Origin of the sequence: Brachybacterium sp. AOP29-B2-41, assembly GCF_052378395.1 — a bacterium.
GTDB lineage: Bacteria > Actinomycetota > Actinomycetes > Actinomycetales > Dermabacteraceae > Brachybacterium.
This window is the reverse complement of sequence record NZ_JBQSXR010000001.1, coordinates 167,866-280,317: the sequence shown is the minus strand read 5'-3', so window position 1 is coordinate 280,317 and position 112,452 is coordinate 167,866. Positions and strand designations below refer to the sequence as shown.

Here is a 112,452-nt window from a genome sequence, read left to right as displayed (position 1 = left end):
CTCTGCCACCGCATTCTCCCTTCGTCACGCTGTGTCGGCCGTTGCGCCGAGACAGTGTCCCGCCGCCCGCATCTCGAGCTCGGACCTCGTGCCCGTGCCTCGTGCCGATCCCCGAGAATGGCACATCGGGCGTGCTCGAGGCACGGGGCAGGTGTGCAACGGAGATTTTTCACTGGCCATGCGCACGGTCCGTCGGCATCTCGCGGGAGGCGAGGCAGGAGGAGATCGCCTGCAGTCGTGCGCAGGGGAGTTCTCCCCATATCGCCGATCCGGGGACCCCGATACCCTCGACCACTGTGCCGCGGCGGATGCCGGGGCAGTTCAAGGGCGCCGGCGCCGCAGGTGCCGGATCGAGAGGGGACCACATGATCATCTGGCGCGGATGGGGCGGCCTGGCCATCGTGTACATCGGAGCGTGTGCGGCACTTCTGGGAGGGCTGCTCGGCGCTTCGATCCTGCAGTCCTCGACAGCGGCAGGACCGTTGGCGGGACTGGGGATCCTGATCGGCGGGGCGATCACGGCAGTGCACGGGTGGTACCTCAACGTGCTCCTGCCCCGGAAGCGGGCGGAGCAGTGGGAGGCGGCCGAACGGCCCCGGCTCGAGGACGCAGCGGACCGCGGAGTGCTGGTCGTGGGCAACACGCTGCCCAGCAGCCCCGAGGAGGCGGCGCAGATGATCGAGTCCGTCATCGCCGATGGCCGTCGCGCGATCGGCCGCCACGGTCCCCATTCGGTGTTCTGGATCCCGATGGAGGTCATCGGGATCCTCGCGATGGTCGGCGGCATCGTCCTCGCCGGCGCGACCCTCGCCGCAGCCTTCACAGGCTGACGAGGCTCCGCCCGCTCCGGCTAACGGACCCCGCCCGCTCGGACTGACGGGCCCCGCCCGCCCTGGAAGCAGGCGTCAGCTCGCCGGCGGTTGGGCATCCTCCACGGTGATCACCGGCAGCGCGGTGGTGACCGTCATCGGCTCCCCGTCGGGGTGCAGCGGGCGCACCTTCAGCCAGTAGTAGCCGTGCCCGCCCAGGGTGATGGTCATCGAGCCGTCCTCGCCCACCGGCGGGAACTCGTGCCCGCCGAACAGGTCGCGCACCGTGCGCCGAGCCAGCCCTCCGAGCTCCAGGGAGACGGTCACGGGACGTGCGGAGAGGTTGAACACGCACAGCAGGGTCTCGGCGTGGAACTCCGCGTCCTCGCCGTGCTCGGCCCCGTCGTAGGTGCGGGTGAAGGCGAGCACGCGGTCCGAATCGGCGGGGACGTTGCGGTAGGCCCCCATGCCGAAGGCCTCGTGCTCCTTGCGCACCGCGAGCATCCAGCGCACGAAGTGCAGCAATGAGCTCGAATGCGCCATCTGCGCCTCCACATTGGTGGTGGCGTAGTGGTAGACGAGCGACTGGATCACCGGCAGGTACAGCTTGCCGGGATCGGTGATCTCGCTGAACCCGGCATTGCGATCGGGGGTCCACTGCATCGGCGTGCGCACGGCATCACGATCGGTGAGCCAGATGTTGTCACCCATCGCGATCTCGTCCCCGTAGTAGAGGAACGGGGAGCCGGGCAGGGACAGCAGCAGGGCGTGGATCAGCTCGAGCTCGCTGCGGGAATTGTCCAGCAGCGGCGCCAGACGCCGACGGATGCCCACGTTCGCCCGCATCCGGGAGTCCGGGGCGTACCAGCCCAGCATCGCGGTGCGCTCCTCCCCGGTGACCATCTCGAGGGTCAGCTCGTCGTGGTTGCGCAGGAAGGTCCCCCACTGGGCGCCCCGGGGGATCTCCGGGGTGTCCTCGAGGATGTCGATGATCTGGCGGGCGCTGCCTTCACGCAGCGCGTAGAACAGGCGGGGCATCACCGGGAAGTGGAAGCACATATGGCATTCGGGCTTCTCCTCGGTTCCGAAGTAGTCCACGACGTCGCGGGGCCACTGGTTCGCCTCGGCGATGATCACGCGTCCGGGCCAGTGGTCGTCGACGTAGCTGCGCAGCTCGGCGAGGAAGTCGTGGGTGGCGGGGAGGTTCTCCCCGTCGGTGCCCTCCTCCTCGTAGAGATAGGGGATCGCGTCGGCGCGGAAGCCGTCGATGCCCTTGTCCATCCAGAACTTCACGACGTCGAACATCGCCTCGCGGACCTTCGGGTTCTCGAAGTTCAGATCGGGCTGGTGCGAGAAGAAGCGGTGCCAGAAGAACTGCCGACGCACGGGGTCGAAGGCCCAGTTGGACTCTTCGGTGTCCACGAAGATGATGCGGGCCTCGGAGTACTTCTCGTCGGTGTCCGACCACACGTAGAAGTCGCCGTAGGGCCCCTCCGGGTCCGAACGCGATTCCAGGAACCACGGGTGCTTGTCCGAGGTGTGGTTCATCGGCAGGTCGATGACCACCCGGATCCCGCGCTGATGGGCTTCGCTGACCAGGCGCTCGAAATCGGTGATCGAACCGAACTCCGGCAGCACCGCCTCGTAGTCGGAGATGTCGTAGCCGCCGTCGCGCAGCGGCGAGGCCATGAACGGCGGCAGCCAGAGGCAGTCGATGCCCAGCCACTGCAGGTAGTCCAGGCGTTCGATGAGGCCGGAGAAGTCGCCCGTGCCGTCGCCGTTGCCGTCGGCGAAGGCGCGCACCACCACCTCGTAGAAGACGGCCCTGCGGTACCAGTGGGGGTCGTAGTCGACCCCTGGTCCCTGCGGCGTGAACTGAGTGGTGTGCAGGGGCATCGGGTCCTCCACGGCGGGGTAAGGAGCAGGGCGTGCGACGTGCCACCACAGTAGCGTCCGCCGTACTATGGCGGGGCAGCTGCGGACAGTGCCGTTCGCGGATCATGTCAGCACGTCGGGGGAGACCAATGGGGCATCCATATCCGGGGCAGCAGCCCTCGCCGCAGCAGCGCTCGCGCACCGGTTTCTGGTGCGCGCTGGCCTGCGTCCTCACCCTCCTCGCGATCGTCTTCCTGGCGGTGACCGGCGGGGTGGTCTACCTCGTGAGCCGGGACCGGGGGCCGCAGCCGGGGCCGACGGAGACCGCGAGCGGACCCGAGCTGGTGACCTTCGAGCACGAGTTCTTCAGCTTCTCCTACCCGGCGACCTGGTTCGACCTGAACAAGAGCGCAGACCCGGCGGATGCCGTGGGCTTGGCGGAGATCGCCGACGAGGACATCGCCCCCGATGACCTCTACAGCTTCGCGACCAACAGCATCACGGTGTACATGTTCGACTCCGACCTGCACGCGGTGATGACCTGCCGCACGCAGGCCACCTGGACGGGCTTCGGCTGGGACGAGCCCGGGGACCCCGAGGAGCTGGACCCGATCACCCTCGACGGCAAGGAGCTCGCGGCGCATCGCACCACGGGCACCCATGACGGACAGGACGCGGTGGGGGAGATGTACTGCGCCGACGTGGCCGATGACGTGGTGCAGATCGTGGTCGAGACCCACGGCGCGACGGAGCTGTCTCCCGAGATCCGGCAGATCCTCGACAGCTGGGTCTGGACCGAGGGCTGAGCCCGGGCTGCGCCGGCGGCGTCAATCCCCGGCGTCAGTCCCCGCGTCAGTCCCCGACGCGCCAGTCGATCGGCGCCGCACCCTGCTTCGCGAGCAACGCGTTCGCACCCGAGAACGGCCGGGAGCCGAAGAACCCTCGCGAGGCCGACAGCGGACTGGGGTGCGGGCTGGCGATGTACGGCACCTCGCCCAGCAGGGGGATCAGGGACTGGGCATCGCGTCCCCACAGGATCGCCACCAGCGGACCGCCGCGCGCCACCAGCTGGCGCAGCGCCTGCCCGGTGATCTCCTCCCAGCCGCGGCGACGGTGTGAGGCGGCGGCCCCGGGGGCGACGGTGAGCACCCGGTTCAGCAGCAGCACACCCTGGTCCTGCCAGGCGGAGAGATCGCCATGGGGTGCGCGCGGGATCCCCAGATCGCTCTCGAGCTCCGTGTAGATGTTCGTCAGCGACCTCGGCAGCGGGCGCACCTCCCGCTCCACCGCGAAGGAGAGCCCGATCGGATGGCCAGGGGTCGGATACGGATCCTGGCCGACGATCAGCACCCGCACCTCGGCCAGCGGGCGCGTGAAGGCGCGCAGCACCCGATCAGGAGCGGGCAGATAGCCGCGACCGGCGTCCTCCTCGGAACGCAGGAACCCCTCCAGCTCCCGAAGGCGGGGTTCGACGGGCGCGAGCGCCTCAGCCCAGTCGGCGGCGATGTTCTCGGCGAGCGATGTCGACACGGCTCCAGTCTTCCACCGGACCAGTCACCGGCGCCCCGCTGAGCGGCGCGCGTGAGCCGTTCCCCACCCGGGCCGGGTCAGCGGCGCGCCGGACAGGACCGGCGCGTCCCGGCCCTTACCCTGGGGCTATGTCCTCCGATATCGCTCATCGAGCTTCCCGCGCAGCGCTCGCCGCCGCGGGAACCGTCGAGGCTGCGGAGGCTCTGGAGGCTCTGGAGGCTGTGGAGGCTGTGGAGGCCACAGAATCGGAGCAGCAGCTCTCCGCGGGTGAAGAACCGGAGCAGGGCGACGACACTCCCGCCACGATGTCCGATGCGTCACTGCCCGGCCCGCAGGGCGGGCTCAGCGAGCGGGACCGCCGGATCCTCGCCCTCGAAGGTCGCACCTTCCGCTACGTCGGCGCGAAGGAACGGGCGATCCGTGAGCAGATCGGCCTGTCGAAGGTCGCGTACTACGTGCGTCTGAATGCACTTCTGGACGAGCCCGCCGCACTGCGGGCCGCGCCCTCCGTCGTCCACCGACTGCGGGGCCGGCGCACGTCCGAGGATGGCGCCACGGGCGCCGCCGACACCCACCGAGTGGCCTGAGCGGAGTCACCCGCAGGGCGTGTGCTCCGCACCCGGCGCGGGTGGAGCAGGTTTAATGGGGCCGTGGCTGATTCCCAGTATCCGTACCCGCCGGACCGTTTCGACGATGAGGCGGACGCCGTGTCCTTCCACGGCGCCCACCGCGCCGAGCTCCCGTTCTGGCGGGAGAACCTGCTGTACATCATCATCATCGGCGCCGCCGCGGTGCTGCTCGTCGTGCTGCTCTTCTTCATCGGAGGCATGGGCAACAACGGCGATGACCGCGCAGAGGACCCCACCTCCGCCGCGGCCGAGAGCGAAGCCGCCGAGCAGAGTGCCGAGGAGACCGCTGCCGAGGAGGAAGCCGAGCCCGCCCCCGAGCCCGACCTCACCACTCCGGTGCTGGTGGTCAACGCCGGCGGCATCAACGGCCTGGCCGGCACCTGGCGCGACACCCTCGAAGGTGAAGGCTGGGAGGACGTCAGCGTCACCACCTCGGACAACGCCCAGCAGGAGCCGGTGGTCTTCTACCGCGACGAGGGCGACGCGGACACCGCTCAGGCTCTCGCCGAGCGCGCCGGCGCCGGCGAAGCCCGTCAGAGCGACGAGTACGACGCCCGCATCACCCTGGTCGCCGTGGCTGAGCCCGGCGATGCCGGCGGTGACGCCGAGGGCGAAGGCTGACAGAGCTCGCTCTCGACAGCAGGAGGCTCGAGCGGCAGGCGGCGACCCAGGAGGTCGGCGCCTGTCGCTCTCCTGATTCCCGGGCCGTTCCGGAGGGCTCCGCAGCGCGGGGCTCTGACACAGGGCGAAGCGACTGCGACCCGACAGCGACTCGACCGATGTGTCCGCCATGAGCAGAGAGTTAGCACTCTCCGCCTTCGAGTGCTTATGATGATCTGGCACTCGGTGATCGAGAGTGACAGCGCCTCGTGCGCTCGAGCTCGCGCGCACCGGGGGCACGATCGGCAGGCGGTCCACCGCTTCGCCGACCACGAACATTCCGGCCCCGTGAGGGGGTCGCCGCTGTGGGACATGAACACGGCGTCGGCTCTCGTCCGTCGCGGGCACAGGGTCGGGTGGACACCACACCACACGGGAGAGATTCCACAATGGCCAAGCTCATCGCATACGACGAGGAGGCCCGGCGCGGCCTCGAGCGGGGAATGAACCAGCTCGCGAACGCCGTCAAGGTCACCCTCGGCCCCAAGGGCCGCAACGTCGTGCTCGAGAAGTCCTGGGGCGCGCCCACCATCACCAACGACGGCGTGTCGATCGCCAAGGAGATCGAGCTCGACGATCCCTACGAGAAGATCGGCGCGGAGCTGGTGAAGGAGGTCGCCAAGAAGACGGACGACATCGCCGGCGACGGCACCACCACCGCCACCGTCCTCGCACAGGCCCTCGTCAAGGAGGGGCTGCGCAACGTGGCCGCCGGCGCCAACCCGATCGCGCTCAAGCGCGGCATCGACAAGGCCGTGGCAGCCGTCACGGAGACCCTGCTCTCGCAGGCTCACGAGATCGAGACCAAGGAGCAGATCGCCTCCACCGCAGCCATCTCCGCCGCTGACCCGGCCATCGGCGAGCTCATCGCCGAGGCGCTGGACAAGGTCGGCAAGGAAGGCGTGATCACGGTCGAGGAGTCCAACACCATGGGCCTCGAGCTGGAGCTCACCGAGGGCATGCGGTTCGACAAGGGCTACATCTCGCCCTACTTCGTCACCGACGCCGATCGCCAGGAGACGGTCCTCGAGGACCCCTACATCCTGCTGATCTCCTCGAAGATCTCCTCCGTCAAGGATCTGCTGCCGCTGCTGGAGAAGGTCATCCAGTCCGGCAAGCCGCTCGCGATCCTCGCCGAGGATGTCGACGGCGAGGCGCTCGCGGTGCTCGTGGTCAACAAGCTGCGTGGCTCCTTCAAGTCCGTCGCCGTCAAGGCACCGGGCTTCGGCGATCGTCGTAAGGCGATGCTCGAGGACATGGCCATCCTCACCGGTGGCCAGGTCATCTCCGAGGAGGTCGGCCTGAAGCTGGAGACCGCTGGTCTCGAGCTGCTCGGCCAGGCTCGCAAGGTCGTCGTGACCAAGGACGAGACCACCATCGTCGAGGGCTCCGGCGACGCCGAGCGCATCGCCGGTCGCGTGTCCCAGATCCGCACCGAGATCGAGAACTCGGACTCGGACTACGACCGTGAGAAGCTCCAGGAGCGCCTCGCGAAGCTGGCCGGCGGAGTGGCCGTCATCAAGGCCGGCGCCGCCACCGAGGTGGAGCTCAAGGAGCGCAAGCACCGCATCGAAGATGCCGTGCGCAACGCCAAGGCCGCCGTGGATGAGGGCGTTGTCGCCGGTGGTGGCGTCGCGCTGCTGCAGGCCGGTGCGGACACCTTCGGCAGGCTCACCCTCGAGGGTGACGAGGCCACCGGTGCGAACATCGTCATGGTCGCCATCGAGGCACCGCTCAAGCAGATCGCGGTCAACGCCGGTCTCGAGGGCGGCGTCGTCGCGGAGAAGGTCAAGAACCTCCCCGTCGGCCAGGGCCTGAACGCTGCTACCGGCGTCTACGAGGACCTCCTCGCCGCCGGCATCATCGACCCGGTCAAGGTCACCCGCTCCGCGCTGCAGAACGCGGCGTCGATCGCGGGCCTGTTCCTCACCACCGAGGCCGTCGTGGCCGACAAGCCGGAGCCCAAGGCCCCGGCCGGCGGTGGCGGCGACGACATGGGCGGCATGGGCGGAATGGGCGGCATGATGTGATCCTCTGATCACGCCGCTCGCCTGAGCGTCAGCAGGCCCCGATCCTCTCTGGAGGGTCGGGGCCTGCTGCCTTCCCGGTCGGGCCGGGGACTTCTCCCCATCGTCGAGCCTGCGCCCTTCCACTACTCTCAGGAACCGACCGGCGCTGCCGGGAGGCGCTGACCACAGGGGATAGTGAGGGCCATGTTCTGCGGAGCGGACACTGAGGGGCTGAGGAACCACGCTGACGCCATGGAGGCGGCAGAGGGCCGGTGCTCGGCACTGCTCATGGAAATCATGTCGGCTGTGCAGACGGCGGCATGGGTGGGGGCCGATGCGGACGAGTTCCGAGACTCATTCACCATGTCGGTGACGCAGCTGTGGAACCCCACGATCGACCGGCTGAGTGCCTCAGCCCAGGAGCTCCTCGACCATGCCGAGGAGCAGGATGCGGCCTCCGAGGGCGGGGAGCGACAGGCATGGGGCCCTGGCGGCGATCGAGTCCGGAGGGGCGGGAGCGGACCCTTGGTGCCGGGATCGGCAGCGACGAATCTTTTCGGTCGCGACGGCGACGACGAATCGCCACCTCTCAATCCTGACGGCACCGTCAATGGGCCAGCACCCTTCGAAGGTCACGGACTGGGGCGAGGCGTGCCCGGCACGACGGCAGATGCTCCTGAGCCGCCGGCGTGGTCTCCGAAGGACGAGGGCTCCGGAGAATGGGACACGCAGGAGCCGACGGATGAGGACCGCGAGACGATGGACCTCATCGAGAAGCTCATCTTCGGAGGGCGCGTGGTCGGAAACGGTGCGGCATCGGACAACCTCCAGCACTACATCGACAACACCGGCGAGGACAAGGACATCGACGTCGACGACATGATGTCCAGCGTTCCCAGCTTCGGGACGGCCGTGTCCGAGTCTCAGCAGGCGATCGGGCAGGAGGCCATCGACCAGGCTCAAGCATCTGGAGCCACCGGCCCGGTCACGTTCCCCGTCAACACCGATTGGACCGGGGGCAAGGCGGACAAGAGCGTGAGCGAGAAGTACTTCTACGCCACGGGGTCCTTCGACTACAACCTCAACGGCACTGTGACCGCATATCCGCCGGAGGCCCCCGGGGGAGAATGGACGTATGAGATGAGCACGAACGTCAATGTGCGAGATCGGTACAACTGGGATGTAGGGAAGGGCGTCACAGTCGACGTGCCGGATTGGGTTCCCGGGATGCCGGACGTGGTCAGCATCCCGGACGAGCAGATGGGGAGCCTCCATAAGGCGGGGATGGCGCGGGAATATAACATCGTCGGCGAGTCCGATTCCGTCACCTCGACCGGACCGTGACATCGGGTCCGGACACCGACGGCAGAGCAGGAGGGGTGATGGTCGACCGTGATGATGGGGAAGATGTGCGCGACGTGTTCAGCGGGGAGAGCTGGCAGGAGCTGATCGACAGCGTGGGTCTTGCTCGTCCCGTCCTGCAACAGCCGCCAGTGGTGCGTCGGCGTACCCGAGCCAGCGGGCTGGCCGTCGCGATCTTCGATTTCGTGCTCCCTCGTGCGGAGGTCTGGACGTGGGTCCAGGCGTCTTTCGGGGACGGTGCGAAGATCCCCCGCGCCTGGGTGACCTTCGACGCGGCGAAGGATGTCCTCGGAATCGGTGACCTGCCTACCGACTGGCGGCTCGGAATCACCAAGGAGGCGGGCAGCCCGAGAGAGAGGTACATCATGGTCGACGATGGGGATCCGGCACGGGTGACCGTCGGCGTCAGCGCGACCTACGCACCTCTCGGAGGTCAGCGGTCATGAGGAAGCGTCCGAGTCGATGGGAGCGACGGTCCGTTCTTGCCGTCCTGCCGCTCGGCCTCACCGCCCTGCTCACCTCGTGCACGATCGAACGGTGGACTCAGCCGCCGGCAGAAGAGGATGACGGACCTGTCGGCCCGGCGACAGCTGCGGAGGCCCTCGAGCTGGCCGAGTTCGCCCCGGCTCCGGACGGTGTGGACGCTCAGCTCATCGAGCGACAGCCCGCGGGCGACTTCGAACAATGGGCATGCGAGGTCGCTCTCACCGCTCCGGCGGAGGTGATCGACCCCTGGCTGGGGCAGAGCTACGGAGACGAGGGTCTGCCGGCCCGAGCCCACGTCACGACGACCGAGGCCAAGGCGACTTTCGACATCGGCGATGTCCCCGACACCTGGCTCCTCGAGGACGTCTCGCTGAGCGGGGTGCCCTACGAGCGCATGGTGCTGATCGACGATCAGGACCCGCGAACGGTCCGGGTGCATCTGGTCGAGGTCCAGGACTGAGCACCCGCTCCCTGTCGTCGCCGGATGACGGCTGCCTCGGGCCGGCCCGCACGGCCCTTGACCGGCTCAGACCAGGAAGATCGGGATCACCCCGGGGTTGTGCGCGTGGACGATCGCGAGGAAGACGAGCACGTCGAAGAGCAGGTGCACGATCAGCACGTACAGCAGTGAGCCGGTGCGGGAGAACAGCCAGCCCTGCAGCAGGGCGAAGGGGATGGTGAGCAGCGGTCCCCAGGCCTGATAGCCGAGCTCCCACAGGAAGGACACGAAGATGACCGCCTGCAGGAGGTTCGCCGTCCAGAGCCCGAAGTGGCGGCGCAGCAGCGCGAAGCAGGTGCAGATGAAGAACAGCTCGTCCCAGGTGCCCACGAAGTTCACGCCCACGAAGAAGCGCGCCAGTGCGCCGCCGTCGGTGATGGCAGGCCAGTTCTCATAGGCGCCCGAGGTGATGAAGTAGTACGGCAGGATCAGCCAGCCCAGCACGGGCACGGCGATGATGTACCCCCACTGCCACCGATTCCACCGCTCACCGGAGAGCCAGGGGAAGCGGATCGCGCGGCGTCGCAGCACCAGTCGATCCATCAGCAGCGGCATGGTCACGGCGAGGATCAGCACGGTCCCGATCGTGACGAACCGATCCCAGTCCACGTTCGCCTTCACCGAGGTGGTCGAGACGATCGCGATCCCGAGGCCGATCAGGGAGAGATCCTTCCCGAGCTCTCGAGAGATCAGGAACGCGCTGAGCAGGCTGAGCACGAGCAGGCCGTGCCCCCAGCCGGCGAGCTGGAGACCGAAGAGGAGGAAGGCGGAGGCTGAGACCCCGACGGCTGGCAGCAGCCAGGTGGTCGGGGTGTGCTGTGCGGTGTCGGAAGCGGTGGGGGTGGGCGGCGTCGCCATGGGCACCAGCATGCCAGTCGAATGCTCGGTGAGACGCAACTCACGACGGACCACGATCATGTTCGTCCCGCAGATCTCGATGTTCATCCCCGACCTGCTCGGGATGTCCAGTGAGTGATCCTGCTCGCGACGGGGCCACGGCGTGCGCGCCGTGGCCCCGTCGTCATGCCTGCGGTGTCTCCGGTGCCTGCAATGGCACCGCCTCACGTCGTCTCACAAGCCCCAGGCCTCCGCGAGCAGCTCGAGGGCGTGCAGCCGGTCCGCCGGATCGTAGTAGTAGGCCGTGAGGATGAGTTCGTCAGCCCCGGTGGCGGCGACGATCTCCTCGAGCTGCCGGACCACGGTGGTGGGGGAGCCGACGGCCTTGATCGACAGGGTCTGGTCGACCTGGGAGAGGAGCTGCGCAGGGGCGACCTCCTCGATAGGTCGCGGCGGCTGGATCTTCTGGCGCTGACCGGTGACGACTCCCAGGAACATCTGCTGGAGGGTGGTGAACTGACGCTCCGCCTCCTCGTCGGTGTCGGCGATCACCAGGTTGACGCCGACCATGGTGCGGGGCGTCTCGATCTGTGCCGAGGCGGCGTCAGGGTCGAAGTTGTCGCGATAGACGTCCAGCGCGTGCAGGTACTGGAAGGGCGCGAAGTGCGAGGCGACGGAGAAGGGCATCCCCAGCTGGGCGGCCAGCCGGGCCCCGTTGGCGGTCGAGCCCAGGATCCACATCGGCACCTCGGTCCCTCGGGCGACATCCGCGGTGATCGGCAGCGAGCCGGTGGGCTCCTCGCGGGACCAGTCCCGCATCTGCTCGACGGCGGCGATGAAGGCGGAGGGCTCCGCCGAGGTGCGTGCGAGCAGCTGAGCGGTGAGCTGGTCCGTGCCCGGCGCTCGACCCAGGCCCAGGTCGATGCGGTCGCCGTGGAACTGCACCAGGGTGCCGAACTGCTCGATCACGGTCAGCGGGGAATGGTTGGGGAGCATGATCCCGCCGGAGCCGACGCGGATGCGCTCGGTCATCGACGCCGCCCGGTCGATCAGCAGCGCGGTGGCGGAGGAGGCCAGACTGTTGGTGTTGTGGTGCTCGGCGAACCAGAGCCGTTCGTAGCCCAGCCGGTCGGCAGCCTTCGCCCCGTCCATCGACGCGGTGATCGCCTCGCGCGTGGTCATCCCGTCGGAGATGGAGACGAGATCGAGGATGGACAGCGGCACATGAGGAGCATTCATACTGTTCAGGCTATCGAGCGAGCCGCTGCAATGGCGGGGCCGGGGGTGAGAGCTTCTCGACCCCTGAACCGGGAAGCATCCGCCGCCCTCGGGCGTTGGCCCCGGCATGAGGCTCTCCCTGCTCGACCGCTCCCGCACCCGCTATGGGCAGCCCGAGGCCGCCGCTCTCGAGCATTCGGTCCAGCGCGCGATCGACGTCGAACAGCTGGGCTATGAACGGTTCTGGGTCGCCGAGCATCACGCGGTGCCCGGGATCGCGAGCGGCGCCCCGGCGGTGCTGCTGGCGGCAGTCGGAGCCCGCACCGAGCGGATCCGGCTGGGCTCCGGTGGGGTGATGCTCCCCAACCATCGCCCGCTCGTGGTGGCCGAGCAGTTCCGCATGCTGGCCGCGCTGTACCCGGGCCGGATCGACCTCGGGCTCGGCCGGTCGCTGGGATTCACCGAGCCGGTCCGGCACGCCCTCGGCCGCCTCGAGACGAGCCCGGAGGACTTCGCCCGGGAGATCGCCGAGGTGCGGGGCCATCTCGAGGGCTCCGCGCCGCTCACCGCCCGGCCCGCCGACGCCGGCGAGGTGCCGGTGTTCGTGCTCGCGACCGGCAGCGGGGTGGACACCGCCGCCGCGCTCGGACTGCCGGTGGTGCTCGGCGGCCCCTTCCTGGACTCCCCGGAGCTGCCGGAACGCCTCGCCGCCTACCGCCGCAGCTTCCGACCGCATCGCGGCAGCGCGCCGCAGGTCATCGTCTCCGTCGATGCGCTGATCGCGGACACCGATGCAGAGGCTCGCGAGCTGGCGCTGCCGGAGGTGTGGGCGATGGCCCGCTCCCGCACCACCGGCCTGTTCGAGGCGCTCGAGCCCGTCGCACGGATCCGCGCGACGCACAGGAGCGAGAAGGAGGCGAGCCGGGTCGAGAGGGGCCTGGCGGCGACGGTGGCCGGGACGTCGGCGACGGTGCGAGCCCGGATCGAGGAGCTGATCGAGCGCACCGGCGCGCAGGAGGTGCTCGCGACCGGCGCGACCTATGACCGGAAGGCGCTCAGCGCCTCGGACCGTGAGCTCGCACAGCTGCTGGTGGGCTGAGCGCCCGCTCAGTCGACGTGCAGTCCGGCGCTCAGCAGGATGTTCCCGGCCACCAGGGCGTCTGGTGAGCGTCAGCCGACCGGGGCGGTCAGCCCCTTCCGGAAGCACACGCTGATGCCGTCGGCCGGATCGTAGGGGACGAACACCTCGGTGCGCTCCCACCCCTCATGCTCGTAGAGCGCGATCGCCTCGGGCTGGCGGTTGCCCGTCTGCAGGAACAGCTCGCCCGCACCGTGCTCGCGCGCCCCGTCCTCGAGCTGGGCGAGCACGGCGCCGGCCAGGCCCAGCCGGCGGTGGCCTGCGTCGATGAACAGGCGCTTGACCTCCCAGCGATCCGGCAGGCGGCGCAGGGTGCCCGTCGCCGCCACTGCGCCGTCCACCAGGACCAGCAGCACGAGGACGACGTCCTCGCTGCTCGGCGGTGCCGGTCGGGGCTCGTCCCCGCGCAGATCCGCATACCGGGGGCCGATCTCCGCGTCCATCGCGTCGCGGAGCGCGGCGCCGCGCGGGTCATCCCAGGTGGTGCGCTCCCAGGTGAGTGTGCGTCCGTCACGCAGCGTCGAGGCGTGATCGGTGGTGGCCGTCATGCCAGCGCCTCTGTCCGGTGCAGTCCTGCGGGGACGACGTCCGCCCGGGCGGGGATCGAGGCGATCAGGGTGCGCGTGTACTGCTCGCGCGGCGCTGCGAACACCTCCGCGACCGTGCCGGACTCGACCACCTCTCCACGGCGCAGCACTGTGAGCGTGTCCGCGAACTGCCGCACCACGCCGAGGTCGTGCGAGATGAACAGGTAGGTCAGCCCCAGGTCCCGCTGCAGGGTCGCGAGCACCTCGAGGATGCCCGCCTGCACGGTCACGTCGAGGGCGCTGGTGGGCTCGTCGAGCACCAGCACCTCCGGATGCAGGGCGAGGGCGCGAGCGATCGCGACCCGCTGGCGCTGCCCGCCGGAGAGCGCACCCGGTCGTCGGCCGCGCAGCGACGGCGGCAGCCGCACCGCATCCAGCGCCCACTGCGTGCGCTCGGCGCGCTCGGCCCTGTCGCCCACCCGGTACAGGTCCAGCGGCTCGCGCACGATCCTGCCGACGGTGAAGCGGGGATCCAGGGAGGTGAAGGGATTCTGATGGACGATCTGCAGGTGGCGGCGCACCTCGCGCAGCGCACTCGAATCCGAGGGGTCGACCTGGACCCCGCCCACGGCCAGGGCGCCCTCATCGACCGACTCGAGGCCCAGCAGGACCCGTGCGGCCGTGGACTTCCCCGAGCCGGATTCGCCGACGAGTGCGTGGGTGCGCCCGCGCGGGATCGTGAAGGAGACGTCCGCGAGGGCGCGGACCTCGCGGTGCCGGGAGCGGAAGGTGCGGGAGACGCCCCGCATCTCGACCTGCCCGTCGGTGTCGCTGAGGGGGTGGCGCTCATCGCGCTCTGCCTGCAGGGCCGCGAAACGATCGGGGTTCAGCCCCGGGACGTCCGCCTGCAGCGCGCGGGTGTACCCGGAGCGCGGGGCGGCGAACACGGCCCCCGTCGGCCCCGCCTCCTGGATGGTTCCGTCCTGCAGGACCACGACCTCGTCCGCCCGGGCGGCGGCGATCGCGAGGTCGTGGGTGATCAGCAGGACTCCGATCCCCAGCTCGCGCCGCAGGTCGTCGAGCAGGTCCAGGATCTGCTTCTGCACGGTCACATCCAGGGCGGAGGTCGGTTCGTCCGCGACCAGCAGCCGCGGCCCGGGCAGGATCGCGAGCGCGATGAGCACCCGCTGCAGCTGCCCGCCGGAGAGCTGATGCGGGAAGGAGTCCACGATCCGCTGCGGATCGGGCAGCCCCACCCTGTCCAGCGCCTCGAGCACGAGGGCCTCGCGCTCTGCACGGCTGCGGGCCCCGGGGACGAGGGCCGCGGCCTCGAGCGCCTGCGCGCCGATCGAGCGCACGGGGTTCAGGGAGGATCCCGGGTCCTGCGGCACGAAGCCCAGCACCCGGCCGCGCAACGCCAGGAACTCGCGATCTCGCAGGCCCGTGACCTCTCGGCCCTGGATGATGATCGAGCCGTCCACCCGGGCCCTGCGCGATCCGAGCAGGCGCAGCACCGCGCGGGCGATGGTCGATTTCCCGGAGCCGGATTCGCCGATCAGCGCCAGGGCCTGTCCCTCACCCACGGCGAAGGAGGCGCCATGGACCACCTCGGTGTCCCCGTAGGCGACGCTCAGCGCGCTCACCTGCAGCAGCGGAGGGGTCGGCGCCGCCTGCGAGGACGCGGCGGCGTGCTCGGAGCGGGCTGTGTCCGTGGTGTTCGTGGTGTTCTCGAGGGTGCTCATCGTGTTCTCTCCTGATCCAGCCAGCGGCTGATGCGGCTCACCGACAGCACGACGACGGCGATGACGAGGCCCGGCGCGATCACGAGCCAGGGGGCGTGCAGGAGGTGCTCGCGGCCGTCGGAGACGAGCAGACCCCAGTCGGAGGCGGGCGGCGGATCGCCGTAGCCCAGGAAGGCGAGCCCGGCGATCACGAGGATCGCGATGCCGAACTGCAGGATGGCGAGCGAGAGCACGGGGCGCAGGGCATTGGGCAGCACATGACGCACCAGCACGTACCCGGTGGAGCCTCCGTTCACGCGCGCCGCCTCGATGAACACGCTGGTGCGCACTCTCAGCACCTCGGAGCGCATCAGTCGGGCGAAGACGGCGACCGCGGAGACGCCGGTGGCGATCGCCGCGTTGCGGGTGTCGTATCCGAGGGCCGTCACCACCACGACGGCCAGCAGGAAGCCCGGGATCGCCAGGAGCACGTCGACCACGCGGCCGATCACCGCATCGACCCAGCCGCCCAGGTAGCCGCCCAGCAGGCCCAGCACGCCGCCCACCACCACACCGATGGTCACCGCGATCAGCGCACTGGTCATCGAGGAGGCGGAGCCGTGGACGATCCGGGTGAGCAGATCCCGGCCCAGGTGGTCCGTGCCCAGCCAGTACTGCCAGGACGGAGCGATGAACTTGTCGTCCGCGACGCCGACAGCTGGATCATGCCCGGTCAGCAGCCCGGGCACGATCGACCAGACGAGCACCACCGCGATCGTGGCGGCCGAGAGCAGCACCGTCACGGGCGGGCGGCGCCGCTCCGCGGGGCGGGACCGGGGCCGGGGCCGGGGCCCGAGGGTCGTTCCAGGGGTGAGGACCGAGGCACTCATCAGGACTCCTTCCGGACCCGCAGGCGCGGATCCAGCAGCGGGTAGAGCAGATCGATCACCAGGTTCACCACCACGAACACGGCCGCGGAGAGCACCACCGCGGCCAGCAGCACCGGGACGTCCTGGCTGCTGACGGCCTTCTGCACGACGGTGCCCACACCCGTGCGGCCGAAGATCGTCTCCGTGATCAGCGACCCGCCGAGCACCTCGCCGAGCACCAGGCCGACCACGGTCACCGTGGGCAGCAGCGACGGGCGCAGCAGATGCCGCACCACGACCTGGGAGGGCGGCAGTCCGCGCGAGAGCGCCACCTCCGCATAGTCCTGCCCGGCGGACTCGTCGAGCGCGGTGATGAACACCTGCGCGATCTGGGCGGAGACGGGGATCGCGAGGGTCAGTGCCGCGAAGACCGTGGAGCCGACGCTGTCCGCGTCCACCAGGCTGAACAGTCCCAGCCCGACCGCGAGCAGCTGGATAAGCACCAGGCCGATGAGGAAGTTCGGGGTGGACAGGAACACCGCGGGCAGGGAGCGCACGAACGAGTTCAGCGGACCTGCCGGCAGCAGCCGGGAGGCCAGCCCCAGCACCGCGGCGATGAGCACCGCGAGCGTGAGCGCCGTGACGGCCAGGGCGAGGGTCGAGGGGATCGCGGCAGAGAGGACCTCGGTGACCGGCTGAGAGGTGGACAGCGAGGTGCCCAGCTGGCCCCTCACGGCGTTGCCGAGCGAGACCAGCAGCTGCAGGAGCACCGGCCGGTCGAGCCCGTGGAAGGCCCGGACCTGCGCCTTCTCCGCCTCCGAATAACCGTTCTGCGGATTGTCGAGCTGCGCGGAGATCGGGTCCCCGGGGATCGCGGCGAGCACCAGGAACACGAGCACATAGGCCAGGGCGATGACCACGAGGGCCTGTCCGGTGCGGCGCAGCGCGAAGGAGGCGTAGCGGCGGGCGGAGCTCGCGGTGAGGGATGCGCGAGGGCGGGCCTGAGCGGGGCGGAGGACCGATGCGCTCATGCCGCAGCCTCCTTCGTGGCCGCGTGGTACGAGGGGATCGCGACCGCGTTGAAGGTGATGCCCCTCAGCTCCGGGGACTGCACGTAGATGCGCTGCACGTTCTGCTCGAGCGGGATGAAGTAGGCCTGCTCGAGCACATGGCGCGAGAGCTCTTCGACCACGCCCGCCCGATCCTCGCGCGAGGCGGCCCCGGCGACCGCGTCGCGGAGCCGTACGAGCTCCGCGTCCGAGGAACCCACCTGGAACCAGTCCTCGCCCTCGTCCGTGATCACCCCTGCGACGGTGCCCACATCCACGAAGCTGCGGGTCACCTCCGCGACGCCCTGGGTGGGATCGTTGGTGACACGTTCGGTCCAGGTGGGGATGTCCAGCTTCTGGGTGTGCACCCGGATGCCGAGCCGGCCCAGGTGCTGGCCGATCAGCTCCGCCTCGGGCACGGAGCCGGTGAGATACGGGGTGGGGTAGATGGTGAAGCCGAGCTCCTCGCCGTCCCTGGTGCGGTAGCCCTCCGCGCTGCGCCCGGTCCACCCGGCCTCGTCCAGCAGCTGCGCGGCCAGCTCCGGGTCGTACTCGAACAGCTCGGTGAGGTCCGTCGTCTCCGGCACCCCGGACTGCAGCCAGCTGGTGGCCGGCTCCCAGGCATCGGTGAACACGGTGCGCAGGATCTCCGCGCGATCGATGCCGCGGGTGAAGGCCTGCCGCACTCGCACGTCGTCGAAGGGCGCCACCGTGGTGCGCAGGCTGTAGCCGTGCACGAAGCCCAGATAGCGGGGCACCTCGATGTGGAACCCGGCCTCGGTGAAGGCGTCCAGCACCTGCGGGTTCACGTTGTAGGAGATGTCGGTCTGGTGGGCGCGGGCGGCTGAGGCCCGCAGGGTGTCGTCCGGCAGCACGGAGAAGGTGAGAGCGGAGAGCTGCGCGGGCCCGCTCGTCCCCAGCGCCTCGGGCGCCCAGTCGTAGTCCTCCCGGCGCACCAGGCGCACATGGTCGCTCGCCGCCCACGATTCCAGCACGAACGGCCCTGAACCGATCTGAGCGGCGAGATCGGACTGCTCCTCGAGGGAGGCGGCGATGCTCGAGGGTGCCATCAGCTGGCAGCCGTGGTACCCGAGGGTGGGCAGGAACGAGAGGGTCGGGGCGGTGAAGGTGACTCGCACGGTGTGGTCGTCGAGCGCTTCGGCGCCCTCATAGGTGCCGCCCGGAAACAGGCCCACCCGGGCGATGCCCTCGTCGGGCCGGCCCACGGCCCATGCCTCGAGGTTCGCGAGCACCGCGGCGGCGTCCAGCGGCGTGCCGTCGGAGAAGGTGACTCCATCGCGCAGGTGCAGGACGTACTCGGTCGCGTCCGCGTTCTGCTCCCAGCGGGTGGCGATCCACGGGGAGACCTTGCCCTCGGCGTCGGTGTGCACGAGCTTGTCCGTGAGCTGCTGCCATACGTTCGCCTCGTAGCTGGAGATCGCGCTCTTGGAGGGCACCCAGCCGCCGTCGAGGTTGCTGATGAGGAATGTCAGCTCATCCACGCGCACGGCGGACTCCGCCCCGGCGCGGTCCGCGACGCAGCCGGCCAGGGGGAGCGCCGCGAGGCCCAGGGCTCCGACTCCCAGTGTCTGCAGGACCGCACGGCGCGATGCCCTCATCGCCGGGCCTCGGGATCGGCGAGCGCCTCGACCAGGCGCTCAGCCCCCGCACGCAGCTGCTCGGGCGGCAGATGGCTGATGCCGATCCGCAGCCGCCCCCGGTCATCCTCGGTGTCGTGCCCGAAGAAGTACCGGCCCAGCGCCGCGTCGGTGCCGTAGCGGGTGCGGGCGAGCTGCAGGGCGGCGGCCAGGTCGATACCCGTGTCGAGCACATGCGTCCACAGGAAGATGCCGCCGGTGCGGTGGTCGGTCTCGACCCCGCCCGGCACGCCCGCGTCGAGCAGCGCGGCGACCAGATCGAAGCGTCGGGCGTAGGCAGAGCGGGCCCGGTCGGCGATCCGATCGAAGGCGCCCTCCTCCGCGACATTCCCGGCGGCGCCGACCACCCGCTCGACGAGCGCCTGCACCACGGCCGAGGAGTGCTGGTCCTGGTTCGCGCGCAGGCGGGTCACCGGGGCCAGCAGCCAGTCGGGCAGGACCAGCCAGCCCAGCCGCAGGCCCGGCCCGAGCACCTTGGAGAAGGTGCGCACGTGGACCACGCGGTCCGAGTCCAGCGGGTAGTCCGCAGGGACCGCACCGTCGAAGGCGAGGCCGTGGTAGGCGTTGTCGGAGACGATCACGAACCCGAAGTGCTCGGCGAGCTCGACCAGTCGCTCCCGCTGGGCGAGCGGGGTGACGAAACCGGTGGGGTTGTGGAAGTCCGGCACCGTGTACAGCAGCTTCGGGTGCGCCCCGGCCGCCAGCTGCGCCTCGAGCGTGGCGAGGTCGAAGCCGTCCGGCCCCAGGTGCAGCGGGAGCAGGCGCGGCTCGTGGTGCTGGAGGTCGCGGAAGATCAGCGGATAGGTGGGGTCCTCGACGATGATCTCGTCGCCGCGGTCCAGCAGGGCGTCGAACACGAGGGAGAGGCCATGGAAGGCACCGTTGGTGACCAGCACGCGGGAGGGATCGACCCCTTCGCGGCGAGCGATCCAGGCGCGCAGCCCCTCGCGCCCGGTGGGCTGGGAGTACTGCAGGGCGCCGACGAGGGCCGCGGGATCGGCGGCGAGCTCCTGGGAGGCGGCGCCGATCTGGGCGAGCGGGAGCAGGTCCGCGCTCGGCGCCCCGCCGAGGAGGGGCACCGCGCCCGGGCCGGGAGCACGCCGGGGGCCGAAGCCGCGGGAGTGGTCCTCGCGGGCGGCGAGGTCCGAGAGCAGGATGCTCGGATCGAGGCGGGTCGTCGTGGTCATAGTGCCTTCCCAGGGTTGAGCAGGTTCCGGTGGTCGAAGACGGATTTCAGGCCGCGCTGGAGGGTGCGAGAGGCGGGGGAGAGCTCGAGATCGAGCCAGTCGTGCTTGGCGGTGCCGATGCCGTGCTCGCCGCTGATGGTGCCGCCGAGGGCGACGGCGGTGCGCACGAGCTCGTCGGCCGCAGCGAGGAGCGGCGCGGGCAGCGCCGCCGAGGCGTCCTGCCCGGGCAGGGGGAGGGAGAGCGAGGGATGGAGGTTGCCGTCCCCGGCGTGGGCGACGGCCGAGGTGCGGATCCCGTGGACCCTGCCCAGACGCTCGAGCTCGGCGAACATCTCCGCGAGGTGCGACTTGGGGACGGCGACGTCCTCCCCGAGGCGGGCGTGGCCCGCGCCGGAGCCGCGGCCGGAGCGACGCAGCTCCCACAGGGTCGCGGCCTCGGTCTCGTCGCCGATCACCTGCACCTCGCCACCGGCACCGCGCAGGGCCGTGACGAGGTCACGGGTCTGCTCCTCGATGCCGTAGCCGTCGAGCTCGATCAGCAGCAGGGCTGAGTCTCCGGCGGAGAGGCCGGCGCCGGTGTTCTCGTCGATGTCCTCGAGGGAGCCGTGATCCAGCAGCTCGGTCGCGGCGGGGCGCACCGGGCTGAGGGAGATCGCCCCCACGCCCTCGGTCGCCGCGGAGGTGCTCGGGAAGCGGGCGGTCAGCGTGCGCCGTGCCACCGGGAGGGGGCGGATCTGCACGGTGGCTGCGACGATCACCGCCAGGGTCCCCTCCGAGCCGATCAGCAGCTGGGTGAGGTCCAGACCGGTCACGCCCTTGAGCGAACGATGTCCGGTGCGCAGCAGCGTCCCGTCGGCCAGCACCACCTCGAGCGCCAGCACGGACTCCCGGGTCACGCCGTACTTCGCGCAGCGCAGGCCGCCCGCGTTGGTGGCGATGTTCCCGCCGAGGGTGGACAGCGTGGCGCTGGCCGGATCCGGGGCGTAGAAGAAGCCGTGGGGCGCGAGGGCGCGGGAGAGGTCCGCGGTGATGACCCCGGCCTCGACCACGGCGACCTCGTCGCGCGGATCGATCTCGCGGATCCGGGTGAGGCGCTCGAGGCCCAGCACGATCGCGCCGTCCATGGGGGTGGCGCCGCCGGACAGCCCGGAGCCCGCGCCGCGGGGCACGACCGGCGTGCCGGTCTCCTGGGCCAGGCGCAGGGTGGCCTGCACCTCCTCGACATCGCGGGGGAGTGCGACCAGGAACTGGGTCCCGGGGGCGCTCTTCACGGCGTAGTCGCCGCCGTACCGGGCCGCAGGGGCGGTGAGCACGCTGTCCTCGCCGAGAACACGGCGCAGCCGATCGGCCAGAGCGGTGAGATCACTGGGTGCGGTGAGATCACCGGCTGCGGTGAGATCACCGGAGGGGGTGAGGACACCGGGTGCGGCGGAGGGTGCGGGAGGCGCAGGGGTCACGGATGCTCCTGGGTTGCGGACGAGGCGCGGCGCGAGGCCGTGCCCCATCCTGGAACCCCCAGAGCCATAAGTTCAAGCGATGCCCGCCATAAGTCTGAAGATGACGGCGCGTGTGTGGCGAAGTATGGCGCAGGTCCCGCCCGTAATGGGCCGGTGGTCGTTGTGCCCGGCTCCGGCGGCCGGGTCGGGTCATGGTCGTCACCATGGATCGGGACGTGCTGCTCGGGGATGTCCTCATAGGACGCCGGATCGGAGATCGGCTCGAGATGGGTGAGCACGGTGAGGTCCGGCAGGCAGTCGCGCAGCTCGTCCTCGAGCCCCTCGATGTAGTCGTGGCCGCGCTTGACGGTCCACTCGTCCGGCACCAGCACGTGCACGTTCATGTACTTCTGCTGGCCGGCCTCACGGGTCTGCAGCCCGTGGAACGTGATGGTGCCGTCGGTGCGGCGGCGCAGCACTTCGGTGATGACCTCGTGGTCCTCCTCCGGCAGCGCCTTGTCCAGCAGGCCTGAGACCGCCTCGTTCAGCAGCCCGATGCCGGTGACGATGATGTTCACGCCCACCGCGAAGGCGACCAGCGCATCCAGTCTCTCCCAGCCGGTCAGAGCGACCAGGCCCACCCCGATGAGGATCCCGGCGCTGGTGACCACATCGGTCATCAGGTGCTTCCCGTCGGCCCGCAGGGTGATCGAGTTGTGCTCCTTCCCGGCGCGCATCAGCACCAGCGAGACCCCGCCGTTGATCAGCGAGGCGATCACGACGATCACCAGGCCGATGCCGAGGTTCTCGAGCGGCCGCGGGTTGATGAAGCGTTCGACGGCGGTGACCATGATGACCGCGGCCGCCACGAAGATCATCAGCCCCTCGACGGCGGCCGAGAAGTACTCGGCCTTGGCCCGGCCGTAGAGGAAGCGCTCGGTGGCGGGGCGGGCGGCGACCGTCAGCGCGATGAGGGCGACCACGGCGGCGACCAGGTTCACCGTGGACTCCGCGGCGTCGGAGAGCAGGCCGACGGAGTCGGTCATCGCCCAGGCGCCCGTCTTCAGGGCGATGGTGATGACTGCGGCGACGATCGAGAGCCACGCGAATCTGCGCAGATCCACGCGCTTGCCCGCGGCAGGGGTGGTCGGAGCGGGGGCGGTCATGCGCGGGAATCCTTCGTGGTCGGATCGGGGGCGAGGGTGCCGTCGGGTGCGATGTGCTCGAAGATCTGCTCGACCAGGGAGAGGACGTGCGGATCTTCCACCGTGTAGTAGCTGTGGCGGCCCTCGCGGCGAACGGAGACGATCCCGGCCAGGCGCAGCTTGCTCAGATGCTGACTGGTGGTGGGCAGGCTGAGCCCGACCTTCTCGGCAAGGGTGCCCACATCGAAGTGGCCGCCGCTCATGAGGCGCACCAGATGCAGCCGTGAGGGGCTCGCCAGCAGGGCGAAGGTGTTCGCCGCGGCGGCGAGCTGCGGCGCGGTGGGGGAGGAGCCCGCAGGGGGTCCCGGAATCGTCATGGGTCCAGGATCCCAGCGGTTCCATAGTTGCGCAATAAGCGAAGTGAGGTTGTGGGGCATGCCGCAGTCGGGCGCTGGCGGGTGCAGGGAGCAAGACGACAGAGAGCAGGACGGCGGGGAGCGGACGATGCCCGAAGGTCGTCCTCTCCCCGCCGTCCTCTCCCCGCCGTGCAGGTGCGGGTCAGTCCACGCTGCGAGCGGGCTCCGCCTGGATCGGCAGGCCAGCATCGCGGTAGGCCCGGAAGCCGCCGATCAGATCCGTGGCACGGTGGAAGCCGAGGTCACGCAGGTCGCGGGCCGCGAGCGAGGAGTAGTACCCCTCGTTGCAGACCACGACGACCAGATCATCATGCTCCGGCCCGTCCGCCATCCGGTGCGCACTGCTCGGATCAAGCCGCCATTCGAGCACCAGGCGCTCGATGACGGTGGCTCCGGGCAGATGCCCCTCGGACTCCCGGGTCGCGGCCGAGCGGATGTCGATCACGTGCGCCCCCTGCGCCTGAGCGGTGAGGAGGTCCTCCGGCGTGAGCCGATGGACGCCCTGCCGGGCAGCCTCGAGCACCTCGTCGATGCTGTGCGGCGCAGGCGCTCCGGCGCGGCGTCGACCGCCGGCCGGGGCGGTGCTGCTCACCGCTTGCGACCGGAGGAGAAGGAGGCGAGACCGCCGCCGACGGAGTTGCCGGTGCCGCCGCCGTCGGAGCTCGTGGAGTAGCGGGACGGAGCGCCCTGGCCCTGACGGCGCGCGCCGGAGGCGCTGCCGCCCTGCCCGCCCTGGCCGCCACGGCGACCGCCGCCCTGACCGCCGCCGCCCTGACCGCCACGGCCCTGACCGCCGGCGCCCTGGCCGCGTCGGCCCTGACCCCCGCGACCCTGACCCTCGGTGCGGGTCTCCTCGCCCTGACCGCCACGGCGGGCGCCGCCGCCCTGTCCGCCGCCCTGACCGCCACGGCCCTGGCCGCCACCCTGGCCCCCGCGACCCTGACCGCCGGAGCGTCCGCGACGCTCCCCGTTCATGCGGGCCTGGTCGAGCTCGGGCTCGGGCTGGCGGGGCTCATGGGTGGCCACTCGCTCGCCCGGGGCGAGCGAGGACAGCACCGGGCTGGTGGGCTGCACCTGGGAGTGGTACGTGGGGGTGATCCCGGCCTTGCGCATCAGGTCGCTGACATCGCGCTTCTGATCCGGGGTCTGCACGGTGATCACGGTGCCCGATTCGCCGGCGCGGGCGGTGCGACCCGAGCGGTGCAGGTACGCCTTGTGCTCGACGGGCGGATCGGCGTGGACCACGAGGGCCACATCGTCGACGTGGATGCCGCGGGCGGCGATGTCGGTGCAGACCATCGTCGTCGCGGTGCCGTCGCCGAATGCCTCGAGGTTCCGGGTGCGGGCGTTCTGCGAGAGGTTGCCGTGCAGGTCCACCGCATCGACGCCGCGCGCGCTGAGCTTGCGGGCGAGGTTCTTCGCGCCGTACTTGGTGCGGGTGAACATGATGGTGCGCCCGGGTGCGGCGGCAAGATCACGCAGCACATCGAAGCGGGTGGTGGCGGCGACCTCGAGCACGTGGTGCTCCATGGTGCCCACCGGGCTGGTCGCCGGATCCGCGGAGTGGGTGACCGGCTCGTGGAGGAACTCCTTGACCAGCTTGTTCACCCCGGAATCGAGGGTTGCGGAGAACAGCATCCGCTGGCCCTTCGACGGCGTCTTGGCGAGGATCTTGCGGACCATGGGCAGGAAGCCCATGTCAGCCATGTGGTCAGCCTCGTCGATGACGGTGATCTCGACGGCACCGAGGTCCACGTGACCCTGGTTCATGAGGTCGAGCAGACGGCCGGGGCAGGCGACGAGCACGTCGACGCCGCTTGCGAGGGCCTTCACCTGGGGGTTCTGGCCCACGCCGCCGAAGACGACGGTGCTGCGCAGATCGGCGGCCAGCTCGAGCGGCTTCAGCGACTCGGCGAGCTGCGAGGCGAGCTCACGCGTCGGCGCGAGGATCAGGGAGCGGGGGCGGCGCGCGACGCGACGGCGGGGCTCCGCGATCAGGCGGGCCACCAGCGGCAGCAGGAAGGCGTAGGTCTTGCCCGAGCCGGTACGGCCCCGGCCCAGCACGTCCCGGCCGGCCAGCGAGTCGGGCAGCGTCGAGGCCTGGATCGGGGTGGGCTGGGTGATGCCTCGCGGCGCGAGCGCCTTGATGAGGGCGGCGGGCACGCCGAGGCGTGCGAAATCAGGGGTGGTCACGAAAGGTGATCCGTTCTGCTCAGTGCATCCCACCCGGGGCATCGTCGCACGGCACTGCCCAGGGGCAGTGATCCTCGGCCGACGCTGTCTCCGCAGCGGAGCCAGCCGATCGCGTGGATCGGGGCTGCCTGTGCGGGACCTGTGCCGCGGCGGGAGGACGGCACTGCCAACCACACTACGTCCAGGCCAGCTCGGTGGCGATGAAGCGGGCCCGTGGTGTGAGATACCACCGGGTCGCCGACGATGCGGTGGGATGTGCCGGGTGCCCGCGTTCTCACGTGGGACACAAGGGCACCCTCCGGTAGCCTCCTGCGCAAGCATTCATCCCGTTTCCAGGAGGGCCGATGACACGTCGCGTCAGCATCAAGGACGTCGCCCTGCACGCCGGAGTCTCCTGGAAGACCGTCTCCAATGTGGTCAATGATCGCCCCGTGGTGCGGGACGAGACCCGCGCCCGCGTGCGGCTGGCGATCGAGGAGCTCGGCTACGTGCCCAATCATGCGGGCAGGGAACTGCGCGGCGGGCCCACCCGGACCATCGCGCTGGTGGTGCCGGAGCTGCAGAACCCCTATTTCGCACGCCTCGCCGAGCGCATGCAGGTCGCGGCTCGCGACCGGGGGTACACCGTCAGCGTCGAGGTGTCCCTGGGCAGCGCCCCGACGGAACGGGCCCTGGTGCGCGGCCACACGCCCCGGCCCGTGGATGCGGTGATCATCTCCCCCTCCGCGCTGGTGCCGGCCGATCTGCTCCCCTCCGGCGGGCCCCGGGTGGTGCTGCTGGGCGAGATGCTGCCCGCAGCACCGGAGGTCTCCCATGTGGCGATCGACAATGCCGCCTCAGCCGCCGACGTGGTGCGCCACCTGGTCGATCAGGGGAGGCGGCGACTGCTGTTCCTGGGCGGCGACGGCGCCGTCCGCTCCACGGCCACCGACCGCCTCACCGGATTCCGGGCCGCACTGCGATTCGCCGGGGTGCCGATCGTGCCCGAGCTGATCCGCACCGTGACGAAGTGGAGCCGCGAGGCCGGGTGGCGAGAGCTGGAGGCCGTGCTCGCGGCCGGGCTCGAGGTGGACGCGGTGGTGGCCGGCAACGATCTGCTGGCCCTGGGCGCTCTGCGCGCGCTCGCCCAGCGCGGCGTCGCCGTGCCCGAGCAGGTCGCGGTGGTGGGGTGGGATGACATTCCGGAGGCCACCTGGGCATCCCCCTCGCTGACCACGGTGGCCCCGGACCTCGAGGCCCTGATCTCCGCCGCCCTGGATGCCGCACTGGCCGAGGCTGGAGGAGCGGCGTCAGGCGGCGCGGAACTGGTGGTCGGGCACCGACTCATCGAGCGCGGATCCACCGGCGTCCGAGAGCAGGATTGATTGCGAGGGCATCCCACGGGAAGGCTGAATTCCCACGTTGCAATCCCAGGCGAGATGCGCTTGACTGGACGCGCCCGATCAGTGCCGATCTCGTGCCGAGGAGCCGCCCTATGACCGCTCAGACCCCCACCCTGCCCGCGCAGCTCGCCGCCCTGTTCGCCCGGGCCGATGAGCTCGCTGCCATCCTGGACGCCCCGCCGTCGGCCGCTGGAGTCCCCCGGCCCGAGCATCCGCGGCCCCAGTTGCAGCGCCCCGCCTGGCTGAGCCTCAACGGGACCTGGCAGTTCGAGATCGACCAGGGCGACTCCGGTCGGGAGCGTGGGCTGCTGGAGCGCGAGCTCGCGCAGACGATCACCGTGCCCTTCGCGCCGGAGACCGAGGCCTCCGGGATCGGGAACCGCGATTTTCTGAACGCCGTCTGGTATCGGCGCACCGTCACCATTCCCGCAGACTGGGACGGCTTGCGCCCGATCCTGCGCTTCGAGGCCGTCGACCACGACACCACGGTCTGGGCCGACGGTGTCGAGGTGGCCCGCCACCGAGGCGGCTTCACCCCCTTCGCGGCGGACCTCTCGAGCGTGCCCGGCGTCGGCCCCGGCTCCGAGGTGGAGATCGTGGTCCGTGCCCGCGACCCGCATGACGTCCCCCAGGCCCGCGGCAAGCAGTCCACCTGGTTCCACGCCACCCACGCCAGCTACCACCGCACCACCGGCATCTGGCAGAGCGTCTGGCTCGAGGGCGTCCCCCTCGACGAGATCCGCTCCCTGCGGATCGTCCCCTCGCTCGGCGGCCGTGCCTTCTCCCTCGCCGCGCCGCTTGCGCGCACCACCGGCGGCACGCGCCTTGAGGTCGTCGCCTCCGTGCCCGGCGGCGAGGAGGTCGCACGCGCCGAGGTGCGGGCTGATCTCGATCTCGCCCCGCACCTCCAGCTGGTGATCCCCGAGGATAAGGTGCGGATCTGGGGACCCGGTGCCCCGGAGCTGTACTCCCTCACCGCGCGCCTCCTGGACGCGGACGGCGCGGTGCTCGATGAGGTCCGTTCCTATGCGGGCCTGCGCGCGACCACCCTGCGCGACCACGAGTTCCGGATCAACGGTGAGAAGGTCTTCCAGCGCCTCGTGCTCGACCAGGGCTACTGGGAGGAGACGTTCATGACCTCCCCGGCCGACGAGGCGATGACCACCGACATCCGCCTCGCCCTCGAGGCCGGGTTCAACGGCGCCCGCCTGCACCAGAAGGTCTTCGAGCAGCGGATGCTGTTCTGGGCGGATCTGCACGGCTACCTGGTCTGGGGCGAGTTCGGGGACTGGGGCATCTCCGGCCACGGCCCGATGGGCGACAACCAGCAGCCCACTGCGACGTTCATCGGCCAGTGGATCGAGGCCGTCGAGCGGGATCTCAGCCATCCCAGCATCATCGGCTGGTGCCCGCTGAACGAGACCCATCAGGTGAGGCATGACCAGCTCACCCAGCTCGATGACGTCACCCAGGCGATGTACGACGCGACCAAGCTCGCCGACCCGTCCCGCCCGGTCCTGGACGCCTCCGGCTACTCCCACCGGGTGCGCGGCGCCGACATCTATGACTCCCACTCCTACGAACAGGATGTGGAGCGCTTCCGCGTCGAGCAGTCCGGGCTGGCGGACGGCACCCCCTGGGCGAACCGTCGCGAGCTCGCCCCGGATGAGATGCCCTTCGCCGACGGGACCTTCTCCCTGCCCTTCGCCGGCCAGCCCTATTTCGTCTCCGAGTACGGCGGCATCTGGTGGAACGAGCAGGAGGCCCGGGAGGCACAGGAAGCCGAACGCGCTGGCAACAACGCCGCCGAGTCCTGGGGCTACGGCGAGCGGGTGCGCAGCGAGGAAGAGCTCTATACGCGGTTCGAGGGACTCACCCGGGTGCTGCTCGAGGACCCGCTCATGTTCGGCTACTGCTACACGCAGATGACGGACGTCTTCCAGGAGAAGAACGGCGTGGTCGACTTCGACCGCGGCCGCAAGCTCGACCTCGCCCGACTGCGTGCGGTGCAGGAGAAGCCGGCTGCGTACGAGCAGGACTGAGCATCGCGGTGCCGGGGCGTCGTGCCGACGTCCCGGCGAGGGCTCAGCCCTGGCCCACCAGGGTGACGACCATGACCGGCGAGGCCTGCGCGAGCCAGACCCGGGCCCGCCACCCGTCGACGGCGATCTCGCCCGCCGCCGCAGGGCACTCCACGTAGTCCTCCTCGCCGAGCTCCTGAGCCAGCTCGTCGACGACGTCCGGCACGCTCACGGACCCGTCCGGGCATAGCGCACGGAAATTGTTCATGACCTGGTCAGTCGTGCTCAGGCGGGCATCGACCCAGTACGTCGAGGGGCCGGGGGCCCCGGAGCCCAGGGTCCCCGAGTACCAGAGGAACTCGGCGTCCTCGGGCAGATCTCTGGTTCTTTTCTGCACTGGTGCAGGATCGGTCTGCGCGGACTTGTCGATGTTCTTCGCCGGCACGGGGACCTCCTCGGGATCGAGCAGTGAACAGGATGTGAGGGCGAGCGATGCGATCACGCCCGCGATGACGCGGCGGGGGAATCGGGGATCATTCATGGCGCACTGATCGTGGCACTGTCCGGAGCTTCGCCTTCCAGCTGGCGAGACTCATGTGGTCGCCGATACCCATGTGATCGCGTCCTCCCCCTTCATTGCTCCCCAGTCATTGCTCCCCAGAGCTCACCATGATTGCTGATCCCAATGATCGATGCCGCATGGAGAAATACTCACCAGGTCTCCGAGCTCGGGTACTTACTTGTAGACATTTACGCTTGTGGACACTTACGACACCCTCCGCAAGGAAATCGTCTCCGCTCCTCCCTCGACGACGCCGCCGAGATCGTGCAGCCGGTACTCACAGAGCACGGATCCGGGGAGCTGCGGGATGTCGCGCAGGAGGGCGTCGAACGGCATCTCATCGCCTGCCTGCGGTGCCCGCGGCACCCGACTACGCTGTTCCGGTGACCTCCACCGACACCGTGATGACCCGCAGCCCGCTCACCCTTGACGACGTCCCCGCGCTCACCGCGCTGATGAATCGCATCGACGTGGCGGATGAGCTCGGTGAACCTGCCGAGGAGCCCAGCATCCGGGAATGGCTCACGATGCCCGGGCTCGATCTGAGCGAGGACACCCTCGCGCTCCGCGATGGGGATGAGCTGATCGGCTTCGCCGCCGTCGACGTCCACACCTCGCTGGACCGCGACGGCCGCGTGCGCTGCCAGCTGATGGGTGGGGTCGATCCCGCCCACCGTCGCCAGGGCCTGGGTGCGGAGCTGTTCGAATGGGCCGAGAGCCGCGCCGCGCAGCTCGCCGCCGAGCGTCACTCCGCGGAGGCCGACGCGATCTTCCGTGTCTCCGGAGGCCGTGACCCGGACCTGTACGCGCGGGAGGACGCCCCGCTCACCGGCGGCGCCGACGTGCGCCCGCTGATCGAACGGCGCGGCTACCGCCGAGCCCGCAGCTGGCTCGTCATGGTCCGCGACCTCCCCGGGGCGGCGCTTCCCTCCTTCGAGCGGGAGCAGGTGCAGGTGATCGCGCCCGAGCACGATCACGCCGAGGCCACCCGGCTCGCCCATATCGATGCCTTCGACGACCATTGGGGCTCGGCTCCGGTCCCGCCGGAGCGCTGGAACATCTGGTGGTCCTCCCACACCGCTCGTCGCGAGCTCTCCAGCATCGCGCTCGACGCGGAGGGCACCGTGCTCGCCTACGTCATCACCTCGGAGGACAAGCCCGGCGTGCTGCACATCGCGCTGGTGGGCACCCGCCCCGGGGCACGTGGCAGGGGCCTTGCGCGGGCGGTCATCGCCCGCACCCTCACCGCGGCGGCCGACGCCGGATATGCCAAGGCAGAGCTCGAGGTCGACGCCGAGTCCCTCACCGGTGCGACCCGCCTCTACGACGCCCTCGGCTTCGCCCGCGACGCTGTCTACGGCACGTTCGAGAAGCCTGTCGGCCGACTGGTCTGAGGAGCACCCGATGAGAGCAGTCCGCTTCGAGACCTACCGAGGAACGCCCGAGCTGGTCGAGGTACCGAGCCCCGTCTGCCCGCCCCGCGGCGCAGTCGTCACCGTGCACGCCACCGGCGTGTGCCGCAGCGACTGGCACGCCTGGCAGGGACACGACGATTCCGTGCAGCTGCCGCACATCCCCGGCCATGAGTTCGCCGGCGTCGTCGCCGAAGTCGGGGAGGAGGTGACCCGCTTCGCGCCCGGTGACCGCGTCACCGCCCCCTTCATCCTCGCCTGCGGGCAGTGCGAGCAGTGCCTCGCGGGCGCCCCGCAGGTGTGTCCCCAGCAGCGCCAGCCCGGTTTCGACTTGCCGGGATCCTGGGCCGAGCAGGTGGTCGTGATCGAGGCCGACCACAACCTCGTCGCCCTTCCCGACGGGATCGACATGACCCTCGCCGCCGGGCTCGGCTGCCGGGTGGGCACCGCCCACCACGCTGTGCGTGCACAGGCCGACGTGCAGCCGGGGGAGCAGGTCGTCGTGTTCGGCTGCGGCGGGCTGGGCCTGGCCTGCGTGATGGTCGCGCTCGCCGCGGGCGCCGAGGTGGTCGCGGTCGACGTCTCGCCCCGCGCCCTTGCCGCTGCCGAGGCTCTCGGCGCCGCTGCGCTGACCTCGTCGCCGGACATCGCCGCCCGGGTGCGGGAGGTGACCGGTGGCGGCGCTCACGTCAGCCTCGATGCGCTCGGCTCCGCCGCGACCGCCCGCGCGGGGATCGAGTCACTGCGACCCCGCGGCCGGCACGTGCAGGTGGGGCTGCTGCTGGGGGAGGACGCCGACCCCGCCCTGCCGATCGGCCGCGTGATCGCCCAGGAGCTGCAGATCCTCGGCAGTCACGGCCTCGCCGTCGCCGAATACGGCGAGCTGCTCGCTGATGTTGCGAGCGGTCGACTGGATCTGGCAGGGACCGTCGGCCGTGTGATCGACGCCGCCGAGCTGCCGGCGGCGATGGTCGCGATGGACCAGCCGCCCACCACCCCGGGGATGACCGTCGCTCGCTGGCGCTGAGATGCCTGGGTGGGATGGATGCCCGGGCGGGAAGTGCGTCGCCCAGGCACTGCAGACCACGGCCGGGGTGAGGAACGCCGCGACCGGCCCCGCCGTGCCCGGCCGAACTCGCCTGCTGTGGAAGCATTGAGCGCATGACCATCACTGCAGCAGCCGACGGCTCCGCCCTCGGCAATCCCGGCCCGGCCGGCTGGGCCTGGTACATCGACGAGGACACCTGGCGTGCGGGCGGGTGGCCCCACGGCACCAACAACATGGGCGAGCTGAAGGCTGTGCTCGATCTGCTCGAGGCCACCGCCGTCGACGCCGACCAGCACCTGCACATCCTGTGCGACAGCCAGTACGTCATCAACTCGGTCACGAAGTGGATGCCGGGCTGGAAGCGCAAGGGCTGGCGCAAGAAGGACGGCAAGCCGGTGCTGAACGTCGAGCTGTTGAAGGACATCGACCGTGCCCTCGCCGGGCGCAGCGTCGAATTCGAATGGGTCAAGGGCCATTCCGGCCATGCCATGAACGAGGCTGCGGACAAGCGCGCCAACGCCGCCGCGACGGCTTTCCAGAGGAAGCAGGACCCGCAGGTGGGCCCCGGCTATCCCGGCGCGGATGCTGCGCCGTCAGCTCCAGCCGCCGCAAAGGTCTCTCCGGAGGCCGCCGCGGGCGCGCCCAGTGCCGCCGCCCCGGCTGATGACCTCTTCAGCCTCTTCGACGAACCCGCCGCCCAGCCGACCCCGGCGAGCTGCTCGACCGCATCCGAGGAGACGGTGCTGGTGGCCGACGCGCCCGGCGCGACCGACTTCGAGCAGATCACCGCACGCGAGCTCGCACTGCTCAGCGCGACGTTGCGCGCGGATCCGCCGAGCGCCGCCGAGCTGCTGCACCCGGACTTCAGCGAGGTCGGTGCGAGCGGGCGCCGCTACGACCGCGACGAGATTCTCGCCCACCTCGCACCCTTGGAGGCCATCGAGGCGGAAGAGTTCATCGCCGACGAGATCGCCCCCGGCGTGGTGCTCCTGCAGTACTCGACCCATGGGCAGGGCGACACCGTGCACCGCAGTTCGCTGTGGGTGCGCGAGAACGGTCGCTGGCTGCTGCGCCACCATCAGGGCACCCGCGCCAGCGCAGGTCGCTGAGTCGCACCTGCTCGTCACTGGAGCGCGAGGCTGGGACTCAGCGGCCTACGAGGTGGTCGGCGTCTCCGGCGGTTCCGACTCGTCGTCGGCATCGCCGCAATCGGGGTTGTCCGCTGAATTGTGGTCCTCGGAGTCGTCGTGCTTGGGCTCGTCGCCGCTGTGTTTCTCGGGCGGGGGACCGGGCCACGGCGTGAATTCAGATGGCGTGAGCTGTGACGGTGTGAACGAGGTGCCCATGGCCCCGTGCGGGCTGCTCCAGATCCAGGCTCGCGGCGGTGATGACGGGTCGGCGAGAGCTGTCCCGGAGTCGTCTGCCTCGGATCCTGTCTCGGTCTCGATCCCAGTCTCTGCCTCGGCCCCTGTCCCGGTCGCTGCACCCGTCTCGGTCGCAGGCCCATTCGCGTTGCCAGCCGCGGTCATGTCGGCGGCAGCGTGGGAACTGCTCAGCGGGCTGAGCACCCACAGGCCGAGCTCCTTGAGCAGATTGCAGCGCACGCACAGCCCCTGGCCGTTCGCATAGCTGGTGGGGCCGCCCTTGTGATGCGGGACGACGTGGTCGATGTGGCGGATCTTCGCATTGCACCAGGGGGTGCGGCAGGTCGTGTCGCGCCAGCGGATCATCCGGGCGAGACCGGCGGGGAATACCCGCGCCCGGGACTCCATCGCGATCAGATCGCCGGTGCGCGGACTTCGGTACAGCCGACGGTAGAAGGCCGAGACCACGTCATCGGGATGCTCGTCCTCATCGGCTCGAAGGTGACCTGGTGGCTGACCAAGCAGGGTGTCTCGGATGATGTGGGCGGGGATGGTGCCGTAGCCCTCGAGTTCAGCGGTCTCGGAGCCATCGTCCTGACCCAGCAGTGCGGTGTCGGAGATGACGATGCCGACGTCCAGGCCGGGACGGGTGCGGGGCATCCTCGGAGCCGCCTGCTCGGCGGCGTCAACCTCGGGGGCTGCGCCTGCCGCATGGGCTTCCTGGGCTTCTTGGGATTCCCGAGCCTCTTCAGGCTTTTCGGAAGCGCCGGGCTCGTGGACCGGATCGACAGGCTCTGCGCCCGGGTCGCTTGGGGTGATGTGCTGGTCGTCGGGTGTGACGTGCTGATCTCTGGGCTCGACGTGTTGATCGCCGGGCTCCTCGGCCTGCCCACCACGCAGCACGTCGTCGACCAGCAGATCCGCTTCCAGCGCGGGGACGGAGGCCTTGGCCCCTGCGACGCGCAGTGACTCGGCGCGGGTATTCAGGGAGTTCATCAGTCCGGCGGCGTCGACCCCTCGCAGTACGGCGGTCACCCTGGCCATCCCGTCAGCCAGGGGAGTCATCCGCACGTGCCGGGCGCGAGCGGCACGCTCCGCACGCTGGCGGGATGTCTCGGGCTCGAGTTGCTGAACCAGCTTCTGAGTGTCGCTTCGCAAGCGCTTGTATCCCTTGCCCTGCAGGAACTCGGGGTGCTCGCGGAGGTGGTCATCCACCCTGTGGCAGGTGTCCGCGTTGGCACCGTCAAGCGCACCAGAGACTGCGGAGGCCTGTTGATCAGTCATGGCACCGGCCCACAGACGCTCGATCGCACTGGGCATGTTCTGCGTCAGTCGGCGGGCCTTCGCCAGGGAGAACGAGGAGGTGGACGGCGAGATCCGGCGGGCGAGCGCGATCTCCTGCCCGGCGCCGCGGCCCTGCTTTGAGGACGGCACGCCCCGCGCGAGGTCATCGCGCCGGATCCGGTCCTCGGCGGCGACCTGCCAGGACGCATCGATCGCGGCGAGGGAGGCGCGCAGCTGATCGACGCCAGCGAGGACGGCGAGCGCTTCTTCGGCGCTCTCGGGGGCGGTATCCGGGAGCGAGTCGCGCACTGAGCGGGTGCGGGTGAACGCCATCAGGGTCGCGGCCAGGACCTGGGCGACGAGCGCGCGGGCCTCAGGACTGGTCTCGATTGCGCTGAACCGGCCCAGCACCTCCTCGAGGACATCTCCCGACGGCGGCGCCACGTCCCGGCGAGGGGTGTCCTCGCCGGGGTGGTCCCCGCGGCCCATCGGTGTCGATTCCATGCTTCCATCGTATGTAGATTCGAAAATGTCCGCTACCCCTGCAGGGAATCTGTGGATAGCCTCCAAGGTTGTGGACGGAATTGTGGATGAAATTGTGGATGGATGACCACTGTGGAGGAAAGGTTGGGGTGGGGGACGCGGTGAGGGGACGCTCGACCCTCAATTGTCATGGGAGCAGATGCGGCGTCTGTGCAGGTTGGAGCGTTACGCAGGGAGAGGTTCGGAATCTTGGGCGGCAGTGGCGTGCTGCTGACGAGAAAGCTGGACGGGCAGGAGGGTGTGCAGCTGAGGCATTCACGGGAATGTCTTCACGTAAAGCATCGATCGTGGCGTTCTGATTGGATCGAGAATGTCAAGACCTCCCGGAAAATGTGGATAAAGGCAGTTTGGTGCCGCCGGTGGCACCTCCGTGAGGGCGCAGTGCTGTCCGCGCGGGCGCGGTGCCGGGAGTCCTGGTCGGAGTTGCGGTGGCATGCCGCCCGCTTGGCATGCCGCTTGCTCGGAAGGGTTGACGTCCCCGTCCTCCAGCTGTCTATGCTGTGTATAGACAGTAGGTTCACTTTCAGTGGGGAGGGAGCGCGATGCACATCCCGATCGACCCCTCCGCCTCCGTGCCGATCTACGAGCAGATCCGGGAGGGCATCGCCACCGCGATCCTCACCGGCGCTCTCACCTCGGGGGACGCCCTCCCGTCGATCCGCGCGCTCGCCCGCGACCTGCGGGTCAGCGTCATCACCACCACGCGCGCCTACAACGAGCTGGTGGCGGACGGCCTGGTCGACGCGGTGCGCGGAAAGGGCGTGTTCGTGCGCGCCCAGGACAGCGATCAGCTGCGCCGCCGCGCACTGGAGCAGATCGACGAGGGCTTCGACCTGGCGCTCCGCGCTGCCCGCACCGCAGGGATCGAGGACCGGGAGCTGGCCGCCCGCCTCGCTCACCGTCTGGAGGAGTTTCAATGACTCAGCGTCCGAGCAATGCCGTCACGATCCGTGACCTGGAGGTGCGAATCCACTCAGGCGACCGCCCGTACACCGAAGACCTTCCGATCCTGCGCGGCCTGAACCTCGCAGTCCCGACGGGTCAGGTCACAGCTCTGGTCGGCGCCAACGGGGCGGGCAAGACCACCACCCTGCGCACGGTGACCGGCGCACTGGCGTTCACCACGGGAACCATCGAGGTGCTCGGAACAGCCCTCGGCCCCGCCCGGGTGCATCCCCCGCAGGGGGCGGCGAGCATGCCCGACATCTCGGCCCATCCGCGGCGCTGGACCCCGCAGCACGTGGCCAGACTGCGCCGCCGGGTGGTCCCCGGCTTCGACAGCTCCCACTTCGAGGAGCTCCTGACCACCTTCGGGGTCCCGCACCAGCGGGAGCTTCGCCGCCTCTCCCGTGGCCAGGCAACCCAGCTGGGGCTCGCCGCGGCCCTGGCTCAGGATCCGCAGCTGCTGATCCTGGACGAGCCCTTCGCCCATCTCGATCCGCTCGCACGGATGGAGCTGATCGAGGTGCTGCGCGACTTCATGGCCGAGAAGGAGCGCACGCTCCTGCTGGCCACCCACGACCTCGACGGCATGGAGCGCTTCGTCGACCAGCTCGTCGTCATCGCGCAGGGGCGCGATGTCCTCAGCGGGGAGGTGGAATCCCTGCGGGAGGAGTTCCTGCTGTGCGAGCTGGACCGCACCGACGCGGAGGCGGGGCCCGGTCAGCCGTTCATCGGGCCGACGACGACCGGTACCCGCACCCGGGCCCTGGTCGCCGTCGATGACGCCGTGGGGTTACCGACCAGCGCGTCCCTGCGCCGGCCCGACGTGAGCGAGATCGTCACGCATGTGCTCCGCGCTGCGCGGACCGATGCCCCCACCCTGAGGAGGACTCACCGATGAGCACCACCACCGCTGCACGCACTCCCCGCGGACTGCCCACCGATAAACGGCCGACGGGCCTCATCCTTCACACCGAGCTGCGGCTGAATGCCGGCCGCGTGGCCCTCACACTCCTCCTCTGCGCGCTCGCGCTGCTCTGCGCGGTGCTCGCCACCGACCAGTACGCCGGCCTGCTGACCCTCTGGGCGGCTCTGGGCTGGTACCGCTACGGCCGGGCCGACACCATCGAGCGCGACGAGCTGAGAGCCAGCCTCGGGCTCAGCCGTGCGGACCGGGTGCGCGGTCGACTGGCGCTGATCGGCGTGGAGCATGCCGCGGTGGTCGTGACTGTGGCCGTTGGTGCGGTGATCTCGGTGCTCCTGGGCCGTGAGACGGCAGGGGGAGCCGCGCCTTTCTCCTTCACCGGTGACCCTGGCGCACCGCAGCTCCCGATCATCCTGGTCGGGGCGCTGCTCTCCCTGGCCGCCCTGGTGGCGACCGGGATCGTCGTCGGCGGCGAGTGCACGATGCGACGGCCCGGGCGGAGCATGGCCGTGCTCAGCATCCTGATCTACTTCCTCGCCGGAGTGGTGCTGGCGATCCCGATTGCGCTGGTGGAGATCGTGCTGCGGTTCGATCTCTGGTCCGGCCCTGGCGGGATGGTGATCGTCGGAGTGGTGCTGGCGGTGCTGCTCGCCGTGCTCCTGCTCCGCTTGCGGAGCTCAGCGCGCCGCTGGATCCGTGGCCTCGACTCCGGTCGACCGGGAACGGTGAGATGACCGTGCCCCTCGGCATGCCTCTCGACCTGCCCGCTGCGGGCCCCGCAGTCGCCGCGATCACGGTCCGTGCTCTCGATGTCCACCTGCCCGATGCGCAGCGATGGACCCGGCCGCTGCGTCACGTGCTGCGCGGTGTCACCTTCGGGGTGCCGAGCGGCCAGGTCACCGCGCTGGTCGGCACCAACGGCGCCGGCAAGACCACCCTGCTGCGCACAGTGTCCGGAGCGCTGGCGCCCAGCTCCGGCACGATCGAAGTGCTGGGAGCACCCCTCGGGGGCGCAGAGGACGCCCTGCCCGCCGGGGTCGGCGTCGTCCCCGACGCCCCTTTCCAGCCGGATCATTGGACGGCCGACGATCTGGTGCTCGCCCAGCGCCGCGTCGAGCCCTCCTACGACGCCCGCCTCACCGGCGACCTGCTGCGTCGCGCGGGAATCGATCCTGGTGCCCAGCTGCGCCGGCTCTCGGCCGGACAGCGGACCCGGCTGCTGCTCGCCGTCGCACTCGGCATCCGCCCCGATCTGCTCCTGCTCGACGAGCCCTTCGCGCGGCTCGACCCGCTGGCCCGCACCGACGTGCTCGACGAACTGCGGGAGCACCAGGCCGGGGGAGAGGACCGCACGATCCTGCTGTCCACCCATGACCTCGGCGAGATCGAACGGTTCGTGGACCACCTGGTGCTGCTGCATGAGGGTCGTGTCGTGCTCGAGGGCTCCGTGATCGATCTGATCGAGGAGCATCTGGTCGCCACGACCACCAGCGCCACAGCCAGCGCCACCGCCGCGACCTCGCCTCACCATCTGGGTGAGCACGCCGCGGTGCTGCGAGGTCCGCGCCGCAGCGGGGACCAGCTCGAAGCGCTGGTGCGCGCAGAGGACGCAGTGGGGCTGGAAGGGCTCACGGATCTGCGCCGCCCCACGCTCCAGGACGTCCTCACCTTCACCCTCCGGGAGGTCTCACGATGACCGGCACCGCTGACTCGCGCACTGCCGCGCGATCCGCGCCGCGCCCCTTGACCTCGCTGGGACGGGCGCTCGGGCTGGAGTGGCAGCACCACCGCGGGCGGATCCTGCTCTACGCGCTGCTCGCGGCGGTGATCGTGCTGGTCGCCATCCTCGCCGAACTCCGCCTCGGCGTGGTCGCGATCCTGCTCGCCGCGCGCCTGCCCGCGGATCTCGCCGACGCCTCCGAGGACGGCAGATACCAGCGCAGTGCGCTGGGGATCTCCCGCGCCGACGCCGTGCGCGCTCGCACCCTCATGATCTGCGGCGGGCAGCTGGTGCTCGCCCTCGGCGCCGTCGGCGCCATCTGCCTGACCCAGTGGCTCCCCGATGCGAGGCACTGGAGCAGCTTCGACATCCGGAGCACCGAACTCGGACCGCTGCCGATGACCTGGTGGGACCACCTCGTGGACATCGGGCTGTGGTCCGGGGCGATCCTGTGGACGCATGCACTCGTCGGCGGCCGCGCCATCCAACTCGGGGAGCGGCCCTCCAGGATCGGCGCACTTGCCCAGTTCATCGGAATCAGTCTGCTCGCCTGGCTCATGGTCGCCGGGAGCACGCTGCTGGCCAGCGTCGTCCTGATGAACCTGGAATCGGACGCGGCAGCCGCCCTCGGCGCGGCCGGCACCACCCGGTTCGTGGTCGCTGCCAGGGTCGGGCAGAGCCTCACTCTCGTGCTCACCTTCGGCGGCGGGGTCCTCGCTCTCCTGCTCGCGCAGCGTCGCTGGGTGCGCCGAGCCTGACTGGCGCTGCCGGGATCGGCCAGCACCCTGTGGGACCATGGCGCGCATGAGCACCAGCCCCGTCGGCAGCGCCGCACGCTCCCGGTCGCGGCGAGCGCGGTGATGACCTCCGTCCCCCTTGCACGCCGCGCCGGCGGGCCCGATCTCGCCCGCGGCCTCGCGCTGCTCGGCATCGCGCTGGCCAACACGGTGGGGTGGCTGCACGGCTCGCAGTGGACGGTGCTGCTGAAACAGCTCGACGCCACCGCGCTGGATCGTGCTGCGGACGTGCTCGTCGCACTGTTCGCCGACAACCGCGGATTCCCGCTGTTCGCGATGCTCTTCGGCTACGGCATCGGGATCCTCCACCGCCGCTCCCAGGAGCGCGGCGAGAGTGCGGGGCGCTTCGTGCTGCGCATGCTCCGTCGCCATCTGGTGCTGCTCCTGATCGGCCTCGCCCATGCGGTCCTGCTGTTCAGCGGTGACATCCTGGTCGGCTACGCGATCATCGGCATGTTCTGCACATTGCTGATCACCCGTCACCGCATGGTGATGCCGCTGGTCGCCGTGATCGCCCTGCCGGCGCTCGGCGTGTGGGGCTGGACCGATGGGACCATCGGGCTGAGCGGCGGCAGCGGATACGCCGCGGCCTCCGCCCCCGATTACCTCACCGGCCTCGCGCTGCGGGCCGAGGCGGCGCTGCGCAGCACCGCGCTCACCCCGCTCCTGGACCTCGGGCTGCTCACCCCGATGGCGCTCGGTGCGATTGCAGCCCGGCTGCGGCTGCTCGAGGAAGTACTCGCGAATCGTGACCTGCTGATCCCTCTGATGCGGTGGGGGCTGCTGGTCGGGGTGCTCGGCGCGATCCCGCTGACCCTCGCGCTGGTGCTGGATCCCGGTCACGCGCACCTGGACAGCGAGCTGCTGCTGGGCATCCTGGGCGTCGTGCACCAGTACTCGGGGATCGTGGGAGCCCTCGGTCTGGCCGCCGCCGCGGCGCTGCTGGTCGAGCACGTGCGACACCGCGGCGAGCAGGGGGTGGGGCGGGCCGAGCGGCTGCTGGGCTCGTCGATCCGTGGCATCGAGGCACTCGGTGCCGCCTCCCTGAGCGCCTATATCGGGCAGTCGATCGTGTTCCTGGCCCTGTTCCCGCCCTATGCCCTGGATCTCGGAGCGCGGCTCGGTACCGCCGGTGCGGCGGTGATCGTGCTGCTGACCTGGCTGGCGATGATCCTGCTGGCCGCTCTGCTGCGCAGCCACGGCCACCGCGGCCCGCTCGAAAGGCTGCTGCGCCTCCTGGCCGGTTCCGCCGCCCCGGCCCGACAGATCGCGACTCGACAGGGTGCGACCCGACAGGTCGCGACCCGACAGGGCGAACCCCGACGTGTCGAGCACCGACGAGTCGAGACTGCACCGGATCCTTGGAAGGGAGCACGCTCATGACCGTCTTCGCCGACACCCCGCGCTGGCCGCGCCACGGACTGCTGTGGGGCCATCTGATCTCGGACGCCTCGCTCGAGGAGCTGCACGAGATCGCCGCCCGGGCGGGCCTGCCTCCCCGCTCCTTCGACCTGGACCACTACGACTGGCCCACCTCCGCAGAGGGGGCGCTGCGGGAGGTCGGGGTGCAGTTCGTGGGCGATAGGGAGCTGACCCGGATCCTCATCTCGTCCGGGTTGCGGGTGAAGCTCCTGGACCGTCCTGCAGCCCGCGCCCGGCGCAGCGCCGCGCACGCCGCCGCTCTGGGCCTGGAGCGAGTCCCGCGGGACCTCATCGTGGGCCAGCTCGGGCACGTGGACCCGCTGCCGCCAGCGCGTGAAGCCGCCCGTGGCGCGTTCCGGATGACCAGGGAGGACCCGTCGGCCGCACCGCGCATCGAAGCCCATGACGACCACGCTCGCCGTGAGGCGATGGAGCTTCTGGAGCTGCTGGACCGGCTCGCGCGGGCTCGTGGGGAGGCCGCTTTCATCGGCCAGGTGCTCGAGGACGGGCGCTGACCCAGCCGCTCACCGCTCTGGCACCGCACCGCTCTGGCACCTCATCGTCCCGGGCTCCTCGGTGAGGAACCCGCGTCCCCGTGCCCCTCGGCGTTCAGGGCCTCTCGATGCTCAGGGCTCGTCCTGCTCCGGGGCCTCGCCGGGGCTCTCCGCGTTCAGCGCCCGCAGCTGATCCGGGCGCACCCGGGCCTCCGGCGAGATCTCGGTGCCCTGCACCTCGAGCCAGAAGGTGGCGCCGCCACCCTCGGTCTCGGACACCCCGATGGTGCCGCCGTGCTGCTGGACGATCGAGGCCGCGATCGCGAGCCCGAGCCCCGCCCCGCCGCCCTGCGTCGCCGAGCGCATCCGCGAGGCATCCGTGCGGTAGAAGCGCTCGAACACCTTCTCGCGCTGATCATCGTCGATGCCCTCGCCGTGGTCCCGGATCTCGATCCGCACCCGCTGCGGGGAGAGGTAGCCGACGGCGATCTCGACCGGGGAACCCTTGGGGGTGTGCCGGTTCGCATTGCCCACCAGGTTCAGGATCACCTGTCGCAGGGAGGCCTCGTCGCCGAGCACGCCGATGGACAGATGCGGCTGCACGGACAGCGGCGTTCCCGACAGCGAGGTCACCATCACCTGCCGACCGGGATCCAGCGCGCGCAGGTCCTGGGCCGCATCGAACAGGGCATCGGTGAAGTCCACCGGATCCAGGGCGAGCTCCGGCTTCTCGTCGAGCCGGGCCAGACGCAGCAGATTCTCCACCAGCGAGCCCATCCGCTTCGCCTCATCCTCAATGCGGCGCATCGCCGAGGCGACGTCCTCGTCCTTGGGGAGGGCACCCATCCGGTACAGCTCGCCGAAGCCGCGGATGGCTGCGAGCGGGGTGCGCAGCTCATGGGAAGCATCGCCTACGAAGCGACGCATCTTCGCCTCGGAGGCGGTGGCCCGCTCCTCGGAGGTCGACTGCGCGGCGAACGCCTGCTCGATCCGCACCAGCATCTCGTTCAGGGAGAAGGCCAGATCATGGACCTCGAGGCTGGTGCGGGTGACCGGAACCCGGCGGGAGAGGTCACCGCCGGCGATCTGGGAGGCGGTCGCCTCGACGTCGCGCAGCGGTTCGAGCGCCCGATGGGTCACATACCCGCCGAGGCCCATGCCCACCAGCACCACCATCGTCCCCACCAGCACGATGACCAGTGCCATCTCATGCATGGTGCGGTCCACACCGGTCAGCGGCAGCGCCACGTACACGCTGCCTCCGTCGGGTCCGGAGTTCAGCATCGCCACCACCCGCCACCGGTTCTCCGCGGAGTCCAGCACCGTGAAGGGGCGGCCGCCCTGCTGCAGGATCTGCTCCTCGCTCAGCGTCGGGAACGGGATGACGATGTCACCGGGGCCGTAGTAGACCACGGCTCCGTCGATGCGCCTCCCGTCCCGGTCCCGGATCTCGATCGCATATTCGACCGGGGTGTAGGTGCTGTTGCGGATCGCGTCGTCGTCCCCCTCCAGCTCCTGCTGGGCCAAGGCGAGCATCTCGCCCATGCCTGCCTGCAGGTTGCTGTCGACGGACTGGATCAAAGTGCGGTTCAGCAGGAACAGGGAGAGGCTCCCGGTGACGACCGTGCCGAGCACCAGCAGCGCCGAGATGAGGGCGACGATCCGGGTCCACAGGGACACGGGCCGTTCGGCGCGCAGGGTCGGCAGCGCCACGCCTCAGGAGCCTTCGGGGGCTCGCAGGACGTAGCCGATGCCGCGCTTGGTGTGGATCATCGGGTCGCCGATGACGTCGACTTTGCGGCGCAGGTAGGAGATGTAGGACTCCACGATCCCCACCTCGCCGGACCAGTCGTAGTCCCAGACGTGGTCGAGGATCTGGGTCTTGGAGACCACCCGGCCGGCGTTGAGCATCAGGTAGCGCAGCAGCTTGAACTCGGTGGGGGACAGCTCGATGTTCACGTCCCCGCGGTGGACCTCGTGGGAGTCCTCGTCCAGGCGCAGATCCGCGACCACCAGCGAGCTGTCCACGGTGGGCTCGGAGCCGCCGTGGGTGCGGCGCAGCACCGCACGGATGCGGGCCACGACCTCTTCGAGGCTGAAGGGCTTGGTGACGTAGTCGTCGCCGCCGACGGTGAGGCCGGTGACCTTGTCCTGGGTCTCGTCCTTCGCAGTGAGGAAGAGGATCGGGTACTGCTCACCACGGTCGCGCAAGCGCCGGGTGACGGTGAAACCGTCCATGTCCGGCAGCATCACGTCGAGCACCACCAGGTCGGGCTGATGCTCGGTGGCCTCGCGGATCGCCTCATTGCCGGTCGAGGCGGTGAACACCTCGAAGCCGGCGAAACGGAGTGAGGTCGCGAGCAGGTCGCGGATGTTGGGTTCGTCGTCGACCACGAGCAGGCGTGCTTCGTAGTCCTGTTCTTCGCTCGTCGTCATGGGACCACCGTCCTCCTCGACCTTGGGAATCGGCTGGATGTCAGCTGAACGGGCTCAGCGGGTGGCGCGGTGGATCTTGTCCTGCTGCTTGCGCAGCCTCCGGATCGTCCAGCTCATCTGGACCATCCGCACCGAGCCGACCAGCGCCATCACCAGCGCGCCGGCGATCGCCGCGAGCAGCATCGCCACTCCGAGGGGCAGATCGAACTCTGCGCCGAAGTACCGGAAGCCGGCGGTGACGTTGTTCTGGATCACGAAGATCAGCAGCAGCACCAGGATGATCGCGCCGAGGATCAGCCCGATCCACATGCCGGCGGTCTTCCCGCCGCTGCCGACGGGTTCGAGCTCGGGGGCGGGTTCCTGGGAGACGGGCCGCTCAGCGGCGCGACGCCCGGTGGTCGAGCGTTCGGTGCCCGCGACGGTCTCACCCGCGGTGCTGTCGGTCGGGCCGGAGGTCGGGGAGACGGGACGGGGTGCGCCGTCGTGACCGGTGGGACGGAGGGAATCGTCGGATGAGGTCATTGTCGATCTCCTGGGGGGAGGGCCGACGGAGCGCCGGCGGTTGGGATGCGTCCCCACTCTATCCAGCTAGCGGCCTGCCCGCCGGTCAGCGCCGGTGGGTCCCGGACGGCTCAGTCCGCCTCCGCAGCAGCCTCGAGGTCGTCGGCGTCCATGATCGTGTACGCATAGCCCTGCTCGGCGAGGAACCGTTGACGGTGGGCGGCATAGTCCTGATCCTGGGTGTCGCGCATGACCACGGTGTAGAAGTGCGCGGTGCGGCCGTCCGCCTTCGGGCGGAGGAGGCGGCCCAGTCGCTGCGCCTCCTCCTGGCGGGAGCCGAAGGCGCCGGAGACCTGCACCGCGACGGAGGCCTCCGGCAGGTCGATCGAGAAGTTCGCGACCTTCGAGACGACCAAACGGTCGATCTGACCGGTGCGGAAGGCGTCGAACAGTTCCTGGCGGCGCTTGACCGGGGTCTGGCCGGTGATGAGGTCGGCGTCCAGGCGTTCGGCGATCTCCTCGAGCTGGTCGATGAACTGCCCGATCACGAGCATCGGCTCGCCCGGGTGACGGGAGGCGATCTTCTGCACCACGTCGATCTTCGCGCCATGGGCGGCGCTCAGTCGGGGGCGGTCCGCGGCTTCGGCCATGGCGTAGGCCATCCTGTCCGAGGCCGGCATCGTCACCCGCACCTCGGTGCAGTCCGCCGGGGCGATATAGCCCTGGGACTCGATGTCCTTCCAGGGGGCGTCATAGCGCTTGGGGCCGATCAGGGAGAACACCTCACCCTCCCGGCCGTCCTCGCGCACCAGCGTCGCGGTGAGCCCCAGCCGGCGCCTGGCCTGCAGGTCCGCCGTCATCCGGAAGACAGGCGCCGGCAGCAGGTGCACCTCGTCGTAGATGATCAGACCCCAGTCACGGGCGCTCATCAGCTCCAGATGCGGGTGGATCCCCTTCCGCTTCAGGGTCAGCACCTGGTAGGTCGCGATCGTCACCGGGCGCACCTCCTTGGCGGCCCCCGAGTACTCACCGATCTCGTCCTCGGTCAGCGTGGTGCGGCGCAGCAGCTCGTCCTTCCACTGACGGGCCGAGACCGTCGAAGTCACCAGGATCAGCGTGGTGCGCTGCATCGAGGCCATCGCCCCGGCGCCGACGAGGGTCTTTCCGGCGCCGCAGGGCAGCACCACCACACCGCTGCCGCCATGGCGAAAGCCGTCCACCGCCTCCTCCTGGTAGGGGCGCAGCTGCCAGTCCTCCTCCCGCAGGGAGATCGGGTGGGCCTCGCCGTCGACATAGCCGGCATGATCCTCGGCCGGCCAGCCGAGCTTCAGCAGCGCCTGCTTGAGGGCGCCCCGCTCCGAAGGGTGGACCACCATCGTGGTCTCATCGAGACGGGCGCCGAGCATCCCCTGGATCCGCGTGGTCCGTGAGACCTCTTCGAGCACCGCCCGATCCAGTGCGTGCAGCACCAGTCCGTGGACGGGATCCGAGCGGAGCTGGAGCCTGCCGTAGCGGTCCATCGTGTCCGCCACGTCGATCAGCAGCGAGTGCGGGACCGGGTAGCGGGAGTGGTCCACGAGCGCGGCGACCACCGATTCGGCGTCATAGCCTGCGGCGCGCGCGTTCCACAGTCCCAGATCCGTGATCCGGTAGGTGTGCACATGCTCCGGGGCGCGCTCGAGCTCCGCGAAGGCGGCGATCGCGATGCGGGCGGTCTGCGCCTGCGGATGGTCGACCTCGAGCAGGAGGGACTTGTCGCTCTGGACGATGAGGGGGCCGTCGGTCATCACAAGAGGCTACGCCGGAACTCGAGCTGCGCCGGGGTCTCAGACAGAAGCGGGCTCGACGAGCGCGTTGCCCGTGACCCGCTGGTGCACGCCGAGCACCAGCAGCTGCATGACCGGGATCACGGCCACCGCGAGGATCGGGATGATCATGGTCAGGCAGATCGCGAACGCGAGCAGCATGGTGACGACGACTGTTCCGACGTTCTTCGTCACGAGGCGCACGCTGGCGGAGATCGCCTCGCCGAACCCTGCTCCCCGGGCCGCCTCGACGGTGGCGAAGTAGAGCAGAACGGAGACGACGATCGCCGGGACGTAGAACACGAAGCTCACGCCCTGCGCGAGCTGTCCCAGCACCGCGCTGAGGAGCGCGACCACGAAGGCCACGGCGATGGTGGTCCCCGTGCCGACGAAGCCCTCCTTGATCGTCGGGCGGCGGCCGGCGAGGACTGCGGTGCCGGCGTGGAGGATGCCCGAGACCCACAGCGCGCTCACGAGCGCCACGACGAGCGAGATGAGCACGCTGCCGACGCTGAACGCCGGTGCCTCAGTGGCGTATCCCGGCGTTCCACCGCTGCGTTGCAGCGCGATCGAGAGCATGACGCTGAGGATCACGAAGGCGATGATCACGACGATGAGGATCACGGCATAGACCAGGGCCGGCACCAGGAAGGCGCCGAGATTGCGGGTGAAGGCGTTCCAGGCCCAGCGGATGCCGACGGCCACCGGCCCACCAGCGATCACCGGCGCGTTCGGCTGTGGGGAGGGCTGTGAGGAGAAGGAGGGGTCGGAAGACCCATGTTCGTGAGAGGACTGATCCGCGGGCTGGGAGGGGGAGGGCACGGAGTGCTGCCTTTCGAGGGGAGCGAGGTGAGGCCGGCAGGCCGCTCTCCCACCGTACGGGCCGATCAGGGCTCGGGGCTCGAAGCTCGGAATGTCTGAGTCCGAGCTCAGGGGCAGGCCTGGGCTCCGGCGCGGGCCGGCTCCGGCAGCTCATGGCCTCGCAGCCGCTCGTACATCCCGAGCTCGAAGAGCACGATGAACGGGGTCATCACCAGGATGCCCACCACAATCGTGGCTCCGATCGAGAGGATCACCGAGAGCACCAGGTACGCGACGATCGCGGTGCCGAGGTTCGCGCGCACCAGGGCATAGCTCTCCTTGAGCGCGGCCACCGGGGCGGCACCGCGGGCCGACGCCGGGATCGCGAACATGAACAGCACCGCGGCGATCAGCCCGGGAATGTAGAACAGGAGCATCCCCACCGCCACGATCAGGCCGTACAGCAGGGAGGTCAGGACGATGCGCCAGGGCCCCACGAGCGCCTGTCCGATGGTGGGCCGACCGCCCTGGAGGACGATCTCCGCGGCGCGACCGGACGCCGACTGCCACATCAGGCTGAACGGGATCAGGAGCACCATCGCGCCCAGCATGATCGCGTAGAACAGGACCAGCTCGACGACGGGGACGTAGTCCGAGGTCCACTGGTCGGTACGCGAGAACATCGCGGCGGTGGCACCGATCATCCCGCCGACGATGATCACGGTGTAGATCGCGCAGTAGATGAACCCCACGACCAGGTAGGACACCGGATTGCGCAGCAGCGCCGTGCCGGCGAAGCGCAGGGCCGCCCCGAGGTCCGCGGCGAGATCCGTCCCGGGCGCTGGACCCGCACCCGGACGCCTCCCGGCGCCTCCAGCTGCTGCCGGCGGCACCGTGGCGGAGCTGTCGATCCCGGGGGCGCCGTAGCTGTGGGGGCTGCGGGAGGGTGGTGCGGAGTACGGCGACGGGACGGTCATGGGGAGTGCTCTCTCTCGGGGCCGGTGAGGGCGGTGCAGGGCGGGGACCACGGTACGGGTGCGCAGGCTGTGCTCAAGGCCCGACAATGCCGGAGCGTGATCCCCGAGAGCGCTGCTGTCGGGGCCTGAGGGCCCCGAAAGGCGCTTCCCTCCGAGCTCTCCGGTCACGGCAAGCCCTGGCACTGCTGAGCACCTCCGGCGCAACTTCCCTAAGATGGGAGCTGATGGACCGGGACGCCCGACCTGTCGACGTCTCGTCGGCCGCGAGGTTCCGCCCGGCTCGACAGCACCCGACATGAGGAGAACCCATGGCTAGCTTCGCTCCGTCCCCCGCCGATGTGGCAGACATCGGCGTCACCGGAATGGCGGTGATGGGCTCCAACCTGGCGCGCAACTTCGCCCGCAACGGCTTCAAGGTGGCGCTCCACAACCGCAGCGTCGCCAAGACCGAGAAGGTCATGACCGATCACAGCGGCGACGGCGAGTTCTACCCCTCGGAGTCCATGGCGGACTTCGTCGCCTCCCTGCAGAAGCCGCGCGTCGCGCTCATCATGGTCAAGGCCGGCAAGCCCACCGACGCCGTGATCGACGAGCTCGCCTCGCTCATGGAGCCGGGCGACATCATCGTCGACGCCGGCAACGCCCTGTTCGGCGATACCCGCCGCCGCGAAGCCGCGCTGCGCGAGAAGGGCCTGCACTTCGTGGGCACCGGCGTCTCCGGTGGCGAGGAGGGCGCGCTGAACGGCCCCTCGATCATGCCCGGTGGCACCAAGGAGTCCTACGACCGCCTCGGCCCCATGTTCGAGAAGATCTCCGCGCATGTCGATGGCGCGCCGTGCTGCACCCACGTCGGCGCCGACGGTGCGGGCCACTTCGTGAAGATGGTCCACAACGGCATCGAGTATGCCGACATGCAGGTCATCTCCGAGGCCTACGACCTCATGTCCAAGGCCCTCGGCAAGAGCGCCTCCGAGATCGGTGACGTCTTCGCCGAGTGGAACAAGGGCGACCTGGAGTCGTTCCTCATCGAGATCACCGCCGAGGTGCTCCACCACACCGACGCCTCCTCCGGCAAGCCGTTCGTGGATGTCATCCTCGACCGCGCGGCCCAGAAGGGCACCGGCGCCTGGACCGTGCAGACGGCCCTGGACCTCGGCGTCCCGGTCACCGGCATCGCCGAAGCGACGTTCGCCCGCTCCGTCTCCGGCTCCACGCCGCAGCGTGAGGCCGGCCGCAAGGTGCTGCCCGCCGAGGCGCAGACCCTCGAGATCGCCGACCCCGCCCAGTTCATCGATGACCTGCAGAAGGCGCTCTACGCCGCGAAGCTGGTCTCCTACTCGCAGGGCTTCGACGAGATCGCCGCCGGTGCCGAGGAGTTCGGCTGGGACATCGACCTGGGTGCGATGGCCCGGATCTGGCGCGGTGGCTGCATCATCCGCGCCCGCTTCCTCAATCGCATCACCGAGGCGTACGAGCGCGACGCGAAGCTCCCGCTGCTGCTGGCGGACGAGTACTTCACCACCGAGATCGCCAAGTGCATCCCGGCTTGGCGCCGCATCGTGGCCTTCGCGGCCTCGACCGGCTACCCGGTGCCGGTGTTCTCCTCGACCCTGTCGTACTACGACGCGGTGCGCGCCGAGCGCCTCCCCGCCGCCCTGGTCCAGGCCCAGCGCGACTACTTCGGTGCGCACACCTACCAGCGCGTCGACGCCGAGGGCACCTTCCACGTGGAGTGGTCCGAGGATCGCCGCGAGACGAAGCAGGACTGATCGCGCAGGACTGATCGACGTACTGCGAGCTTGCGAGCGGTAGGAGCTCAGTCGATCTGACGCAGGACTGATCGACGTACTGCGAGCTTGCGAGCGGTAGGAGCTCAGTCGATCTGACGCAGGACTGATCGACGTACTGCGAGCTTGTGAGCGGTAGGAGCTCAGTCGGTCAGATGCAGGACTGGTCGACGGGGCGGGGTGCCGGTGACGGTGCCCCGCCCCCGAGTACGACGAAGGCCCCGGACCAGCAGGTCCGGGGCCTTCGTCAAACGCTGTGCGAGATCACATCGAGCCGCTCGAGATCGCCGCGCCGACGAGGACGGCGTAGAGGATGCCGACGACCACGTAGAGAACGATGACGATGATCGTGAGGATCATGGCCCACTTCGTGAACTTCTGTGCGGTCTCCGGCTCGGTATCGGCCTTGAGGTAGCCGAGCAGGCCGAGCACGCCGGAGATGACGCCGCCGCAGATGAAGCCGACGATGGTCCAGATCAGGGCCTTCTTCTTGATGGCCTCGATGTCGTAACCCGAGTTGGGTGTGGTCATGGGAATCCCCTTCTTCCTGATGATCATTCCCCGGCGGTGACGAGCCGGGCCCCAGGTCGGGTGTTCTCATACGTCCGGTCCTGGCGACGGGAATACTATCGCGAACCGGGGGAGGGTCCGCCATGGGGAGGACTCCCCATAATCCTTCGGATCCCTCGTACCAGGGCCCTGGCTCCTGGCATCTGGCGCCCGGTTCCACTCAGCTCAGGGTCACGCGGTGCACGAGCACCGTGAACTCCTCATCTCGGCCGACCTCCCGGGCACGCAGGCGACCCCCTTCGAGGGAGAGCGGCTGGGCGTGCTTCACGACCACCCCGCCGCGCCCGTCGACGATGCCGAGCGGGATCTCGTCATTGCGCGAGATCGCATCCAGCAGGCGATCGGTGACCGAGAGATCGCTTGCACCCTCCTCCGCGGCGCGGAGCCGGGCCACTGCCTCGAGGGTGGGCACCCGCAGCTCGGGGCCGTCGATGGTCACCAGGTCCGGCTCGACCGGACCTCCGCGCAGGGAATGGGTCAGCTCCTCGGGGACCGGGCGGCCGTCCGCTCCGACGGCCTGAGGGGAGAGCCCGGCCTGGCGGGCCATCTGCAGGGCGAACCCGGGCTCGGAGAGGGTGACGGCGACGGTGGGGGCCAGCCGGTGCAGGTCCAGAACGGCGGCCTCGGGTGCGACCTGCAGCAGGTCGAGCACCTCGACGTCCGCGGTGAGCACGGTGGTGGCTCGGGAGACCTGCACCCGGCCGTGGCGACGCTGCTCATCGCGCAGCAGGTAGGTCAGCGCCTGGGGAACGGGTGTGCGGCAGACCTCCTCCAGCAGGATCAGCAGCGCCTCCGCATCGCGGCCGTCCCCGAGCGCCCGACGCACGGCGGCGGTGGTGAAGCGCAGCGTCAACGCACCCCCGCGGGAGACCACTTCGGTCCAGTCCAGCAGCGGCAGCAGCCGCTCGGCGGGCCGGCCGGGGATGACGGCGGTCAGGTCAGCATCCAGCAGCACCTCGGCGACCGGGGTCGGGGCTTCCGCTGCGAGGACGGTGGCGAGTCGGGCGTCCGCGCTGGTGATCTCCTCGTCCAGAGCGAGGACCAGTTCGTGGCCGAGCACGGTGAGCGCCCCGCCGTCGAGCAGGCCCAGCGCCTGTCCCTCGACCAGCAGCGCGCCGGTCTCCTCCTGGATCACCTCGGCGGGGACCAGCGGGAACGCCCACGCCAGGGCTGCGGCCAGGGACTCCTCGCTCGCGTCCACGCCGGGGGAGGTGCGCAGCAGCCGCAGCAGGCTGCCGCGGCGGGTGCGCACTCCGTCGCGCCGGGTGAGGTCGGACAGCAGGGAGCGGCCGGTGCCGGAAGAGTCCGGGGTCCCCACCACCGCCGCGAGATGGTGTCCGCGCGCCCAGGCCAGCGTCAGCTCCGCCCAGCGCTGCTCCGCGGCGAGCAGGCGGTGCGTATCCCAGTCCTGAGTGGGGTGCCATTCCTGACCGTCGTGGCCGATCAGCCCGGCCTGCCAGGCGGACTGCAGGACCGTCGCGTAGGTCAGCAGCGGTGCTCCGGCACGCTCTGCCAGGCGGCGCAGGTCCCGTTGGGGGAGGCCTCCGCGGCGCAGGACCCCCGGCGGGTCCTCGTCGAAGCCGCGCACCGTGCCCAGCAGGCGGAGAGCCTCGAAGGCGCGCTCGACGGCCTGGGCGGTGCGCGAGCCGGGGATCCGTTCGGTGAGCTCGGGGCCGTCCGGGGCTGGACGCTGCGCGAGATGGGTGCGGCGCAGCCGGCCATCCCGCAGGGCGAGCTGGACAGAGCGAGGGATGTGCAGTGACTTTCCGTCGGCCACCACGATGCCTGCGGCGAGCAGCTCTGCGGCGAGCCGGCCGCCACCGGTGACCGCGCTGGGCCCCCAGGCGAGCGTCTCCAGCACCTCGGGATGCGTGCTGCGGGCCCGTTCCACCCGCTGCTGCGCCTCCTGCGCGCTGGGGTCCTGGGGAGTCGCGGCGGCGAGACCCGCAGGGGTGCGCATCCCCTCCCGGAGGGGGCGGATCAGGTGCAGCTCATCTTCGCCCCAGACCACGGCGAGGGTGATCAGACGTTCCAGGGCGGGAGCGATCGTGGGCGGGTCCGCGGAGACCGCCGCAGCCAGCCGGGCGGGGGACGCACCGTCGTCGAGCACGGCGAGGGCCTCGACCAGATGCAGCTCCGGCAGGGTCAGCGCCTCCAGGGCGCGCCGCGCGGAGGTGGCGCCTGCGGCCCGAGCGGCGAGCGGGCCGATCCCGCGGGGAAGGGGCGAGGTGAGATCCGGTCGGGCGACGAGCAGGGCCTCGAGGCGTTCGTCGCCGAACCGGCGCAGGGAGTCCGCGAGGGACCGGATCGCAGCGGTCATGATGCATTCCAGCATAGGCTTGCCCGCTGTGAGGAGCCTCGGCACTGGGGGCTCCGCTGCTCGCCCCCATAGCCCAATCGGCAGAGGCGGCCGACTTAAAATCGGCACAGTGCGGGTTCGAGTCCCGCTGGGGGCACCACGGCGATAAGCAGCTGAGGAGCGTGCTGTTCGCTGCTTCCCGGGGTACTGTGACGCAGGTGCCGGGGCGCTCGCCGCAGAGCTGCGTCGATGTCGGCCACAATGGGAGCATGACCGTTCCTGCCGATGACTCCTCCCTGGCCCTCGACCACCGTGAGCGGATGGCACCCCGTCTCGACGAGGTGCTCTCCCGCCTGGAGGCAGCGGCACAGCGGGTGGGCCGCGACAGCCGTGAGATCACCGTACTGCTGGCCACCAAGACGCGCACCCCGGTGGAGATCGCCGTCGCGGTGGAGCTGCTGCGCGAGCGGGGCCGACGGGCCGCGGTGGGGGAGAACCGGGCGCAGGAGATCGCCAAGCACGCCGATCCGCTGCTCGTGGACAACGCGGTGCCGCGTCACTTCATCGGCCGTCTGCAGACCAACAAGGCCCGCGACGTCGTGGGCTTCGCCGAGCTGATCCACAGCGTGGACCGCGAGGGCATCGCCGACGCGCTCGAGCGCCGCGCCGAGACGGCCGGCCTGACCCGCGAGGTGCTGGTGCAGGTCAACACCTCCGGCGAGGAGTCCAAGGGCGGCTTCGCGCCCACCGTGGATGCCATCGCACCGATCGTGGAGCGACTGCGGGCGAGCAGCTCCCTGAGGCCCGTCGGCCTCATGACCATCGGCGCGAACACCAGCGATGACGCCGCAGTGCGCGCCTCCCTGCGGATGCTGCGCGAGCTGCGCGACTGGGCCCGCGAGGAGCTGGGCGCCCCCGAGCTCGAGCAGCTGTCGATGGGCATGAGCGGCGATCTGGAGATCGCCGTCGAGGAGGGTGCCACGATCGTCCGCGTCGGCTCGGCCATCTTCGGGGCCCGTCCCGCCTGAGCGGCCTGCCCCATTCGGGCGTGACTGTGCATCGCGTGACTGTGCATCGCATGACTGTGCATCCCGGGCGCGCCCGGGCCCACGTGTGACCTGATTCTCGAGGCCCGACCGCGGGACTCCCTGGCGTCCGCACTCCGCCCCCGCATAGCCTGGTCCCCGAAGGTGCCGAGCGCGGACGCAGAGCCGCAGCGGCACCTTTTCTGCGCCCGGACTCCGTCGCGCACTGCCGGAGCCCGCTCCGGCGCCGCCCCCGCTCGCTCCCCGTTCTGTCCTCCGTGTTCCTCTGCTCGTCGCCCCGTCTCTCCGCTGCCCGGGAGGTGCCCATGACCGCCATGATCCAAGGCCAGATCCCTGCCCGCCCGCCCGTGTCCCGGGCCCGCCGGGTGTTCGCCCTGTTCGCCCTCGCCCTGGGCGGATTCGGGATCGGCTCCTCCGAGTTCGTGAGCATGGGCCTGCTGCCCCAGATCGCCCAGTCTCTGCTGCCCGACCTGATGGCCACCCAGCCGGACCAGGGCATCGCCCGGGCCGGCTGGTTGATCAGCGCCTACGCGATCGGGGTCGTGATCGGCGCCCCGGCGCTGTCCCTGCTCGCCGTGCGCATGAGCCGCACCCGCATCATCCTGATCCTCGCGGTCGCGCTGGTCGTGAGCACCGCGCTGTCCGCCCTGATGCCGAGCTTCGGGCTGACCCTCGCCGCCCGCTTCCTGGCCGGCCTGCCCCATGGCGCCTACCTGGGGGTCGCGGCGCTGCTGGCCAGCTCCCTGATGGGGCCGGGCAGCCAGGGCAAGGGCGCGGCCCTGGCCCTGTCCGGGCTGACGGTCGCGAACCTCGCCGGGGTGCCGCTGCTGACCGCCCTCGGCCAGGCGCAGGGCTGGCGCGTGTCGTTCCTGGTGATCGCCGCGGTGTTCGTGGTGACCGCGGTGCTGCTGCGCCTGACCGTCCCGGCTCAGGGCGTCCCCCGGGGCCGCCGGATCGTCGATGAGCTGAGGGCTTTCCGCCGCCTCCAGCTCTGGGTCGTGATGCTGATCGCCGCCGTCGGCTTCGCCGGCTCCTTCGCCGTGTACAGCTACATCGCGGATATCGGCCAGCAGGTCGCCGGGCTCGGCGCGGGATACATCCCGTGGCTGCTCGCCGCGGCGGGCCTCGGTGCGACGGTCGGCAACGTCCTGGGCGGGATCGCCGCGGATCGCTCCTTGAACGGCACCCTGCTGCTCGGCTTCCCGCTCTACATCGCGGGCATGGCAGTGATGATCGTGACGGTCACCGATCCGGTGGGACTGACTCTCACCTTCACCCTGGTGAACTTCGCGCACTCCGCCCTCAGCCCGGCCATGCAGACCTGGCTGATGCGGATCGCGGGCCGCTCGGAGATGCTGGGCGCCGCCCTGCACCACGGGGCGTTCAACGTGTCCAACGCGGTCGGGGCGCTGCTGGGCGGTGCGGTGATCGCGGCCGGCTTCGGTCTCGCCGCCCCGACGCTCGTGGGCACGCTCCTCGCCTCGACGGGCTTCCTGATGCTGCTGGCGACCCTCGCGCTGCTGCGCCTGCGCTCCCGGCGCCGGCTCGCCCAGCTCGAGCAGGCCGGGATCGAGCTCTCCCGGCGGGAGCACGCCACGATCGACGGCTGAGGGCTCAGGACAGGTCGGGCCCGACCAGCGGCGCGGGCAGCCCGTACTCGTGCTCTAGCACCTCACAGGCGGCGCCGGCCGCGATGAGGTCCACCCCGCGGGTGGAGAGCAGCACCTCGACATGCACGCGCGCCCCGGCGCGCAGCCCGTCCTCCAGGGCACGCCGGATCGCGTCCATCGTCACCTGATGGTGCGCATAGACAGAGCGACCGCCGAGCACCACCCGGTCCACGTCCACCAGGCGCACCAGGTTCAGCACCACCGTCGCGAGCACATCCGCGGCGCGCTGCTGCTCCCCACGGGACAGTGCGGCGAGGTACTCAGCCTCGGCGCAGCCGCGCCGCCCGCAGGGGCACTGCTCCCCGCCCATCCGCACCACCATGTGGCCGGCCTCCCCGGCGCGGGAGTGGGCTCCACGCACCATCACCCCGTCCAGGCGCAGGCTCGCCCCGAGCCCCTCCTCGGCGAGCACCAGCACCGCATTGTCGAGCAGGCCGGGCTGCGACCAGCTCTCGCCCACCAGCGCGGCGCGGGAATCGTGGTCCAGGAGCACCGGGACCGAGAGCTCGGCGAGCAGGAGATCGCGGATCCCCGCCCCCCGCCAGGCATCGGTGGGGGAGGAGGAGCCGCGGTAGACGCCTTCGACCGGGTCCACCGGCCCCGGCATCCCGACGCCGACGCCCAGCAGCTCGCCGGGCCCGTGCCGCGCGAGCTCCCGCGCCTGCCCGGCGAGGCTGGCGATCAACTCCGAGACGGGCCGCTCCGCGTCGATCACGGCCTCCCGCCGCTCCAGGATCTGTCCGGTGAGGTCCGCCACCACCCCGTGCATCCGTGAGCGCGTCAGATGCAGTCCGATCGCACGCCGCGATTCGGGGACGATCCGGTACAGCGTGGTGGGCTTGCCAGGGCCGGAGGAGACGGATCCGCTCTCCGCCATCAGCCCGCGGTCCATCAGGCGGGCCAGGATCTTGGAGATCGCCTGCGGCGTGACCTGCAGGGCGTCGGCGAGACCGGTGCGGGCCACGGGTTCGCCGCGACGGGCGACGGCGAGCACGGCGGCGTCATGTGCGCCTGCCACGCGGTCCAGCGGTCCGGTCGTCCTCACGATGCCCATCCTCGCATGGCGGCCGTGTGACGAGGATCCGCCGAGCCACCCCCTTGACCTAACGCAACAGCGTTGGCTTATTGTGTCCGTTCGGTCGATGACGCCCTTCTGCATCTGCTCGTCCGATAGTCGAGGAACTCCCATGACCCTCTCCACCGATCTTCGGCCCACCCCGGCGCCCGATCCCGCGACCACTCCCGCCCCGCACGAGATCACCCCACGGCGCCGTGCCCTGGCCCTGTTCGCTCTTGCCCTCGGCGGCGTGGGCATCGGCGCCTCCGAGTTCGCGACGATGGGCCTGCTGCCCGGCATCGCCGACGGCCTGCTGCCCGCACAGATGGCGGACGATCCCGATGCGGGCATCGCCCGGGCCGGGCTCCTGATCACCTCCTACGCGCTCGGCGTGGTCGTCGGCGCGCCGGTGCTGGCACTGCTCTCCGTGCGCTGGAGCCGCACCACCATGATCACCGCCCTGGCCGTCGCCCTCGTCGCGGGCACCGTGCTCTCCGCGCTGATGCCGACCTTCGAGCTCACCGTGGTCGCCCGCTTCCTCGCCGGCCTCCCGCACGGCGCCTACTTCGGGGTGGCCTCGCTGCTGGCCGCCTCGCTGATGGGGCCGGGCAGCCAGGGCAAGGGTGTGGCCGTCGCGCTCTCGGGCCTGACCGTCGCCAACCTCGTCGGCGTGCCCCTGATGACCGCGCTCGGCCAGGTCGCCGGGTGGCGCGTCGTCTACCTGGTGATCGCCGTGATCTTCGTGCTCACCGTGCTCGCCCTGCGCTGGGCGGTCCCGCACCAGGCGCCGGTCGCGGGGCGGCGGATGGTCGACGAGATCGTCGCGCTGCGCCGTCTGCAGCTGTGGATCGTCATGGCCATCGCAGCGGTCGGTTTCGCGGGCGGCTTCGCCGTCTTCAGCTACGTCGCCGACATCGCCACCCAGGTCTCCGGCGCCTCTGTCGCGCTGGTGCCATGGGTGCTCGCCGCAGCGGGCCTGGGGATGACCCTCGGCAACATCGCCGGCGGCGCCGCGACGGATCGTTCGCTGAACGGCACCCTGCTGATCGGTTTCCCGCTGTACATCGCCGCCCTGGTGGGGCTCTTCCTCGGCTCGCAGGACTCCCTGGTCGGGCTGCTGCTGGGCTTCTTCGCCGTCAACGTCGCGAGCTCCGCCCTGAGCCCGGCGCTGCAGACCTGGCTGATCCGCGTGGCGCACCGCTCCGAGGTGCTCGGCGCTTCCCTGAATCAGGCCGCGTTCAACGTCGCCAACGCGCTCGGCGCGGTCCTCGGCGGAGCGGTGATCGCCGCGGGCTTCGGCTATCGCGCCCCGATGCTCGTCGCGATCGTCCTCGCGAGCCTGGGCTTCGCACTGGTCGCCGGGACCCTGCTGGGGCTCCGCCTGCGAGCACGGCACACCCTTGCGGTGCTGCGCGAGCACGAGAGCACCTACACCGGGTCGATCCCGGCCATCTCCCCGGAGCGTGTCGAGCCTGTGCCCGCGGTCACGGACGCGATCCCGGTGAGCGTCGGCTCCTGAGCGGAAGCCGAAGTCCCGGACCGGACGGGTCTCGACGGCCGGGCCCCACCGCGCTGCTGCATTAGCGCCCCTTTGGGTTATGGGCCAGCCGGCTTATGCGTCACATCCGTTCACGCAACTCTCCTGACTGGCGTGATGCTGACCTACTGTGACTGGGAGCCGCCGAATCGAGGAGCGAGGAGCCGCAGTGCACATCCAGACCACCGCCGTGCATACCCTGAGGGATTTCGAGCACGGGGCCGTGGTCCCGCCGGTGCACCTCTCCTCGACGTTCGAGCTCGACCGGGCGACCGAGGAGGGCGAGTTCGCCTATCAGCGCGGTGCGAACCCGACCCGGGCGCAGCTCGAGACCGTGCTGGCCGCGCTCGAAGGAGCGGAGCACGGCTTCGCCTTCGCCTCCGGGATGGCCGCCACCGCGGCCGCGCTGTCGACCCTGGTCGTCGGCGATGAGGTCCTGCTGCCGGCGAGCGTCTACGGCGGCACCTATCGCTTCGTGGATCTGGTGCTCCCCGGCCGTGGGGTCACCGGACGCTTCGTCGATGACCTCGCAGCGCTCACCGACGAGGACTTCACCCCCACCACCCGAGCCGTCTTCATCGAGACCCCGGCCAATCCGACCCTCCGGATCACCGATCTGCGCCGGATCTCCGAGCTCGCGCACCGCCACGGCGCCCTGGTGATCGTGGACAACACCTTCATGACCCCGGTGCTGCAGAAGCCGCTCGAGCTCGGCGCCGATGTGGTCGTGCAGTCCGCCACCAAGTACCTCGCCGGCCACTCCGACCTGCTCGCGGGCACGATCACCACGAACGACGACCAGCTCGCCCAGGCCGTCGCCCTCGCCCAGAAGGCACAGGGCGGGGTGCTCGCCCCGCAGGACTCCTTCCGGCTGATCCAGTCGATCAAGACCCTGCCCCTGCGGCTCGAGCGTCAGCAGGCCAACGCCGAGGCGATCGTGGCCCACCTGAGCTCCCGCGAAGACGTGGCCCGGGTCTGGTTCCCCGGCTCGCACAGCGAGGAGGAGGCTCGGATCCATGCCTCCCAGGCGAGCGGCGTCGGCGCGGTGCTCTCGTTCGAGCTCGCGGAGGGCCTGGACCGCATCGCCTTCCTCGAAGCGCTGCGCTATCCCGCCTTCGCGGTGAGCCTCGGCGGGGTCGAGTCCCTGATATGCCGCCCCGCCACCATGACCCACGAGGCGATGACCGACCAGGCCCGGACGAATGCCGGGATCACGCCCGAGATGCTGCGCCTGAGCGTCGGCATCGAGGACATCCATGACCTGCTCGACGACCTTGACCAGGCACTGGCCGTCGCCGCACGCTGAGCCTGCGGCACACCGCGTCCCCACCCTTCCGGACACCACAGAGGACCCCACCATGAGCATCGCCCCTCGCCCCACTCGCCGCCTCGCTCTCGCGCTCGGCGGGGGCTCCATCGCCGCTGTCCTGGCCGCCTGCAGCTCCGAGGGCGGCTCCGGCGGAGGGGACGAGGACATCCTGGCCCGCGTCCAGGAGAACGGGACCATCCGGATCGGTCTCGAGGGCACCTACCGCCCCTACGCCTTCCATGACGAGACCGGTGAGCTGGTCGGCTTCGAGAAGGAGATCGCCGACGCGATCGCCGAAGGGCTGGGGGTCACGCCGGAGTACATCGAGACCGAGTGGGACTCGCTCATCGCCGGCCTCGACGTGGACCGCTACGACCTGGTTGTCAACAACGTCGGCATCACCCCGGAGCGGGAGGAGAAGTACGCCTTCACCGAACCCTACGCCCGCTCGATCGGCCGTATCGCCGTGCCGGAGGGTTCCGAGGTCCAGACCGTCGAGGAGCTCGAGGGCAAGCGTTCCGCGCAGACTGCGACCAGCAACTGGGCGCAGCAGATGGAGGCCCTCGGTGCCGAGATCGTCCCGGTGCAGGGCTTCGCCGAAGCCATAGAGCTGGTGATCCAGGGGCGGGCCGACGCGACCGCCAACGACATCATCTCCTTCCAGACGTACCAGGAGGAGCATCCCGATGCCGCCTTCCGCCTGCTGGACGCCGAGCTGCCCACCGACGTCACGGTCGGCGCGATCATGCAGAAGGGCCAGGATGCCCTGCTCGGCGCGGTGGACGAGATCCTGGACGGGATGAAATCCGATGGCTCCCTGAGCGCCATCTACGAGGAATGGGTGGGCCAGGACATCACCCCTGAGGGCTGAGACACCCGATGCCCCGCTTCCTCGAGCTCTGGATCGAGTCGCTCCCACGGCTGCTGACCGCGATGATCGAGATGACGGTCCCGCTGTCGCTGCTGTCCTTCGCGATCGCGCTGGTGATCGCGGTGGTGGTGGCCCTGACGCGGCTGTATGCGCCGGCGCCTCTGAAGGCGGCGGCCTGGATCTATGTGCAGGTGTTCCGTGGGACACCGCTGGTGGTGCAGCTGTTCATCGTCTACTTCGGCCTGCCCAGCGTGGGCATCGAGCTGGCTGCGTTCCCAGCGGCGGTGATCACGCTGGCCCTGAACACCGGGGCCTACGCCTCCGAGGCGGTCCGCGCCTCGATCCTCTCGATCCCGCGCGGACAGTTCGAGGCCGCTCAGTCGCTGAATCTCTCGCGCGCGGCCACCTTCCGCAAGGTGGTCGCCCCGCAGGCCATGCGGATCGTGCTGCCGCCGCTGGCCAATGACTTCATCGATCTGGTCAAGGGGACCAGCCTGGTCTTCGCGATCACCCTCATCGATGTCTTCCAGGTGGGTCGGCAGATCGCGGCCGCCACCTATGAGCCCCTCATCATGTACACCGAGGTCGCGCTGATCTATCTGGCGCTGGTCTCCCTGCTCAGCCTCGGCCAGAACCAGTTGGAGAAGAAGGTGTCCGCCCATGTCCGCTGATGATCCGCTGCGGGTGCGTGGCCTGCGCAAGACCTTCGGTGAGCTGGTCGCCCTCGACGATGTCTCCCTGGACGTCGAGCGCGGCACCACCTCGGTGCTGCTGGGCCCCTCCGGGTCCGGCAAATCCACCCTGCTGCGCTGCCTGAATCTGCTCGAGAAGCCCGACGGCGGCACGATCGACCTGGGGGAGGGGCCGATCGAGGTCGGCGGGAGGCTGACCGCCACCCGGGTGCGGGAGATCCGCTCCCGCTCGACAATGGTGTTCCAGCAGTTCAATCTCTTCCCTCATCTCACCGCGCTCGGCAACGTCACTCTCGCCCCGCGCGAGAACCGCGGCCAGACCCGGCAGGCGGCGGACCAGCGGGGAAGGGAGCTGCTGGAGAAGGTGGGGCTCGCCGACAAGGCCCACTCCTATCCCGACCGCCTCTCCGGCGGGCAGCAGCAGCGGGTCGCGATCGCCCGGGCCCTTGCCATGGACCCCGATTTCCTGCTGTTCGACGAACCGACCTCCGCGCTGGATCCGGAGCTCGCCGCCGAGGTGGTCGCGGTGCTCGCTGAACTCGCCGCCGAGCAGCGCACGCTCGTGGTCGTCACCCATTCCCTCGCCTTCGCGAAGCAGGTCGCGAACAGGGTGCTGTTCCTCGAGGACGGGAAGGTCCTGCAGGACGGCACACCCGAGGAGTTCTTCTCGAGCGAGGACACACGGCTGCGCCGCTTCCGCGAGGTCATCAGCTCGGTCTGAGGGCCTGGCCCGGCATGCGGCCCTTCGCTCTGAGCAGAGCATGCACACAGCGAGATCTCGGGTTTCCGCCGTACCATGGCGGAATCGGTCCGACGAAGCGCACTCCTGGCGTCGGTCGTCGACCCACCTGATCCCACGTGAGGAGCCCCATGGCACGCCACAACATCGTGTTCGGCCGCGACCAGGCCGTTCAGAACGGTGCGAACTACAACGCCCCGCGCTTCGGCAACTCGGCACAGGCCGCACCCGCCCAGAACACCCAGTGGTCCTCGGGCTTCGCCCAGCAGGGCTACGGCCAGAGCGCGACGGCCCAGCCGGGGGCGGAGCAGCTCGAGGCGATGTACGCCCGTCCCTCCGCGACCGGTCACGACACCGGCCGGATGACGATGCGGGATGCGCTGAACGCCATCACCGCGACCCTCGGCATCGTCATCGTGGTCGGCTTCGCGGTCGCGATGCTGCCCTACGCGCTGGCCTTCATGGCTGGCGAGGCCGGAGCCCAGGCGGGCCTGGCGATCGCTGGCGCCGCGACCCTGATCGGCGTGGTCGGCGGGCTGATCACGGCGCTGATCAACATCTTCAAGAAGCAGCCCTCGCCGATCCTGGTGGTGCTCTACGCCGGATTCGAGGGCCTGTTCCTCGGCGGCCTCAGCGGCACCATGGAGTACTTCTACCCCGGCATCGCGCTGCAGGCCGTGGTGGGCACCCTCGCCGTCGCCGGCACCGTGCTGGTCCTGTTCCGGATGGGCGTGCTGCGCACCTCCCCGCGCCTGAACAAGATCTTCATGGTCGCGATGATCGCCTACATGCTGTTCGGCCTGGTCAACATCGGCGCGATGCTGCTGATGGGCCAGAGCCTGCGCGACGGCATGCTGGGCCTGGCCATCGGCGGCATCGCCGTGGTGCTGGCCTCGTACTCGCTGGTGATGGACTTCGAGGGCGTCCAGCACGCGGCCGAGGCAGGCGTGCCGCGCAAGTACGCCTGGCGCCTCGCCTTCGGCGTCACGGTCACCATGGTGTGGCTGTACGTCGAGATCCTGCGGATCCTGATGATCCTGCGCGGCAACGACTGATCAGCATCACCTCGGGCGGCGACTGCGTCCCCGTATCCTGAACGGCGGGTCCCTCTGGGGCCCGCCGTTCCCGTTTCCGACCAGAGGAGCTGAGGGTGACCGACGTGTGGCAATGGCTGCTCGACCACGGGGTCCTGGTGTTCACGTACGTCTACTGGGCGCTCGACATCGTGCTGCGTCTGGTGAGCCTGATCGTGGTGCCCCGCAACCGTCGGCCGGGTTCGGCGATCGCCTGGCTGCTCGCGATCATGGTGATCCCGCTGATCGGCTTCCCCCTGTACCTGATGCTGGGGAACGCACAGCTGCCGCGCCGCAGGCGCGAGAAGCAGCGGGCCGTCAACCGCCTGATGCGGGTGCGGGCGCAGAATATCCCCGACAGCGAGCTCGATGAGGACGTGCCCAGCTGGCTGCAGGCTGCGGTGCGGCTGAACCGTGAGCTCGGCGCCTTCCCGCTCACGGGCCGGAACTCCGCGGATCTCGAGATCGACTACGACACCTCGATCGCGCGGATGGCAGCTGACGTGCGCTCCGCACGCGAGAGCGTGCACGTGCTCTTCTACATCATGGGGCTGGACGAGATCACCGAGGACTTCTTCGCGGCCCTCGGAGAGCGCGCCGACGCGGGCGTCCCGGTCCGGGTGCTCTACGACCACTGGGGTGCGCTCAGCCACGGGTCGCAGTATCGGGCGATGCGCCGCATGCTCGACGCCCACGGCATCGAGCACTTCCCGATGAACCCGATCCAGCCGTTCCGGGACGGTGCCTTCCAGCGGCCTGACCTCCGCAACCACCGCAAGATGGTGATCGTCGACGGCGAGGTCGGCTGGATGGGCAGCCAGAACCTGATCGCCGCCCACTACGACAAGCGCTCCAACATCCGCCGCGGGCTCCACTGGCAGGAGACGATGGTCCGGTTCCGCGGCCCGATCGTCTCGGAGCTGAACCTGCTGTTCGCCACCGACTGGTTCTACGAGTCCGAGCAGATGCTGCCGGAGGAGACGGTGGTGCGTCCCTCCCCGGACACCTCGGGCAGCTACGAGTGCCAGCTGGTGCCCAGCGGGCCCGGCTTCGTCGCGGAGAACAATCTGGCGCTGTTCAACCAGCTGTTCTACTCCGCCTCCCGCCGGATCGTCGCGGTCTCGCCCTACTTCGTGCCCGACGAGTCGATGCTCGCGGCGCTCGTCACCGCCGCCCGGCGCGGGGTGGAGGTCGAGCTGTTCGTCTCCGAGATCGGGGACCAGTTCCTGGTCTTCCATGCCCAGCGCTCGTACTACTCGATGCTGCTCGAGGCCGGGGTCACGATCTGGCTCTACCGCGCCCCGACCATCCTGCACGCCAAGCACGTCACCATCGACGACTCGGTGACGGTGATCGGCTCCTCGAACATGGACATGCGCTCGTTCCTGCTGCAGATGGAGTGCTCGCTGATGGTCGGGGGCACCGACTTCATGGTGAAGATGCGTGAGGTGGAGGCGACCTATCGCTCGCGCAGCCGACAGCTCACCCTCGAGGAATGGCGACAGCGTCCTCGAGCGATGCAGGTGGTCGACAACCTCTGCCGGCTCGCGTCCTCGGTGGTCTGAGTCCTCGGTGGTCTGAGCTGGACTCAGGAGATTCCGGTGAGCGACTCGTAGGCCTGGTCCGCGGCTTCCATGTGCTCGGCAGTCCCGGTGTTGGTCTCGGTCATGAACAGGCTCGGGCCCTGGTCGGTCTCGAGCACCACCACCACCAGTTCGGTGGCGGTCACCTCGTCGATGTCCGAGACGGCGAAGTTCACGGTCGCGGTCGTGCGGTAGCCGGGCAGTCCGGCGATCGTGACCGGTTCGGTGATCTCGTCATCCAGTGAGCGGCCACTGGTGCCGCCCCAGATGTCCGAGGAGAAGTAGCAGCTCACGATGGTCTGTGAGGCGACCTCGGCCCCGGGGTACTCGATGCCGGGCTGCCACTCGATCGCGCCGACCACCATGGTGGAGGTCCAGTCTTCCGTGACCTGGGCCTGAGCGCCCTGCAGGTCATTGGCGTAGGCGATGCCCCGCGGGCCGCCGCGCTCGGCGTAGAGCGTCGGCGGGATGAACTGCAGCCCGCCTCCGCGCAGCTTGCCGGAGGGGTTGGTGGAGGTCCGCTCGGACCGCTCCGGGGTCCAGCAGCGTTCCGCCTCGACGTCGGTCGGGGTGGGCGAGGGCGTCTCCGAGGTGGACGGGGTCTCCGGAGCGACCGACGTGCTCGCGGACGAGGAGGTCACCGTCGACCCTCCGCCGCCCCCTGCGGGGCGCAGCACCAGGTAGCCCACGGTCGCGCCCACGATGAGCAGGAAGACCACGGCGAAGGCGATCCCGCCGATCAGCAGGGCGGCGCCGCGCCCACCGTTCCCACCGGCCTGCTGCTGGGTGGAGGTGTACTGGGGTCCGGTGTGCACTGCGGCTCCTTCGACGGGCGATGATCTCTCGACGTGCGGTGTTCGGGACGGGTCATCATTCGACGACGGCGAGGCTCGCGATGATGTCCTCGAGGTTCTGGGCGTGTTCAGGCTGATCGGCGGCGACATCGCCGGTCAGGGCGCTGGGGCCGTTCGGGGTCTCCACGACGATCGAGGTGACGACCGAGGCGCTCGAGGACTCGAGCACGCTGGGATCCTCGAAGTGGTAGGTCGCCTGGACGATCCACGCGGCGGTGCCGTCCACGCTCATGACTTCGGAGCGGTAGTCGGTGACCTCGGGATGCTCACCGAAGTGGGAGAGCACCCCCGAGGTGGTGGCGTAGCACTGGAAGATCGCGACCGCAGCGGGCTCGAGGCCGGGATATCCGCCCTCGTCCTCGGGGAAGGAGACCCGGCCGAGGTTCAGCACGCTGAACCAGCCGCCCTCCACCTGGCGGGAATCGGCACCGACCTCGGTGAGATAGGGCAGCGAGCTGACCACCCAGCCGTCTCCCCAGCCCGGAGGATTCGTGTACTCCAGCCCGCCGCCGCGCACCTTCCCGGGTTCGGCGGGCGGGGAATCGGCGTTCAGCGGCACCGTGCACTCGGTGGTCGGCGCCTGGGTGAAGATCGGCGGGGGCGGGGCGATGTCCGGGTCCTGGGGATCCGGCACGTACTCCGACTGCCCCTTGGCCGAGCGTTCGCCGGTCTGATAGGCGGTGGGGTCGGGGTCCGCCAGCACCGAGCGGAAGACGGTCTGCGAGAGGACCAGCGCGACCACTGCGAGCACCACCACCGCGGAGCCGATGACGGCCAGCATCGTGGTGCGGCTGCGGCGCAGGGCACGATCGCACGGCGCGCCGAGGGTCACCGGTCCCTGCGAGGAATCGAAATCGGGCAGCCCGTCCGAGGACTGCGCGGAGAAATCGGGCAGCGAGGACTCCTCCGGCTGCTGCTCGCCGCCTGACTCCGTGCCCATCCCCACCTCCGCTGTCTCCCCATCGCCGCTGTGCGGAGTTCCGTTCGCGTTCCCCGCGGGCGCCTTCGGCGTGCCCGCCCCGGGTGATTCTCGCACGCGGGGCCCCGCGGGATCGCTCCCAGGATAGAGATGCCAGCCGTGATTGGTACTCTCCGCTCACGGACAGGCCCGCAGCCCGGGGCTCGCCCGTCCCGTGCCCCTCCGGAGCCGGGTTCCCCGAGAGATGGAGTCCGCATGCGCCCGCCCCTCGTCCTGACCATCGCCGACTCGGAGACCCACGGTGCCGCCGGCATCCAGGCGGATCTCAAGACTTTCACGGCGCTGGGCACCTACGGGGCGAGCGCGGTCAGCATGATCACCGTCGTCACGACCAACGGCGTGCAGAGCACCCATCCGCTGCCCGGCGACGTGGTGCGCCGCCAGATCGACGCGGTCGCGGGCGACCTCCGGCTCGACGCCACCAAGATCGGTGCTCTGGGCAGCGCCGCAGCGGTCCAGGCGGTGGCCGCCGCGCTCCGCGCCCATCGCGGAAGGCTGGGACGGATCGTGCTGGACCCGGTGATGGTCAGCGCCGACGGCACCGCGCTGATCTCCGCGGAGGGGGCGAGCGCGCTCGCGACGGAGCTGCTGCCGCTGGCGGATGTGCTCACCCCGAACATGGCCGAGGCCGCCCAGCTGCTGGGCCGTCCGCTGGCGACCTCGATCGACGAGATCCGCGAGCAGGCGCTCGCGCTGCAGGCGCTGGGGCCGGGCGCGGTGCTGATCACCGGGGGCCGGCTGGAGGGCGAGGATGTGGTGGACGTGCTGGTTCATCAGGGCGGCACCGATCTGCTGCGGGCCCGGCGGCTGCCGGACCGGCGAGTCCGCGGTGCCGGATCGACCTTGTCCGCCGCGATCGCGGCGCAGCTCGCCCGGATCGCAGAGTTCGACCGGGCGGGGGAGCTGGGGGAGATCGGCGAAGCGGGCACCGATGATGACATGGTGACCATCGTCGCCTCCGCCCGCGAGTTCGTCGCGAGCGCGACGGAGAACGCCCAGGGCTGGCAGATCTCCCGCCATGAGGGAGGCTTCAGCCCGGTGAACCACCTCATCACCCTCGACAGGGACTGACCTCCCGGCGCGGAGGAGGAACTCGCGGGGGCGGGCTATCCCTGGAGCAGCCCCAGCTGCTCCTTGAGCGCGAGCATCCGGCCCGCGGACTCCCGCACCCGCTGCTCCTGCTCCGGGCTCTGCGCGGCCCAGCCTTCGATCGCATCGACCAGCTCTCCGGTGAGCGAGGCATCGGCCGTCAGCACGGCGTCGCCTCCCGCCTCCAGCAGGCGGGTGGCGCGCTCGGCGACGGGGACGGAGGCGACGGCCTTCGCCGCGCCGATGTCGTCGGTCACCACCAGCCCCTCGAACCCGAGTCCGTCGCGCAGCAGATCCTGGATCGCCGCGGCGGAGAACATCGCCGGGACTCCGGCCTCGAGCTGCGGATAGATCGCCGAGGACATCATCACCAGCTGCGCGCCGGCCTCGATCCCGGCGCGGAAGGACTCCAGGAACGGATCCTCGGGCCCGGTGACCTCGTCCTCGATCCCCTCGGCGGAGAAATCCGTGTTCTGCTCCACGCGTCCCAGGCCCGGGAAGTGCTTGAGGGTCGCGGCGATGCCCTGGGCGGCAAGAGCTGTGGTCGCGGCCGCCACGCACGCGCCCACCGCGTTCGGCTCGGTGCCGAAGCCTCGGTCCAGCCCGCCGACGGGCTCGTTGACATCGCCCAGGGCGGGATCCACCACGTCAGCGACCGGCGCGAGCGCGACCTGGATGCCGCGGGCGGCGAGATCCTCACCGATGCTCGTGTACGCCTCTGTCACGGCGTCGATTCCCTGCGCGCCGAGCTTCTCGGCCGACGGGGTCTTCCGGGCGGCATCGCCACGCAGCATCCTGACCTGCCCGCCTTCCTGGTCGACGGCGATCAGCGCCGGGAGATCGGGACGGGAGAGCTCGCGCGCGGCGGTGACCGTGCGGTCCACGGCCTCGGCGCTCTCCCAGACCTGGAGCAGGAAGATCCCGCCCGCGTGATGCTCGGTCAGCACCTGCTCGGGGATCTCGGAGCCGGCAGGGATCCCCACCAGCACCAGCTGCCCGGCGAGCTCGCGAGGGGAGAGCGTCTCCAGCAGCAGCTCAGCAACGGTGGGGGGCTCCGTGGTGGCGGGGGCTGTGCTGGTCGCCGCTGTGCTGGCCGTCTGCGATGGCGGTCCCTCGGCGCCGCCTCCGTCGCTGGAGCCGCCGGGCCCGTCGGCTCCCGGGTCCTGGTCGGGTCCCTCGGCAGTGCAGGCGGCGAGGGCCGCCGCGGGGGTGAGAGCCAGGAGGTGACGACGACGCATGGCGTCAGTGTTCCATGAGCGGCACCGATGCCAGCGGGACGTGAGCGGAGCCACCTGCGCCCCCGTAAGGTGGCCCCATGAGCACCGAGACCCCGCCGCAGGAGCATCCCCATGCCCCGCGGATCGAGTCCGGCACCGGGACGTCGCTGGCGGCCTGGGTGCAGCGGATCGACGACGCCGGAGGCCGCGAACTCGACCACACAGCGATTGCCCGCCTGCTGCCGCAGCGGTGGGAGATCAGCGAGTGGTGGGCACAGGGCGTGACCGTCGCCTATGAACAGATCATCGGCCGTCGTGTGGTGGGCCAGGGCTGCGCGGGCGATTTCGCCGCGTCCGCCTCCCGCACCCTTCCCGGAGATCCCGATGCCGTGCGCTCGCGGTGGGATGCCTTCATGTCGGCTGCGCGTCGCGAGGAGCTGGGGCTCGAGCAGCCCAGCCTCAGCGATACCCCGAAGTGGCGCTATTGGCGTGCTGCCGTGAGCGACGGAAGCCGGCTCTCCGTGAACATCACCGCCAAGGACGAGGAGCGCAGCACCCTCGGTATCGAGCACAAGGGCCTCGAGACCGCTGATGCCCGGGAGGTCTGGAAGACCACCTGGAAGACCACACTCACCGACTTCACCGACGTCACCGACGTCAACTGACGTCAACTGACGTCACCGACATCACTGATCCCGCCGACTTCGACCAGGAGAACCGATGACCGACCCCGCCGCGATGACCGACCCCGACCTGATGACGGACTCTGCCGCTCGCCCCGCCCCGGGTCCCCAGCTGCCCGCCCCCGATGGCAGCGCGGATCCCCACCAGTGGCTCGAGGAGGTCACCGGTGACGAGGCGCTGGCGTGGGTGCGCGAGCGCAACGCAGCAGCGGAGTCGGAGCTGGACGGCGTCGGCGATCCCGATGATCCCTCGGGCGCCCCGCTGGCCGCGACGCTGCAGGAGGAGATCCGAGAGATCCTCGATGCCAAGGACCGCATCCCGGGCGTCACCAAGCGCGGGGACTTCCTCTATAACTTCTGGACCGATGCCGAGCATGAGCGCGGGCTCTGGCGGCGCACCACGCTGGACTCCTACCGCACCGAGGATCCCGAATGGGAGGTGCTGCTGGACGTCGATGCGCTCAACGAGGCCGAGGGGGAGGACTGGGTGTGGCACGGCGCGAGCCTGCTGCGCCCGCAGGAGGGGGAGCCCTACCGGCACGCCCTGGTCGATCTCTCCCACGGCGGCTCGGATGCGGATGTCACCCGCGAATTCGATCTCGAGACCCTCTCCTTCGTCACCGCTGCCGAGGGCGGCTTCGAGCGCCCCGAGGCGAAGGGATCGCTGAGCTGGATCGACGCCGACACCGTCTGGGTCTCGACCGACTTCGGCGAGGGCACCATGACCAGCTCCGGCTATGCACGCCAGGCCCGGATCTGGCGCCGAGGCACCCCGCTGGATGGGGCCGAGCTGGTGCACGAGGTCGCCGAGACCGATATGGCGATCTTCGCCGCCCATGACTCGACCCCCGGCTGGGAGCGGGACTGGGTGATCGAGGCGCACGCCTTCTACAACAACACGATCCACGTGGTCGACCGCTCGCAGCAGCCACCGGCGCTGACCACGGTCGAGGTCCCCGCAGACCTCGAGGCCAGCGCGCACCGGGATCTGGGCATCTTCAGTCCCCGCAGCGACTGGGAGATCGGTGAGTCGGTGTACCCGGCCGGCTCCCTGGTGGTCGGCGACTTCGCGGCCTTCCAGGCGGGCGAGCCCGAGCTGCAGATGCTGTTCGAGCCCACCGAGACCACTTCGCTCGCGGACATGACCATCACCCGCACCACCGTGGTGCTGTCGATCCTCGACGACGTCGTGCACCGGCTCGAGGTGCACACCCGCGACGAGCACGGCGCCTGGGTGCGTCAGGACCTCTACCCGGAGCTGCGCGGCTCCATCGGGGTCTCCGCGGTGGACGCCGACGTCAGCGACGAGGTCTGGGTGACGGTCACCGACTTCATCGAGCCCACCACCCTCCAGCTCGGGGACCTCGCCGACGTCGCGGGCGGCGGCGAGCCGGGCGAGCTCGCGGTCATCAAGTCCGCCCCGGCCCGCTTCGAGTCGGAGGGCCTGGACGTCAGCCAGCACTTCGCGACCAGCGACGATGGCACCCGCATCCCGTACTTCGAGATCACCCGGATCGGGGAGACGGACGCCGAGGGCTCCGACGAGCCCCGACCCACCCTGCTCTACGGCTACGGCGGTTTCGAGATCTCCTTGACGCCCTCCTATCTCGGGGCGATCGGTAAGACCTGGCTCGAGCGCGGCGGCACCTACGTGCTGGCCAACATCCGTGGCGGCGGAGAGTACGGCCCCCGCTGGCACCAGGCCGCGCTCAAGGAGAACCGACACCGTGCCTATGAGGACTTCTCCTCGGTGGCGAAGGACCTGATCGAGCGCGGCGTCACCGACCGCGCCCACCTCGCGGTGCGCGGCGGCTCCAACGGCGGGCTGCTCACCGGGAACATGGTCACCCTGTACCCGGAGCTGTTCGGCGCGGTGATCATCCAGGTCCCGCTGCTGGACATGAAGCGGTACAGCCACCTGCTGGCGGGCGCCTCCTGGATGGCCGAGTACGGGGATCCCGACACCGAGGACTGGGAGTACATCCGCACGTTCAGCCCCTACCACCTGCTGCAGGAGGGCAAGGGCGCCCAGTATCCGCCGACGTTCGTGCTCACCTCCACGCGGGATGATCGCGTCCACCCCGGACACGCCCGGAAGTTCGCCGCCGCCATGGAATCCCTGGGAGCCGACGTGCGCTACTGGGAGAACATCGAGGGCGGCCACGGGGGAGCGGCCAACAATGAGCAGGCCGCACGGATGAACGCGCTGCTGTACACCTTCCTGTGGAACACCATCGGAGATCGTTCGTGAACGTCCCCGCCTCAACTCCGCACGGGCCCGGCGCTGATCCTGCGGGATCAGATCCTGAGGACGCCCGACCTGCGAACCCCGGCCCCGCGAATCCCGGCCCTGCAGACCAGGTCGAAGGGCTCGACGACCTCGTGGACCGGCTCGCTGCGGAGCAGCGGGACGCCGTCGCCGCAGAAGAAGCGCAGGCGCAGGAGATCGCCGACGAACCCGGCGAGCAGCGACCCGAGCCGCCGCTGCTGAGCGGAGAGCGGGAGACCCTCGAGGGGTTCCTCGACTTCCTGCGCGCCACCATGCTCTGGAAGACCGAACGGCTGAACGATGAGCAGGCCGCCCGACGACTGGTCGGCTCGGAGACCACGGTGACCGGGATGCTGCGACATCTGGCCGATATCGAGCGCTACTGGTTCCGGGAGGTGCTCGGCGGGGTTCCGCTCGAAGACGTCGGCTACCGCTGGTCAGACGGTCGTGACCCCGGCGGCCAGTGGGCGCTCCCGGTGGGGGCCTCGCTCACGGAGGCGCGCGAGGACTACCGCAGCGCCACCGCGCAGTCACGGGACCAGCTGGTCGGCCGCGAGCCGGAAGAGGAGCTGCGTGGCGGCGGCGAGGTGCGCACCGTGCGCTGGGTGCTGGCCCATATGGTCGAGGAGACCGCGCGACATGCCGGACAGCTGGACATCCTGGTGGAGCTGCTCGATGGGAGGATCGGCGAGTGATCGCTCTGCCCGGACTCCGCTCCACCCGTTCTCGACCCTCGGAGTTCTTCGACCGCGCCGCACAGGACGATCTGCTCCAGCTGCGCAACGACCTGATGACGGTCTACCGCGAGTTCTCCGCCGAGGACCCGCGGCTGTTCCCGCTGCGCTACGCCCGCACGGTCCCGCGCCGCGCACATGCGGTCCGGGCATCGGCCGAATCCGGCGCAGCGGGCGCTCGGCCCCTCGCGGGGCCTGCCCCGCGCAACACTGCCGCGCCGCAGGTGCCTGTGCTGCTGATCCCCGACGGTCCCGCGCGGGCCTCGGTGCTGCCCTATGACGTGCTGCGCCGCAGCCTCGCAGGGCGGGGCCTGGACGTGCTGATGATGGAGCACCGCGGGGTGGGCCTGTCGCGGCTCGACGCGGAGGGCGAGGACCTCCCGCCCCATGCGATGGCTCTGCGCGAAGTGGTCGGCGACCTGGTGGCGGTGCTCGACCATGCCCGAGTCCCGCAGGCGGCCGTGGTGGGCAGCGGCTACGGCGCCTATCTCGCGCAGATGCTCGCGATCTTCCACCCCGAGCGGGTGCACTCGCTGGTGCTGGACTCCCCGCTGACCAGTGCGGGGGATGAGGCGATCGCGCAGGAGGCGCTGCGCGGCCTGTACTGGGAAGGCTCCGAGCCGTCCACCGCCACCACCGCCCGCACGCTGCGGCGACTCGCACAGGACGGCACGGTCGACGCCTGCCGGGCGGGGCCGGTGGTGCTCGCCGTCCACGAGCATGGCGGGCCGGAGGCGGTGCGTGATCTGGTGGATCTGCTGGCTGTGGGGCGCGGGCATCTGACCTGGACCAGCGTCCGCCAGGTGCTGAACCAGGCATGGCTGCAGTCCACCCCGTACGTGATCGAGCACGATCTGACAGCCCGGATCCTGCATACCGAGCTCGGCGGCGGACACCATGCCGACGGCGGCCCGCTGGATCCGCTGGTGCTGGAGGCGGAACAGGCACGGGCGGTGCCGCCTTTCACCGGGGAGCAGCTGAACCTGCATGAGCTGGCTCCGGCGATCACCGCGCCGACGCTCGTGCTCACCGGCTCCCAGGACCTGGTCTCGCCCCCGCGCATCGCCCGCGAGCTGGCGGACCGCATCCCCGGTGCCCAGCTGCTCGAGATCCCCGGTGCCCGGCACTCGATCCTCGATACCCGCAGCCGGATCCTGCAGGTCGCTGCACGCTGGAGTGCCTGCGGGACCGCCGCGCATCTGCCGGAGCGTGCCGCTGAGCTGGCGGGGCTTCCGGTCTCCACCCCCGATCTGGCACTCTCTCGGGGGTTGCAGATCGCGCTCGCCGCAGAGCGCTATTCCCCGTGGCGGCTGCGCCTGGAGTCGGCGCGCGCGGAACGTGCGCGGCTGTTGCGGGAACGTGCCCGCTCCGATCCCCGGCCCCATCGCGGTCGGCGCTCGCCGCACGAGCGGGCAGATCCGGTGTGAGACCTGCCCCTTCGCAGTTCGGGGGAGGGTATGCGCCAGTATCCTGAGCCGAACACAGGACGGCACAGTCAGGGAGAGCATCGATGGGGTCTGGGTCGAGCAGGCGACGCGCCACCGGAATTCGCAGCAGCGCAGCGCTGACGACCCATCAGGGCCTGCTGCGCGCCCTGGCGATCGCCAGCATCGTCGGGGTCGGCACGGTGACCGGTTTCGGCGCTGCCGGGATGGGACCGCTCTCCGCCCTCGCCGGTGATTCCGGGGAGAGCCCCGTCGAGCTCCCTGCCGAGACGGAGTCCGCGACTCCGGAACCCTCGGACGGCGGCGGCGCCCCGACCCCGACCGGCACGACGATCGCCCCGGTGGAGACCGAACCGGCCGACGTGGTCACGCCGACGGAGACCGAGAGCACCCCTGCCGAGGAGACGCAGCCGGCACCCACCGAGCCTGCCGAGGAGGACTCCGGGCGCGAGACCGAGGACGGTCGCGGCAGCGACTCCTCCGGCAGTGACTCCCGGGGTGGCAGTTCCCAGGGCGGCGGCTCTTCCGAGGGAGGTTCCCGCGGCAACGGCGGCAACGGTGGCTCCGGCAACGGCAGCAAGACCTCGCCGCCGGCCACGGAGAAGGCGCCCACGACGCGACCGACCCCGACGCCTCCGACGACTCAGACTCCAGACCCGGCCCCGACCACTCCGTCGGACCCCACGCCGGACCCCACAGAGAACGCTCCGACGTCGCCTGCGCCGAGCGAGGAACCCACAACTACTCCTGAAGATCCAGCCTCCGGCGGCGGGGGCCCCGAAGGAGGTGACGGTTCTGACGGCACCGGCGCCGCCGACGGACGCAGCGGCTCTCGCGGCGACGGCGACGAGCAGGGATCGAACCAGCAGGGCGTTACGGCCGGCACACGACGGTGAAGCCGCCGTCCTCGAACTCCATCCGGTAGTCCACGCCCCACTGCTGCAGAGCCCAGATCTGTAGATCCTGCGGAGGGCCATCGCCCCAGGAGAAGGCGTAGCGGTCGCTGAGCACGCAGTCCGGCACCCGCCTGTTGGGCCCGTGCAGCCACTGCACGTCATGATCCGGGACCGCCTGCGCCATCAGCGTGATGTCCACGGCGAGCACGGAGCCGTCGGGCACCGCCTCGAGCGCCGCCGCCGCGGGCTCCGCCCGCCAGGTCGGCTCCCACTGCTGGGGCCGCAGCACGTCGAGCACCGGCATCGCCGTACCGAGCAGCAACGTGACCGCCACGGAGGCTGCGACCGCGGTGACACGGATCCGACGCACCGGGAGCGGCGCATCCCGCCGCCACCAGGCGGTCGCGAGTCCGGTGCGACGGTCTCCGAGGGCGTCCAGCATCGCGGCCAACGCGATCGGCATCAGCACCGCGTTGTAGTGCCAGTACCAATCCCAGTAGAACTCCACGGTCCCGGTGAAGCGCCAGGCGAGCGTGGGCAGCATCAGCGCGATCAGCGGTGAGCGACCACCGATCAGACCCGCGACCAGCAGCAGCATCAGCACCGTCAGCCACTTCACCGGCGGCCAGAACACCTCCAGCGGGGAGCCCAGGTTGTCGGTGTAGTCGTACTGCCCGGCGGTGTTCAGCAGCGGCAGGATCACGAAGGTCGACAGCACGAACCATCCCGCGCCCCAGCCGGCCAGCGCCCATCCCGCACGGCGGTGACGGCGGTGCCCGCGGTATTGCAGCGCGATCAGCACCCCGAGCAGGGCGACTGTGAGCCCCAAATCCTCCTTGACCAGCACCAGCGGTGCTGCCCAGAGCACTGCGCCGAGCACTCTGCCGCGCAGCAGCGCCGTCAGGGACAGCGCCAGCAGCGGCACCGCGAAGGCGATCTCGTGGAACTGGACGGAGGCCGCGGACTGCAGCCCGAAGGAGAAGACGTACCCGCCGCCGGCGAGGGAGCCGAGCCCCGGCCCCAGGCGGTCGATCGCGAGGCGGGTCAGCGGGATCGCGGAGAGGCCGAACAGCAACGCCTGCGTCCACAGCAGCGCCTCCCCGGAGGGCCAGGCCCACCACACCGGGGCCAGCAGCACCAGCAACGGGTGGAAGTGATCGCCCAGCAGGTTCACGTCGTCGCCCTTGATGGGGACGATCGGGGCACGCAGCTCCCCGTAGGCGCGCGTGAGCTGGGTGAAGATCCCCAGGTCCCACGAGCGGGCTACCAGGTGGTGGAACTGCTGAGAGCCCAGCATCCCGTAGGCGAGGGTCGCGGCCAGGGCCAGCAGCGGGGGGACCAGCCGTCGGGAACGCCCGCCAGCCGCGCCGGTCGCGTCGGGCACACGCTCCGGGTCGGAACCCGGGCCCGTTCCTGCAATGAGCTCCGAGACGGCCGGAAAGGCAGGAGGGTTGGTCGGACGGTCCACGTCACGAGCGTATACGGCGCTCGTCCCTGCGGAGAAAAGATGCGCGGGCGTCAGCGGGGACCGCATAGGATCCGGTCATGCCCTCTCCGTCTTTTCCGCAGCTGATCTGCGCCGCTGCCGCCGCGAGTGCCGTCGGCGCGATCTCCCTCGTCGAGCACCGCCGGCTCGGCCCCTGGTCCCATGGCGCCTTCCGGGTGGGGATGGCTGCGCTCACCGGCGCCCTGGTCGCCGACTCGTCCCGTCATGATCAGGCGCTGCTGGATCCCGTGCGCGACGGGATCGTCGCCGGGGGCGTCACCCTGGGACTGATGGACCTGATCGAGCGGCTGGACGGGGCGGTGGTCGACGGACTGCGCGGAGCCGGGGTGCGGCATCCCCGGGCACTGCTGGCGACTCTGGGCGCCGTCGGCACCGCAGCGATGATCGTCGCGCCCGGTGCGTTCTCGCAGTCCGAGCGCTGGGGGACCCTCGAGGAGACGTTCGGCGAGTCCGAGAGCCGGCCGCTGCCCGAGGACGTGCAGACGCTGCTGACCGCACTGCTCACACCGCCCGAGCACACCACTGACCTCCCGGGCGCGGCTGCGCTGCGCGAGCAGCTCGCGAGCGCGCGGATCGTCGACCTCGGCTATCCGAGCAGCGATGTGCAGTTCGAGGTCGAGGACCCGCAGCGCCTCGCGGTGCCGCGCCAGCAGGTCTGGCCGCTGAGAGCAGCATTCATGCGAGACGGCTTCCGGTACGAGCTCGAGCTGCAGATCGATGACGGATGCCTCGGGATGCTCAGCGTCATGGTCCCGGACGACGAACCGCGCCACGAAGATGCCCACGAGCTGCTGTCCTCACCCGAGTTCGCACTGCCGGAGGTCTCCGAGATCACCCTGGAGCAGGAGAGCGAGCAGCCGCAGAGCAGCTGAGAGAGCAGCTGAGGGGACCGCTGCACGATGCCGCCGCCCTCTGCGTGCGGTATCGGCTCCGAGCTGCGTTCGTGGGTCGCTCTTCGCGCCTGATCCCGTCGCCTGTTCCCGTCGCGTCTGGCCGAGGCGCTCGACGAGTCGCGGCTCAGTTGTTGCGCGACTTCTTCTGCCGGATCAGGTCCAGCACGATGCAGCCGCCGATGACCGCCAGCCGCAGCTGAGGCGGCGCCGTCGGGTCCATCGCGAGCACATAGCGGCTGTGGCCGAGGAAGCCACGGGAGAGCCCGCCCCACTGCCGGGCGACCGTCGCGGCGACGAATCCCTCGACCTCGACGGTGAAGTCCATCCCCAGCATGTCCCCTTTGAGCTCGAGCGAGGGTCCGCCCACCACCGAGATCCCCACGCGCGTCGAGAAGAGCGCGAAGTGACTGATCACCTCGGCGAGCGGAGCGCCCTCGGGGGTCGAGAGCTCGAAGCGGTCGAAGCCGATGCCCGGCGGATCCTGGACGTGCAGCAGCGGTGTGCCGTCGGCGTCGGCGACATCGAGCGCGCGGCTCCCTGCGAAGAGCCGTGACACCCCGCTTCCCGAGGTCGTGACGTGCCCGATCACCTGCTCGCCGGTGGCATCGAGGATGTCGAAGTCGTTGGACATGAACCCGGTGATCTGCTGCATCACCAGGGTGTCGTGGCCGAGGAGCACGGAGCCGGGAGCTGGGTTGGGCATAGGGGTGGGTGCGGAGGAGTCCATCGCCACAGTGTGCCAGGCGTCCAGGGCGCTACCGTGGTGCTCATGAACGTTGTGGACGAGTCTGCGCAGCAGGCCGCACTGGACATCTTCCTGCCCTCCCCGCCGCCCGACGTCGAGCAGCAGGAGGCCTTCCTCGACGAGGCCGCGGCCCTCGCGCTCGCCGGCCAGCCGATCACCGTCTACCTGCAGGACGAGGACGCCTGGGCCTTCGAGGAGTGCGAGCCGGTGCGTGCGCTGCTGGAGTCCGCAGGGGAATCCGCGCTGCCGGTGACGCTGCTGGGCTTGGACATCGTGGTCAGCTCCGTCTACCCCACCACGGAGCAGATGACGCGCTTCGCCCAGGAGGGAGGTGCACCGCGGGCACCCCGCTCAGCGGCGGCGTCGGCCTGCGGACCTGGCGGTGCTCCCGGCGCGGGCGCTGTTCCGCTGCCGCGCGAGGCGGGTGGCTTCGCGGCGCAGCTGCTGGGTGTCGCCCCGGCTCCGGCACGGCCCGAGGGTGGGCCGGACATCGGCGCACGACGGAACCTCATGGGCGGGGACCACGGCGACGGGCTGCCCGGCCAGGAGGCCCCGGCCCGCTGAGTCGCTCAGAGCGAGCAGGCCACCCCGTTGAACCCGTGGTTGCAGTAGCCGCCGGGATTCTTCTCCAGGAACTGCTGCTGCTCGGGCTCCGCCGTGTAGTACACGCCGTTGCCGGCCTCGGACAGCGGTGACAGCTCGGTGGTGATGGCACCTCGCCCGGCCTCGTCAAGCGCCTGCTGATAGCACTCTGCCGAGCTGCGCACGACCTCGCCCTGCGCTGTGGACGTCCAGTACACGGCGCTGCGGTACTCGGTGCCGACGTCATTGCCCTGACGGTTGGCGGTGGTGGGGTCGTGCTGCTCCCAGAACTGTGTGAGCAGGGCGCGCAGCGTCGGCTCTCCACCGGAGTAGATGACGCGCACAGCCTCGGTGTGACCGGTCTTGGCGGAGAAGACCTCTTCATAGGTGGGATGCGGCGTATATCCGCCGGCATAGCCCGAGGAAGTGGTGTGCACGCCAGGGACCTGCCACGCGATGCGCTCGATGCCCCAGAAGCAGCCGCCGGCGAGGATGATCTCCTCGGTGCCCGCGGGCCAGGGACGCGGATCGACGGGGGAGTCCGGCCCGAGCATGTCGGTCCCGAGCACAAGGTGCTCGCGCGCGAGCGGGTAGGGATAGCGGTCGCGGCCGGGGAGGGCGTCTTCCCGCGCGACCATTTCCTTCTTGTGCCCGTACAGGAGGTCCATCATCTGCCACATGCCCCTCACGGTAGTCCTCGCCGACCTGCCGTGGAGGTCTGGAGCGACGTGGAACACCTGGGTTCCGCCCAGGGCGTGACGCACGGCGTGACCCTTCCTCCCCACCACCCCTTCGTCCACATTCGGGATGCAGACCTGGTGCTGCCACGGAGCGGAGCGCACGCTTGTTCGAACAGCACGACAGCCCCGGACACAGTCGTCCAGGACCGTGACCAGGCGTGAAGGAGGGCAGAGGCATGAGCGCCAGCGCGATGCAGTGGACCACTGACCTCGAGCTCCTTCTCGACGCTGCACCGTCCCTGGAACAGCTCCCCAGGGGGCATGACGACGCCCTCATCGATCTCATCACCGCCATGGAGCACGGCAAGGCCCGCCTCGCCGCCGTGCAGGCGCAGGCAGAGACTGTCTTTCACGACTCTCAGATCCGGGAGCAGAAGCGCCTCGGGGTGCCGCGCGATGAGCTCGGACGTGGCATCGCCGACCAGATCGGTCTCGCGCGCAGGATCGCCCCCAAGCAGGCCTCCGATGAGCTTGCGCTGCGACGGATACTCGTCACCTCGATGCCGCGCACCACTGCGCTGCTCGGCGCCGGGAAGATCAGCGAGTGGGCCGCCCACATGGTGGCGGCCAATGTGGTGGTCCTCGACGACGAGGACCGTGCCACCATCGATGCCGAGTTCGAGGCCCGGCTCCCGAAGGTCACCGCAGGCCGCGCGAGCGACATCACGCGGGCGCGGGCTATGGAGCTCGACCCTGGAGCGGCGGTGGCTCGGAACCAGCGAGCGGTCAGCGGCCGACGGGTCACGCTGCGCCCCGCCGTGGATGGGATGTCGGTGCTGCGAGCGGTCCTCCCGGTGAAGGACGGCGTCGCCAGCTTCGACGCCCTCACTCGCGCCGCCAAGGCCGCCAAGAGCGGGGGTGATCCTCGGGGGAAGGGTCAGATCATGGCCGATACGCTCGTCGAGCGGACCACCGGGGTGGAGACCGTGGACGACGTTCCGGTGGAGGTCCAGCTGCTCATGACCGATCTGACGCTGCTCGGCGAGGACGTCGAGACTGCCTGGATGGGCGGGATTCCGATCCCTGGCCCGGTCGCTCGCGACATCGCCCTCGGCACCCGCACAGCGCCCTCCCGGCGCCAGCCGGATGTGCACGAAACGCCACCGTCTGAGCTCGGAGATGAGCCTGCCGCGCTCGCCCTGCCTGCCCTGCCTGTCGACGACGCCGAATCACGCTCCGCTCACGCGCACCCTGCCGAGCTGGCCGCGTCGGATGGACCGGCACTCGCCGGTTCGCCCGAACAGCCGATAGTGCCTTCGCCGCCGACCGAGGTGACCGCAGAGCCGTCGACCACTTCACCTGCCGGCCTGCCGAACGAAGCCTCCGCAGGCCCGAAGAATGTCATGCCCGCAGCACCGTCGGCCGGTCCTCCTGAGGAAGAGCTCGAGACCAGCCCACCGGATCCCGCGACGGCCGCAACAGATTCGCGGGAGGTGACCGAGGCGAAGCGCTGGATCAGACGCCTCTACACCAACTCGCCCACGGGCGATCTGACAGAGGTGGACGGCCGCCGTCGGCTCTTCCGCGGCGAGGTCCGACGCTTCATCCTCACGCGGGACCAGCGCTGCCGCACGCCCTTCTGCGATGCCGCGATCCATGACGTCGACCATGCGCACCGCCACGCCGATGGGGGCAGCACCGACGTCGGCAACGGCGTGGGCCACTGCCAACGGTTCAACCTGGCCAAGGAGATGCCCGGATGGACCTCGACCTTGGACCCCGCCGCCGATGAGGAACCAGGTCTGCTCACCATCGAGACGCCCACCGGGCACCGATATACCTCGACCTCGCCGCTGCTGAGGCGGCTCCTCGACGGGCCCGACGGAGAGCGGGCCAGGATCCTCCCGAACGCGCCGGAGGAGTCTCAGGACGCTCAGGGCCAGACGGACGCTCAGGCCCAGCCGGACGTTCAGCAGCGCACGGAGGACGAAGCGCCGCCGGACTTTGCAGCCTCAAGGTGAGGCGGTGACCCAGTGCTCTTTCGCTGCGATCTCACCGCTCGCGGGGCAGCACCGTGATGAACAGTCCGATCGCCGCGAGCACTCCGAGCACCATCATCCAGGGACCGAGCTGCACCCCTGCGAGCCCTGCCACCAGCAGCCCGCCCAGCAGGCTCAGGACGAGCACCGGGAGCAGCCCCTTGCCGGCGAGTAACCAGGCGCTGCGGGCAAACACGCCGTGCACGGGAATCGTCGCCGCGAGGGCGAAGGCGCTGTGCGCGATCAGCAGCAGGAGCCCGATCCCGGCGGTGCGCAGCATCGAGACCTCGCCCAGGCCGAGGACTCCCAGCACGATCCCCGCCGGTGCCAGCAGCCCCAGATCGGTGTCCGGGTTGCGGAACTGGAACAGGAGCCCCAGCGCGACCGTGAGGGTGATCAGGACGGTGCCGACGTGGGTGAACAGCCCCGTGACCCCGAACAGCATCAGCAGCGCGAACACCGTCGCGGCGGTGCCGGTGATGCGCAGCAGCCACTGCGTGGCGCTCACCTTCTGCAGCTCGAGCAGCCGCTGGGCGACGGGATCGACCACCTGTCCCATCCGCATCAGGACCTCCTCATCCGGGGCGCCGTACGGGCCGCCGAGAGTGACAGCAGCACGGGGGCGAGAGAGCTCGGACCTTCCCAGGCCGTGACCGGCACACCGGCTTCGCGCAGCTCGCGCACCGTCTTCTCGCGCAGCAGGCGGCGCATCGCCCAGGCTTCGGGCCAGAACCGGTCGGAGACCTTGCCATCGATACGCAGCGGCTTCCCGTGCAGCACCGAGGTGTCGCCGATGCTCGGCGGCAGGGTGTCGACCACGATGACGTCGGCCCCATGCGAGACCAGCACTCCGATCTGCGCGATCGTGTCCCGGCTCAGCAGCGGCGTGCACACCACGGTGAGGGTGCCCGAGCGCACCGAGCGCAGGCGCCGCGCCGGGCGCAGCGCGCCGGCATCCCGGCTGGCCCGTGACAGGGCGGCGGTCAGCACGCGCAGCTGGCGGGGACCGGAGCCGGGCGGCACCGGGCCGATGAGATGACCGATGTCGAACACCGAGACGCGGTCCCCGGCGGTGAGATAGTGACGGGCGATCGCCGAGGTCGCCCGGATGGTCATGTCCAGGCAGGTGGGCGCCTCCGCATCGGACCAGGGCGCGGGAGCGATATCCGCAATGGTGTCGGTGACGATCAGGACCTCGGTGTCCTGCTCGGTGAAGGTGGCGTTGGTGTGCAGCTCGCCGGTGCGGCTGGTGACGCGCCAGTTGATGCGATGCAGGCGGTCACCGGGGCGGAAGGTCCGCACCTCGGAGAGCGCGGTGCCATCGCCGCGGCGGCGGGACAGGTGCACCCCGCTGACCCCGATCGGGGTGGGCACCTCGACGGGGGCGTCGAGCACGGTGGAGGCGGGGACCACCTGCACCTCGGCAGGGGCGAGGGTCCGCTGGGCGCGGTAGGCGCCGAGTGCGTCGGCCACCAGCACGTGCATCGGGCCCACCCGGACCTTTCCCCAGCGCTGCGCGCTGACCCGCATCTGCAGCTCCCCGTCGCCGGCGAGGGAGCCGTGGCGCGGGGCGATGTCGGCGTGGGGCGGCATCGGCAGCGTCGCCGCGGTGAGCACCCCAGGGTCCGTGCGCACGGTGACGGCTGCGGTGCCACCCTCTTCGATGCTGCGGCGGTTCACCCGCTGCTGCGGATCCACCACCGCCCGCTCCTCACCGCGCAGGGTCCGTCGAGCCAGTGCCACCAGGGCCCAGACCAGCAACGGCAGCCCGACCAGGATGATGTCGGGCCGGCCCATGACCAGGGCGAGTGCGAGGGCGGCACCGCCGATGATCGCGGCCCGCACCAGCGCCGCCGTCGGCCGGGTCCGCAGCTCGATCTGCCGTGAGTCCCCGGAGCTCACGCCGAGGCCTGGGGGACCGGTTCGACCGCTGCGGGGACCGGCACCTGCCCGAGGACCGCGTCGACCACGCCGGCGCCGGTCGCGTTCTGGAGCCACAGCTCGGGCTTGACGGTGACGCGGTGGTCCAGGGCGGGATGGGCGAGTGCCTTGATGTCCTCGGGGACCACGTAGGAGCGCCCCCGGATCACCGCGAGCGCGCGGGCACAGGTGATCAGGGCGAGGGTGCCTCGCGGTGAGGCGCCGACCAGGGCGTGCTGGTGGCTGCGGGTCGCGGCGGTGAGCTCGACCGCGTAATGACCCACCGAGTCCTCGACGTGGACATCCTCGACGGCCTGCTGCACGCCGAGCAGCCCGGCGGCATCCAGCACCTCGGGCACGATCTGCTCCTCGCGGCGGCGATCGATGCGGCGGGAGACCACCTCCCACTCCTGTGCGGCGGTGGGATAGCCGAAGGAGAGTCGCAGCAGGAAACGGTCCAGCTGCGCCTCGGGCAGGGGATAGGTGCCCTCATGCTCGATGGGGTTCGCGGTGGCGAGCACATGGAACGGGCTCGGCAGCTTCCGGGTGGTGCCCTCGACGGAGACCTGCCGCTCCTGCATCGCCTCCAGCAGCGCGGACTGGGTCTTCGGCGGGGTGCGGTTGATCTCGTCGGCCAGCAGCAGTCCGGTGAACACCGGGCCCGGACGGAACACGAACTCGCCGGTGCGCTGGTCGAACACCTCGGCGCCGGTGAGATCCGCCGGCAGCAGGTCGGGAGTGAACTGGGCACGCTTGAAGGGCAGCCCGAGCGCCTGCGCGAACGACCTCGCGGCGAGGGTCTTGCCCAGGCCCGGGAGGTCCTCGAGGAGCACGTGCCCGCCGGCGAGGATGCCGGTGAGGACCAGTTCGAGGGACTCGCGCTTGCCGACCACGGCGGTCTCGACGGCGTCCAGCACGGTGGCGGCGGCAGCGGTGGCCTCCTGGGGCGACATCGCCCGGGGCGTGAGAGCAGTGGGGGAATCAGGGGTGGGGTCGGTCATCAGTCCCTCTCCTCGCGCGAGGCGAGCTCGGTCAGGCAGCGGTGCAGGGCACGTCGGTCGATGGGGCCGACGGGATGGGTCTCGGCATCGGGGTGGCGGGCGATCTCGAGCAGCCGCTCCAGGCCCGTGCTGAGTGCGGGGGCTTCGGGGTCGCGGGCACGTTCCTCCGCGATCTCGCCGAGCGTGCGGGCGAGGCCGCGGCTGGTCATGCGGCGGCTGGGCTGGGCGCCATGGGCGAGATCCTCGAGCCGGCGCACCCGCGTGTCCTGGGCATGGGGCAGCGCGTAGTCGGCGTCGAGATCGAGTTCGGGGGCATGGAGCTGATCGGCGCGGTCAGCGCCCTCGTCGATGATCCACCAGATCGCGCCGCAGGCCAGGCCCACGGAGAACAGGATCGGCAGCGGCAGGTACAGCCCGAATAGCGTGCAGATGAAGTACAGCACCAGGGCGAGCACCACGGCGATCGCCAGCTTCACCAGCAGCGGCAGCCAGGAACGGATCATGCGTAGCCCTCCTCAGCCGGGCCGTTCCCAGCCGGGCCGTTCCCAGCCGGGCCGTTCTCCGTCGTGCCGCCGCCGAGATCCGCGGTCAGCCCGTCGAGCAGGGCGAGTGCCTCCTCGCGGTCCGACTCCACCAGGGGCTGGGGGTCGAACAGCGCCCGACGGTACAGATGTGCGAGCCGATCCAGCGCCGAACGGTCGAGGTCCAGGGCGCCGAGCACGGCGACGACGAACTCGAGCGTGGTCTGGGAGGGGGCGCGCCGCACCCCGGCCTCGGCGATCGCGCGCTCCAGCGCCAGCCAGGCCGCGATCACCGCGTCATGGGCGTCGACCACGGTGGACAGATGCGCACGGGCATCCTCGAGCGCGGCCATCGCCTGCTCGGCGGTGAGCTCATCCTCATCGGCGTATCCGGCCAGCGCAGGCGCAGGCCGGGCGAGCTTCCGCATCCGGTACGCCACCCAGATGGCGAGGGCGAGGAGGATCACACCGAGCACCACCAGGGCGATGATCAGCCCGGTGTTCGGACCGTCGGGATCCGGCGGCTGGGTGGGGAGGTCCTGGGTGGCCCAGTCCGGCTCGTTGTAGTCCTCACGAGCGGGAGCGAACTTGTACTCGCCCTCGGTCTCCCCGGTGTACACCGCGCCGGGGCCCCGGTCCGCGGCGGCGCCGAGGGCGACCAGGCCGATCGCGCCGAGGGAGACCACCAGCAGCAGCACCGCGACCAGACGGCGGTGGGCATCGACGCGGGGGGAGCTGTCCGTGCTGCGGGCAGCGTCAGCTCCGGCGTCGGCGTCGGCGTCGGCGTCGGCGTCAGCGTCAGCAGTGGTGGTGGTGCTGCTGCTGGCGCCGTTCCCGGTACTCATCGGACGGCCTCCTGCGCGGTTCCCTGGGCGGCGGGGCTCGGATGCGGGGAGGCGACGATCACGGACTGCTCCCCGCCGATGCGGGTGAGGATCAGGGTCGCGGATTCGTCGCCGAAGCGGCGCGGGCGCAGTTTGCGACGCAGCTCGTCGGGCTCCACGGCGGTGCCGCGCTTCTTGATCTCCAGAACGCCCAGGCGATGCTCCCGCAGATAGGCGGTCAGCCGCTTGAGGCCGAAGGGCATCACGTCACGCACTGTGTAGCCCCGGACGAAGGGGGTGCTCACCAGGCGGTCGCCGGTGAGATAGGCGATCGTCTCATCCAGCGTGTGGGCGCCGAGGTGCTCGGCGAGAGTGCCGATCAGTCCGGCCCGGATCACGGCGCCGTCGGGCTCGTAGAAGTGGTCCCCGACCGTGCCCGGCGTGGGATCGCCGGCGGAGTCGACGCCACGGTCCAGCCGGTGCGCACCGGCGTGATCGATGAGCAGGGCGGAGGAGAGCACTCCCTCGCGCGCGAGCGGCCCGCACCAGGCGGCGGCCTCGAGGACCTGCCCGTGGAAGGACAGCCACTGCACCTCCACCTCGCGCGGCAGCGCCTCCCGGGAGACGGCAGGGCCGAGCTTCGCGCCGAGCGGTCCCAGCTCGTCGGCGGTGCCGAGCCGTCGCGCCAGGTCCAGGACGGCGGAGAGCGGCGGCTCGTACTCCTCGGGGTCGTGCAGGCGCCGGGTGCCGCCGCGGGAGGGGGCTCGGCGGGCCGGATCCAGCCAGATGCCGTCGGTCGACGTCGGGTCGTGCTCCGCCACGTCACCCAGCTGGGCGTGCGCGTTCGGGAAGGGGCGCAGGTTCACGGTGGCCACGGCGACCGCCGCGGGATCGCGATCCACCGCCGTCACCTCGAGCCCCAGCCCCGCCATCGCCATCGAGTCACCGCCGATGCCGCAGCCGAGGTCGGCGACGCTGCCCACTGCGGCCCGCTGGAAGCGCTTGGCGTGGAGCGCCGCGATCGGCAGGCGGGTGGCCTGCTCGAGGCCGTGCGGAGTGAACAGCATGGAGGAGGCGAACTCCCCGAACTTGTCCGCAGCGCGTGCGCGCAGCCGCGACTGGGTCAGCACGGCGGAGACCAGCTCGGGGGAATGGCCCGCCTCGCGCAGCTGCGTCGAATGCCGCAGCACGTCGTCCTCACGATAGGGAGGCAGGGAGTTCAGCAGCGCCCACCCGCTGGGATGCAGCACCGGCTCCAGGGCACGGAGGGCGGCGTCGGCATCATCGGCAGAGGGCACAGACATGAGAAAAGGGTACCTGCTGGACATGTGTCCGGGCTCACCGCCGCGAGCCGGCGCGTGCCCGGCGGCTCAGGCGCCGATGTCCAGCACCAGCTTCCCGCGGGTGTGGCCCTCCTCGAGCCGCACATGCGCCTGGTCGATCTGGCTCATGGGCAGCACCTCGGAGACCTCGAGCGGGTAGCGACCGGCGCGGATGCCCTGAGCCAGGCGGTCCAGCCGCTCCCGGCTCTGCACGATCGACGGGATCCGTGCCTCGATGCCGCGCTCGAGGGCCGGGGTGAGATCCGCGAGCGTGGGCAGGGCGACGATCCGGCCGCCGGGGGCGAGCTGGTCGAGGCTGGGCAGGAAAGTCGCGTGATAGTGGGTGTCGAGCACGACGTCGACCCCGCGGCCTTCCGTGAGGCGCTGCAGCTCGGAGCCCCACTCGCCGGTGTCATAGGGGATGGGCACCGCGCCGAGCTCACGGATCCGCTCGACGTTCGCGGACCGTCCGGTGGCATAGACGGCAGAGGCGCCGGCCTCGAGCGCCATCGGGATCAGCAGCTGTCCCACCCCGCCGCTGCCACCGTGGATCAGCACCGTCTCGCCCTCCTCGATCCCGGCGGTGTCCCGCAGGGTGGCGATCGCGGTGAGTCCCACCAGCGCCAGCCCCGCCCAGCGCGGCAGGTCCTCCTCGGGGATCTCCCCGGGCACTGGGGCGAGGTCATCCGCCGAGATCGCGATCACCTCGGCGGCCACCCCGCGGTGATCGCCGGGGCCGCGCATCCCGAACACCCGCGTGCCCTCGGTGAGGCCGCGAGAGCCCAGCTCGGCCTGATCGAGCCCGGAGCCGGCCCCGACCACGGTGCCGACCATCTCCCGACCGGTGCCCGCCGGCAGCGGCAGATCCTTCGCCCGCCCGGAGGAGCCGTCGCGGATCTTGAAGTCCAGCGGGTTCAGGCCCGCGAACAGCACCTGAACGAGCACCTCGTCGGGCGCGGGCTCAGGGGTGGGGGCGTCGGTGTGCAGGGTCAGGACCTCTGGGCCGCCGAAGCGGTCGAAACGAATCTCACGCATGGACCCATCATGCACCCCGCACCTGGCAGTGGCCACGGCAGAAGGTCGATGGTCGGGTTCGCGGGGCCGGCGATGGGGGATCATGGAGCGATCGCCTGCCCGGACACTACCCCTGGAGGACCATGAGCGCCCACCGTCTCTCGCCGTGGCAGTGGCGTGAGCTCCTGACCCGCGAGATCACGCTGCCGCTCGAGACCGAGCAGGTGCCGCTCCAGCAGGCGAGAGGCCGGTATCTCGCCGCTGAGGTTCGCAGCCCCGAGGCGATGCCGGCCCTGCCCATCGCCGCGATGGACGGCTTCGCCGTGCGTCGTGCGGACCTGAAGGCGCCGGGCGCCACCACCCTTCCGGTGAGCACCGAGATCCCCGCCCGCCCCGGTCAGGTCCGAGCCCTGGCGCTCGGCACCGCCGCCCGGATCATGACCGGCGGAGCGGTCCCCGAAGGAGCGGACGCCGTGATCGAGGTCGAGGCGACGGATGCCGACCCCTTCGGACGGGTCCCCGCCGCCGTGACCCTCACCCTCGATGCCCTTCCCGCCGCCGGGCGCCACGTGCGCTCCCCCGGCGAGGAGGTCGCTGCGGACGAGCTGCTCGCCGGGGAGGGAGACCTCGTGGGACCGGGACTGGTAGGACTGGCCCGCGCGCTCGGACTCGCCCAGCTGCCGGTGCGCCGCCGCCACCGGGTGACCGTGGTGGTCACCGGGGACGAGCTCGCCGCTGAGGCGACTGCGATCGGCAGCGTGCGCGAATCCAACGGCACGATGCTCGCCGCGGCGTTGGAGGTCGACGGCGCGCAGGCACTGCCCCCGCTGCACAGCAGCGACGACCACACCCAGCTTCGTGAGACGCTCACCAGGGCCGCGGCGGAGTCCGACCTCGTGCTCACCACCGGCGGGATCGGCCACGGCGCCTTCGACGTGGTCAAGACCCTGCTCGGCGAGCACGGCAGCAGCACCTCCCGCTTCGAGCATCTCGCACTGCGCCCCGGCGGACCGCAAGGGTGGGGACTGCTCCGCGGCGGGGTGCCCGTCGTCCACCTTCCCGGCACCCCGGTGGGGGCATTGGTCGGCTACCACCTGTTCATCCGTCCCCTGCTGGTGGGGGAGCGCGCCGCCCCGCGCAGGATGCCGCTCGGCGACACCGCCGCAGATCACGGGCATCGCCGACCCGGCACTGTGTATGCGCTGCCCGGAAGGCTGCGCCTCGGGGCCGACGGCCGGGAGGTGGTCGACCTGCTGCCCGGGCGGCGCCTTGCCCCCTATGGGCGAGCTGATGCGATCGTGCTGCGCAGGGACGTCGACGCCGCGGACGGCACGGTGGCTGTGCTCAGGATCTGAGCCGCCCCTGCATTACCGTGGCTCCATGCCGTCGACCAGCCCAGCCCCCGTTCACGACCCGGGAGGCACCCTCCACCTGCGCCCTCACGGGGCGACAGTGCTCTGTGCGGTCGTCGGGCTGCTCGGTCTCGGTCTTGCCATCGACGCAGTAGTCCGCGCGGGCTGGCAGGGTGTGCTGACCCTGCCGGTGCTGCTGCTGATCATGGCGCTGGTGTGGATGGTGCTGTGGGCACCGCGGGTGGTCCTCCACGAGGACTCCGTCGAGGTGCGCAACATCGTGGTCACCCACCAGATCCCCTTCGCGATGATCGAAGAAGTGCGGGTCGGCGCGATGCTGCGCCTCGAGACCGCGGGCCGCGACGGCACGACGAAGACCATCACCGCCTGGAACGCCCCGGCGCTGAGCCGGGATGCGCCCTGGCGGCGGCAGGCACAGATCCATGAGCAGGATCTGCGCGGCCGACGGCTCACCCCGCAGGAGCGCCTGGTCAACGACCAGCAGTCCAGCCGGTCCGCCGTGATCAAGCTGCGCTGGGAGCGCTGGCAGGACCGCCGCGAGGGGCAGCCGGGACAGCCCGCGCTGGACCGCGCAGCCGGGACCGACGCTGACACCGGCGCGGTGATGACCACGCGGCCCAACATCGTGCAGATCGCGGTGGTGGCGGTGTTCGCGGTGTTCGCCGTGGCGCGCATCGTGCTGTGAGCCACAGAGCCTGCTGACGCGGGCACCACACGCTCTGCGTGGCACAGAGAAGGGGCCGAACCGCTGCTGCGGTCCGGCCCCTGCTCTTGAGAGTTCGTCGATCAGACTGAATCTTCCGCCTGGTCTCCTGTCCCTCGCAAGCTCGCGATACGTCGATCAGGCCTTGATACCGACCTGGGTCCAGTCGGTGGTCTCGAACTGCGAGGCACCGGTGTTCACGACGCCGTTCTTCACCGCGAAGATGATCGGAGTCGCGTAGAAGGGGATGACCACGAAGGACTCGGCGATGATCGTCGAGATCTCATTGGCGACCTTGCGACGCTCCTCCTCATCGAAGGCACCCTTGATCTGCTCATTGAGCGGCCCGAGGCGATCGTCGGCGAAGCCGGTGTAGTTCTGACCCGACTCGAGCGGGTACATGAGGTTCACCGAGGAGGTCTCGGGGAAGGCGGTGCCCACCCACGAGAAGGTCACCATGTCGAAGGACTTCGGCATGACGTAGTCGGGGAAGTAGCCGTCGGACGGCACCGTCTGCAGCTCGACGTTGAAGCCGATCGCGTTGAGGTTCGTCTGCACCTGACGGGCACGGTCGGAGTTCGACTTGGTGTCCGCGGGAATGATGACACTGAGGTCCAGCCCCTTGCCGTCCTTGGTGCGCTTGTCGCCCTCGAGCGCCCAACCGGCCTCGTCGAGGATCTTGCCCGCAGCCTCGGGGTCGAAGGTGAGGCTGCCCATGGACTCGTAGGAGTCCTGGTAGCCGTCCTGGCCGGGCATGTAGACGAAGTTGTCGACCAGCACGATCGGGGCCTCGAGCGGGCCCACCACGGCGCGGCCGATGGCGTCGCGGTCGATGCCACGAGCCATCGCCTCGCGGACCTTGACGTCCTCGAGGAGGCCGTCGCCGCCATTGACGTTGATCGTCAGGTGCGTCCAGGTCAGGCCGTTGGTGGCCTGGATGGTTGCATCCGAACGGGTCTTCGCCTGGCTGAGCACGTCGCCGGTGCCGACTTCGAGCCAGTCGATCTCGCCGTTGGCGAAGGACTGGGGCTGGGTGGTCTGGTCGACGACCTGGAAGATGACGGTCTCCAGCTTCGGCGCACGACCCCACCAGTGCTCGTTGCGCTCGAGGGTGACCACGCCGCCGCCCTGGTCCATGGTCCCGACCTTGAAGGGGCCCTTGCCCGGGGTCGGGCCATCGGCGAAGCCGGTGTTGAAGGTCTCCGGGTCGGCGTACACCGACGCCGGGGACACGGGGTGGAGCACGGTGATCCAGTCGATGAACGGGCTCGAGAAGACGATCTCTGCGGAGTACTCGTCATCGGTCTGGGTGATCGACTCGATCTGGTCCCAGCCCACGGTGGAGACGACGAGGAACTCCTCGTTGGTGCCGTTCAGCGCCTTCCACTGCGCGATGAGGTCCTCGACCACGATCGGGGTGCCGTCGTCCCACTTCCCGTTCGGGTTGAACTTGACGGCGATGGTCTGCGGGTCCTCGGAGGTCATCTCTGCGGACTCGATGTAGTCGGGGTTCAGCGACTTCTCACCGGTCTCGGAGAGGATGAGCTCGCCGCCACCTCCGCAGGGGTCGGCGATGTCGGAGGTGTCGGCGTTGTTGCCGTCGACCTGGCTGCGGTTCCAGTTGGCCGGGAAGGTGAGGATGGCCTTGCGCAGGGATCCACCGTCGGGGACCTGGTCGTACTCCATGCGCTCCCAGGCGGTCGAAGGCAGCTCCCCCTGTTCCTCCGCAGCCTTGTCGTTCTCCTCAGCAGCCTGCGACTGCTGCTCCTCCTCGGTGGCCTGGCCGCCGCACGCGGCGAGGGCGGCGGCGGAGCCGACCACGCCGGTTCCGGCGAGGAAAAGACGACGAGTGCTCGTGATCTTCATGGGTTTCTCTCTTCCTGGGTGAGATGTGCTGCTCGGCACGGGGTCTCGGGGTCGTGGGGTGGGTACTGCGGTTCTGGGGGCGCTGGACGCGGCGCGTCAGTCGCCGGGGGTGGGGGACAGGGCGGAGATGTCCACATCATCGAGTCGGTGGATCTCCTCGACGTGATGGCAGGCCACCTTGGACTTCCCGTGCACGATCGCTGCCGGATCATCGCCGAGGCACTGCGCCTGGCGGGTCTCGTCGAGCATCCGGAACAGCGGGCAGCGCGAGGCGAAGTTGCAGCCGGGGATGTCCTCGGTGGGGCTGGGGAGGTCTCCCGTGAGCAGGATCCGTCGGCGTTCACGCTCGATCGTCGGATCCGGCACCGGCACCGCGCTCATCAGTGCCCGGGTGTAGGGGTGACGAGGGGTCTCGTACACCTCCTGCACCGGGCCGTACTCGACGATCCTGCCCAGGTACATCACCGCGATCTTGTCGGCGATCTCCCGGACGATCGCGAGGTCATGCGCGACGAACAGATAGGACAGTCCCATCCGGTCGCGCAGATCCTCGAGCAGGTTGACGACGCCGGCCTGGACCGAGACGTCGAGGGCGGAGACCGGCTCGTCGAGCACCAGCACCTTGGGGTTGGTGATCAGCGAGCGGGCGATGCCGATGCGCTGGCGCTGACCGCCCGAGAACTCGTGCGGGTAGCGGTCGGTCATCTCCGGGTCCAGGCCCACCAGCTCGAGCATCTCCACCACGCGGCGGTCGCGTTCGGCGCGGGGGACCTTATGGACCGTCAGCGGCTCCGCGACGATGTCGCCGACGGGCATGCGCGGGTCCACCGCCGCCATCGGGTCCTGGAAGACGATCTGCACGTCCTGGCGCATCGCCAGCCGTTCGCTCCGGGAGAGCGTGCTGACGTCCTTGCCCGTCACCTCGAGGCTGCCGCGCTGCGGGCTGACCAGCTCCATGATCTCGAGCGCGGTGGTGGACTTGCCCGAACCGGACTCGCCCACCAGGCCCAGGGTCTCGCCCGGCAGGACTTCGAAGTCCACTCCGTCGACGGCCTTGACCTTGCCGACCACGCGGCGGAACACCGACCCCTTGTACAGCGGGAAGTGACGGATCAGATCCTCTGCCCGGACCACCGGCTCCAGGCCGGTGGAGTCCTTGACCGCACGCTCCTCGTGCGGGGGGCGCGGGAAGATGTCCGAGGGCTTCAGAGTGCCCGCAGCGATCTCGTCGGACCGGTGGCAGGCGACCTCGCGGCCGTCGCCGAGCTCCGCGAGGAGCTCCGGCTCGGTGGTGCGGCAACGATCCTGGAGCGCCGGGCAGCGATCCGCGAACGGGCAGCCCACGGGCAGGTTCGCGAGGTTCGGCGGTCGCCCCTCGAGAGGCACCAGCCTCTCCTTGCCAGCGGTGAGCATGTTCGGCACCGAGCGCAGCAGGCCCATCGTGTACGGCATCCGCGGGGAGTGGAAGACTTCCTCGACGGGGCCCTTCTCGACGAGCTTGCCCGCGTACATCACGGCGACGCGGTCCACATTGCCGGCGACCACGCCGAGGTCGTGGGTGATCAGCACGACGGCTGCGCCGGTGACCTCCTTGGCCTTCTGCAGGACCTCGAGGATCTGCGCCTGGATGGTCACATCCAGCGCGGTGGTGGGCTCGTCCGCGACGATCAGCGCCGGGTCGTTGGCGATCGCGATCGCGATCATCGCGCGCTGGCGCATACCGCCGGAGAATTCGTGGGGGAAGGCTTTGACACGACGCTCCGCCGCGGGGATCCCGACGATCTTCAGCAGCTCGACGGCGCGCTTCTCCGCGCTGCGCTGAGGGATGCTCTTGTCGTGGAGGGTCAGCGCCTCCACGATCTGCTGGCCCACGGTGTAGACGGGCGTCAGCGCAGAGAGCGGATCCTGGAAGATCATCGCCATCTCGCGGCCGCGCAGCTTCGACAGCGCACGGTCGCTCATCCCCAGCAGCGACTCACCGCGGAAGGTGATGTCGCCGGTGATCTTCGCGGAGGACGGGAGCAGTCCCATCACCGCGAGGGAGGAGACAGACTTCCCGGAGCCGGATTCGCCGACGATGCCGAGGAACTCGCCCTCGTCCACGGTGTAGTCGACGCCGCGCACGGCGCGGACGCCGCCCTTCGCGTTCGGGAAGGTGACGGTCAGGTCCTTGACCTGCAGCAGTGGCTCAAGCACGGTTCACCTCACTGGTGGGGTCGATGGCATCGCGCAGGGCGTCGCCCACGAGCGCGACTCCGGTCAGCAGGGCGATCAGGAACGATGCGGGGATGATGAACAGCCAGGGCCGGGAGACCGCAGCGCCGGTGCCGTCCTGCAGCAGGGTTCCCAGGGAGACGTCTGGAGCCTGGATCCCCAGGCCGAAGAAGGACAGCGAGGTCTCGGCCAGGATCGCGCCGGCGACGCCGAGGGCGCCGTCGATGATCAGCAGCGAGGCGACGTTGGGGATGATGTGGCGGCGCAGGATGGTCGGGGTGCTCACGCCCATGTAGCGGGCGGCCTTGACGTACTCGCGCTCCTTGAGCGACTTGGTCTGGTTCTTCACGATCTGGGCCATGATCATCCAGCTGAACAGGCCGATCGCGATGACCAGCAGGCCCCAGGCGGGCATGAAGCCGAGCCACTGGATCGCGCCGGGCAGGTTGCTCGGATCAGCGATCGCGGGGGAGACGATCATCAGGACGTAGAAGACCGGCAGCACCAGCAGCAGGTTGATCAGCCAGTTCGTGAACATCTCGAACGGCCCGCCGAGATAGCCGGCCAACGACCCCATGACCGCCGCGACCAGCGTGGCGGTGGGGGCCGCGAGGAAGCCGATCAGCAGCGAGGTGCGCAGCGCCGAGGTCATCGAGGCGTACAGATCCACCCCGATCGCATCCGTGCCGAAGAAGTGCTGCGCGCTCGGCGGGGAGTTGAAGTTGAACGAGTCCTGCTGACCCTGGGTGTAGATGTTGAAGAAGTCGCCGAAGAGGGCGAAGGCCACGATCGCGGCCACGATCGCGCCGCCGATGTAGAAGTTCGGCTTGCTCTTCAGACGGCGCCATACCAGGCGGCCACGAGAGATCGGGCGGTGCGCCTGCTGCGGCGAGGCGGGTGAGCCACCGGCCGAATCGGCGATCAGGCTCGCCGTGGGCTCGATGTCCTCGGCGAGATCGGCGCTGTGGTCAGCGGGCTGCTGTGCGTTCATCGACATGTCAGACCCTCACTCTCGGGTCGAGCGCCGCGTACAGCACTTCGGACAGGGTGGAGCTGAACAGCAGCAGGATCGCGGTGAAGCAGACGTTGCCGGCCAGCGCATTGACGTCGGAGGTCTGGACGGCGACGATGCCGTATTTCCCCATGCCCTCCCACGAGAAGATGATCTCGAGGAACGCCGAGCCCGCGACCAGGGTGCCGAAGCTGTAGGCGAAATAGGTCGACATCGGGATCAGCGCGACGCGCACCCCGTGCTTGACCAAGGCATGGTTGCGGGTGGCGCCCTTCGCCCGGGCAGTGCGGATGAAGTCGCTGCCCAGCACGTCCAGCATCAGCGAGCGCTGATAGCGGGAGTAGCCGGCCGCGCCGAACAGCATCAGCGCGATCGTGGGCAGCAGCAGATGCACGAACCCGTCCCATAGCTGGGGGAAGAACCCTGTGATGCCAGGCGTGTAGGACCCGGTGAAGCGGATCACCTGGAAGCCCAGCAGCTGGTTGAAGTTCGTCGCCAGGATCATCAGGATCACGCCGCCGACGAAGGTCGGGGTCGAGATCAGGATGAAGGAGGCGTAGGAGACGATCTGGTCGGATGCCTTGTACTGCCGCACCGCGCCCCAGACGCCGAGGGTGACGCCGAGGAGCGCAGCCAGCAGAGCGCCCAGCAGGAGCAGGCGGAGGCTGGTCCCGGCGCGTCCGACGATCTCGTTGATGACCCAGTTCCCCTGGAGGTCCTGACCCAGCTTCTGCGAGAGCGGCTCGAACAGGACGCGTTCGATCCACCACCAGGTGCGCAGCAGCACCGGGTCCTTGTCGTTGACGCCATAGGTGCTGAGGATGCCGTCGATCGACTCCTCCGGGATCGGAGGGTTCACCCCGAGGTAGCGCCGGCGCGGGTAGAAGAAGAGGCTCGCGGCGATGTACGAGAACACGGTCGCGATCACCGTGAGGATCAGGTAGTTCACGAACCGCCGCAGGATGTACTTGGTCATGCACGGGCTCCCGAGATGAGATTCGGGATCATCGCACCGGGGACGCCGAGCATCCGGGCGCCCTCACGGCAGCTCAGACGACTCCAGGCAGACGAAGGTGATCGCATCGTCAGGATTCCTCACATGATCGGTGCTCGGTCCGCAGCTGTGCGGATCCTATGAGCAGGTTTCTGCACTGTAGGTCACTGGGAAGCGCATCTTCGCGCCGGGATCGGCTCCATGGCCGAATCGTTATCCACCTGCCACAGTGCGTGGCCGTGGGGGAGACTACCTCACATGGTGGAAAGACATGGAGATTTCGAGAGGTCTGTGCATATCGAAGGTTCCCGAGCGGTCACTTCGCCCGGCACAGGGGAGCGGCCTTCGCCCGGGGCGGCACGGCGACCGGAGTCCGGACGTGGACGCGGGCTGCCGGACATCGGCGACCTCGCGATCGCACCGGCTGCGGAGGTGGCGGCGGGGCTCCCGGAGCGCTACCTCCGCCAGATGCGCCTGCCGCAGCTGGGCGCCCTCGGGCAGCGGCGGCTTGCCGCCTCACGGGTCGCGGTGATTGGCGCCGGCGGCCTCGGAGCGCCGGTGCTCTCCTATCTGGCCGCGGCCGGGATCGGGGAGATCACGGTGTTCGATCCGGATACCGTTGACACGACCAACCTGCACCGGCAGGTGCTCTTCGGCGATGCGGACGTGGGCCGCTCCAAGGCGATCGCCGCGGCAGAACGGCTGCAGGCGCTGAACCCGGAGATCTCCGTGCGGGCGGAGGTCGAGACGGTCACCCCCGCCAATGCGCTCGAGAAGCTCTCCGGCCACCATCTCGTGCTCGATGGCACCGATAACTTCCCCACCCGCTATATGGCCTCCGACGCGTGCGAGATCCTCGACCTCCCCCTGGTGTGGGGATCGATCCTGGCGTTCTCCGGACAGGTCAGCGTGTTCTGGGGAGCGAGCGGCCGCGGGGTGACATACCGCGACGTGCACCCGGTCCCGCCCCGGCCCGGGGAGGTCCCCAGCTGCTCCGAGGCCGGAGTGCTCGGGATGCTGTGCGGGGTGATCGGCGCGACCATGGCGATGGAGGCGGTCAAGGTCCTGGCCGGCCTCGGGGACGTGCTCTTCGGCCGCCTCGCCCTCTATGACGCGCTCCGCGCCCGCTGGGACGAGCTGCCGCTGGCCCGGGACCCGCAGCGCCTCGCGGTGAGCGAGGTCGAGGACGTGATGGTGACCTGCGGGCTGCCGGGGCCGACGGGGCCCGCGACCGATGAGCTCACCGTCGCCGAGCTGCCGGCGCTGCTGGCCGCCGGGGTGCGGGTGATCGACATCCGGGAGGCTCATGAACTGGCCGGCGGGATGGTGCGCGGCGCCGAGCACGTGCCGATGGCCGAGCTGCTCGCGCAGCACGGACCGACGGACTCGTCGAGCGCGTCAGCGGCGCTTGAGGGCACCGTGCTCTACTGCGCGGCCGGCTCACGTTCGGCGAGCGCGCAGCAGGTGCTGGCGGGGAGGGGCATCTCCGTGCGCTCGCTGCGCGGCGGCTTCGGCGCAGTGGAGGGCAGCGGGATCGCGGTGACGCTGCCGGAGTGACTGCGCCGCCAGAGTGACTGCAAGGTCGCGCTCGGAGTGCGCCGCGAGCGGGTTCACCCTCCGGCGAAGGGCGGGAGCACATCCATCCGGTCGCCGTCAGCGAGAACCTGGGTGCGGTCCGTGCAGGCCACGGCGTTGATCAGGAAGCTCGAGCGGCCGATCACGCGGGCAGCCTCCGCGGAGGCATCTGCCAGCAGCGCGTCCACGGCGTCCTGCACGGTCGCCGCCCGGACGGTCGTGGCGTCGGCCCCGTATTCGGCGGCGGCCCCCGCGAACAGCCGCACGGCGATGCGCGGTGCGGTGGCGGGGGAGCCCTCGGTGGTCCCGCCGGTGGTTCCCTCGGTGGTGATGTCGATGCTGGTCATCTCGTCCTCTCTCAGCCGCCGATCGCGCTCATCGGGCGCTCCGGCTGCACGAAGTCCTCGCGGTCCATGCCGTGACCGGCCTTCTTGCCCCACTGGGCGGCGCGCCAGATCTCGGCGATGGTCTCGTCCTCGGCCCCGGAGCGCAGCGCGCCGCGCAGATCCGTCTCCTCACGGGAGAACAGGCAGGTGCGTACCCGGCCCTCGGCGGTGAGGCGGGTGCGTCGGCAGTCGGCGCAGAAGGGCCGGGTGACCGAGGCGATGATGCCGACCCGTCCGCGATGGCGACCGGTGGCGCGGTCCTCGACCTCGAACAGCTCCGCCGGTGCACCGTTCCGGGCCTCGGCCACCGGGGTGAGGACGTAGCGGGGGGCCAGCAGTGCCTGCATGTCGCCGGCGGTGAGCATCGAGCTGCGGTCCCAGATGTGGTCCGCATCCAGCGGCATCTGCTCGATCACGCGCAGCTGCAGATCCCGGTCCAGGCACCAGTCCAGCAGATCAGGCAGCTCATGGTCGTTGACGCCGGGCAGGAGGACAGCATTGACCTTGATCGGGTCGAGCCCGGCCTGCCGGGCACCCTCGATCCCGTCCAGCACCCGGTGCAGCAGCGGGCGTCGGGTCAGCCGCTCGAAGGTCTCGGACACCACGGAGTCGAGGGAGACGTTGATCCGGTCCAGCCCCGCTTCGCGCAGTGGTGCGGCGCGATGGTCCAGGCCGATCGCATTGGTGGTCAGCGAGATGTCCGGGCGCTGGGGGAGCGCGGCGACGCCCGCGATGATCTGCTCGAGATCGGGGCGGGTCAGCGGCTCGCCGCCGGTGAAGCGCACCTGGTCGATGCCCAGGCGCTCCACCCCGATCCGCACCAGGCGCACCACCTCGTCCACGCTCAGCAGCTGATCCTTCTTCAGGAACGTCATCCCGGACGCGGGCATGCAGTAGGTGCAGCGCAGGTTGCAGAAATCCGTGAGCGAGAGGCGGAGGTCCGTCGCCTCCCGGCCGAACCGGTCGGCGAGAGCAGGCGTGTCAGGACGGTCCGAGGTGTCGGGCAGCTCGGACGCGGTCTCGTCGGTCCTGCGTGGTGTCGGCATCCCCAGCGAGATGCGGCGCGATGCCATCTGCTCACCCCTTTCCGTCCGGGCCCGGCGACGCCGGGATGTCGCTCCAGGATAGGGGGCGCACCGGCGCGGGGGGCAGGGACCTCGGACGCACACCGGTCGCAGGGGCGGTGCGGTCCGGTCGGCACGGGCGCCGTGGCGACCTCCGCGGCGCCGGGGCTGGACCCGGCGCGCCATACTGGTGAGGCGTCACGGAGACGCCCGAACGTGCAGACGGGAGCGAGTGCAGATGTCCGGTGCCCAACGGATCCCCCTGGCCGATCATGTGGCCGATGCCGTCGCCCTGCTCGGCAGCATCCGCACCACCGAGGTGATCCCTCTGGACGGCCGCGCGGTGGGGCGGGTCGCCGTCTCGGAGCGACGTGCGCTGGTGGACGTCCCCGGTCACGACAATTCTCAGATGGATGGCTTCGCCCTTGCAGCGGGTGACCTCGAGGGGCCTGGCGTGCGCGTGACGCTCCCGCTGGGGCCGACGATCGCCGCTGGGGACGAGCCCGCCGTGCTCGCACCCGGCACCGCGCGAGCGATCATGACCGGTGCACCCATCCCGGCGGGCGCGGAGCTGGTGATCCCCGTCGAGGAGAGCGCCGAGGGGCGCTTCGCAGCTGCCGAGAGTGTGCCTGCTCAGAACCCGGCCGCGACGATCACGCTCACCCCCTCCTCCATCATGACCGGCCGGTTCGTGCGCCGTCGCGGCTCCGACACCCGCCGCGGGGACACCGTGCTGCGCGAGGGCCGCCTGCTCACCCCGGCCCGGATCGCCCACCTCGCCGCCTGCGGGGTGGGGGACGTCGAGGTCGACGTCCCGCTGCGCACGATGGTGCTCTCGACCGGCACCGAGGTGCAGTCCCGGGACCCCCGGAACAGCGGAGCGCCCGCCCCCGGCGGCGTCTTCGACGCCAACGGTCCCGGGCTGGCAGCCGCCCTCACCGACGCGGGAGCCGAGGTGGTGCACGTCGGTGCGGTGCCCGACGATGCCGACGCCCTGCTCACGCATCTGCGCCGGGAGATCCGGGCACTGAACATCGATCTCGTGGTCACCAGCGGCGGGGTGAGCATGGGCGCCTTCGAGGTGGTCCGCCACGCGGCCGGGCGCGACGGCGTCACCCTCGCCTTCCCGAAGGTCGCCCTGCAGCCGGGCGGCCCCCAGGGCATCGGCTTCCTGGACGTGGACGGGCGCCGGGTCCCCTGGCTGGCCTTCCCCGGCAATCCCGTCTCCGCGCTGCTGAGCTGCGAGCTGATCGCCCGGCCGGCCCTCGGCGCACCCGCTCGTCGTCGGCTGCAGCTGGCGGTGCAGCTCGAGGCCGAGGAGTCCTCGCCGCCTGCGGTGGATCAGTACCGTCGGGCCCGGGTGCTGCCTTCGGGCCGGGTGCGCCTGGTGGGCGGTGCCTCCTCCCACCTGATCGGCGGCTATGCGGCTGCTGATGCGTTGGTGCTGGTCCCGCGCGGTACCAAGACCGTGCGTGACGGCGACCAGCTCGAGACCCTGCTGATCCCTGGAGGAGACTCATGAACGACGTCGCTGCCGACGGCACCACCGGTGACCTGTCCCATGTGCGTGCGGACGGCTCCGCCCACATGGTCGACGTGACCGACAAGGCTGTCACCTCCCGAGAGGCGAGCGCCCGAGCCGTGCTGCGCACTCGGCCCGACGTGGTCGCCCGCATCGCCGAGGGGAACCTGCCCAAGGGCGAGGCCCTGGCCACGGCTCGGATCGCCGGGATCATGGGCGCCAAGCGCACCCCGGAGCTGATCCCGCTGTGCCATCCGCTGCCGCTGTCCGGAGTGGAGCTGGACCTGGTGCCTCGCGAGGACCGGGTGGAGATCACCGCGCGGGTGCGCACCAAGGGCGTCACCGGGGTCGAGATGGAGGCGCTGACCGCTGCCACGGTGGCCGCGCTGACCGTCTACGACATGATCAAGGCCGTGGACCATCTCGCGACCATCGAGGGCATCCAGGTGCTCGCGAAGTCCGGCGGCAAGAGCGGTGACTGGACGCGTGAGTCGGCGGCGCGCCCGGAACCCGCGGGGCAGGACGGGACGGCAGGACGCCCGGGGCTGCCTGCGGGACCGGGGGCGGACCGCTGATGGTGAAGCACATCCCGGCCCGTCGCACCGATGAGGACTGCACCGTGCGCGAGGATTCGGCGCCCGCGCCGCTGCTGAAGGGCAGCGCCCGGGTGATCATCGCGTCCACCCGGGCAGCCGACGGCACCTATGAGGACCGCACCGGCCCGCTGCTGGTGCAATGGCTCAGCGAGCGAGGCCTCCAGCAGGTCCAAGCGCGCATCGTCAGCGACGGACCCGAGGTCGGAGCCGCCCTCGCCGAGGCGATCGCGGAGGGGATCGACATCGTCGTCACCTCCGGCGGCACCGGCATCAGCCCTACCGACGTCACCCCCGAGCAGACCGCCCCGCTGATCGAGCGCGAGATGCCCGGCATCCTCGAGGCGGTGCGCCGGCTCGGAGCCCGGAAGATCCCGACCGCGCTGCTCAGCCGCGGACTGGCCGGCATGGCCGGGCGCAGCTTCGTGGTGAACCTTCCCGGTTCCCGCGGGGGAGTGCGCGACGGAATCGAGGTGCTCGACCCGATACTCGACCATCTGCTGGAACAGCGCGACGGAGGCGACCACGCATGAACGGCACTGGACCTACCGGGACCACTGGAAGCACTGGACCTACCGGAACCACCGCGGACCCGACCCGTGGCACCACGCCCTTCGGCACTGCATCCTCCGGAGCCGCACCCTCCGGCACCACACCCTTTGGCACTGCGCCCTTCGGCGCCGCGCCTTCCGGCATTGCGGCGGAGCAGCTCCGCATCGCTGGGGATCCCGCGATGGGCGACGGCGCAGAACGGGCCCGGCTCGCCGAGGTCCGCCGGGACGAGATCACGGTGGCTCAGATGATCCAGGCGGTGACCGATCCACGCTGCGGCGCCGTGGTCACCTTCGATGGAGTGGTGCGCGACCACGACGGCGGGCGGGGCGTCGAGCGCTTGGAGTACTCCGCCCATCCCACCGCCGGGGAGGTGATCGCCCAGGTCGCCCGGGAGATCGCAGAGCGTTATCCCGATATTCTCATCGCCGTCGCCCACCGGTTCGGTCCGCTCGAGATCGGCGACTCCGCGCTCGTCTGCGCCGTCGCCGCACCGCATCGCAAGCAGGCCTTTGTCGCCTGCGACGAGCTGGTCGACACCGTCAAGCAGCGGGTCCCGATCTGGAAGCACCAGGTCTTCGACGACGGCGAGAGCGAATGGGTCGGCGCGCTGGGCTGAGTCCGGCCAGCAGGCCCTGGGCTGAGTTCGGCCAGCAGGAGGCGCCCGTCGGCGCACTTCGCGGGCTTCACCTGCCGGACACCCGCGATGGCTACGGTGCTCCCATGCGCATCCTGCACCTGACCGACACCCATCTCTACGGCGATCCGTCGGCCCGCCATTACGACCGCATCGACACCACCGCCGCCCTGGCCGGCGTGCTGACCCGCCTCGAGGGCTTGCGCGACATCGATGTGGTGGTCCACACCGGGGACGCCTCCGAGGACGGCACCGCGGAGAGCTACCGCCTGCTGCACGAGATCCTCGATCCTTTCGCGGCGTCGCTCGGGGCGCCGCTGGTCGTCGTGATGGGCAACCATGACGTCTCCAGCGTCTACAGCGAGGAGATCGACCCCGGTCAGCACCTCGCCTCCCGCCAGGACCGGGTGGTGCAGGTGGGCGGGGGCGGCCGCGTGGTGGTGCTGGATTCGAGCGTCCCCGGGGCCGGCTACGGACACCTCGAGCCGGCACAGCTCCAGTGGCTGCGGGACGTGCTGGCCGAGCCCGTCGCCGCCGGGACGGTGCTCGCGATCCATCATCCCCCGCTCGTGGGAGCGACCACCCTGCTGCGCGGACTGGACCTCGACGGGCTCGACGAGCTCGCCGCCGTGCTCGAGGGGACGGACGTGCGCATCGTGCTCTCCGGCCACTACCACCACGAGATGAACGGGGCGATCGCCGGGATCCCGGTCCACGTTGCCCCGGGGATCACCAATGTGGTGGACCCCGTCACCGCAGCTGCCAGCGAGAAGGCGCTGGCGCTGTCCGGCGCGAGCGTGGTCGAGCTCGGCCAGGGTGCGCCGCGGGTGTTCAGCTCTGTGTTCCCGAACCTGGGGGATACCGCAGAAGACGCCGAGGTCCCCGTCTACCGCTTCAGTCCCGAGCAGGTCGCGCAGATCGTGGAGGCTGCAGGGCGCTGAGGCTACAGGGCGCTGAGGCTGCAGGGCGCTGAGGCGGAGCATCCGGACGGACCCGACCTGACCCGGGAGCGGAGTCAGCATCGGCCCCGGGGATGAACCAGCATCCGGACACGAAAAAGCCCCTGCAGACGAGTTCTGCAGGGGCTTCGTGAAGATGCTCGGGTGGCGTCAGCGACCCATGCCGAGAGGGCTGATGCCCTGGCTGGAGCGAGCGCGTGCCACTGCGGCGTAGTCCCCGCCGAGGCGGTTGTTCGGCACGGCGTTGTGGCGCTCGACGTCCTGTCCCTGCATGCGTTCGGAGAGTCGGCTCAGTGCGGAGCTGAGAGAGCGGAGGAAAGTCATGATCGGGGTCCCCTTCGGTTCGGAGTGAGGTGATCGGCCGGGCCCTGGATCGCAGGTGCCTCGACGTCATCGATACTTCTGTTATAACGCGCGGCCGGGCGGCTCCGCATTCACTCCGACCGCACAAGTTGCCAGCCTCACAAAAAGTGTGTGACCTGGTGCTCGTCCTGCCGACACGACCCGCCGACATGACCCGCTGACAGGAGAGGGCCCCACCCATGCGCGACTGGCTGCTGGAGCGGTTCCTGGCTCGGCTCTCGGAGCGGGGGCCCGGCGGCGGCGGACGGCTGCCCCGCTGGGTCCGCGCGCTCCTGGACGAGACCTTCCTCTGGGTGGCGCTCGGACAGCTGCTCCTCGCCCTGGGAGTGCGTCGCTCGAGCGTGCGCCGGCTCGCCGTGGTCCAGGCGACCCTCGACGAGGCCCGGGAGGTCTTCGGGAAGGCCGGATACGTGATCCCGCGCCTCGAAGGCATCGAGACCGATCGGGACCTGGAACGCCTCGAGGACGCGATGAGCCGCTTCGAGTCCCGGGAATTCACCGAGGAGGAGCTCAGTGCCATCCTGCCGGCCCCGCACGCCGTGCGCTGGGCCCGCGAGGCGGGCACTGTCGTGCTCGACCTCCTCGAGGAGACGCTGGGTCGGCTGCGGACCCTCAGGATCCGCACCGAGCTGATCGGCATCGACCATCGTGCCGCCCGCTCCTGGATCGTGGCGCTGCGTGAAGTCCTCGCCCGTTCCGATCTCGACACGGCTGCTGCTGAGGGATATGCGGCCCTGGCGAAGAGTCTCGAAACGCACGAGGGGGAGGGCCTCTTCGCCGCCTCGGAGCTCGAGACCAGACCTCGCGCACCGGGCCTCGGCGAGATGGGGCGCCTGGTCGGAGTGATCCGGTCGATCCCGCGCGAGACCCTCGATCGCCTGCTGCCCCTGCGCGTGCTCTCCTCCCGGGTCGTGCTGACCGCTGCGATCACCAAGGGGCTCAAGCTGCTCCGGCAAGACTGGGTTCCTCCGGGGGAGCGGCCTGATCCCGTCGAGGACGCGGAGGTGGCCCGCCATCAGGACTACCAGCGCCGCTGGCGACGGGCCCACTCGACGTTCTTCCGAGAGATCGATGAGCGGGATGCGCGTCCCGGCGCGCGACGGGCGCTGATGGGGTCCACGGCGATCCTGTGGGCGCTGAGCCTGGTGGTCCTCGGCTGGCTCCTGCTGTGGTTCCTCGGAGCCGGTGGGGTCGACCTGCCGGGAATCCTCGGTCGGTCCGCGGAGCTCCCGCCGCTCTGGCCGGGGCCGACGGTGCTGGTGCTGATCGCCGTCCTGCCGCTGTCGTACTGGACCGGATGGCTCGCCCCGATCGATCAGTCCGAACTGGTGCAGCCGGGGATGCGCACCGTCGCCGACGCCACGCCCGCTCGCCGGACTCGGGTGACGGCAGCGCGCTTCGGCTCGGTGATCTCCAGCCTGCTGTTCTTCCTGCCGTTCCTGGTGGCACTCCTGATCGATCCGAAGGACACCTTCCCGTGGGACGCCTTCGGCCCATGGCGGAACGAGAAGCTGGACGTCGGGTGGTGGGCCGTGTGGGCGCTGGCCCTGCCTGCGGCGGCCACGATCCTCGGCGGAATCGCCGGCTCGGTCCGGGGTGAGGCGCGGGCAAGGACCCTGCGGCCGAAGCTGGGATAGAGCCGAAACCGGGCCGCGGGACGACATCGTTCTAGCACTCGTCTTGCATGAGTGCCAGCGAGGGTTCTACAGTGGGGCTCGTTGGCAGTCGACGGCCGAGAGTGCCAGAGACTGCCGCAGAGGGATCTTCCCCCGGTCGGCACCGCGACGACGATCGGGAACGGATCCCCACCACCCAGAACTCAAGCAGAGTCATCTCTTCATGAAGGAGTGAGCCGCATGTCGGTCTCCATCAAGCCCCTCGAGGATCGCGTCGTCGTCAAGCCGCTCGAGGCGGAGCAGACCACCGCCTCCGGCCTGGTCATCCCGGACACCGCGAAGGAGAAGCCCCAGGAGGGCGAGGTCGTCGCCATCGGCGCCGGCCGCTTCGACGATAACGGTCAGCGCGTCCCGATGGACGTCAAGGTCGGCGACAAGGTCGTCTTCTCCAAGTACGGCGGCACCGAGCTGAAGTACGGCGGCGAGGAGTTCCTCGTCCTCGGCGCCCGCGACATCCTCGCAATCATCGAGAACTGAGCGGACTGAGCTTTATGGCCAAGGAGATTATCTACAACGAGGACGCCCGGCGCGCCCTCGAGCGTGGCGTCGACAAGCTCGCCAACACCGTCAAGGTGACGCTCGGCCCCCGCGGCCGCAACGTCGTCCTCGACAAGAAGTGGGGCGCACCCACCATCACGAACGACGGCGTGACCATCGCCCGTGAGATCGAGCTCGAGGATCCCTACGAGAACCTCGGCGCTCAGCTCACCAAGGAGGTCGCGACCAAGACCAACGACGTGGCCGGCGACGGCACCACCACCGCCACCGTCCTCGCCCAGGCCATCGTGCACGAAGGTCTGCGCAACGTCACCTCCGGCGCTGCCCCGGCAGCGCTGAAGCGCGGCATCGAGAAGGCCGTCGAGGCGCTCTCCGAGAAGCTCGGCGAGATCGCCACGCCGGTCGACGGGAAGGCCCAGATCGCCTCCGTCGCCTCCGTCTCGAGCCAGGACACCGAGATCGGCGACCTGCTCGCCGAGGCGTTCGACAAGGTCGGCAAGGACGGCGTCATCACCGTGGAGGAGTCCTCCACCACGGCGATGGAGCTCGACTTCACCGAGGGCATGCAGTTCGACAAGGGCTACATCTCCCCGCACTTCGTCACCGACGCAGACCGCCAGGAGACCGTCCTCGAGGACGCCCAGGTGCTGCTGCACCAGGGCAAGATCTCGGCCGTGGCGGACATCCTGCCGCTGCTGGAGAAGGTCGTCGAGGGTGGCAAGCCGCTGTTCATCATCGCGGAGGACGTCGACGGCGAGGCCCTGTCCACGCTGGTCGTCAACAAGATCCGTGGCACCTTCAAGGGTGCAGCGGTCAAGGCTCCCGCGTTCGGCGATCGCCGCAAGGCGATGCTGCAGGACATCGCGGTGCTCACCGGCGCCCAGGTGGTCACCTCTGACCTCGGTCTGGATCTCAAGACCGTCGGCACCGAGGTGCTCGGCCAGGCCGGCCGCATCGTCGTCACCAAGGATTCGACCACCATCGTGGGCGGCGCTGGCGATGACCAGGCCGTCGCCGATCGGGTCGCGCAGATCCGCGCCGAGATCGAGAACACCGACTCCGACTGGGATCGTGAGAAGCTCCAGGAGCGTCTCGCGAAGCTGGCTGGCGGTGTCGCCGTGATCAAGGTCGGGGCTCACACCGAGGTGGAGCTCAAGGAGAAGAAGATGCGCATCGAGGACGCGGTCTCCGCGACCCGCGCTGCGATCGAGGAGGGCATCGTCTCCGGTGGCGGAAGCGCCATCGTCCAGGCGTCCTCCATCCTTGAGGACGGCCTCGGCCTCGAGGGCGATGAGGCTGTCGGCGTGCGCGCCGTCGCCCGCGCCGTCGTCGAGCCGCTGCGCTGGATCGCCGAGAACGCCGGCCTCGAGGGCTACGTCGTGGTCGAGAAGGTCCGGGAGGCCGCTCTCGGCACCGGCCTGAACGCCGCGACCGGCGAGTACGTCGACCTGGTGGCAGCCGGCATCATCGACCCCGTCAAGGTCACGCGCTCCGCCCTGCGGAACGCCGCCTCGATCGCGGCCATGGTGCTGACCACCGAAACCCTCATCATCGACAAGCGCGACGACGAGGACGAGTGACCGCTCGACAGAGCATCGACTGATCAGCTGATCAGCTCGCACCGAACGGGCGGGTGATCCGGGGAGACCCGGGCCACCCGCCCGTTCTGCATGCCGGGCCCGTTCTGCATGCCGGGCCGCGTGACATCGGCCGAGATCGGAAGTCCTCCATCGCGGCGACCGCCCCCGCATGTGAATGTTGGGATGGGTCATCGTTGCTGGTGAGGTACGGGGACTGCGGCGCGTCCGAGGTGTGGCGAGCCGCGTCTGAACCATGTCTCCTGGACGTAAGATGGGCTGAATCACAACCAGGGCGACGGTCGGAGGAGAAGTGGTGATCAGTACACCGGATGTCGCGATCCCGGCGCAGGATGGAGACCTCCCCACCCGCACCTACGGGCCCCCCGCCTCTGTGGTGATCGGTTCCCTCGTGGTGGGCTTCGTGTTCCTGGTGGTGCTCGAGTTCCTGGTCATCATCAGCTTCGTCGGCCAGAGGCTCTGGAACCACCCTGAGCTGATGCACGATCTCGTGTTCACCCTGCCGCTGCTGATCTGGGTGCTGATCGCCGTGACGGTGACCGTGGCGGTGCTGCGGGTGATCACCTCCTGGCTGCAGATCGATGAGGACGGCTTCGAGCTGCGGAGCCTGTTCCGGCGTACGCGGAAGACCAGCTGGGACGAGGTCGGGCAGGTCATCGCGGCGCGTGACATCGATCGCGGTGCGAGCGCAGCGGAAGCGCTCGATGCGCCCGAGACCGCCTACGACGGTGTCTACATCCTGGATCCGCAGGGGCGCCGGATCCTTGCGGTCACAAGCCGCTTGTTCGGTCAGCGGGCCCAGGCGATGACGCTCCACCGTGCGCGGGAGGCTGGAGTGGACATCGTGCACATCGACGCCATCACCCCCGCTGAGCTGATACGCCAGGCGCCGCAGGCGATGACCTTCGTGGATCGCCATCCCAACCCGCTGCTCCTGGCGCTGCTGCTGTTCTACATCGGCCACAACGTGCTGACCTTCATCGTGTGGGGGCTGTGAACGCAGTCTCCGAAGGGCCAGGCCCGGGAGCCAGTTCTGGAACCGGCTCCGGAGCCGACGCCGGATCCGGCTCCGGCCACGACCTCAGTACTGGAGCGCCGGCTGAGGCTGCTGTCCGGCCCGGGCGCGCGGCACGGAGGCGCGCCCGTCGACGCCCGCCTCCGCTCCCGCAGCGCGAGGGCCTGGACGCCGTGCGCTGGCGGGTGCCACAGGACGGGACCTCAGCTGGTCCCGCTCTCGAGGCGCTCAGCAGACGATTCCCGGCGCTCGGCGATCCGGAGGCTACCCCGCTTCCCGCTCGGTTCGCCGCCGGAGAGATCGTCGACTCCGAGGGCAGGGCATGGGGTCCGCAGGACGCCCTCAGCCCCGGGGACGAGCTGTGGTTCCATCGCGAGCTGCGCCCCGAGCAGGTCCCCCCGATCGAGGTGAAGATCCTGCACCAGGATGCGCACCTGCTGGTCCTCGACAAACCCCACGACATGGCCACCATGCCCCGCGGCGCGCACATCCTGGCCAGTGCGCTGGTGAGGCTGCGCCGCCAGACCGGTATCGAGACGCTGGTTCCGCTTCACCGGCTGGACCGGCGCACGGCCGGGGTGCTCGCCTTCGGGATCCGCCCTGAGGAACGCGCCGGATATCAGCAGCTGTTCGCCCGCACGGAGGTGGACAAGGAGTACGAAGCGCGGATCCTTCCCTCGATCTCGTCGTCCCTGCCGATCCTGCCCGGGGAGAGCTGCCGGCTGCAGGATCATCTGGTCAAGCGACGCGGCGAGCTGACCGCGCAGGTTCTGCCTGGTGAGATCAATGCTGAGAGCGACGTCGAGGTGCTCGGCGCAGAGACAGGGGAGGCCGACGGAGTGCTGAGGGTGCTCCTGCGGCCGCGCACCGGACGCACCCATCAGCTGCGCATCCAGCTCGCCTCGCGCGGTGCACCGATCCTTGGGGAGGACCTCTACTGGCCAGCCCAGAGGCCTCAGCCGTCCTCACAGGTCTGGCCTGAGCAGCTGCCCTTGCAGCTGCTGGCGCGCCGCCTCCGCTTCCTCGATCCGTTCACCGGCGCGCAGCGGGACTTCCACAGCTCCCAGGTGCTTCCGGCGGGGTCTCGTACCCTGGGGCAGTGACCGTCCCCCGCTTCCCCGAGCCCGCCGATCCGGATCCTTCACCGCGGCGCACCCGGGCAGGTGCAGTGATCGTCGGTCCGACTGTGCGGGCACGCTATACGCCGGGTGCCCTCATCGGCCTGCCGCTGGTCTCGCTGCTGCTGAGTCCCTTCGCGGGGGCCGGGATCCAGCAATGGCGCTACTCCCGGCTGCGCGACGGGCAGGATGGCCTGCTCGAACAGCTCCTCGCCCCTGCCTGGGTGCAGCTGCTGCTCGGCGCCGCGATGCTGTGGGTGCTGTTCGCGCTGTGGGCACTGGTGCCGCTGCTGCTGACGCAGCGTGTGGTGCTGCTGGACGAGGACCAGGGGAGCGTCGCCCTGCGCAAGGGCCTGCGCATCATCCAGCGGGCACCGGTCTCACAGGTCGATCATGCGGTGGGGGAGGCGGAACGCGGCGGAATGGCCCTGATCGGGATCCGCACACCGGGCGGAGTAGGTCAGCCCGTGCAGCAGTGGGTGATCCCCGAAGTGGGCTGGGACGCCGCCTCGTTCGACGGTCTGCGCGTCCTGCAGGCGGCGGCCGGCCTGCGGCCCGCCCCGCCCAGGGCCGAGCTGGTGCGGGAGAACCGTCGGGTACGTCGGGCCCGCTCTCACCGCGAGCTCGCGGACCGCCTCGGCATGCCCTGGCGCGAGGAATACGAGCACGACGATGCCGCATTCCAGGCCGAGTTCGATCGGGTGCGCCGGGTGCTCGGCGGCAAGGAGCAGGCCCGCGACGCGGACCCGAGGCCCTGAGCCTCGCTCAGAAGATCGCGCGCAGGAGCAGGACCACCACGGCGCCGATGCCGGCGGCGGCCGGAAGGGTGATGATCCAGGCCAGGAAGATCGGCCGCATCAGCTTCCAGTTGGCCGCGTGGTTCACCATCCCGACGCCGAGCACGGCGCCGATCAGGATGTGCGTGGAGGAGACAGGCAAGCCCAGCACCGAGGCCAAGAGCACCACGGTGGCTGCGGCGAGCTCGGCGGCGAATCCTGAGGAGGGGTGCATCGCGGTGAGCCCGGTGCCTACGGTGTGGATCACCTTGCGTCCCACGAACCAGAGCCCGGAGACCAGGGCGATGCCGAAGGCGATCAGCGCCGCTGTGGGGACCGCGGCCTCCTGCGAGATCACCCCGGTGCGCAGCACGTCGAGGACGGCCACGAAGGGGCCGATGGCGTTGGCGATGTCGTTGGCGCCGTGGCTGAAGGCGAAGGCGCACGCGGTGAAGACCTGCATCCAGCTGAACATGATGAAGGTCGCCCGCGAGATCGACTGCTTCTTCAGAGCGCGGGCGAAGACGGTCGTGGCCATCCAGACGCCCAGGGCGAGCATCACGAGCAGCAGCACCCCGCTGCCGGCCGAGATGTCCAGGCCCACGTTCTTCAGACCCTTGAACACGAGCATCGCCGCGAGCAGCACAGCGGCAGCCGCTGCGAGTGGGGGGACCCGCTTCTCCAGTGCGTGGTAGGCAGCGCGTCGCTCGACCTTGCGGGCCGCCTTGCGCTCCTTCTTGGACAGATGCGAGGCGTGCTCAGCGAGCTCCGCGCCCGGCCCGCCGGGGGTGAGATCCAACGCTGCGGACTCGGCGAAGGCGCTCTGCTGGAGTTCGGAGACTCGCTCGTAGCCGGGCACGTGGCGGCTGGGACCGTCCTCCGAGTCCTCGTCGTCCTCGTCGTCGTCGTCCTCGTCGTCGTCGTCCTCGGCGTCGTCGAACCCGCGTGATCCCAGGGCGATGGCTCGCGCGGCGGGCGCCAGGATGTGGCGCTTGATCGCTCCGAACAACAGGTACGCAGACACGCCGCCGAGCAGCGGCGAGAGGATCCAGGAGATGGCGATCTTCCCGATCTCGCTCCACTGCACCATCTCGAAGCCGCCGGTGCCGGTGACGATGCCGGTGGTGACGGCGGCGCCCACGATGCCGCCGATGATCGCGTGGGTGGTCGAGACCGGCCAGCCCATCCTGGTGGCGAGCAGCAGCCACACGGCCGCGCCCAGCAGGGCGGCCATCATGATGAAGGCGAAGGACAGCGGGTCCATGTGCATGGCGCTGATGTCGACGATGCCGCTGCGCACGGTCTCGGTGACCGAGCCGCCCGCGAGGACCGCGCCGGAGACCTCGAAGACGGCGGCGACCACGAGCGCCTGCTTCATCGTGAGCGTGCCCGCCCCGACGCTGGTGCCGAAGGAGTTGGCGACGTCGTTGCCGCCGATGTTGAACGCCATGAACAGTCCGAAGGCGACCGCCAGGATCAGCAGGAAGGCGTTGGTCCCGGTGCCGGTGTGGGCGAATGCCCAGATGGTGAAGGCGACAACGGTCGCCGCCGTCATCAGACCGGCGCCGAGGTGCCAGTTGCGGTCGGGGCCGAGGAAGCCCGTGGAGGGAGGGGCATCAGTGGTCTTCTGAGCGGGCGTGCCAGGCATCGTCGAGTTCCCGGGGATGAGGAGGATGGGGGAGGGGCCGCGCACGTGCTGGCGCTCGGACTCCCCGACAGGGCCGCCGCCACTGTAGGCCGTCAAGGGCTCCGGGGTGAACATCCGTCGAACATCACGAGACCAGCTCGCCCGAGATCACAGAGCCGGGACCTCGGGAGGTGATCGATCGCTCGCTCCTGCTCCTGCCTGCGTGATCCCGCCCACCGCCAACATCGGCGCAGGTCAAGGAGCGAGATGTTGGTCCTGCCTGTGGTGGGCGAGACAGCGCGACGGGCGCCCGCGCCGCTACCATCGGGGCATGACGAGCGCGGATCCCTTCGGTTTCATCGGACTCACCTACGACGACGTTCTGCTTCTCCCGGGGGAGACGGATGTGATCCCCTCGGAGGCGGACACCTCCAGTCGCCTCACGCGGGAGATCTCCCTGAAGATCCCCTTGGCGAGTGCGGCGATGGACACCGTCACCGAGTCCCGGATGGCGATCGCGATGGCCCGCCACGGCGGCATCGGCATCCTCCACCGCAACCTCTCCATCGAGGACCAGGCCCATCAGGTGGATCTGGTCAAGCGCACCCAGACCGGCCGCATCACCAACCCGGTCACCATCGGCCCCGACGCCACCCTCGAGGACTTCGACGCGGTGTGCGGGCAGTTCCGGGTCTCCGGCCTGCCCGTGGTGGATGCGGACCTGCGCCTGCTGGGCATCTGCACCAACCGCGACCTGCGCTTCATCCCCGTCGCCGAGTGGGCCGCCACCAAGGTCGGCGACGTCATGACCACCGAGCTCTTCACCGCGCCCGAGGACGTCACCCCGGAGCAGGCCACCGCCATGCTGCGCAAGAACAAGCGCGAGCGGCTGCCTCTGGTCGATGCCGACGGCCGTCTCACGGGCCTGATCACCGTGAAGGACTTCGTGAAGTCCGAGCAGTTCCCCGACGCTTCCAAGGACGGCCAGGGCCGGCTCCTGGTCGGCGCGGGCGTGGGCTTCTTCGGTGACTCCCTCGAGCGCGCCGGTGCGCTGCGCGAGGCCGGGGTGGACGTCCTCGTCGTCGACACCGCCAACGGACACGCCCGCCTGGCGCTGGAGATGATCCGCACCATCAAGAACGACCCGTACTTCGCCGACGTCCAGGTGATCGGCGGCAACGTCGCCACCCGCGCC

General features: G+C 70.3%; 103 protein-coding genes and 1 tRNA gene (2 of these 104 cut by a window edge). 56 read left to right on the top strand and 48 right to left on the bottom strand.

Features of this window, described 5'->3' with window-relative positions; genetic code table 11:
• Positions 1-9: the start of a variant leucine-rich repeat-containing protein gene (locus ACT3T9_RS01325; RefSeq protein ID WP_444501772.1), read on the bottom strand. It extends 1,368 nt beyond the left edge of the window; only the first 9 of its 1,377 coding nucleotides appear in the window; its start codon is at positions 7-9; its stop codon lies off the left edge, out of view.
• A 356-nt stretch (positions 10-365) separates the two neighbouring features.
• Here ACT3T9_RS01325 and ACT3T9_RS01320 point away from each other — a divergent pair, with 356 nt between their 5' ends.
• Positions 366-830: a hypothetical protein gene (locus ACT3T9_RS01320; protein ID WP_441443479.1), complete on the top strand. Its 465-nt coding sequence runs from the start codon at positions 366-368 to the stop codon at positions 828-830.
• Positions 831-905: 75 nt separating this feature from the next.
• Here the strand turns inward: ACT3T9_RS01320 and treS are convergent, their stop codons facing one another.
• Positions 906-2,705, bottom strand: coding sequence for a maltose alpha-D-glucosyltransferase (gene treS, locus ACT3T9_RS01315; RefSeq protein ID WP_441443478.1), 1,800 nt, complete (start codon positions 2,703-2,705; stop codon positions 906-908).
• A gap of 128 nt (positions 2,706-2,833) precedes the next feature.
• Between treS and ACT3T9_RS01310 the strand changes: the two genes are divergently transcribed.
• Positions 2,834-3,490: a hypothetical protein gene (locus ACT3T9_RS01310; protein ID WP_444605794.1), complete on the top strand. Its 657-nt coding sequence runs from the start codon at positions 2,834-2,836 to the stop codon at positions 3,488-3,490.
• 46 nt (positions 3,491-3,536) lie between these two features.
• Here ACT3T9_RS01310 and ACT3T9_RS01305 read toward each other — a convergent pair whose 3' ends face one another.
• Positions 3,537-4,214, bottom strand: coding sequence for a uracil-DNA glycosylase (locus ACT3T9_RS01305; RefSeq protein ID WP_441443476.1), 678 nt, complete (start codon positions 4,212-4,214; stop codon positions 3,537-3,539).
• Between the two features lie 128 nt (positions 4,215-4,342).
• Between ACT3T9_RS01305 and ACT3T9_RS01300 the strand changes: the two genes are divergently transcribed.
• The 6 genes from ACT3T9_RS01300 to ACT3T9_RS01275 all read left to right on the top strand — a co-directional run bounded on the left by ACT3T9_RS01300 (position 4,343) and on the right by ACT3T9_RS01275 (position 9,820).
• Positions 4,343-4,801 (top strand): DUF3263 domain-containing protein, encoded by a 459-nt coding sequence (locus ACT3T9_RS01300; protein ID WP_441443475.1) that lies wholly within the window; start codon positions 4,343-4,345, stop codon positions 4,799-4,801.
• Positions 4,802-4,864: 63 nt separating this feature from the next.
• Positions 4,865-5,464, top strand: coding sequence for a LytR C-terminal domain-containing protein (locus tag ACT3T9_RS01295; protein ID WP_441443474.1), 600 nt, complete (start codon positions 4,865-4,867; stop codon positions 5,462-5,464).
• Positions 5,465-5,892: 428 nt separating this feature from the next.
• A complete protein-coding gene (groL, locus tag ACT3T9_RS01290; protein ID WP_444605793.1) occupies positions 5,893-7,533 on the top strand; it encodes a chaperonin GroEL in 1,641 nt (546 codons plus the stop codon).
• 276 nt (positions 7,534-7,809) lie between these two features.
• Positions 7,810-8,856, top strand: a complete 1,047-nt coding sequence (locus tag ACT3T9_RS01285; RefSeq protein ID WP_444605792.1) for a hypothetical protein — start codon at positions 7,810-7,812, stop codon at positions 8,854-8,856.
• Positions 8,857-8,894: 38 nt separating this feature from the next.
• The gene (locus ACT3T9_RS01280) at positions 8,895-9,320 is read left to right on the top strand and encodes a hypothetical protein (RefSeq protein WP_299300387.1); all 426 of its coding nucleotides are present in this window, start codon (positions 8,895-8,897) and stop codon (positions 9,318-9,320) included.
• On the top strand, positions 9,317-9,820 hold the full coding sequence (locus tag ACT3T9_RS01275; protein ID WP_299300385.1) for a hypothetical protein: 504 nt from the start codon (positions 9,317-9,319) through the stop codon (positions 9,818-9,820). The genes ACT3T9_RS01280 and ACT3T9_RS01275 overlap by 4 nt, the downstream gene beginning before the upstream one ends.
• A gap of 66 nt (positions 9,821-9,886) precedes the next feature.
• Here the strand turns inward: ACT3T9_RS01275 and ACT3T9_RS01270 are convergent, their stop codons facing one another.
• Positions 9,887-10,717 carry a CPBP family intramembrane glutamic endopeptidase gene (locus ACT3T9_RS01270; RefSeq protein ID WP_444605873.1) on the bottom strand — a complete coding sequence of 277 codons (831 nt, stop codon included), beginning with the start codon at positions 10,715-10,717 and terminating at the stop codon, positions 9,887-9,889.
• A gap of 213 nt (positions 10,718-10,930) precedes the next feature.
• A complete protein-coding gene (locus tag ACT3T9_RS01265) occupies positions 10,931-11,935 on the bottom strand; it encodes an LLM class flavin-dependent oxidoreductase (RefSeq protein WP_299300383.1) in 1,005 nt (334 codons plus the stop codon).
• A 106-nt stretch (positions 11,936-12,041) separates the two neighbouring features.
• Between ACT3T9_RS01265 and ACT3T9_RS01260 the strand changes: the two genes are divergently transcribed.
• A complete protein-coding gene (locus tag ACT3T9_RS01260) occupies positions 12,042-13,013 on the top strand; it encodes an MsnO8 family LLM class oxidoreductase (protein WP_444605791.1) in 972 nt (323 codons plus the stop codon).
• 71 nt (positions 13,014-13,084) lie between these two features.
• Here ACT3T9_RS01260 and ACT3T9_RS01255 read toward each other — a convergent pair whose 3' ends face one another.
• The 11 genes from ACT3T9_RS01255 to ACT3T9_RS01205 all read right to left on the bottom strand — a co-directional run bounded on the left by ACT3T9_RS01255 (position 13,085) and on the right by ACT3T9_RS01205 (position 25,253).
• Complete coding sequence (locus tag ACT3T9_RS01255; RefSeq protein ID WP_444605790.1) at positions 13,085-13,600, bottom strand: GNAT family N-acetyltransferase; 516 nt, start codon at positions 13,598-13,600, stop codon at positions 13,085-13,087.
• Positions 13,597-15,321 (bottom strand): dipeptide ABC transporter ATP-binding protein, encoded by a 1,725-nt coding sequence (locus tag ACT3T9_RS01250; protein ID WP_444605789.1) that lies wholly within the window; start codon positions 15,319-15,321, stop codon positions 13,597-13,599. The genes ACT3T9_RS01255 and ACT3T9_RS01250 overlap by 4 nt, the downstream gene beginning before the upstream one ends.
• A complete protein-coding gene (locus ACT3T9_RS01245) occupies positions 15,318-16,190 on the bottom strand; it encodes an ABC transporter permease (RefSeq protein WP_444605788.1) in 873 nt (290 codons plus the stop codon). Before ACT3T9_RS01245 ends, ACT3T9_RS01250 begins: the two co-directional genes overlap by 4 nt.
• Positions 16,190-17,200: an ABC transporter permease gene (locus tag ACT3T9_RS01240; protein ID WP_444605787.1), complete on the bottom strand. Its 1,011-nt coding sequence runs from the start codon at positions 17,198-17,200 to the stop codon at positions 16,190-16,192. The genes ACT3T9_RS01245 and ACT3T9_RS01240 overlap by 1 nt, the downstream gene beginning before the upstream one ends.
• Positions 17,197-18,837, bottom strand: coding sequence for an ABC transporter substrate-binding protein (locus tag ACT3T9_RS01235; protein WP_444605786.1), 1,641 nt, complete (start codon positions 18,835-18,837; stop codon positions 17,197-17,199). Before ACT3T9_RS01235 ends, ACT3T9_RS01240 begins: the two co-directional genes overlap by 4 nt.
• Positions 18,834-20,063, bottom strand: coding sequence for an aminotransferase-like domain-containing protein (locus ACT3T9_RS01230; RefSeq protein WP_444605785.1), 1,230 nt, complete (start codon positions 20,061-20,063; stop codon positions 18,834-18,836). Before ACT3T9_RS01230 ends, ACT3T9_RS01235 begins: the two co-directional genes overlap by 4 nt.
• Positions 20,060-21,520, bottom strand: coding sequence for an FAD-binding oxidoreductase (locus ACT3T9_RS01225; RefSeq protein ID WP_444605784.1), 1,461 nt, complete (start codon positions 21,518-21,520; stop codon positions 20,060-20,062). The genes ACT3T9_RS01230 and ACT3T9_RS01225 overlap by 4 nt, the downstream gene beginning before the upstream one ends.
• On the bottom strand, positions 21,517-22,665 hold the full coding sequence (locus ACT3T9_RS01220) for a cation diffusion facilitator family transporter (RefSeq protein WP_444605783.1): 1,149 nt from the start codon (positions 22,663-22,665) through the stop codon (positions 21,517-21,519). Before ACT3T9_RS01220 ends, ACT3T9_RS01225 begins: the two co-directional genes overlap by 4 nt.
• A complete protein-coding gene (locus ACT3T9_RS01215) occupies positions 22,662-23,021 on the bottom strand; it encodes an ArsR/SmtB family transcription factor (RefSeq protein WP_441443448.1) in 360 nt (119 codons plus the stop codon). Before ACT3T9_RS01215 ends, ACT3T9_RS01220 begins: the two co-directional genes overlap by 4 nt.
• A gap of 181 nt (positions 23,022-23,202) precedes the next feature.
• Positions 23,203-23,652 carry a rhodanese-like domain-containing protein gene (locus ACT3T9_RS01210; RefSeq protein WP_441443447.1) on the bottom strand — a complete coding sequence of 150 codons (450 nt, stop codon included), beginning with the start codon at positions 23,650-23,652 and terminating at the stop codon, positions 23,203-23,205.
• Positions 23,649-25,253, bottom strand: coding sequence for a DEAD/DEAH box helicase (locus ACT3T9_RS01205; protein ID WP_442332199.1), 1,605 nt, complete (start codon positions 25,251-25,253; stop codon positions 23,649-23,651). The genes ACT3T9_RS01210 and ACT3T9_RS01205 overlap by 4 nt, the downstream gene beginning before the upstream one ends.
• Positions 25,254-25,597: 344 nt before the next feature.
• On the opposite strand from ACT3T9_RS01205, the gene ACT3T9_RS01200 reads away from it, so the two are divergent.
• Together ACT3T9_RS01200 and ACT3T9_RS01195 are read left to right on the top strand one after the other, a co-directional pair.
• Positions 25,598-26,617, top strand: a complete 1,020-nt coding sequence (locus tag ACT3T9_RS01200; RefSeq protein WP_441443445.1) for a LacI family DNA-binding transcriptional regulator — start codon at positions 25,598-25,600, stop codon at positions 26,615-26,617.
• 110 nt (positions 26,618-26,727) lie between these two features.
• Positions 26,728-28,677: a glycoside hydrolase family 2 protein gene (locus tag ACT3T9_RS01195; protein ID WP_444605782.1), complete on the top strand. Its 1,950-nt coding sequence runs from the start codon at positions 26,728-26,730 to the stop codon at positions 28,675-28,677.
• Positions 28,678-28,720: 43 nt separating this feature from the next.
• On the opposite strand, the gene ACT3T9_RS01190 is transcribed toward ACT3T9_RS01195, so the two are convergent.
• A complete protein-coding gene (locus tag ACT3T9_RS01190) occupies positions 28,721-29,197 on the bottom strand; it encodes a hypothetical protein (protein ID WP_444605781.1) in 477 nt (158 codons plus the stop codon).
• A 404-nt stretch (positions 29,198-29,601) separates the two neighbouring features.
• Here ACT3T9_RS01190 and ACT3T9_RS01185 point away from each other — a divergent pair, with 404 nt between their 5' ends.
• From ACT3T9_RS01185 to ACT3T9_RS01175, 3 genes are all read left to right on the top strand, one after another.
• A complete protein-coding gene (locus ACT3T9_RS01185) occupies positions 29,602-30,612 on the top strand; it encodes a GNAT family N-acetyltransferase (protein WP_444605780.1) in 1,011 nt (336 codons plus the stop codon).
• Positions 30,613-30,622: 10 nt separating this feature from the next.
• Positions 30,623-31,657, top strand: coding sequence for an alcohol dehydrogenase catalytic domain-containing protein (locus ACT3T9_RS01180; RefSeq protein ID WP_441443441.1), 1,035 nt, complete (start codon positions 30,623-30,625; stop codon positions 31,655-31,657).
• A 134-nt stretch (positions 31,658-31,791) separates the two neighbouring features.
• Complete coding sequence (locus ACT3T9_RS01175; RefSeq protein ID WP_441443440.1) at positions 31,792-32,787, top strand: RNase H family protein; 996 nt, start codon at positions 31,792-31,794, stop codon at positions 32,785-32,787.
• 45 nt (positions 32,788-32,832) lie between these two features.
• Here the strand turns inward: ACT3T9_RS01175 and ACT3T9_RS01170 are convergent, their stop codons facing one another.
• A complete protein-coding gene (locus tag ACT3T9_RS01170) occupies positions 32,833-34,830 on the bottom strand; it encodes an HNH endonuclease (RefSeq protein ID WP_442331976.1) in 1,998 nt (665 codons plus the stop codon).
• A 581-nt stretch (positions 34,831-35,411) separates the two neighbouring features.
• On the opposite strand from ACT3T9_RS01170, the gene ACT3T9_RS01165 reads away from it, so the two are divergent.
• From ACT3T9_RS01165 to ACT3T9_RS01135, 7 genes are all read left to right on the top strand, one after another.
• On the top strand, positions 35,412-35,789 hold the full coding sequence (locus ACT3T9_RS01165; protein WP_442331977.1) for a GntR family transcriptional regulator: 378 nt from the start codon (positions 35,412-35,414) through the stop codon (positions 35,787-35,789).
• Complete coding sequence (locus tag ACT3T9_RS01160) at positions 35,786-36,712, top strand: ATP-binding cassette domain-containing protein (protein WP_444605779.1); 927 nt, start codon at positions 35,786-35,788, stop codon at positions 36,710-36,712. The genes ACT3T9_RS01165 and ACT3T9_RS01160 overlap by 4 nt, the downstream gene beginning before the upstream one ends.
• Positions 36,709-37,470 (top strand): hypothetical protein, encoded by a 762-nt coding sequence (locus ACT3T9_RS01155; RefSeq protein ID WP_441443436.1) that lies wholly within the window; start codon positions 36,709-36,711, stop codon positions 37,468-37,470. The genes ACT3T9_RS01160 and ACT3T9_RS01155 overlap by 4 nt, the downstream gene beginning before the upstream one ends.
• Entirely contained in the window at positions 37,467-38,432 is a 966-nt protein-coding gene (locus ACT3T9_RS01150; protein WP_444599048.1) for an ABC transporter ATP-binding protein, read from the top strand. The genes ACT3T9_RS01155 and ACT3T9_RS01150 overlap by 4 nt, the downstream gene beginning before the upstream one ends.
• On the top strand, positions 38,429-39,214 hold the full coding sequence (locus tag ACT3T9_RS01145; RefSeq protein WP_442331980.1) for a hypothetical protein: 786 nt from the start codon (positions 38,429-38,431) through the stop codon (positions 39,212-39,214). The genes ACT3T9_RS01150 and ACT3T9_RS01145 overlap by 4 nt, the downstream gene beginning before the upstream one ends.
• 102 nt (positions 39,215-39,316) lie before the next feature.
• A complete protein-coding gene (locus ACT3T9_RS01140) occupies positions 39,317-40,636 on the top strand; it encodes a DUF418 domain-containing protein (RefSeq protein WP_441443433.1) in 1,320 nt (439 codons plus the stop codon).
• On the top strand, positions 40,633-41,190 hold the full coding sequence (locus ACT3T9_RS01135) for a DUF4031 domain-containing protein (protein WP_441443432.1): 558 nt from the start codon (positions 40,633-40,635) through the stop codon (positions 41,188-41,190). The genes ACT3T9_RS01140 and ACT3T9_RS01135 overlap by 4 nt, the downstream gene beginning before the upstream one ends.
• Positions 41,191-41,301: 111 nt before the next feature.
• Here ACT3T9_RS01135 and ACT3T9_RS01130 read toward each other — a convergent pair whose 3' ends face one another.
• From ACT3T9_RS01130 to ACT3T9_RS01105, 6 genes are all read right to left on the bottom strand, one after another.
• Positions 41,302-42,882: an ATP-binding protein gene (locus ACT3T9_RS01130; protein WP_441443431.1), complete on the bottom strand. Its 1,581-nt coding sequence runs from the start codon at positions 42,880-42,882 to the stop codon at positions 41,302-41,304.
• 3 nt (positions 42,883-42,885) lie between these two features.
• Positions 42,886-43,605, bottom strand: a complete 720-nt coding sequence (locus ACT3T9_RS01125) for a response regulator transcription factor (protein WP_441443430.1) — start codon at positions 43,603-43,605, stop codon at positions 42,886-42,888.
• 54 nt (positions 43,606-43,659) lie between these two features.
• Positions 43,660-44,127, bottom strand: a complete 468-nt coding sequence (locus ACT3T9_RS01120; protein WP_444605778.1) for a LapA family protein — start codon at positions 44,125-44,127, stop codon at positions 43,660-43,662.
• Between the two features lie 110 nt (positions 44,128-44,237).
• Positions 44,238-45,893: a DNA repair helicase XPB gene (locus tag ACT3T9_RS01115; protein ID WP_442331982.1), complete on the bottom strand. Its 1,656-nt coding sequence runs from the start codon at positions 45,891-45,893 to the stop codon at positions 44,238-44,240.
• 39 nt (positions 45,894-45,932) lie between these two features.
• The gene (locus tag ACT3T9_RS01110; protein ID WP_441443427.1) at positions 45,933-46,616 is read right to left on the bottom strand and encodes a hypothetical protein; all 684 of its coding nucleotides are present in this window, start codon (positions 46,614-46,616) and stop codon (positions 45,933-45,935) included.
• Positions 46,617-46,840: 224 nt separating this feature from the next.
• A complete protein-coding gene (locus ACT3T9_RS01105) occupies positions 46,841-47,689 on the bottom strand; it encodes a hypothetical protein (protein WP_441443426.1) in 849 nt (282 codons plus the stop codon).
• Positions 47,690-47,997: 308 nt separating this feature from the next.
• On the opposite strand from ACT3T9_RS01105, the gene gndA reads away from it, so the two are divergent.
• Complete coding sequence (gene gndA, locus ACT3T9_RS01100) at positions 47,998-49,458, top strand: NADP-dependent phosphogluconate dehydrogenase (protein WP_441443425.1); 1,461 nt, start codon at positions 47,998-48,000, stop codon at positions 49,456-49,458.
• Between the two features lie 282 nt (positions 49,459-49,740).
• On the opposite strand, the gene ACT3T9_RS01095 is transcribed toward gndA, so the two are convergent.
• Together ACT3T9_RS01095 and ACT3T9_RS01090 are read right to left on the bottom strand one after the other, a co-directional pair.
• Positions 49,741-50,007: a hypothetical protein gene (locus ACT3T9_RS01095; protein WP_441443424.1), complete on the bottom strand. Its 267-nt coding sequence runs from the start codon at positions 50,005-50,007 to the stop codon at positions 49,741-49,743.
• Positions 50,008-50,206: 199 nt separating this feature from the next.
• Complete coding sequence (locus ACT3T9_RS01090; RefSeq protein ID WP_441443423.1) at positions 50,207-52,366, bottom strand: helicase-associated domain-containing protein; 2,160 nt, start codon at positions 52,364-52,366, stop codon at positions 50,207-50,209.
• A gap of 62 nt (positions 52,367-52,428) precedes the next feature.
• Between ACT3T9_RS01090 and ACT3T9_RS01085 the strand changes: the two genes are divergently transcribed.
• From ACT3T9_RS01085 to ACT3T9_RS01075, 3 genes are all read left to right on the top strand, one after another.
• A tRNA-Leu gene (locus ACT3T9_RS01085) sits at positions 52,429-52,505 on the top strand.
• 109 nt (positions 52,506-52,614) lie between these two features.
• Positions 52,615-53,373, top strand: coding sequence for a YggS family pyridoxal phosphate-dependent enzyme (locus ACT3T9_RS01080; protein WP_441443422.1), 759 nt, complete (start codon positions 52,615-52,617; stop codon positions 53,371-53,373).
• A 323-nt stretch (positions 53,374-53,696) separates the two neighbouring features.
• Positions 53,697-55,001, top strand: coding sequence for an MFS transporter (locus ACT3T9_RS01075; RefSeq protein WP_441443421.1), 1,305 nt, complete (start codon positions 53,697-53,699; stop codon positions 54,999-55,001).
• 4 nt (positions 55,002-55,005) lie between these two features.
• On the opposite strand, the gene ACT3T9_RS01070 is transcribed toward ACT3T9_RS01075, so the two are convergent.
• A complete protein-coding gene (locus tag ACT3T9_RS01070; protein WP_441443420.1) occupies positions 55,006-56,115 on the bottom strand; it encodes an ROK family protein in 1,110 nt (369 codons plus the stop codon).
• Positions 56,116-56,248: 133 nt separating this feature from the next.
• Between ACT3T9_RS01070 and ACT3T9_RS01065 the strand changes: the two genes are divergently transcribed.
• From ACT3T9_RS01065 to cls, 7 genes are all read left to right on the top strand, one after another.
• On the top strand, positions 56,249-57,637 hold the full coding sequence (locus ACT3T9_RS01065; RefSeq protein WP_441443419.1) for an MFS transporter: 1,389 nt from the start codon (positions 56,249-56,251) through the stop codon (positions 57,635-57,637).
• Positions 57,638-57,824: 187 nt separating this feature from the next.
• A complete protein-coding gene (locus tag ACT3T9_RS01060; RefSeq protein WP_441443418.1) occupies positions 57,825-58,961 on the top strand; it encodes a trans-sulfuration enzyme family protein in 1,137 nt (378 codons plus the stop codon).
• 52 nt (positions 58,962-59,013) lie between these two features.
• The gene (locus ACT3T9_RS01055) at positions 59,014-59,835 is read left to right on the top strand and encodes a transporter substrate-binding domain-containing protein (RefSeq protein WP_441443417.1); all 822 of its coding nucleotides are present in this window, start codon (positions 59,014-59,016) and stop codon (positions 59,833-59,835) included.
• 8 nt (positions 59,836-59,843) lie between these two features.
• Positions 59,844-60,506, top strand: a complete 663-nt coding sequence (locus ACT3T9_RS01050) for an amino acid ABC transporter permease (RefSeq protein WP_441443416.1) — start codon at positions 59,844-59,846, stop codon at positions 60,504-60,506.
• Positions 60,496-61,248 carry an amino acid ABC transporter ATP-binding protein gene (locus ACT3T9_RS01045; RefSeq protein WP_441443415.1) on the top strand — a complete coding sequence of 251 codons (753 nt, stop codon included), beginning with the start codon at positions 60,496-60,498 and terminating at the stop codon, positions 61,246-61,248. Before ACT3T9_RS01050 ends, ACT3T9_RS01045 begins: the two co-directional genes overlap by 11 nt.
• 149 nt (positions 61,249-61,397) lie before the next feature.
• Positions 61,398-62,321 carry a Bax inhibitor-1/YccA family protein gene (locus tag ACT3T9_RS01040; protein ID WP_441443414.1) on the top strand — a complete coding sequence of 308 codons (924 nt, stop codon included), beginning with the start codon at positions 61,398-61,400 and terminating at the stop codon, positions 62,319-62,321.
• Between the two features lie 95 nt (positions 62,322-62,416).
• Positions 62,417-63,904: a cardiolipin synthase gene (cls, locus tag ACT3T9_RS01035; RefSeq protein ID WP_441443413.1), complete on the top strand. Its 1,488-nt coding sequence runs from the start codon at positions 62,417-62,419 to the stop codon at positions 63,902-63,904.
• A 23-nt stretch (positions 63,905-63,927) separates the two neighbouring features.
• On the opposite strand, the gene ACT3T9_RS01030 is transcribed toward cls, so the two are convergent.
• Together ACT3T9_RS01030 and ACT3T9_RS01025 are read right to left on the bottom strand one after the other, a co-directional pair.
• Positions 63,928-64,737, bottom strand: coding sequence for a hypothetical protein (locus tag ACT3T9_RS01030; protein ID WP_441443412.1), 810 nt, complete (start codon positions 64,735-64,737; stop codon positions 63,928-63,930).
• A 55-nt stretch (positions 64,738-64,792) separates the two neighbouring features.
• The gene (locus ACT3T9_RS01025; protein ID WP_444605777.1) at positions 64,793-65,716 is read right to left on the bottom strand and encodes a hypothetical protein; all 924 of its coding nucleotides are present in this window, start codon (positions 65,714-65,716) and stop codon (positions 64,793-64,795) included.
• Positions 65,717-65,950: 234 nt separating this feature from the next.
• Between ACT3T9_RS01025 and thiD the strand changes: the two genes are divergently transcribed.
• Positions 65,951-66,826: a bifunctional hydroxymethylpyrimidine kinase/phosphomethylpyrimidine kinase gene (thiD, locus tag ACT3T9_RS01020; RefSeq protein ID WP_444600777.1), complete on the top strand. Its 876-nt coding sequence runs from the start codon at positions 65,951-65,953 to the stop codon at positions 66,824-66,826.
• 35 nt (positions 66,827-66,861) lie between these two features.
• Here thiD and ACT3T9_RS01015 read toward each other — a convergent pair whose 3' ends face one another.
• Complete coding sequence (locus ACT3T9_RS01015; protein ID WP_444605776.1) at positions 66,862-68,082, bottom strand: glycoside hydrolase family 3 N-terminal domain-containing protein; 1,221 nt, start codon at positions 68,080-68,082, stop codon at positions 66,862-66,864.
• A gap of 77 nt (positions 68,083-68,159) precedes the next feature.
• Between ACT3T9_RS01015 and ACT3T9_RS01010 the strand changes: the two genes are divergently transcribed.
• The 5 genes from ACT3T9_RS01010 to ACT3T9_RS00990 all read left to right on the top strand — a co-directional run bounded on the left by ACT3T9_RS01010 (position 68,160) and on the right by ACT3T9_RS00990 (position 74,088).
• A complete protein-coding gene (locus ACT3T9_RS01010; RefSeq protein ID WP_444605775.1) occupies positions 68,160-68,726 on the top strand; it encodes a hypothetical protein in 567 nt (188 codons plus the stop codon).
• 55 nt (positions 68,727-68,781) lie between these two features.
• Complete coding sequence (locus ACT3T9_RS01005) at positions 68,782-70,995, top strand: prolyl oligopeptidase family serine peptidase (protein WP_444605774.1); 2,214 nt, start codon at positions 68,782-68,784, stop codon at positions 70,993-70,995.
• Positions 70,992-71,708 (top strand): DinB family protein, encoded by a 717-nt coding sequence (locus tag ACT3T9_RS01000; RefSeq protein ID WP_441443406.1) that lies wholly within the window; start codon positions 70,992-70,994, stop codon positions 71,706-71,708. Before ACT3T9_RS01005 ends, ACT3T9_RS01000 begins: the two co-directional genes overlap by 4 nt.
• Positions 71,705-73,174 (top strand): alpha/beta fold hydrolase, encoded by a 1,470-nt coding sequence (locus ACT3T9_RS00995; protein WP_444605773.1) that lies wholly within the window; start codon positions 71,705-71,707, stop codon positions 73,172-73,174. Before ACT3T9_RS01000 ends, ACT3T9_RS00995 begins: the two co-directional genes overlap by 4 nt.
• 83 nt (positions 73,175-73,257) lie before the next feature.
• Entirely contained in the window at positions 73,258-74,088 is an 831-nt protein-coding gene (locus ACT3T9_RS00990; protein ID WP_444605772.1) for a hypothetical protein, read from the top strand.
• Here ACT3T9_RS00990 and ACT3T9_RS00985 read toward each other — a convergent pair.
• The gene (locus ACT3T9_RS00985; RefSeq protein WP_444605771.1) at positions 74,066-75,472 is read right to left on the bottom strand and encodes a DUF2079 domain-containing protein; all 1,407 of its coding nucleotides are present in this window, start codon (positions 75,470-75,472) and stop codon (positions 74,066-74,068) included. The genes ACT3T9_RS00990 and ACT3T9_RS00985 overlap by 23 nt on opposite strands.
• Before the next feature lie 161 nt (positions 75,473-75,633).
• On the opposite strand from ACT3T9_RS00985, the gene ACT3T9_RS00980 reads away from it, so the two are divergent.
• Entirely contained in the window at positions 75,634-76,467 is an 834-nt protein-coding gene (locus tag ACT3T9_RS00980; protein WP_444605770.1) for a hypothetical protein, read from the top strand.
• Positions 76,468-76,612: 145 nt separating this feature from the next.
• On the opposite strand, the gene ACT3T9_RS00975 is transcribed toward ACT3T9_RS00980, so the two are convergent.
• On the bottom strand, positions 76,613-77,215 hold the full coding sequence (locus ACT3T9_RS00975; protein ID WP_441443393.1) for an LURP-one-related/scramblase family protein: 603 nt from the start codon (positions 77,213-77,215) through the stop codon (positions 76,613-76,615).
• Between the two features lie 42 nt (positions 77,216-77,257).
• Between ACT3T9_RS00975 and ACT3T9_RS00970 the strand changes: the two genes are divergently transcribed.
• Complete coding sequence (locus ACT3T9_RS00970; protein ID WP_441443392.1) at positions 77,258-77,797, top strand: arsenic metallochaperone ArsD family protein; 540 nt, start codon at positions 77,258-77,260, stop codon at positions 77,795-77,797.
• A 5-nt stretch (positions 77,798-77,802) separates the two neighbouring features.
• On the opposite strand, the gene msrA is transcribed toward ACT3T9_RS00970, so the two are convergent.
• On the bottom strand, positions 77,803-78,495 hold the full coding sequence (msrA, locus tag ACT3T9_RS00965) for a peptide-methionine (S)-S-oxide reductase MsrA (RefSeq protein ID WP_444605769.1): 693 nt from the start codon (positions 78,493-78,495) through the stop codon (positions 77,803-77,805).
• Positions 78,496-78,731: 236 nt separating this feature from the next.
• Between msrA and ACT3T9_RS00960 the strand changes: the two genes are divergently transcribed.
• Positions 78,732-80,516, top strand: a complete 1,785-nt coding sequence (locus ACT3T9_RS00960) for a hypothetical protein (protein ID WP_444605768.1) — start codon at positions 78,732-78,734, stop codon at positions 80,514-80,516.
• Positions 80,517-80,547: 31 nt separating this feature from the next.
• Here the strand turns inward: ACT3T9_RS00960 and ACT3T9_RS00955 are convergent, their stop codons facing one another.
• From ACT3T9_RS00955 to ACT3T9_RS00925, 7 genes are all read right to left on the bottom strand, one after another.
• Positions 80,548-81,099 carry a hypothetical protein gene (locus tag ACT3T9_RS00955; RefSeq protein WP_441443389.1) on the bottom strand — a complete coding sequence of 184 codons (552 nt, stop codon included), beginning with the start codon at positions 81,097-81,099 and terminating at the stop codon, positions 80,548-80,550.
• Entirely contained in the window at positions 81,099-82,436 is a 1,338-nt protein-coding gene (locus ACT3T9_RS00950; protein WP_444605767.1) for a DUF58 domain-containing protein, read from the bottom strand. The genes ACT3T9_RS00955 and ACT3T9_RS00950 overlap by 1 nt, the downstream gene beginning before the upstream one ends.
• Complete coding sequence (locus ACT3T9_RS00945; protein WP_444605766.1) at positions 82,433-83,455, bottom strand: AAA family ATPase; 1,023 nt, start codon at positions 83,453-83,455, stop codon at positions 82,433-82,435. The genes ACT3T9_RS00950 and ACT3T9_RS00945 overlap by 4 nt, the downstream gene beginning before the upstream one ends.
• Complete coding sequence (locus tag ACT3T9_RS00940) at positions 83,455-83,958, bottom strand: hypothetical protein (protein WP_444605765.1); 504 nt, start codon at positions 83,956-83,958, stop codon at positions 83,455-83,457. The genes ACT3T9_RS00945 and ACT3T9_RS00940 overlap by 1 nt, the downstream gene beginning before the upstream one ends.
• Positions 83,955-84,821: a DUF4129 domain-containing protein gene (locus ACT3T9_RS00935; RefSeq protein WP_444605764.1), complete on the bottom strand. Its 867-nt coding sequence runs from the start codon at positions 84,819-84,821 to the stop codon at positions 83,955-83,957. The genes ACT3T9_RS00940 and ACT3T9_RS00935 overlap by 4 nt, the downstream gene beginning before the upstream one ends.
• On the bottom strand, positions 84,818-86,104 hold the full coding sequence (locus tag ACT3T9_RS00930; protein ID WP_444605763.1) for a THUMP-like domain-containing protein: 1,287 nt from the start codon (positions 86,102-86,104) through the stop codon (positions 84,818-84,820). The genes ACT3T9_RS00935 and ACT3T9_RS00930 overlap by 4 nt, the downstream gene beginning before the upstream one ends.
• A 66-nt stretch (positions 86,105-86,170) precedes the next feature.
• Positions 86,171-87,157, bottom strand: coding sequence for an NADP-dependent oxidoreductase (locus tag ACT3T9_RS00925; RefSeq protein ID WP_444605762.1), 987 nt, complete (start codon positions 87,155-87,157; stop codon positions 86,171-86,173).
• A gap of 122 nt (positions 87,158-87,279) precedes the next feature.
• On the opposite strand from ACT3T9_RS00925, the gene ACT3T9_RS00920 reads away from it, so the two are divergent.
• Together ACT3T9_RS00920 and ACT3T9_RS00915 are read left to right on the top strand one after the other, a co-directional pair.
• Positions 87,280-88,491, top strand: coding sequence for a molybdopterin molybdotransferase MoeA (locus ACT3T9_RS00920; protein ID WP_444605761.1), 1,212 nt, complete (start codon positions 87,280-87,282; stop codon positions 88,489-88,491).
• 25 nt (positions 88,492-88,516) lie between these two features.
• Entirely contained in the window at positions 88,517-89,194 is a 678-nt protein-coding gene (locus tag ACT3T9_RS00915; protein WP_441443381.1) for a PH domain-containing protein, read from the top strand.
• Between the two features lie 156 nt (positions 89,195-89,350).
• Here the strand turns inward: ACT3T9_RS00915 and ACT3T9_RS00910 are convergent, their stop codons facing one another.
• The 4 genes from ACT3T9_RS00910 to ACT3T9_RS00895 all read right to left on the bottom strand — a co-directional run bounded on the left by ACT3T9_RS00910 (position 89,351) and on the right by ACT3T9_RS00895 (position 95,280).
• On the bottom strand, positions 89,351-91,078 hold the full coding sequence (locus tag ACT3T9_RS00910; RefSeq protein WP_441443380.1) for an ABC transporter family substrate-binding protein: 1,728 nt from the start codon (positions 91,076-91,078) through the stop codon (positions 89,351-89,353).
• Between the two features lie 96 nt (positions 91,079-91,174).
• Positions 91,175-93,274 (bottom strand): ABC transporter ATP-binding protein, encoded by a 2,100-nt coding sequence (locus tag ACT3T9_RS00905; protein ID WP_444605760.1) that lies wholly within the window; start codon positions 93,272-93,274, stop codon positions 91,175-91,177.
• A complete protein-coding gene (locus ACT3T9_RS00900) occupies positions 93,267-94,289 on the bottom strand; it encodes an ABC transporter permease (protein WP_441443378.1) in 1,023 nt (340 codons plus the stop codon). The genes ACT3T9_RS00905 and ACT3T9_RS00900 overlap by 8 nt, the downstream gene beginning before the upstream one ends.
• 1 nt (position 94,290) lies before the next feature.
• On the bottom strand, positions 94,291-95,280 hold the full coding sequence (locus ACT3T9_RS00895; RefSeq protein WP_442331861.1) for an ABC transporter permease: 990 nt from the start codon (positions 95,278-95,280) through the stop codon (positions 94,291-94,293).
• 450 nt (positions 95,281-95,730) lie between these two features.
• On the opposite strand from ACT3T9_RS00895, the gene ACT3T9_RS00890 reads away from it, so the two are divergent.
• Positions 95,731-96,855, top strand: coding sequence for a ThiF family adenylyltransferase (locus ACT3T9_RS00890; RefSeq protein WP_444605759.1), 1,125 nt, complete (start codon positions 95,731-95,733; stop codon positions 96,853-96,855).
• A 53-nt stretch (positions 96,856-96,908) separates the two neighbouring features.
• On the opposite strand, the gene ACT3T9_RS00885 is transcribed toward ACT3T9_RS00890, so the two are convergent.
• Complete coding sequence (locus tag ACT3T9_RS00885; RefSeq protein ID WP_444591928.1) at positions 96,909-97,220, bottom strand: MoaD/ThiS family protein; 312 nt, start codon at positions 97,218-97,220, stop codon at positions 96,909-96,911.
• A gap of 11 nt (positions 97,221-97,231) precedes the next feature.
• Complete coding sequence (gene moaA, locus ACT3T9_RS00880) at positions 97,232-98,332, bottom strand: GTP 3',8-cyclase MoaA (RefSeq protein WP_441443374.1); 1,101 nt, start codon at positions 98,330-98,332, stop codon at positions 97,232-97,234.
• Positions 98,333-98,561: 229 nt separating this feature from the next.
• Between moaA and ACT3T9_RS00875 the strand changes: the two genes are divergently transcribed.
• From ACT3T9_RS00875 to ACT3T9_RS00855, 5 genes are all read left to right on the top strand, one after another.
• A complete protein-coding gene (locus tag ACT3T9_RS00875) occupies positions 98,562-99,845 on the top strand; it encodes a molybdopterin molybdotransferase MoeA (protein WP_441443373.1) in 1,284 nt (427 codons plus the stop codon).
• On the top strand, positions 99,842-100,420 hold the full coding sequence (gene moaC / locus ACT3T9_RS00870) for a cyclic pyranopterin monophosphate synthase MoaC (protein ID WP_441443372.1): 579 nt from the start codon (positions 99,842-99,844) through the stop codon (positions 100,418-100,420). Before ACT3T9_RS00875 ends, moaC begins: the two co-directional genes overlap by 4 nt.
• Positions 100,420-100,971, top strand: a complete 552-nt coding sequence (locus ACT3T9_RS00865) for a MogA/MoaB family molybdenum cofactor biosynthesis protein (RefSeq protein ID WP_441443371.1) — start codon at positions 100,420-100,422, stop codon at positions 100,969-100,971. The genes moaC and ACT3T9_RS00865 overlap by 1 nt, the downstream gene beginning before the upstream one ends.
• Before the next feature lie 200 nt (positions 100,972-101,171).
• The gene (locus tag ACT3T9_RS00860; RefSeq protein WP_441443497.1) at positions 101,172-101,609 is read left to right on the top strand and encodes a molybdenum cofactor biosynthesis protein MoaE; all 438 of its coding nucleotides are present in this window, start codon (positions 101,172-101,174) and stop codon (positions 101,607-101,609) included.
• A gap of 104 nt (positions 101,610-101,713) precedes the next feature.
• Positions 101,714-102,568: a metallophosphoesterase family protein gene (locus tag ACT3T9_RS00855; RefSeq protein ID WP_441443370.1), complete on the top strand. Its 855-nt coding sequence runs from the start codon at positions 101,714-101,716 to the stop codon at positions 102,566-102,568.
• Positions 102,569-102,736: 168 nt separating this feature from the next.
• Here the strand turns inward: ACT3T9_RS00855 and ACT3T9_RS00850 are convergent, their stop codons facing one another.
• The gene (locus tag ACT3T9_RS00850; RefSeq protein ID WP_444501755.1) at positions 102,737-102,910 is read right to left on the bottom strand and encodes a hypothetical protein; all 174 of its coding nucleotides are present in this window, start codon (positions 102,908-102,910) and stop codon (positions 102,737-102,739) included.
• A gap of 218 nt (positions 102,911-103,128) precedes the next feature.
• Between ACT3T9_RS00850 and ACT3T9_RS00845 the strand changes: the two genes are divergently transcribed.
• The 6 genes from ACT3T9_RS00845 (at position 103,129) to ACT3T9_RS00820 (ending at position 109,612) form a co-directional block, all read left to right on the top strand.
• A complete protein-coding gene (locus tag ACT3T9_RS00845) occupies positions 103,129-104,586 on the top strand; it encodes a hypothetical protein (RefSeq protein ID WP_441443368.1) in 1,458 nt (485 codons plus the stop codon).
• Positions 104,587-104,805: 219 nt separating this feature from the next.
• Positions 104,806-105,102, top strand: coding sequence for a co-chaperone GroES (groES, locus tag ACT3T9_RS00840; RefSeq protein ID WP_441443367.1), 297 nt, complete (start codon positions 104,806-104,808; stop codon positions 105,100-105,102).
• A gap of 14 nt (positions 105,103-105,116) precedes the next feature.
• Positions 105,117-106,703, top strand: coding sequence for a chaperonin GroEL (groL, locus tag ACT3T9_RS00835; protein ID WP_441443366.1), 1,587 nt, complete (start codon positions 105,117-105,119; stop codon positions 106,701-106,703).
• 313 nt (positions 106,704-107,016) lie between these two features.
• The gene (locus ACT3T9_RS00830; protein ID WP_441443365.1) at positions 107,017-107,718 is read left to right on the top strand and encodes a hypothetical protein; all 702 of its coding nucleotides are present in this window, start codon (positions 107,017-107,019) and stop codon (positions 107,716-107,718) included.
• 203 nt (positions 107,719-107,921) lie between these two features.
• A complete protein-coding gene (locus ACT3T9_RS00825; RefSeq protein WP_441443364.1) occupies positions 107,922-108,839 on the top strand; it encodes a pseudouridine synthase in 918 nt (305 codons plus the stop codon).
• The gene (locus ACT3T9_RS00820) at positions 108,836-109,612 is read left to right on the top strand and encodes a hypothetical protein (RefSeq protein ID WP_441443363.1); all 777 of its coding nucleotides are present in this window, start codon (positions 108,836-108,838) and stop codon (positions 109,610-109,612) included. Before ACT3T9_RS00825 ends, ACT3T9_RS00820 begins: the two co-directional genes overlap by 4 nt.
• A gap of 7 nt (positions 109,613-109,619) precedes the next feature.
• On the opposite strand, the gene ACT3T9_RS00815 is transcribed toward ACT3T9_RS00820, so the two are convergent.
• Positions 109,620-111,278: an inorganic phosphate transporter gene (locus tag ACT3T9_RS00815; protein WP_441443496.1), complete on the bottom strand. Its 1,659-nt coding sequence runs from the start codon at positions 111,276-111,278 to the stop codon at positions 109,620-109,622.
• Positions 111,279-111,588: 310 nt separating this feature from the next.
• Here ACT3T9_RS00815 and guaB point away from each other — a divergent pair, with 310 nt between their 5' ends.
• Positions 111,589-112,452 carry the 5' portion of an IMP dehydrogenase gene (gene guaB, locus ACT3T9_RS00810; protein WP_441443362.1) on the top strand. It continues 636 nt past the right edge of the window, so the window shows 864 of its 1,500 coding nt (coding positions 1-864); its start codon is at positions 111,589-111,591; its stop codon lies off the right edge, out of view.

Bases quoted from the DNA above. Each gene is read 5' to 3' on its own strand.
- ACT3T9_RS01320 (WP_441443479.1), top strand. From the start codon at position 366: ATGATCATCTGGCGCGGATGGGGCGGCCTGGCCATCGTGTACATCGGA.
- treS (WP_441443478.1), bottom strand. From the start codon at position 2,705: ATGCCCCTGCACACCACTCAGTTCACGCCGCAGGGACCAGGGGTCGAC.
- ACT3T9_RS01310 (WP_444605794.1), top strand. From the start codon at position 2,834: ATGGGGCATCCATATCCGGGGCAGCAGCCCTCGCCGCAGCAGCGCTCG.
- ACT3T9_RS01300 (WP_441443475.1), top strand. From the start codon at position 4,343: ATGTCCTCCGATATCGCTCATCGAGCTTCCCGCGCAGCGCTCGCCGCC.
- groL (WP_444605793.1), top strand. From the start codon at position 5,893: ATGGCCAAGCTCATCGCATACGACGAGGAGGCCCGGCGCGGCCTCGAG.
- ACT3T9_RS01285 (WP_444605792.1), top strand. From the start codon at position 7,810: ATGTCGGCTGTGCAGACGGCGGCATGGGTGGGGGCCGATGCGGACGAG.
- ACT3T9_RS01280 (WP_299300387.1), top strand. From the start codon at position 8,895: ATGGTCGACCGTGATGATGGGGAAGATGTGCGCGACGTGTTCAGCGGG.
- ACT3T9_RS01275 (WP_299300385.1), top strand. From the start codon at position 9,317: ATGAGGAAGCGTCCGAGTCGATGGGAGCGACGGTCCGTTCTTGCCGTC.
- ACT3T9_RS01270 (WP_444605873.1), bottom strand. From the start codon at position 10,717: ATGGCGACGCCGCCCACCCCCACCGCTTCCGACACCGCACAGCACACC.
- ACT3T9_RS01265 (WP_299300383.1), bottom strand. From the start codon at position 11,935: ATGAATGCTCCTCATGTGCCGCTGTCCATCCTCGATCTCGTCTCCATC.
- ACT3T9_RS01260 (WP_444605791.1), top strand. From the start codon at position 12,042: ATGAGGCTCTCCCTGCTCGACCGCTCCCGCACCCGCTATGGGCAGCCC.
- ACT3T9_RS01255 (WP_444605790.1), bottom strand. From the start codon at position 13,600: ATGACGGCCACCACCGATCACGCCTCGACGCTGCGTGACGGACGCACA.
- ACT3T9_RS01250 (WP_444605789.1), bottom strand. From the start codon at position 15,321: ATGAGCACCCTCGAGAACACCACGAACACCACGGACACAGCCCGCTCC.
- ACT3T9_RS01245 (WP_444605788.1), bottom strand. From the start codon at position 16,190: ATGAGTGCCTCGGTCCTCACCCCTGGAACGACCCTCGGGCCCCGGCCC.
- ACT3T9_RS01240 (WP_444605787.1), bottom strand. From the start codon at position 17,200: ATGAGCGCATCGGTCCTCCGCCCCGCTCAGGCCCGCCCTCGCGCATCC.
- ACT3T9_RS01235 (WP_444605786.1), bottom strand. From the start codon at position 18,837: ATGAGGGCATCGCGCCGTGCGGTCCTGCAGACACTGGGAGTCGGAGCC.
- ACT3T9_RS01230 (WP_444605785.1), bottom strand. From the start codon at position 20,063: ATGACCACGACGACCCGCCTCGATCCGAGCATCCTGCTCTCGGACCTC.
- ACT3T9_RS01220 (WP_444605783.1), bottom strand. From the start codon at position 22,665: ATGACCGCCCCCGCTCCGACCACCCCTGCCGCGGGCAAGCGCGTGGAT.
- ACT3T9_RS01215 (WP_441443448.1), bottom strand. From the start codon at position 23,021: ATGACGATTCCGGGACCCCCTGCGGGCTCCTCCCCCACCGCGCCGCAG.
- ACT3T9_RS01200 (WP_441443445.1), top strand. From the start codon at position 25,598: ATGACACGTCGCGTCAGCATCAAGGACGTCGCCCTGCACGCCGGAGTC.
- ACT3T9_RS01195 (WP_444605782.1), top strand. From the start codon at position 26,728: ATGACCGCTCAGACCCCCACCCTGCCCGCGCAGCTCGCCGCCCTGTTC.
- ACT3T9_RS01190 (WP_444605781.1), bottom strand. From the start codon at position 29,197: ATGAATGATCCCCGATTCCCCCGCCGCGTCATCGCGGGCGTGATCGCA.
- ACT3T9_RS01180 (WP_441443441.1), top strand. From the start codon at position 30,623: ATGAGAGCAGTCCGCTTCGAGACCTACCGAGGAACGCCCGAGCTGGTC.
- ACT3T9_RS01175 (WP_441443440.1), top strand. From the start codon at position 31,792: ATGACCATCACTGCAGCAGCCGACGGCTCCGCCCTCGGCAATCCCGGC.
- ACT3T9_RS01170 (WP_442331976.1), bottom strand. From the start codon at position 34,830: ATGGAATCGACACCGATGGGCCGCGGGGACCACCCCGGCGAGGACACC.
- ACT3T9_RS01165 (WP_442331977.1), top strand. From the start codon at position 35,412: ATGCACATCCCGATCGACCCCTCCGCCTCCGTGCCGATCTACGAGCAG.
- ACT3T9_RS01160 (WP_444605779.1), top strand. From the start codon at position 35,786: ATGACTCAGCGTCCGAGCAATGCCGTCACGATCCGTGACCTGGAGGTG.
- ACT3T9_RS01155 (WP_441443436.1), top strand. From the start codon at position 36,709: ATGAGCACCACCACCGCTGCACGCACTCCCCGCGGACTGCCCACCGAT.
- ACT3T9_RS01150 (WP_444599048.1), top strand. From the start codon at position 37,467: ATGACCGTGCCCCTCGGCATGCCTCTCGACCTGCCCGCTGCGGGCCCC.
- ACT3T9_RS01145 (WP_442331980.1), top strand. From the start codon at position 38,429: ATGACCGGCACCGCTGACTCGCGCACTGCCGCGCGATCCGCGCCGCGC.
- ACT3T9_RS01140 (WP_441443433.1), top strand. From the start codon at position 39,317: ATGACCTCCGTCCCCCTTGCACGCCGCGCCGGCGGGCCCGATCTCGCC.
- ACT3T9_RS01135 (WP_441443432.1), top strand. From the start codon at position 40,633: ATGACCGTCTTCGCCGACACCCCGCGCTGGCCGCGCCACGGACTGCTG.
- ACT3T9_RS01125 (WP_441443430.1), bottom strand. From the start codon at position 43,605: ATGACGACGAGCGAAGAACAGGACTACGAAGCACGCCTGCTCGTGGTC.
- ACT3T9_RS01120 (WP_444605778.1), bottom strand. From the start codon at position 44,127: ATGACCTCATCCGACGATTCCCTCCGTCCCACCGGTCACGACGGCGCA.
- ACT3T9_RS01115 (WP_442331982.1), bottom strand. From the start codon at position 45,893: ATGACCGACGGCCCCCTCATCGTCCAGAGCGACAAGTCCCTCCTGCTC.
- ACT3T9_RS01105 (WP_441443426.1), bottom strand. From the start codon at position 47,689: ATGACCGTCCCGTCGCCGTACTCCGCACCACCCTCCCGCAGCCCCCAC.
- gndA (WP_441443425.1), top strand. From the start codon at position 47,998: ATGGCTAGCTTCGCTCCGTCCCCCGCCGATGTGGCAGACATCGGCGTC.
- ACT3T9_RS01095 (WP_441443424.1), bottom strand. From the start codon at position 50,007: ATGACCACACCCAACTCGGGTTACGACATCGAGGCCATCAAGAAGAAG.
- ACT3T9_RS01090 (WP_441443423.1), bottom strand. From the start codon at position 52,366: ATGACCGCTGCGATCCGGTCCCTCGCGGACTCCCTGCGCCGGTTCGGC.
- ACT3T9_RS01080 (WP_441443422.1), top strand. From the start codon at position 52,615: ATGACCGTTCCTGCCGATGACTCCTCCCTGGCCCTCGACCACCGTGAG.
- ACT3T9_RS01075 (WP_441443421.1), top strand. From the start codon at position 53,697: ATGACCGCCATGATCCAAGGCCAGATCCCTGCCCGCCCGCCCGTGTCC.
- ACT3T9_RS01070 (WP_441443420.1), bottom strand. From the start codon at position 56,115: ATGGGCATCGTGAGGACGACCGGACCGCTGGACCGCGTGGCAGGCGCA.
- ACT3T9_RS01065 (WP_441443419.1), top strand. From the start codon at position 56,249: ATGACCCTCTCCACCGATCTTCGGCCCACCCCGGCGCCCGATCCCGCG.
- ACT3T9_RS01055 (WP_441443417.1), top strand. From the start codon at position 59,014: ATGAGCATCGCCCCTCGCCCCACTCGCCGCCTCGCTCTCGCGCTCGGC.
- ACT3T9_RS01050 (WP_441443416.1), top strand. From the start codon at position 59,844: ATGCCCCGCTTCCTCGAGCTCTGGATCGAGTCGCTCCCACGGCTGCTG.
- ACT3T9_RS01045 (WP_441443415.1), top strand. From the start codon at position 60,496: ATGTCCGCTGATGATCCGCTGCGGGTGCGTGGCCTGCGCAAGACCTTC.
- ACT3T9_RS01040 (WP_441443414.1), top strand. From the start codon at position 61,398: ATGGCACGCCACAACATCGTGTTCGGCCGCGACCAGGCCGTTCAGAAC.
- ACT3T9_RS01025 (WP_444605777.1), bottom strand. From the start codon at position 65,716: ATGGGCACGGAGTCAGGCGGCGAGCAGCAGCCGGAGGAGTCCTCGCTG.
- thiD (WP_444600777.1), top strand. From the start codon at position 65,951: ATGCGCCCGCCCCTCGTCCTGACCATCGCCGACTCGGAGACCCACGGT.
- ACT3T9_RS01015 (WP_444605776.1), bottom strand. From the start codon at position 68,082: ATGCGTCGTCGTCACCTCCTGGCTCTCACCCCCGCGGCGGCCCTCGCC.
- ACT3T9_RS01010 (WP_444605775.1), top strand. From the start codon at position 68,160: ATGAGCACCGAGACCCCGCCGCAGGAGCATCCCCATGCCCCGCGGATC.
- ACT3T9_RS01005 (WP_444605774.1), top strand. From the start codon at position 68,782: ATGACCGACCCCGCCGCGATGACCGACCCCGACCTGATGACGGACTCT.
- ACT3T9_RS00990 (WP_444605772.1), top strand. From the start codon at position 73,258: ATGGGGTCTGGGTCGAGCAGGCGACGCGCCACCGGAATTCGCAGCAGC.
- ACT3T9_RS00980 (WP_444605770.1), top strand. From the start codon at position 75,634: ATGCCCTCTCCGTCTTTTCCGCAGCTGATCTGCGCCGCTGCCGCCGCG.
- ACT3T9_RS00975 (WP_441443393.1), bottom strand. From the start codon at position 77,215: ATGGACTCCTCCGCACCCACCCCTATGCCCAACCCAGCTCCCGGCTCC.
- ACT3T9_RS00970 (WP_441443392.1), top strand. From the start codon at position 77,258: ATGAACGTTGTGGACGAGTCTGCGCAGCAGGCCGCACTGGACATCTTC.
- msrA (WP_444605769.1), bottom strand. From the start codon at position 78,495: ATGTGGCAGATGATGGACCTCCTGTACGGGCACAAGAAGGAAATGGTC.
- ACT3T9_RS00960 (WP_444605768.1), top strand. From the start codon at position 78,732: ATGAGCGCCAGCGCGATGCAGTGGACCACTGACCTCGAGCTCCTTCTC.
- ACT3T9_RS00955 (WP_441443389.1), bottom strand. From the start codon at position 81,099: ATGCGGATGGGACAGGTGGTCGATCCCGTCGCCCAGCGGCTGCTCGAG.
- ACT3T9_RS00945 (WP_444605766.1), bottom strand. From the start codon at position 83,455: ATGACCGACCCCACCCCTGATTCCCCCACTGCTCTCACGCCCCGGGCG.
- ACT3T9_RS00940 (WP_444605765.1), bottom strand. From the start codon at position 83,958: ATGATCCGTTCCTGGCTGCCGCTGCTGGTGAAGCTGGCGATCGCCGTG.
- ACT3T9_RS00935 (WP_444605764.1), bottom strand. From the start codon at position 84,821: ATGAGTACCGGGAACGGCGCCAGCAGCAGCACCACCACCACTGCTGAC.
- ACT3T9_RS00930 (WP_444605763.1), bottom strand. From the start codon at position 86,104: ATGTCTGTGCCCTCTGCCGATGATGCCGACGCCGCCCTCCGTGCCCTG.
- ACT3T9_RS00925 (WP_444605762.1), bottom strand. From the start codon at position 87,157: ATGCGTGAGATTCGTTTCGACCGCTTCGGCGGCCCAGAGGTCCTGACC.
- ACT3T9_RS00920 (WP_444605761.1), top strand. From the start codon at position 87,280: ATGAGCGCCCACCGTCTCTCGCCGTGGCAGTGGCGTGAGCTCCTGACC.
- ACT3T9_RS00915 (WP_441443381.1), top strand. From the start codon at position 88,517: ATGCCGTCGACCAGCCCAGCCCCCGTTCACGACCCGGGAGGCACCCTC.
- ACT3T9_RS00910 (WP_441443380.1), bottom strand. From the start codon at position 91,078: ATGAAGATCACGAGCACTCGTCGTCTTTTCCTCGCCGGAACCGGCGTG.
- ACT3T9_RS00900 (WP_441443378.1), bottom strand. From the start codon at position 94,289: ATGTCGATGAACGCACAGCAGCCCGCTGACCACAGCGCCGATCTCGCC.
- ACT3T9_RS00895 (WP_442331861.1), bottom strand. From the start codon at position 95,280: ATGACCAAGTACATCCTGCGGCGGTTCGTGAACTACCTGATCCTCACG.
- ACT3T9_RS00885 (WP_444591928.1), bottom strand. From the start codon at position 97,220: ATGACCAGCATCGACATCACCACCGAGGGAACCACCGGCGGGACCACC.
- moaA (WP_441443374.1), bottom strand. From the start codon at position 98,332: ATGGCATCGCGCCGCATCTCGCTGGGGATGCCGACACCACGCAGGACC.
- ACT3T9_RS00875 (WP_441443373.1), top strand. From the start codon at position 98,562: ATGTCCGGTGCCCAACGGATCCCCCTGGCCGATCATGTGGCCGATGCC.
- moaC (WP_441443372.1), top strand. From the start codon at position 99,842: ATGAACGACGTCGCTGCCGACGGCACCACCGGTGACCTGTCCCATGTG.
- ACT3T9_RS00865 (WP_441443371.1), top strand. From the start codon at position 100,420: ATGGTGAAGCACATCCCGGCCCGTCGCACCGATGAGGACTGCACCGTG.
- ACT3T9_RS00860 (WP_441443497.1), top strand. From the start codon at position 101,172: ATGGGCGACGGCGCAGAACGGGCCCGGCTCGCCGAGGTCCGCCGGGAC.
- ACT3T9_RS00855 (WP_441443370.1), top strand. From the start codon at position 101,714: ATGCGCATCCTGCACCTGACCGACACCCATCTCTACGGCGATCCGTCG.
- ACT3T9_RS00850 (WP_444501755.1), bottom strand. From the start codon at position 102,910: ATGACTTTCCTCCGCTCTCTCAGCTCCGCACTGAGCCGACTCTCCGAA.
- ACT3T9_RS00845 (WP_441443368.1), top strand. From the start codon at position 103,129: ATGCGCGACTGGCTGCTGGAGCGGTTCCTGGCTCGGCTCTCGGAGCGG.
- groES (WP_441443367.1), top strand. From the start codon at position 104,806: ATGTCGGTCTCCATCAAGCCCCTCGAGGATCGCGTCGTCGTCAAGCCG.
- groL (WP_441443366.1), top strand. From the start codon at position 105,117: ATGGCCAAGGAGATTATCTACAACGAGGACGCCCGGCGCGCCCTCGAG.
- ACT3T9_RS00815 (WP_441443496.1), bottom strand. From the start codon at position 111,278: ATGCCTGGCACGCCCGCTCAGAAGACCACTGATGCCCCTCCCTCCACG.